This is a genomic window from Psychrobacter sp. 219-2-C (assembly GCF_049560815.1).
Taxonomy (GTDB): Bacteria; Pseudomonadota; Gammaproteobacteria; order Pseudomonadales; family Moraxellaceae; genus Psychrobacter; species Psychrobacter faecalis.
The window spans coordinates 1,153,426-1,268,768 of the sequence record NZ_CP186933.1 but is presented as its reverse complement, the minus strand read 5'-3'; the positions used below and the strand labels follow the sequence as shown (position 1 = coordinate 1,268,768).

Here is a 115,343-nt window from a genome sequence, read left to right as displayed (position 1 = left end):
GCGATTTAATAGAAAATTTGCAGCAGTTTTAAGTAACATTGAGTGTCAAATACGTAGTAGAGTGCACAAAAATATGTAAAATCGCTTGCGCTCCTTATGCTGCCTTGATATAAAGGCGTTAACAAAGCGAAACCTGTTTATGCGTGAGGCCAGTGGTTTTTATTGCTTAAGTACTCTGAGAGCGATACAATACTTGGCGTGAGCGTTTTTTACCCCCTAAAACTTGAAGGAAATTTTATGAATAAGTCAGAATTAATTGATAGCATCGCCGAAAAAAGTGGTCTAAATAAAACTCAAGCTGGCGAAGCTTTGAATGCAGTAATGGAAAGTGTTGGTGAAGCGCTAGAAGCTGGCGACAGCATCTCATTGGTTGGTTTTGGTACTTTTAGCGTAAAAGACCGTAAAGCGCGTACTGGCCGTAACCCTAAGACTGGTGAAGAACTTAGCATTCCAGCAAGCAAAGTACCAAGCTTTAAAGCCGGTAAAAACCTAAAAGAGCGTTTAAACTAAGCCGCTTTGTTTAAGCTGTACTCTTTTTAGCTATTCTATAATAAAATAATCAAATGCTCGTTGACGACGTGATACACGAATAAAAACAGCGTTGGTTGGCAGTAAAATAATAGATAGCAACTCATGACTTAACGATTCATTAAGTCATGAGCGAATAACCAAAAAAGCACCTAGAGATTAGGTGCTTTTTTTAATGCTGGAATTTGTAGCTTTAAGTGGCAATAGTCGCCTGAATATTTTGAGTATATATCAAAAATCACGTATCATAGGGCGCGCGATAGCGGTGTTGTATAAACAAGAGTTTTTATTAAATCTTGTTATAAACTTCGTCAGTCCGTCTTATTTTATAGCGATAAAATGCACACGTTCTTCTTCTTACCATTGCCTGCTTATACAGCGTTGATATTATTAATAGTATTACAATGGTCTTTCATCAATATAGGTTAATAAAGCAGAGATAACTATGGATAAATTGCGCGATTTTTTAAAAAGCTGGCCGGGTCGCATTTTATTGATTTTGTGCCTATCGCCGCTCGCTCTATTGGGTGTCGAAAGCTACTTTGGCGGCGGTGTCGATTCCAACCAAATCGCTCAAGTAGGTGACAAAAGCGTGGGACTGTCCGAGTATCAAACTGCTGTCAATAACCGCCGTACTGAGCTTTTAGATCAAGTTGATGATGCCAGTTTGTTAAATGAAGATGTGCTGCACGAGCAAGTCCTAAAAGGACTGATTGATCGCACGTTGCTAGAGCAGCAGGCCGGCAAGCTTGGCATGACGGTTTCTGATGACACCATCAATCGTTTACTGCGCCAAGAAGAAATCTTTAAAGATGCAGAGGGCAATTTTTCTAACGAGCAGTTTGCAAACTTTTTACGTCAGCGTAATATGACAAAAAATCAGCTGTTTGCTGAGTTTCGCAACCAGTTAAGCCTAGATCAGCTCAATGCCAGCATCGTAGGTACCGCAGTTTATCCGATGCAAGCGGTCAGTCAGTTGATTGACTTGCAGCTAGAGTCGCGCAATATCTGGCTGCATCGTTTCAAATGGCAAGATTATGCTGAGCAAGTAAAGTTGAGCAAGGGTGATATACAAGCTTACTATGATGTCAATAAAGACAAACTCAAAAGCGCGGCCATGGTCGACTTGGCTTACTTGCAGCTAAATCCGCAAGCGATTGAAGTTAATGAGGTTGCCCAAGAAGATTTGCAGCAGCAATATGAAGCCTATAAGCAAAGTCTTGCTATCGTAGATGAGCGCAAAATCAGTCAAATCCTGCTAACGGGTAAAGATGCTAAGGCGCGAGCAGATAAAATTAAAGCCCGCCTTGCGAAAGGTGAATCATTTGCCAAGGTTGCCAAAGCCGAGTCTGATGATCCGTCAGGCGAAACAGGTGGCGATATCGGACGTTTTAACCCAGCGGTATTTGGTAATGATGCACCAGCCGTGGAAGAAGCGCTTGCAGGCTTGAGCGTTGGTGATGTCAGTGCTCCTGTAAAGACCAGCTTTGGCTATCAGATATTTACCGTGACTGAGGACAATGGTAGCAAGATACCAAGTCTAGAGAGTATGCGTGCAGAGCTAACCGCTAAAGCGAAAGAATATAAACGCCAGGAAATGTATGCCGATAAAGTCACAGCGATTAATGACTTGGCAGCAGATGGCTTTAGTATTGAAGATATCGCTCAGCAAGAAAATGTGCCATTAAAACGAATTAAAGATTATCGTAAAGAAAACAACCAATCTGCTTTGGCGCAGCCGGCGGTGATTAAGCAAGCGTTTGATGAATTTACCATTCAAGACCAAGCGGTGACTGCGGGTATTGAGGTTGGTAATGGTACGGTATGGGTACAGCCAAGTAATTATCGTCCAACCAAGACGTTGTCTTTAACAGCGGCGACGCCAAGAATCACACAGATATTGCGTCAACAAAAAGCAACGGCACTGGCATTAAAAGAAGCGAAGAAACTAGCGGCCACTATTAAAACGCCTGCTGATATTGCGAAGCAGCCTGTGAAGTTGCAAGCGTTGGGCGAAATAAACCGTCAAACCACGCAATTGAGCGAAAAAGAGCGCGGCTTAGCCTTTAGTCAGCAAGCGGCAGCCAATGGCGTCGTGGCGGTAGCGAGTGAGACTGAGACGGGCGCGACGTTATTGGTCGGTGATCGCATCAAAACAGAGCAGCAATCGCCGCTATCTGATGCCCAAAGGGCACAAACTGCCGCCATTATTCGTGATAATTTGGGTCAAGATCAGCTGCAAGATTACCTAGATTATCTACGCATGGTCTATAAAGTTGAGATTAACGAAGCCAATATGGCCAATGCGCAAGGACGTTAAGCGACCTATAAGGCATTTGTTAAACCCTTTTTTTAATAAGCCCTAAATACGAAAAAGCCACTATCAATAGTGGCTTTTTTTATGCGTTACAATTTTTATTTACTCTTAACGCTGTTGTTTTAACAGCATTATCTTAACCGCTGCTTAATGGCGGAAGTGGCGCATACCAGTGAAGACCATGGCGATACCATGCTCATTGGCGGCAGCAATCGTTTCGTCATCACGCATAGAGCCGCCTGGTTGGATGATAGCAGCAATACCGACTTCAGCAGCGTTATCGATACCATCACGGAACGGGAAGAAGGCATCTGATGCCATTACCGCGCCTTCGGTAGCAAGTCCAGCGTGCTCGGCTTTGATAGCGGCGATACGCGCTGAATTGACGCGGCTCATTTGACCCGCGCCGACACCGATAGTACGCTGACCTTTAGCGTAAACGATGGCGTTAGATTTGACGTATTTAGCGACATTCCAGCTAAATAATAAATCAGCAATCTGTGCTTCGGTTGGCTGGACGTCGGTAACGATTTTTAAATCGTTGGCGGTAATAAGGCCCAAATCTTGCTCTTGCACCAATAAACCACCATTGACACGTTTATAATCAAGCTGGCTGTCGCGCTGCTCAGGCGTTGGCAACTCGCCACAAACTAAGACACGGACGTTTTTCTTAGCAGCGGTCGCCTCCAAAACGCCATCTTCGATACTTGGCGCAATGATGACTTCGACAAATTGATTGTCAATAATCGCTTTGGCTGCAGCAAGCGTAAGTTCGCGGTTAAAGGCAATAATACCACCAAAAGATGACTCAGGGTCGGTACTAAAAGCGGTGCGGTAAGCGGCGACTTGATCGCTATCTACGGCCACACCGCAAGGATTGGCGTGTTTTACAATCACGCAAGCGGGCGCACTAAAGGCTTTAACACATTCAAGAGCAGCATCGGTATCGGCGATATTGTTATAAGAGAGCTCTTTACCTTGCAATTGCTGCGCGGTTGCAATAGAGGCTTGCTGGCTTTTTAGCGCATGGTTTTCGACATAAAAAGCCGCTTTTTGATGCGGGTTTTCGCCGTAGCGTAGGTCTTGCACTTTTTCTAATTGGACGTTAAAGGTACGAGAGAAATTCTCTGCCTCTTGGTTTTCATTCACGCGGCTGCCCAAGAAATTGGCAATCATTCCGTCGTATTGTGCGGTATGCTCAAAGGCTTTAACCGCTAAATCGTAACGTAGGGCAGCGGTTAGAGTCGTTCCATCGCCTAAGGCGTCGAGTACGCGCGTATAATCAGCAGGGTCAGTCACAATACCGACGTGAGCGTGGTTTTTTGCTGCTGAACGAACCATAGTAGGGCCGCCAATATCGATGTTTTCGATCGCATCGTTCATGGTGACGTCGCTACGTGCAATCGTCTCTGCAAACGGATAAAGATTGACGACGACCAAATCAATGCGCTCAATAGCGTGCTCATTCATGACGCTGTCATCAGTACCGCGGCGTCCTAAAATACCGCCATGAATCTTTGGATGTAGCGTTTTAACGCGGCCGTCCATCATTTCAGGAAAACCGGTATAGTCTGAAACTTCGGTCACAGCGACGTTATTTTCTGTCAGCAAGCGGTAAGTACCGCCAGTCGATAATAAACCAAAGCCAGCTTTAAGCAAGCCTTGGGCGAATTCTACGATATTTGACTTATCGGAAACCGATAGTAGGGCAAGGGGAGTTGTACTCATAAGAAAATTTCCATAAAAAAAGCCTGACGTAAACGTCTGGCAAGGTAATAATGGCAAGCAGTGCAGAGCATATCGGGTTTGATAAGATCATAAACTATAAACGTGCCATACAATTGAATGTCGGTTAGCGGTGCTAAGGAGCGTGGTGATTGCGATGTTTGGTCGTCGTAAATAACAGCGACTGGCATAAAGCCATAGATTACATTAAGCCATAAGTTTTGAGCTTTTTACGTAGCGTACCGCGATTGAGACCTAAGATTTGCGCACACTTGGTCTGATTGCCGCGGCACTTTTCGAGCACGACTGACAATAGTGGCTGCTCTATCTCTTTTAAAATAAGCTCATATAAGTCGGTTGGCATCTCATCATCGAGCATCGCAAAATACTGCCGCACCACGCGCTCTACATGCACACGTAACGGTTGGTGCGCATGAAGGCTATTGTCTAAGGAAGCTTCTACCTTATGGATAGAGCGATGATAGCCGTCTTTATAATCAGCAGAGCTCTCAATATCCTGGTCAAAATGAGTGGCATTATACGGTGCATGTGGTGGCATAAGATAATGTCCTTAAGCGTAAGCGTAAACCATAAGGCGTTTAAGCGCTATTATAACAAAGTCAACGCCTATCAGAACAATAGATTGGGTATTACCCTATTATTACTCTAAGCTTGACGCTATTTATTGTCATTTATGATGACAGATTTAAAACATTTAGGACAAGTTTGATAAAAGAGCAAAACTTTTGAATAAATTTTATTGCTTATAAATGGCATTTCTACCAAGCCTGATGTTAATAAATAGGCTCAGCGTTTACTTTGTCGATTTGAGCATTGGCAACTGGGATGGTAAATAACAGCTGTTTGCGACTTGTTGCGCCTAATTGGCTCTGTGTACTGAGTAGATAATCTTGCGGTGCTGCAATAAATTCGCCGATAAGTGCATCAGTACTATAAACACTGACTTTCACATGCGGCAGGAGTTGGGCTTGGGTGCTTTGGTTGTTTAAAGTGATGCTGATATCACTAAAGGTGTTGGCAGTCTTGATGCGGCTAGGTTGATGAGTGATATCGCTTGTACTCAAAGCCGCTAGATTGGCGCTAGGTAAGCTACAAACGGCGATAGCACATACTTTTTGTAAACGCTCAGCATGGGTAGGATTTTTAACCAAGTTATCTAAATTAAAAATGACATACTGCGCAAAAAGTAGCAGCGCTAATACCAAACATCCAAGTGTCCAGAGTAATGAAGCAAGCGAGCGCTTAGCAGGTGTTGGTGAAAACTTGGCTTGTGCTTGCTGCCTTTTAAGGCGTGCGGCCTGCGTGTTGTCTTCGTCTTTGATAGAAACGCCCATGCTTGCGAGCAGCGCTGATAAATCTGTGTCTTTTCTTGGACTATGGCCGTCTTCGTTTTCATTTTGTTCTTTGAGCAATTTTTCAAGCCAAGACTCATCGCTATTATCATCGATACTGGCATGGATGTCATTAGCTGCCGCTGAGCTAAGGGCTACTTGGGCAGCTGATGCTGGCTCTTTTATAAGAGCGTTTGCTAAAGAGGGTTTTTCTATGGAACTAACAGAGGCGTGAGCGTTTTTATCTAGCTTTGTCGCTGGACTTTTCGGCGGCTTGTCACTATTGTTTGTAGTTGAGGTAGGGGTGCTATCTGCTGCTTGCGTTAGCCAAGCGTCCATACTGTCGAGCGAACCGTATTCTAAATCTTCCTCTTCAAAATCTGCAATATCCATATCATCGTGAATCAACTGATCATCTATCAAATCTTCTTCAGCCATATCATCATGGATAAGAATATCTGCATCTTCTGGTTCAGAGGTGACGTTTGGCTTGGTTGTGGCTTTTGCTTCTGGCGTAACGGTAGACGTTTGCTCAATAGAAGTATTGGCGGTAGTGGATGCATCAGATTGAGGCTTATGCCCTATAGCGTCAGCAGTCGGCTCTGTATCATTCGTGACAATAAGGTTGTTATTGACCAAAAAACTGTGTTGACAATGTTCACAGCAAACATTGGCTGTTTTTTGGTTTAACTGTGTTTTTTTAATATTAAAAATAGCATGACAATGAGGGCACTGGGTTTTGATTGGCGTAGTCATAAGGTCGAATCCAAAAAGGTATCAGTATTAATACCGCATAATCACTTACCAATCGCTACCAGTTTTTTATGTCGTTTTTTATATAGTAATCATCATAATCTGCAGGCAACGATAGAGCAGCGTTAAATACACAACATTATTTAACTGCTCCTCTATCGTAACAGATGTAATTAAATGTTGCTACCCTGTAAATGTACCAGATAAACGCTGCCAATGTTGATCTTCTTGCGCGGTAAAAGCATGCTTAGGATCGAGCGCAAAGTAAGGCTGATATGCTTCGCTGACTTGCTCAGTTTGCGATTCAATCAAACCTGTTAACACGATACGGCTTTTGGGTGCCATCAAGGTCGCAAAATAAGGCGCTAAACCAATAAGTGGCTTGGCTAAAATATTGGCAACCATGATTTCTACAGGTTTCATATCGTTTTGTTGCCAGTAATTATTAAAGTCCTCTGGCAAAAATGCTTGTAGGCGGTCATCAACGTGATTGCGTGCCGCATTTTGATTGGTCGCAAGTACGGCTTGCGGGTCAATGTCCACCGCATAAACTTGACGCGCGCCCAATAACAGCGCCGCAATCCCTAAAATACCAGAGCCGCAGCCGTAATCGATCACAACTTTATCGGTCAGGTCTTGCTCGGTCAGCCAATCAAGACAGAGGCGAGTAGTGGCATGGTAGCCAGTACCAAAAGCCAAACCGGGATCCATAATAATATTGGTAGCGTCAGGGTTCGGCGGTGTTAGCCAATTAGGCACAATCCATAAGTTATTGGCGCACTCGATTGGCTTATAATTGGACATCCATTCGCGCTCCCAATCTTTGTCATCGACAGCGCTGACCCACGTTCGGCTGGCTTGTACTTGTGCGCCGATTTCATGGCTTAATTTCTCAAGTAATTGACGATTGCCAGCATCTGTATTGGCGTCAAACAATCCTGTGAGTATGACTTCATCCCATAAAGGCGACTCGCCAGGGAGGGGTTCAAATAAAGGCTGATCGCCTGCGTCATCTAAAGCGATTGATAACGCACCAGCTTCTAATAACAGCGCCTCAGCGAGATCGACATTGTCTTTTTCACATTGTAAATGCAGTTGTTGCCATGCCATAAAGGTAACCTTAGTTTAAAATAAAAGTGAAGAATTAAAGGAGTAAAAGAAAACAGTCATTAAACCCAATAAAAAACTGGATAAAAAAATTAACGACTAAATCTATAAGCCTATTTTAGCGCTTATAGATTCAGTCGTCATGGTAAATACGAGAGTGTGTGCTATTAGCGCAGCGCCTGTCTGGCCTCATTTATCACGCGAGCGTTACCCTGTGCTTGTCCTGATTGCAAGATGATTTGCCAAAGGTTGCGGCGGCGAGTGCTGTCTTGAGCGACGGTCAATCCTCGGCGTGCCATCGCTTCAGCCTTACGCGGTTGGTTCTTTTTAAGAGCGACTTGCGCCAAATAAAAATAGACGGCTGATGATTTGGGCGCGAGGCGCTGCGCACGCGTAAAGCTGCTCTCAGCGGCATTTATATTGCCTGATTTTAATTGCTCTGTACCTGTTTGCATGAGGTTCCTAAAGGCTGGCAAGTTGCTGTTATTGGCGGTGCTTTGCTGACTGCGCTGCTGTGAGTTTTGCCGCGCCCGCTCCAATAGCTCATTATGCGAAGGGATCGATGGTTCGGATAGGATGTAATCTTCACGAGAAGGCGTAAGGATGATGGTATCTTGGCTATCGGGCTGTGTGATGATTGGAATTTGTGTTGCTGGCGTATAGACCTGTTCTGCTTCGGATGACTGTATTGTCGAAGCCGGTTGTGTAGGCACTGTATTAGGCACGGTAGAGTACTTATTATCATCGCCTCTAACAATGGGTACTTGGTTTACCGTTACTGGCTGTTTTGCTGTAGGCTGCTGTTTTTGAGGCGCAGACGTTTGCGCAGGAAACGTTTTTATTGCTGTCGGTGCCGTTTGGCAAGCACTTAAACTTAATGCGCTAATAAGGGCGCTAGTAGCAAGAATCGTATTAATCAGCTTAGTTTGCCCTTTAGAAGGAGCAGTACTAGCCTGCTTAGCGGTGATGGTTTGCTGTATCAATAAAGCCATGTTAAAACCCTTTTTTAAGTCTTAAAAACCCTAGAACCACTCAACGGCGCGGTCATACCAAGTGTCCGCACGATTGCTCGACCCGCCCTCTTGCTCAGCATTATCAGCATCGCCATCGTTGTTATCCGTATCAACGGCTTCGCCATTAGGAATATCTAAGCCTTCACGGCGGCGCTGCTGATTGATAGAGCCTTGCTCATTTTGCCATTGTATCTGCTCGCGGGCACGCTCTTGCTGATATAAGCTAATAGCACAACTGCTGGCTTCTTCGGGTAGATACGCTGACATCACGGGCAGATAGCGCGCATCAGCACAGCGTTCATTAGACAACTTGCCAGAGTTGTTCTCAAGCCATAACCACTCAATTCCTTCGGGCTCTGGCAGCGCAACAGGGGTCAGTTTGAGACGATTCATATAATCGACCCAAACTGGCAAAGCGCCACTACCACCGCTTAGACCGATGGGTTTATTGTCATCACGGCCGACCCAAACCACGCTGACATAATTGCCACTGTAGCCCGCAAACCAAGCATCACGGTAGTCGTTGGTCGTACCCGTTTTACCCGCAAGGTTTAAGTTGCTGCCAAGCGATTGTATGCGTTTGGCCGTGCCATTTTTAACCACGTCTTGCAAGGCATAGTTAATCAAAAAGTTGGTCTCAGGCGGAATACTACGCTGGGTATTTAAACCGGTACGCTGCAAAATATGTCCGCGATCATCAATAACACTACGAATACTATGAATAGGCGTGCGGAAACCACCGGTAGCAAATACTTGGTAAACGCCCAGCATATCCATTGGGCTAAGATTGACCGAGCCTAATAAAGCCGAAGGATAAGGCGGTATTTTCTCTTTTACGCCCATGCGCTGTAGCTGTTTGGCAAAGGTGTTAACGCCAAACTCCATACCCAAACGTACCGCGCTGTGATTATACGATTGCGACAAAGCGGTGGTAAATGGCACGTAACCATGGTCACGATTGTCATAGTTCTTTGGATTCCACTCAGTACCGTCACTCAAATTGACCGTAATCGGTGAATCATCGACCGAGCTTGCCAAATTATAGCGCCCGCTTTCAAGCGCCGTCATATAGATAATCGGCTTTAATAACGAGCCAACTTGACGCTTGGCATCGACAGCACGGTTAAAACCGGTAAATTCACTGCCACTACCGACCACTGCCACCAGCTCGCCGGTTTCAGGATTGGCACTGACCAATGCGCCTTGTAAGTCTTTGGTCTTGCTACCGCGACGACGTAGCTCACCAAGTTTTCTTTCAACCGCTTTGTCCGCTGCCAATTGGGCAATAGGATCTAAGGTACTGATGATAATCAGACCTTCGTTTTTTAGATCATCAGAATAATAGACTTTGTTCAATTCACGCTTGACGATATCTAAAAAATCAGGGAACTGGCTTTTGCCTTCGACGGGTTTGTCCGCCACATCGAGTGGTTTTTCTATCGCTTTTTCGTACTCTTCTTGGCTAATTTTACCGACCGCCAGCATATTATTCAGTACGGTATTACGGCGCGCTGTCGAATCGTTTGGATGACGGCGCGGATTATAAACGCTCGGGCCTTTTGCCATACCAACGAGCAGTGCCTGTTGGTCTAAACGCAGCTCTTTGAGCGGTTTGTCAAAATAAAATTGTGAGGCAAGACCAAAGCCATTGATAGAGCGATTGCCGTTTTGACCCAAGTAAATCTCGTTTAGATAGGTTTGCAGAATCTCATCTTTACTATAATGCAGCTCAAGTAACACCGCCATCAATGCCTCATTGGCTTTACGTTTCATCGTCCGATCAGAATTGAGATAAAAGTTTTTAATCAGCTGCTGAGTGATGGTCGAGCCGCCCTGTCTAGGGCCACCGGTAAAGTTGTTTATTACCGCCCGCGCGATACCGCGTATCGAGACGCCTTTGTGCTCATAAAACCCGCGGTCCTCGGTGGCGATAAGCGCGTCAATCAGCGGCTGCGGTACTTGATCGAGCGTCACCACCATGCGATCTTCGTTACTGTCTGGATAAATACCGCCGATGTTTACTGGCTCCAGACGAATAATGCCAGTTTTGGCAGGCTGGGTACTTTGTACCGACTCAATCTTATTGCCAGCAATGGTCATTTTGATGACTTGCTCTTTATCGACGTCGTTGGCGCTATACGTAAAGCCGCGCGTATGGATAAAGTAGGTATTGCCAGATTTATGGTAGGTACCGGTGCGATCATAAGCCTTGTTGCTTTGATAATTGAGCAGTTCAAGCCACTTTTTCATGGTGTCTGTATTGACATTGGCACCTTGATATAGCTCTAAAGGCTGTGAGTAGACCTTAGCAGGAATATCCCAGCGTTTACCCTCAAATTTGGTGGTAATAGTGCGATCAAGTTTGACCAAATATAGCGCCAATAGCACCATAGCCGCGATAATGACGATTAATAAAATACCACTAAACACCACGCCGCGCTGCTGTGAGGGTAGCGTATTGATAGCAGGCTTAGACGACTGTGGTCGATTAGAATTAGACTTTTGCACTGATGACACACCATTTTGGGATAAAAAACTGCCTCATAATGACGCAAATTGACAAATTTTTCAATCTATCATCATCAACGCCCGCATTCATTAAGCAGGCGTTAGACTTTCGTAGTAGGTGTTTTAGAGGTATTAATGTTTTGGGATAAAGGGCTAGGCTGCTTACGCCGCGCGCTTGTAGTATAATGTTTATATTAATAATTAGGTTGATACCAACAGTTTTATCGACCCCTTTTATTAATCGATTTCACCGATTTTTTTGGTCTCATTTATGCCAATATCATTGTGCCAATAACGTTGTGCCAATATCTATGTAAAGTAGCTGTGTTAAAGGCAGATAATTCAATCGCTTTTTTACATAGGGGTTGACTCTCGTTAATCAGAGCAAGTTTATTAAAAGCCGGTCGGCTGCAAGTAAACTTGTCGAAAGGAAATAGCGCGATTATGTCTAGTATTCCCTCATCCATGCCAGCAAATAACAACCGTCACTATCAAGACCACTCGATTACTGAGGGTCTGGTGTTGCCGCTTGCCGGTCATTGTTTTCATTGCGGTGATCCGGTGCCAGAGCCGCCGTTTCATACCGATATTTTAGGTCAGTCGCGCGAGATGTGCTGTATGGGCTGTCAGTTAGCGTCGCAAAGTATTGTCGAGGCAGGGCTTGAGCAATATTACCTTGACCGCTCGGAGATTAACCGTACGGCAAGCTTGCCCACGCAGCTGACGCGCCTCGAAGCTTATGATCACGACGAGATAAAATCTCAATTTGTCTACGCCCAAGACGGCATGTCGGTAGCCGAGCTGTCGGTCAATAATCTGCGCTGTGCGGCCTGTACGTGGCTGATTGAGTCACGTTTAGATGAGTTAGATGGCATCAGCCAATGTCAGGTGAATTTAACCAATCAACGTATGCGGGTGATTTGGGACGAAGATAAGCTGCCGATTAGTCGTATTTTGGGCGTTATCAATGAGATTGGCTACGAAGCCAAGCCTTATCGTCAAGATACCCATGAAGCCATGCTGGCACGTCATAACAGTCAGATGCTATTGCGGCTTGGTATCGCGGCGCTCGGCTCGATGCAGGCAATGATGTATGCGGTGGCGATTTATTTTGGCGAATATAGCGACATGCTTATTTTTCAGCGTGATTTTCTACGTTGGGTTTCTTTATTTGTGAGTACGCCGGTGTTCTTTTATGCCGGCGTGCCGTTTTTTACCTCAGCATGGTCAGCGATTCGTGCCCGCCAAGTCAATATGGATGTACCGGTTAGTATCGCCTTAGTGGTGACGTTCTTTGCCAGTCTTTATGCCACTATCACGGGACAAGGGGAAACCTACTTTGATTCGGTCAGTATGTTTATTTTCTTCTTATTGGCTGGGCGTTATATTGAGCATAATGCACGCTTAAAAGCCGCCACCATGGCCAATGACTTGGTGGTGGTCGAGCCCGTCTTGGTACAAAAAATTGCTGAAGATAAAGACGCCGCGGCGCGTATCTTGCAGCTTATAGAGCAAAATACGCTTAATAATACTGCCCTTGATAGTGACGTTCTTTCTGATAATAATACTGAACAGGTGCTTAATCCAAATAATAATCTAACGACAAATGGCACAACCACTACTGCAAAAACGATGCTCAACTTTATGCAAAGTATGGATGCCAATATTCAGCAATTGACGTCACGTATCGCTCAAGACTGGCAGCAGGCAAATCATAAACCATCAAATATAGCGCAGACAGAAGCCGTGCCAGAAAAAAGGCAGATGGTGACCGCTCACAGTTTGCAAGTGGGCGATATTATTATGGTGGAAGCAGGCTCTGAGATTATCAGCGATGGTATCTTGCTTAGCTCTACCGCGACCGTCTCGCAAAGCCTGCTAACCGGTGAGGGCGATTTAATCATCAAAACCCAAGGCGATTATATCGTTGGCGGCGCCCAAAACGACAGTCAGCCGTTTGAGATGCTAGTGACGGCATTGCCAGAAGACAGCCAGATAGGATTGATTGATAGGCTAATGAATCGGGCGATGAGTGAGAAACCAAAACTCGCTCAGCAAGCGGATAAGCTGGCGCGTTGGTTTGTAGCACGGATTTTAGTATTGTCAGCTTTGGTGTTCATTGGCTGGTATATCGTCGACCCAAGCCAAGCGATTTGGGCAACGGTTGCGGTATTGGTGGCGACCTGTCCGTGTGCGCTGTCTTTAGCGACACCGATTGCGCTGACCGTAGCAACCAATCGACTGGCAAGTTATGGTTTTTTAACCACACGAGGCCATACGCTGCAAACCCTTGCTGAGATTACCCATGTGGCGTTTGATAAAACAGGCACGCTCACTTATGGTAAGCCCAATTTATTAAATATCGAGCGATTGACAACTAATGATACGACAGCTGCTAGCAATGAAGAAAAAGACAAGTTATTAGCGATTGCCGCCGCGCTAGAAGTGGGCAGCCGCCATCCGATTGCCCACGCTTTGCTCACCGCCGCTTATCAATTACATCTGCCAGCCACGCAGTCGTTGCAGTATTATCCTGCAGGCGGGGTAGAAGCGATGATTGATGGTGTCCTATATCGCATCGGTCATGTCGATTTTGCCTTAGATAGAACGGGCTATGCTGCTAATGCGGATAACGATTTAATCATTGATTTAGCCACTCATCGTGCCAGCTCCGCAGTGGTATTGTCTTGTCAGGATAGTCAGTCAAGTGCATGGCAAGCGCTAGCAGGTTTTTACTTTAATGATAAGGTACGTGACAGTGCGCCGTCTATGCTCGCCGCACTCAAAAAATCAGGTATTGAACCTGTCATGCTAACCGGTGACCCAAGTCCGCAAGCACTGGTAATGGCGGAAGAGTTAGGCATGAAAGCCGCTTATAACGGCCTGTCGCCAACCGATAAAGTCAATCATATTCAAGCGCTACAAGCAAAAGGCGCCGTCGTCCTTATGGTTGGTGACGGTATTAATGATGCGCCTGTTTTAGCAGCGGCAGATGTCTCAACCTCGATTGCGGGCGCAGCAGATTTGGCGCAAGTATCGAGTGACAGTATTATTCTAAATGGTCAAATCGAAGCTATCACGGCGGCGAAACGTATTGTTGATAAGACCAAACGTATTATTAAGCAAAACTTACGTTGGGCGCTGATTTATAATAGTAGCGTTTTGATACCAGCAGCTCTAGGCTATGTGCCGCCTTGGCTTGCAGCGATTGGTATGTCCTTAAGCTCATTATTTGTGGTATTAAACGCACTGCGTCTAAAGCGTGTCTAATGTAAAGCAGCTTAAACTTATTTATATAAACCTTAATAATTACCCACAAAAAACCGTCTTTATAAAGACGGTTTTTTGTGGGTAATTATTTTAAATAACGGCTAAACAGGGTTTAGTTTAGTCTTGTAGGTAGCTTAGTAAACGCATAAATTCGATATACATCCATACTAGCGTCGCAAGAATACCGATACTAAATAACCATTCGTAGTCTTCTGAGACGCCCATCGCCACACCGCGATCGATATTATCAAAGTCCAATAGCAGCGTAAAAGAAGCGATAACAATCACAAATAAGCTAAAGCCGATAGCGATAGCGCCACCTTCAAATAAGAAAGGTAAGCTCGAACCGAACGCTAAAGATAATACCCACTGCGCCACATAAACCAACATGATAGCAATCAATGCTGAGGTGACGATTGAGCGGAATTTCTCAGTGACTTTAACCAAACCTGAGCGATACAGCCCTAGCATGACCGCAGCGGTGACAAAGGTCGCACACATAGCGGTGACTGGCACGCTTGGGTACATGCGCATAAAGAATAGCGAGATACCACCTAAAAAGATACCTTCCAATAACGCATAAGGTACGGCAAAGGTTTTGGCTTTTTGCGGTTTAAAGGTGATAAAAATCGCCAGACCAAAGGCGGCAAACATACTACCAAAAGCGGCCATGGTGATAAAGCCTTGTGATAGGCCTGCCATCAATGCATAAAAGAAAAATCCAATACCCGTAATCGCCGATAGTCCAAGCAATAAACTGGTCTTTTGAATCACACCCTTTACCGTCATCGGCGCGCCGCCAACGGCAAGCTCTGCGCGACTGACAATAGGATTTGCCATAAAGTTGTCCTTTTTAAAATATAAATAACTAAGATGCCAGCTACTTTAGCAAAACCGCCATTATTGTCAACTGTGTTTACGTGAGCGCATGCAAGGCATCACATGGCTATCGAGCCTTAATTAACTAGGGAATATCGACATATAAAGCGGTAATGAGTAGCAAAACAAATACGCTTAAAAGTGGCGTATGATAGAGGATATATGGGGCCAATTACGACAGTTAACAACGAAACTTCATAAACATGCTAGTCTAAGCGCTGATTTCTCGTTATCATTGCACTGTATTTTATCGTTATGCCGAGTCGTTTTATGGAAAACTCAGCGCAGTCCGCCCGATTGCCGCACTTACATGAATCAGAGCTGTTTCATGCCATCAAAAACCCAGCGTTTAGGCGCATTGGTTTGATGGGCCGCGCCGGAAAACGCAGCGTGACCCAAAGTCTGGTACAGATTGCCAATACCATCAATGAGATGAATCTGACATTGATTATGGATGTGCAGACGGCCAATTTGCCTACTTTGAACCTCACCGAAATTGAAAAAGTTAAAATCGTCAAACGTAGCTTGATTGGTGAGATTTGCGATTTAGTTATCGTAGTAGGCGGCGATGGTTCGATATTGCATGCCGCCGAAGCATTGGCGCGTTATCGGGTGCCAGTTCTAGGGGTCAACCGTGGTCGTTTGGGGTTTTTGGCCGATGTTAAGCCCAATGAAGCGGCCTTTAAACTACGCCAAGTATTGATGGGCGATTATCAGTTAGACCACAGGTTTTTGCTGACCATGGAGATTCGCGAAGGGCGAAAAATCATTCACGAAGATATGGCGCTCAACGATGTGGTGCTACATGCGGGTAAATCGGTGCACATGATTGATTTTCAGATGAAAATTGACGGGCACGATGTCTATCGTCAGCATAGCGATGGTCTCATTGTGGCGACGCCGACAGGTTCCACTGCTTATGCACTTTCAGGTGGTGGTCCGATTATTCATCCGAGTATGGATGCCATTTGTTTGGTGCCGATGCATCCACATACCTTATCCAGTCGTCCGATTGTGGTTAGCGGCACCAGCGAGATTTGTATTCGTATTCATGAGGACAACCGCACCCAGCCACAAGTCAGTGCCGATGGTAAGCCGAGTATCGCGCTCGACCAAGAGCAGCGCCTTTATATTCGTAAGCATCCTGATAAGCTGACCTTGCTCCATCCGCCAGGGTTTGATTTTTATGAAGCCTGCCGCACCAAATTACACTGGAACGTCCATGCCGAAGAATTCAGTATGGACATCGATGATGATATTATAGAAGAATGAATGCAGTGCTAGATTTCTCAAAACAGTACTGGATTATAAAATAGTCGCGGAGAGTAGGTACGATGGACAAACAAACGATATTAGCAAGTGTCACACCAGAAGTGGTAGAGAAGTTTCGCCAAGCCATTGAGCTGGGTAAATGGCCGGATGGTCGTAAGCTCACGCCTGAGCAGCGCGAAACTTGTATGCAAGCGGTGATGGTATGGGAGCATGAGCATCTGCCGCCAGCCGAGCGTACCGGTTATATTCATAAACCTGTGCGAGACGATGGCTCTGTCGTGGGCGCGGAATGTGATGTCGAGCACGAGCATCATTATCCCAACATGCCCAATCCTAAAGGGGCAGTACAACCTGTTAAATTTCATAATAAATAAGCAGCAGCTTTATCGCAGTTAATTGAGACAAGTAAGCGGCTAAGCAGCATTAAGTCAAAAGCACTAAATTGAAAGCAGTAAACAGAAAAAAGCCACGCTAATTGTATAGCGTGGCTTTTTTAATACTTTTAAAATAGATAGTTAGCAAAAATAGAAAACTACAGCGCGCTAGTATCAACACTTGGACGCGGCGTTAATGGATTTTTTTCCATCAAAAATCCTTGCCAGCCCCAATGTAAAAAATTGCGGATATTGGCATGGTCGGTACCCTTTGGCGTTGCTTGTACCTTGGCGTAATGCTCACCGAACAACTTTAGCGTGTCCAATTGATTTAGACCATGGTGCTTAGCAAAACCAAAAATCTTGGCGCTGCCTTCGTTTTCGCCCGCTGCATTATGCAACATACCATTGACAAAAGGCGCTGGCGCATAACGATAAAAATCATCAATAAAGCTGATGACATCATTGAATCCAATGGCTTTTTTATTCAAACCATTAAGTAGAGCCGATACATCTGATTGACGGATACTCATAAATACATGACCTCAGAGCAGATTAGAAAGCAAAAATAGGGTGCTTAATTTATGCCCAATAATTATTGATAGTTAGTTAACGAACAAGCGATCAACTTAGCGGTTAAAATAGTCTTCATCATCGAATGAAGGTGCAAAGCTGCCTTGCTCAAGATGTTGCATTTGCGATTGTACCGTGCGTTCATGCTGAATACGCTGATAAATCTCTTCACGGTGTACCGCTATATCTTTTGGCGCATTGACGCCGATTCGTACTTGATTGCCTTTAACGCCTAGGACAGTCACACTGACTTCATCGCCAATCATTAGCGTTTCGCCCACGCGGCGTGTCAAAATTAACATGCGTCACACTCCTTATGTCGCATCAACAGATTATTACTCATCAGATTGCGTCTCAATTACAGGACATTACTCTAGTACTAAATAGGCAGAGCAGTCATTATAAAAACTCTGCGTCACCTAGTACTCATAGCGGTAATGATAGATAAATTCATTTAGCCCAAATGAAAGCCCCATTATAGGGGGCATAACAGATACTGTCACGGATTTTCACAAAACTATTAGGTATATACTTACCTGAGCAATAGTAATAAAAGAAAATAGAGCCTAAAAAGACTCTATTTAATCGAAATTTTACTAAAAAATAATCGCTACTTAACCCATCATTATTAAACCAGAAGTATCTTACAGTGATTTAATATATAGCTTTTAAATATTATAACCCAGCGATTGTGCTGTCGCCGTCTTCGCGGTCAAGACCAAAGGCGGTATGCAATGATTTCACGGCTTTTTCTAAATGCTGCTCTTGAATAAGCACAGAGACTTTGATTTCACTGGTCGATATCATTTGGATATTGATGTTGTTTTCAGCCAAAGTCTGGAACATAAGGCTGGCAACACCTGCATGCGAGCGCATACCAACACCAACCAATGACACTTTTACTACTTCGTTGTTGGCCAATATTTCTTTGGCACCAATCTCATCTTTGACTTCGTTTTCTAGCACTTTCATGGTTTTATCCATGTCCGTACGGTTGACGGTAAAGGTAAAATCAGTGGTGCCATTGGTCGATAGGTTTTGCACGATCATATCGATTTCGATATTGGCGCGACCGATAGGGCTTAGGATGGCAGAGGCGATACCAGGATGATCGGGCACACCGCGCACGACTATTTTTGCTTCGTCGCGATTAAAAGCGATACCTGAGATGATTGCTTGTTCCATGTTGTCTCCTTCGTCTATCGTAATTAGGGTGCCGACATTGTCTTGAAAATCTTGGTCGAAGCTACCATCGTTGTTTTCATCAAAGCTAGATAATACGCGCAGAGGTACGCCGTATTTGCCAGCAAACTCTACTGAGCGAATCTGTAAAATCTTAGAGCCAAGGCTTGCCATTTCAAGCATTTCTTCAAAGGTAATCTTTTCAAGTTTTTTGGCTTTTGAGGTCACGCGTGGGTCAGTGGTATAAACGCCATCGACATCGGTATAGATTTGGCATTCATCAGCGCCCAAGGCTGCGGCAATGGCCACACCTGTGGTATCCGAGCCGCCGCGACCTAAGGTTGTGGCGTTACCTTCTTCATCGATACCTTGGAAACCTGCCACGATGACAATGTTGCCCGCATCTAGTTGCTCACGGATGTTTTTATCATCGATGCTTTCGATACGCGCTTTGGTGTGGGCACTATCGGTTTTAATAGCAACTTGACGACCGGTGAATGAACGGGCCCCAATACCAAGCTCTTTAATCGCCATCGCAAGCAAAGAGATAGAAACCTGCTCGCCCGTTGACACCATCTGGTCGTACTCGCGCGGATCAGGTTGGCTGCTGATTTGGCGTGCTAAATCAATCAAACGGTTGGTTTCACCGCTCATGGCAGACACAACTACGATCACTTGATGACCGTTGTCATGCCAACGTTTGACTCGTTTGGCGACATTTTTGATGCGGTCGATACTGCCCATCGAGGTGCCGCCGTATTTTTGTACTATTAACGCCATAAAAATCTACCTATTATTCACCAATGGCCATCTGTTACTTGTCGACATCAATCCATCATGGCGCGGTCTGCCATGACAGTGCAAGATTCATTTTAATAACGATAAAGCCGAATTATAAAAATTGCGCCCTTTATTTGCTCTGCTATTTTACTGTTTATACTCATACACTTGATATGCTGACAGTCGTTAAGCGTGCTACTTTATACCATATTAGCCGTATAACTTTAAGTGCTAGCAAGCATTAGATATATGGCGATTGGTTATAACCGTTATAACCAATCCCCTATATTCCTACTATTTACGCAAGCTTTTCTGCAACCCAAGCGCTTAGTGCACTGATAACGGCATTGGTATTGGCAGATTTTGGCGCACCACCTTGGGCATAATCAGGCTTACCGCCGCCTTTACCACCAAGCTCGCTTGCCAAATGACGAATAATGTCGCCCGCTTTGACGCGATCGGTTAGCGATTTATCAACGCTTGCCGCCAGTGCCAGTTGCTCGTCTTTATCACTAATTAAAACAATCACGCTGTACGGCAGTTTTGATTTTACATCGTCTATTAGGGTACGGATCGATTTGCCATCAACACCGCTTAAGGTGCTAATAAGTACCGATGTACCAGCGATGGTCTGCACGTCATCAAGCAAGTTTGCCGCTTGGGCGCTAGCAATTTTTTGCTCTAAGCGTTCTAGTTGTTTTTCCAAATCACGCTGCTTATCTGCCATGGTGCGCACACGCTGTGCAACTTCTGGACGTTTGACTTTTAGCTGAGCTGCAAGCTCGCTCAGTTGCTGCTCGCTTTGCTGCATGTTTTTAATGGCATTCATCCCAGTGACCGCTTCAATACGGCGAATACCCGCAGCAATACCTGATTCACTGGTGATTTTTAATACCCCAATATCGCCAGTACGCTGTACGTGAAGACCGCCACACAGCTCAATAGAAAACGGCTTACGCTGACCATCAACGATACTGTCGGTACCCATGGTCAAGACACGGACGTCATTACCATATTTTTCGCCGAATAACGCCATCGCACCTTGTTTCATCGCTTCATCGATAGACATATGCTCGATACGGGCAGGGGTGTTGGCTTGAATTTGCTCATTGACAAGACGTTCGATACGGCTGATTTCAGCAGCGCTAACCGGTTTGTCATAAGAAAAGTCAAAACGTAATACTTCGCTTGAGACTAATGAGCCTTTTTGTGTGACTGCATCGCCCAGTACTTCTCTTAATGCCGCATGCAATAAATGCGTCGCTGAGTGGTTTTTGGCACTCGCCGCACGAATGCTTGATAATACTTGTGCATCAGCCGTTTGCTGAGCGTTAATTTCGCCCATAGTGACCACACCATAATGGATAATGGCTTGGCCAGATTTTTTGGTGTCTTGCACTTCAAAAACACCTGTCGCTGTGCGAATCTCACCCAGCTCGCCAACCTGACCACCGCCTTCAGCATAAAATGGGGTACGGTCAAGGACAATAACGCCTTCCATGCCTTCAGCCAAGCTCTCGGCTAGATTGCCGTCTTGATAAAGCGCATGAATAGTGACGCCGTCTTCTTCAAGCTGTTCGTAGCCGACAAAGGTGGTTGGGTTGTCTACTTGAATGACACTACTATAATCAACGTCGAATTTGCCGGCATCACGCGCACGTTCACGCTGTGCTTGCATGTGCTCATCGAATTCTGCTTCATCAATCACAATACCGCGCTCACGGGTGATATCAGCGGTCAAATCAACGGGAAAACCATAAGTATCATAAAGTTTAAATACTGCTTCGCCAGAGAGCGTATCACCGTCTTGTAAGCCTTCAAGCTCGCTGGCAAGCAAGCGTAACCCTTGTGCTAAGGTTTTGGCAAATTGGGCTTCTTCTTTTTGAATGGCGTTTTCAATCGCGCTTTGTTTGTCTTTTAGCTCGGGATAGGCGTCGCCCATCTCAGTAACCAAAGGCGCGACCATTTTATAAAAGAATTCACTGTCCGCGCCAAGTTTATTGCCATGACGTACGGCACGGCGAATGATACGGCGCAGTACATAACCACGCCCTTCGTTACTTGGGGTTACGCCATCAGCAATCAAAAAGGCCACGGCACGAATATGGTCGGCGATGACTTTTAATGAGGATTGTTGCTCGTTTTCAATACCTAAAATCTTAGCCGCCGCATCCATTAGATGGATAAATAAATCTATTTCATAGTTGCCATGGACGCCCTGCATGATTGCGCTAATACGCTCAAGCCCCATGCCAGTATCGACGCTCGGCGCAGGTAGCGGCAGCATGGTACCGTCTTTTTGACGGTTAAACTGCATAAAGACGCAGTTCCAAATCTCGATATAGCGGTCACCATCTTCTTCTGGCGTACCCGGCAATCCGCCTTCGATATCAGGGCCATGGTCATAAAAAACTTCGGTACAAGGACCGCAAGGACCGGTATCACCCATGGTCCAAAAGTTATCAGAGGCGTACGGTGCGCCTTTATTATCACCAATACGGATGATGCGCTCACTAGGTAGGCCAATGTCTTTATGCCAAATATCAAAGGCTTCATCATCAGTTTCATAAATGGTCACATACAAGCGATCTTTATCAATTGCCAACCATTCATCGGAAGTTAAAAATTCCCAAATATAAGCAATACCTGCTTGCTTAAAATAATCGCCAAACGAGAAGTTGCCGAGCATCTCAAAAAACGTATGATGGCGCGCCGTATAACCGACATTATCCAAATCGTTGTGCTTACCGCCGGCACGGACGCATTTTTGTGAGCTCACCGCACGCGTATAGTCGCGCGGCTCCATACCCAAAAAGGTCTCTTTAAACTGATTCATACCGGCATTGGTAAATAGCAATGTCGGGTCATTGTAGGGAATCAAGCTCGATGAGGCGACGGGGGTGTGCTGCTTGCTTATAAAAAAATCGATAAAAGCTTGACGAATATCGGCTGTTTGATGTGGCTGGCTCACAGCGGCTCCTTACTGACGAATGGTTTTATTAAATAGAATAAGTAAAATAATTTTGCAAGCGATTTTAGCACAAACGTACCAAGCGTGTTGAAGATTCATCAGCAAACGCAGTGGAAATAAGGCTTAATTTTCTTTATTAAGCAAGCGCTTGTATTAAGTGACTAGGATAAATTAAACCGTCAAACACATCAGTTGGTTAAAACGGTCACATCGGTTTTATCGAGTTTATCTTGAATAAGTGGGTGTGATTCAATCACCTGCACGGGCATATAGCGTAGCTGTAGCTTAATGGGTAAATAGTCGGGAAAGTGTTCCGCCATATCTTTGCTAATAATCGCCTCAATTTGGCGGACGTCATAAAAGGTAGGGGTAGTCTCGCCGCGAATCACCGCGCGCACGACTTGATGGGAAGTGTCTTTATCGAATTGGGTATTGGTCAGCACGTTACCCTTGTCGCTAAAGTAGCTATTAATCGTCTCTTTGACGCTACTTTCAAACCCTTGCTGCTTGGCGTTGGTTTGTAGGTTGATGGTTAAATAGGTCCCTAAAACGCCTAACAACAATAACGTCACCGCATTACGCCGTAAAAAGGTCCAATAAGTACTTGATTTATAATCATCATCGACCAAGCGGCGAAAACCTAGTAGCCATAATACCAAAGCGTTGGTAAATTGAATGGCGATAATATTGGTCAAGGCCAATAGCAGCGCGCCAAGTCCCATTTGCATCTCACCATTGGCAAATAATATCCCACTGGCGGCAAGCGGTGGCACCAATGCCGTAGCCACGGCGACCCCAACCACAGCGACCGACAAGTGCGGCGAAACCATGGCATAAGCACCTGCCGTACCACCAGCTAAGGCAATCATCAAATCCATCGAAGTTGGCTGGGTGCGCGATAATATCTCGACAGTAAGTGGTTGATCTTTATGTAGCCAGCCGACGATGAAACCGACCAATACAACCAAAGAAATGCCAAGAAATACTGTAATAAGTGATTTTCGTAATAGCGGCATACGGTGGTCAATAATCGCCAACGCCACGCCAGTGATAGGACCGAGCATCATTGCTACCAGCATCGCGCCGATAACCACCGCCGCCGAATTGGTCACCAAACCATAGCTTGCGATGATAGCCGAGAGGATATTCATCACAAAATACATTTTACTCGGCAAGGCGTTGGCCTCAATCCGGACCCGTACTTCTGGATAGTCTACTTTTTTATTACTGAATTGCTCGGCGACAAACTGCTTATAAGACTCAAGTTTGGCTTCTTTTTTCTCTTTGATCTCTTCGTTTTCTTCGCCATCTTCTAGATTATCTATATTTACGTGGTTGTCGCCTTCCAAAGCCTTATTAGCGGTTTGGCGTGTGTTTTCAGCCTTATTAACTTCCTGCTTATTTTGTTTGTTATCTTTTTTATCGTTGATGTTATCTATATCTAAGCTATTTAGGTTTTGTTTTACATTCTCTTGCCGTTTTTCTTCAACTACTAATTTTTGAGTTTCTGTGTCTTTTGCATGGTTTTGATTAGAGATAGTTTTATTTGCGGCGGCGTTGACCTCAGTTTTATCCTTATCCTTCTCCTGAAAAAACGCTTCCGCTGTATCGGTAAATTCAATGTCTGAATTATTATTTGTAAATTCATCAACAGGTTGAGAGTCGTCAACGTCTTCCGGCGTTTCTAAGGAAGCAACCACCACATCGGGTGCCACCGTTTCCATTTTGATGGTTGCCTCAGGCACTTGCGCATCTTTTGACGCTGTTGCTCGTTCTTCCTCATTGTTATTTTCGCTATGCGTCTGTTCTTCGATAACAGCCTCGTTGTCGATATTGCCAACATTACGTTTATCTGCAAACTCAGCATCGTTTTTAGGGTGATTCATAGGTAATGAGTCTTTAGAAGTGTCAGCGTGAGAGGAGGTCATAGAAGAAAACTTTATTAAAAAATGAGGTTAGAAGATAAAAGTGGCAGTTCAGAGTATAGAGAACGACAAGAACTCTAAAACTAAAGAAAGCAGAAGGTCTACTATTGTAATGATAAATGTCCAATAGCGTGTAAATTTCTTGTGCCTAAATAGAGGGAGATAAAAGACAGATAAGCGGATAGTTTAGCTATATTTTCAAGAGAAAAATGCCAAGTACAAATCAATAATTATAATATGGCTTTTAATATGAATCACTTGCTATAAATGGGCTGTGGGTCTATAAGAAAAGGCTTACTATTTGTGTGGATTTGGTGTATAAAGGTGTTATACCCACACAATAAATGAGGAATACATCATGAACTGGCCACTATTTTCTGTCATCTATTCAATAGCCGCAACCGTGACCGTCGGTGTATTAATGATTGCCGCTTTGGTCACAGGATTTAACCAAATCCCGCACATCCAAATGGCGGTTGCCGCAGGGATCATTGTATCCATTCCTGCTGCCTTATTTTTTACCAAAAAAGTGGGAAGTATCACGGGTAAGGAAAGTCATAAAGCCTAGGGCTACAAAGCTACGACTTTAAAGCTGAGTTATTTCAAAAGCTAGCAGTTTCAAAAGCTAGCAGTTTCAAAAGCCCGCCACCATAAAAATTAAAAATAAAGAAAGGCGGCTTAGCTTTAGACTTTATATAAAATAAAAAACAGCCCCTAAAAAGGAGCTGTTTTTTTATTGCTTATGATTCGTTGTTATGCGTTTTCATTAATAACAACTATTTTAACTCAACGGTGGCGCCATTTTCGATATTGGCATATACCTCTAACACATCCCAGTTTGTCAAACGGACGCAACCAGCGGATGCTTGGCGGCTGATACCTTCAGGTTTCGGTGAGCCATGTAGACCATAAGATGGCTTAGACAAGCCCATCCATACCACACCGACAGGGCTGTTTGGACCTGGTGGTAGCATATGTACTTGTTTGTCTGACCCTTTACCAACGGTCGCTTTATACCACGGCATTTTTACTTTATTAATGATTTTAAACGTGCCTTGCGGTGAAGGTGTCGCATCACTTCCGACTGTTGTTGGATAAGTGGCGACCAGTTTATCACCGTTATAAGCATAAAGGGTTTTGTCGGCTTTATTGGCAACGACGCGATTAATCCGCTGTTTGAGTGGATCGCGCGTATTTAAAACGGTGATGGTTTCGCCAGCTTTATACTGTTTGTTTTTATTTAACTTGTCTAAATAGCGCACATCCATATGGAAGCGCTCACCTAACATCTCTTTGATGTCCTGATAATACAAGCCTTTCATTTTCGATTTGGCTTCTGCACCAGCAGGCGTAGTAGCAAAGTTGGTTTTCACATCATCTTCGGTGATGGTATAAGTCACTAGCACTGGCTTATTGGCTGGGATGTTTTTATTCAAAGCGTCCCACGTTTTTTGATCCATTTTACCAGTCGCAGGCAAGCCTTTCATGGTTTGGAAGTTAATCAGTGCTTTTTTACTGTTCATACCCCAGCCGCCATCGATAGCGCCCGGTGAAGCGTGATTCCAATCCAATAACGCTTGCATTTTGATGGTCATTGCGGAGTTGACCTTCATGTTCGGTGTCCAAGTGGCACCGTTGACTTGTTTGGCGTAATTAGACAGGTTTAGCGTGGTATATTTTTTACCATCGACATCTTCGATACTTTTGATAGAAGTATCGGCTGGGCGGTTATTTGCTACTGCTGCACTAGGAGCGGCAACAGCTTGGCCATCACTGATGTCATCGGTGCTATCAGACTGTACATCTTTACGCGCTAGCTCTTCGACGCTCATATTGTCGGCGCTGACGCTTTGTTGCTCATCTGCTTGTTGCGCGTCATTGTCGTCTTCGTTAGCTTCCTGTTTTTCATCAATCAGCTGCGTCATACGATCAGGCGATTTAGGCTTTAAAGCAGGCGTGGCTACGGCGGGCGCACGACTATCGAGTGAACTGCTGCGGTTTTCTTGCACGTTAAGACTGACTTTTTTCGCCATACTAGGCTGAGCAATAGTAGGCATTGAGTCAGCTTTACGTACTGGTAGAGTGCGCGTATTGTCGGCAGGTACAGCAACAGCGCTGACACTGGCACTAACAATCGCAATAGATATAGCGGTGATAAGGGGCTTTATTTTCATCATATTGGCTTACTTATGGTTATAACTAATGCGGCTATTATGCGCATAATTTGGACGCTTCGCAAACTTTTGACACATCTTTTTTCGTTTAGGGCTTGCTAAACGTCAACAGTTGACGTATTCACTACAGTTGGGAAATAATTTAGTCATGCTAGTTATCAAACAGCATTCACATTTGGTTAGGGTCTTGTTTATTTGCTTTATCGTTAAATGCTAGAGTGATAAGAGGTTAATGATACATTTACCTATCATAAAAGTTGCCTTATTTATTTGCGGTAGCTTTTTGCGCTAAAAAACACAGTTATTGGCGCAGCGCAAGGTTTACGTCTATAATGTATGACAAGTTTTTATTTAATAAATCGGCTGTTAAAAGTCAGCGATTTAACCCATCCGCATGTCGTCGATACGCGTGCAATCAGTAAGGTGTGATATGTCAGAAGACCAAACCATGAGCGCAGAAGAGTTTCAAAATCAGTACTTTGCTGATGAGTCGCAAGGCTTAGAGGATGAGATGACCTACGATTTGGAGTCAGGTCTGCTTGGTGAAGATGATGAGTTTGCCAATCTGCGTGCCGAGCTTGCAGAGGCGCGTGAGCAACTGGTCAGTATCCGTGATTTTATTCGTTTTGCGGTCACGCAGCTGCGCAACTATGACGTGGTCGTCGCTCAAGGAACGACGGATGAATTTGCCGAAGCGTCGGCGATTGTGTTGCACACGCTGTCTTTAGATTGGGCAGCCAATGATCAGATTCTCGATTGCCGTTTAACCACTTCAGAGAAGCAGCAGGTACTGGGCTTATTAGAAGAGCGTATCGCTGAGCGTAAGCCGCTAAGTTATCTCATTAATTTATCGTATTTCTGCGACCTGCCTTTTTATGTCGATGAGCGCGTCCTAATTCCACGCTCACCAATCGCCGAGCTGATTCGTCAGCAGTTCCATCCGTACTTTGATGTTAATGAGTTGGCAAAGCCGCTCGGTATGAGTATGAACAATCAAGCTGCCGCCTTCTTTGACCATGGTTTAGAGATTAAGCAGTTGGCGCAGCCTGAGCGTATTTTGGATTTATGTACCGGTTCTGGTTGTATCGCTATTGCGCTTGCCACCCGCTTTGTTGATGCCTTAGTCGATGCGGTTGATATTGATAAAGGAGCGCTAGAAGTTGCGATGGTCAATGTCGATCATCATGACTTAGGTCATCAAGTTAATGTGATTGAGTCTGACTTATTTGCCAAGATTCCTGCTGAGCATCAATATGAGCTAATCGTTACCAATCCTCCGTATGTCGATGCCGCGATTATGGCCGATTTGCCACCAGAGTTTTTATATGAGCCAGAACATGCGCTCGCTGCCGGTCAGGACGGACTGGATTTGGTACATCGTATCTTGTTTGAAGCGCCAGATTATCTGAGTCCTGAGGGCTTGCTGGTCTGTGAAGTCGGCGATAGTGAATGGGCGTTAAAGCAAGCATATCCTGAAATCCAATTTGATTGGTTGAAATTCGCTCACGGTGGTCATGGTATTTTTGCTATTACCTATGACGAGCTTATGACTCATCGTCAATTATTCGCCGCTTATGTGCAATTATTGGATGGTAATCAATAAAGTAAAATTGACACTGACGCTAAATTAAAAAACAGCAATTAAAAAATCGACTTCATTTGTTTAAGGATAAATATGGCTGGCAATAGTATTGGACAGATTTTCACCGTAACGACGTGCGGTGAGTCGCATGGTGCAGGCCTGATGGCCATCGTCGATGGTGTGCCGCCAGGTTTGGAATTGTGCGAAGCAGATTTGCAGATAGATTTGGATCGCCGTAAACCTGGGACGTCTAAATACTCGACCCAGCGCCGTGAGTCTGATGAAGTCGAGATTATCTCTGGGGTATTTGAAGGTAAGACCACGGGCACATCGATTGGGCTTTTGATTCGTAACACCAATCAAAAATCAAAAGATTATAGTGAAATAAAAGACACTTTTCGCCCCGGTCATGCCGACTATACCTATAGTATGAAATACGGCTTTCGCGATTATCGCGGCGGCGGTCGTTCATCTGCGCGTGAAACGGCTATGCGTGTGGCGGCAGGTGCTATCGCTAAAAAATATTTGCATGAGCGCTTAGGCGTGCAAGTACGGGGTCATGTTACCCAAATTGGCTCGGAATACAGTCAAGTGCTAGACCCAAGTCAAATCGACTGGGATTTTGTCAATAGCAATCCGTTTTTTTGTGCAGACGCCGATGCAGTCAGCCGCTTTGAAGTCTTGATAGATAGCTTGCGCCGAGAAGGTACGAGTTGTGGTGCGCGTTTGGAGATTATCGCAAGCGGCGTGCCCGTCGGATTGGGCGAGCCTGTCTTTGACCGTTTAGATGCGGATATTGCCCATGCAATGATGAGTATCAATGCCGTTAAAGGCGTTGAAGTTGGTGATGGTATGGCAGTGGCAGGGCAGTTTGGGCATCGCTCACGTGATGAGATGACCCCTGATGGTTTTACGGCCAATCATGCAGGTGGCATCTTGGGTGGTATCTCATCAGGCCAAGATATCCGCGTTAGTATTGCTTTGAAACCAACTTCTAGTATCACCACGGCTGGCAAGAGTATCAATACAGATGGGGAGGCGATTGAGATGCTAACTAAAGGGCGCCATGACCCTTGCGTGGGTGTGCGCGCGACCCCCATCGCTGAAGCGATGCTAGCGATTGTATTACTCGATCACTATCTGCGCCATCGCGGTCAAAATGCCGATGTTAAGCTGCCAGTGCAGTCGATTACTTAAATTTTCTACCATCCGTTTATTTGCCCTTTGTCGCATCTACTGCTGTTCTATTAGATACGTTAGAGGGTTTTTTTTATGCATGCCTAAAAAGTTAAGTAGGTAAGTTATAAACTCTCATTGAATACGATATATCTTGATTAATCAAACAAACAAATCTGGTTTTATTTATCAGTTAAAGGAACTTAAAAACATGAGTAACTATTTAGATGCTGTGATTGTTGAACATAATCCTACAAACAAAGTGATTGACCGAGCCGTCATTTGGCTGCATGGTTTGGGTGCTAGCGGTCATGACTTTGAGCCAGTAGTGCCGCAGCTCGGCTTAGCGGATGATATGGCGGTACGTTTTATCTTTCCGCATGCGCCTAATCGTCCAGTGACGGTTAATGGTGGTATGGTCATGCCCGCATGGTATGACATCTTAGAGATGAGCCTTGAACGTAAAGTCGATATCGCTCAAATCGAAGAATCTTCTCAGCAAATCCATGATTTGATTGCTCGTGAAATCGAGCGCGGTGTTAAGCCTGAGCATATTGTCATTGCGGGATTTTCGCAGGGCGGGGCAGTGGCGTATCATGTGGCACTTGGCTATCCACAGCGCTTAGCAGGGCTGATGGCGCTGTCTACCTATCTGGCGACCAATGACCATATCAACTATAACGCCGCCAACAAAGACATGCCGATATTGATTGAACACGGTACGCATGACCCTGTAGTGCCTGTGGTTCTAGGCGAGCAAGCCCAGAATTTGTTATCGGAGAAAGGCTATAGTGTCGTTTACCATACCTACCCGATGGCGCATCAAGTTTGTATGCCGCAGATTCAAAATATTGGCCAATGGATGAATAAAGTTTTGGCTTAGACAATTGAGCTGTAACTTAATGTAATACAGAAGGCGTTTAGGTTGAAAACCGATAGGCAGGTACTATATAATAGTCAGTCTTATTGGGGATGTTCTGGCTTCGACGCTGGTGATGAAACTCAATGATGCATGTCGAGAGTGTATGTCCTCTCGTTAATCAAACATATATTGTTATAGTCGCAAACGACGAAACTTACGCTCTAGCAGCTTAAACTCTGCTTACTTGGTTGCTGATCACCTACAGTTGGTCAACTAAGTTGAAGCGTCCGCATGTAGGCTCGCCACAAGTGATTGTCTCAATTGCTTGGGTTCAAAAGTAGAGAATCGTCCAATCCATCCTGACTGTCGGATCGGTGCGGATTAAAACTAAAGACAGAAACTAAACATGTAGATTCATGAGCGTAATGCTGGCGGACGCGGGTTCAACTCCCGCCATCTCCACCAAATATTGATAAAGGGCTGACCGTCATAGACCGTCAGCCCTTTATTTTGGGCGTTTTTTGGGTTTTGAGTATCATATAGGGGTATAGCGTCCTATATAGAATGTTGGTATTATTGTTGGTATTATTGTTGGTATTAGAGTTTATACATGCTCTCAATACCAACAAAGGATAGTCCAATGCCCTTAACTCATACCGTTATCAATAAGCTACAGCCAAGCGATAAGGCTATCGAGAGCAAACGACCTGACAAACACAGTGATGGTAACGGGCTGCAATTATGGGTGCGTTATACGGGCGTTAAGTCATGGATCAGCGCCTACAGATGGCAAGGCAAGCAGCAAACCCTCACGATTGGCACTTATCCAGTAATGAGCCTACAAAATGCACGCCAGCGCAATATTGAGATTAAACGCTTAATAGCTGATGGTGTGAACCCTAAAGACCATAAAAAAGAGCAGCAAGCCAGTCAAAATGGTTTAAATGTTTTCGATAACATAGCCCAGTCATGGTATAGCGAGCGCAAGACCTACCTAGCAGAAAGCACCTTTTCCCGTAACTATTCCGCCTATATGCGCGATGTAAAGCCCTCTATTGGTCATAAGAGCATCAACGACATAACCGCGCCTGACATACTGGCTATTGGCAAAGCAGTAGAGAGTCGCGGCGCTAATGAAATGGCAAGGCGTACCATTAGAGAAGTAGGGCAGATATTTAAGCACGCTATCCGCAATGGACTAGCCACACACAACCCAGCCACCGACCTAGCCGAAGCCATCAAACCACACAAAACGACCAATCACCACCGTATCACTAGCCAGCAACTACCTAAGCTACTAAAAGACATTGATGCTTATGGTGGTGATGTATTGGTGAAGCTGGGTTTATGGTTTTTATGCTATACGTTTGTACGTACCAATGAGATCCGCTTTATGGAGTGGCAAGATATAGATTTTAAGCGCGGCTTATGGACGATACCAGCTGACAAGATGAAAGCAGGGCGCTTGCATATTGTGCCATTAGCACCGCAAGCCATAGCGATATTAGAGCAGATCAAAGAGCTAGGTTTTTCGGATCAGTACGTTTTCTTTAATACCTCAACCCGCAAGCCATACAGTCAAAACGCATTTATTAATGCCTTATGGAATATGGGCTATAAAGGTGAGATGACGGGGCACGGCTTTAGAGGTTTAGCCAGTACCACGTTACATGAACAGGAATACATGCACGAAGCTATAGAGCTGCAATTGGCACACGATAGAGAGAACAAGATAAGTGCAGCCTATAACGGGGCGCAGCATTTACCATATAGAACCAAGATGATGAATGAGTGGGCAAACTTCATTGACGATGCTTACGCTGGCAAGCTGGACAACGTGATCCGTGCAGACTTCAAACAACAATCACAAAAGCTAGGCTAAGGCTTAGCACCAACTATGCAAGGCTAGGACTAATTACCCGAAAGCCAGCCGTTCACACACCTTTAGGCTGGCACTGCCTTGCACCTACTTTCTTTGATTTAAGGGTGTGTAAAGGTGTGTATTGTGAAAGGTTATGTATCAATAGATGAAATGATCAAAATAGCTGAGTCAAAAATTAAAGGTTCTATATTCGAGGTTTTAGGAACTGAAAAGTTTTTGCAAAGAGTTCTAGATAACGCAGAAATTGAGCCAGTTTTTTATTTTTCAGGTTATGGCGTGTTACAGGCATTCGTTGAGAATAAGTTTTATAGCGAAAATGAAAATATTCAAAATATGTGGCGTTTTGGTGGTTACTTTCGTGATAATCATTCTATGAAGTTTTTCTGTTTTGGATTACCTAAAGAGAAATTGAAATCACCTTTTAGAAACTTAGGGAACGATAGGTTTATTTTGAGTTTTAATCATGCGGATATTATCGACTTAAATTATTGCGAATATATAGGCAGTCATACAAAGGAGGCGCTCAATGATATTGATGATGAAGGTGAAGCAACTATATTAGGTAAGGGGGCGAGTTTATTTAATAAAAAACCAGTTTACAAAGGGACTTTCGGTCACGAAGATATAAAAGATACTATAATAATTGATAGAGAAGATATTTACATTAGTATCAATGAGTTAAGCGAAGCCCTAAACCTAGAACCTTCTGCCTATGATTTAACACTTGATAACCCAAAAGCTATTAAAGGACTAAACGTAGCTAGCAAAGTAACTCAAATAAATAAACCGACTGATGACGAACCAACACATCATAAAAGCGTAGGTTCTATGCAAGCCTTAGTGACTACACTTATTAAAATGGCAGAATATGATAAAGCAGACCTAGCCGACCCTTACGGAGAACTTAATAAACTTATTCAAGCAAAAGCCGAAATATTAGGACTATCAGTTAAAAAAGACTTTATTGCAAAATGGTTAAAGAAAGCTGATGACGTTCTATAGAACTTTGGTATTTTCTATATAGAACTATCGAACAACCCCACCCACTAACATAGCCCATGTAAGCCGTAGAACACCTTTACGGCTCAACAAACTACATGGAGCTATGAACATGACACACCCAAACCAAAACACCCCAGTAATTCCTTTTACTGATAACACCTCGGACGACACCGAACCAACCACTGCAAACAGTCCAGCTATGCAACTGCCTACTACAGGCATGGGCAGAGCAAAGGACATTTTGCCGTTCCTACCCTTTAGCAAAACCACCTTGTTTGAATGGTCAAAAGATGGGCGTTTCCCAGCTGGCAAGAAGCTAAGCCCCACCATGACAGCATGGAGCTATGCAGACGTTCACGAATGGCTTAACAGCCACACCTCAACCACTAGCGAGGTGTAAATCATGCAGACACGGCAACCCAAACAAAGCTATAAGCAGATTATCCATAATCACATGCTGGCAGGTCACAGCCTATCTACTTATGAGGCTTTTGATCTATGGCAAATCACATGCTTTTTACAGCGGATCAGTGAGCTAAGAGCGCAAGGCGTAGTTATTCAAGATAAGACAGTCAAACGCAATGGTAAGACGTTCAAAATTTACTGGATAGACACGCCAGCCGATACCGATAACAACGCTACAGGGGTGCAATCATGAGCCAATCAAACGACAGACTATTACAGATAGCGGACATGCTCGAACATATCAACGAGCAGCTAGTCTTATTGGCAGTTGACACAGAACACTATGCAATGGCATTGCAAGCCGTGCAGACAGACGACCCAATATCTAAAGGCGTTATTCAAGCCGTCATTGCTGCATTGTTTAGGGACTCATTGTTTGCCACTGATGCCAGCGAACAGATGGACAGCGTTCTATCAATGCCTGAAATGGAGGTAACGCGCTATGAGTAATGATGACCTAGTAAACGAAGTCATAAACAGGTTAAAAGATGAAGGTTTTTTGATGATAACTGATGACTTTATAGATCAGCTGATTATCACCTTGCACGCCAATGTGACGACCATTAACACCATGACCCAAATAGCAGAAATAGAAACGCAGATGCTAGGCAGCTTGTTACCGACAGGCAGCCGACAAGTGGAGTCATTAAAAGAGCTATCGACACGCATTGCAGAAATCGCCTTTAACGTGGAGGACGTAAGAAATGAGCAACGATAACAGAACCAGTCTAAAAGCCAACCACGGGGCACACAATCGCAATGAGCCACATAAACGAGGCTTACTACTGAGATTTATCATCTTTATGGCATGGGTGGCAGGTATTGGCTTGCTACTGTCATTAATCGCGTGCCAGCCCGTCAATGCAAAACCGATTGCAAGTGATGATAGCAGCGGTTACTATATAGACCTCTCAAATCTTATTAGCGACTTGCCAAGTCGTAAACTTTTGGCTTTTTTTGTGCCTGATAATAGTGCAGCCTCTCAAGCTACCACTATGCCACCAAGCACCGCCCCACAAGCGCACAGATGCGCCACAAGGGGGCAAACCATCATATCTAAGGTGAACACCTCACCGACCGACTATGACGGGTTGACGCTGCAAAATAAAACAGCCGAAAGGCGAATATGCGGGGCGGTTTCTAATAAGACCGAGAGTAAGACCCGTCACCCTATACTTTTACCGTATAGCGTGGCATTCACTCAAAACTTATTAGGAGGGCATAATCATGCCTAATTCAATCCGTACGACCTCAAACACTCAAACCACTACCAACCACACACCAGCCCCATTCAAGGCAGGTGATAGCGTGCTATGCCCATCTGTAGGCAATGGCACTTATCAGCTATTCAATGATAAAGAATACGGCTGTTTAGGCTTTACCACCAACGGCAAAACATACCATTACCGCAATGACGGCAAGGTAAGCCGCGATGATGCCGCCCCGTCATTATTCCACGACACCAAAGCCAACCGCCAAGCGATAGCCACGCTATACAATGGCAGCCACACCAGCCAACGCACAGTAATAGACATAACCGAAGCAGATGATAAAGAGGCGGTTTTAATATCAGCTTTTGATCTAAGAGATATTGCTTGTGACATTAACGGGGCTGCTACTGCCTTGTATGATGTTGGCCAATTACTGGCACTCATTCACTATGGCAAGATAGAAACGCACACAGTCCCAGCAATGGCACGCCTTGCACATGATGCCACCGACACATGGGCAAGCCTACTATATGAAAAATTAGAGCGTATCAACGACACCCTAGCACTGACAGGTTACGGTAAGGAGGGCAGCAAATGAAACGCTACCCACCAAAACAAAGCCGTAAGTATGCCAAGCGCAAAAGCTACTACAAGAAGTACAAAGCCACGCGCCAGCCTAAACAGTCACACGCAAGGGGGAACAGATGACCACCACACTACAAACAAACACCCATGAAAAAGCCCGCGCATTTAGCGCAGGCTTAGACATGATAGGTCGTTTTAATGCAGCCACACGGCAAGGGCTGGCAGATGACAATATATTGCTTAATCTTTATAACCTATGTGAGCAGTTAGGCATACAAGACAGGCTATTGCACCTTGATAGTGATATTACCATAACCACGGGCCTTGATACAGGTAAGAGAGAGCTGACAGAGAACACGATAGGGCTAGTATTAAACAACAATCAAGACCAGCCCGTCACCCTTGCCAGTGTCACACCTAACAGCAACCAAAAGCCGATTATCATTGACCGTATGCAGCCGTCTGCCTTGATTATTGGCACGTTAAGCAATGACCGTGAGCTGATAGCCATTGATAACTTAGATGATGCTGTCACGCTTGCTTATTATCTTATGGCGGATAACGTCACGCTACTGGTAAGCCTTGATAAGCTGCTATTTAATGGCATGGTCAGCCATTTTGCCGAATCCTATCCCGTGACTATCTTTACCACCTTAGACGAGAAAGACAAAGCGTGTCAGCCGTTCAAAGGTGCAAACGTCAAAGGGGTTATTACTGGCGCTAGAACTCTCTTAGAGCATTTAGAATATGGCGAGCTTAGCTATAGAGAGATATTAACCCTTGATGATACAACCATACTCGATCTACAAGCTGAGATATGGGGCGAGCCTGAACCCTTAGCCAATGATCCAAGCAAGCCGACACCATACCCCATTAACGCATTCACAGGGCTATTAAGGCAAGTTATCGAAGCCGTGGCATATTATGCACAAGTACCACTTGCCATGGCAGGGCAATGCGTTTTAGGCGCACTGGCACACATGGGGCAACGCTTCATTGATGCACCGATGGGGCACGGTCACATGCCCGCCAGCCTTATTCTTATCACAGAGGGCGAAAGCGGTAGCGGCAAAACGCAGGCGATGGGCTTAACTCACTTTAAGATCAAAGAGTATGAGCGCCAGCAATACGGCAACTACCTAGACGATCTAGCAGCATGGGACAGTGAAAAGGCAGGGTTAAAAGGTAAAGAGTTAGCCCAATTCTTAGAGGATAACCCAAGACCGCAAAACCCTAAAAACTTGTTTGATGATGCAACCATAGAGCCGATACTAGATAGGTTTATCAGTGGTGAGATGAATAACGCATCATGGACAACAGACGAGGCAGGCCAATTCTTTAATGGCCACACCATGACAGGTGATACCGCAGGCAGTGCCTTATCTGCTATTACCAAGCTATATAGCGATGGCGAGGTGTCCCGTTTACGCTCGCAAAAGTCTGCCTATGCCACACCGCAAACCGATGCCCACAACGTACGCATGACGCTACTGCTACAAGGTCAAAGGGTGGTATTAGAGCAAGCATTAACTGATCCTTTGATGAATGGGCAAGGCTTTTTAGCCCGTGCCTTGATTGCTTGCCCTGAGGACTTGCGCGGTCATCGAATATGGGACGATGAAAAGCGCAGGAATGACAGCCCTTATGATAATCCTGATTTAATCGCCTACTGGTCACGCTGTCAGAGCTTACTCGACCCACTGCCAGCCCATCTACCAAACGACAGCACAGGCACACCACAGCGCATCAAAATGCAATGGGCAGAGGGTGCAGAGCAGACCTTTTATAAGCACATGCAGGCGATAGAGAACCGCCAAGCACAAGGACAGGCATTAGAGTATCTAAAAGCGTATGCCTCACGTATGGCAGAGAATGCGAGCCGTATAGCGTCATTAATGGCATTCTTTGAGGGGCGTAAGGCGATCACTACTGATGATATTGCCCGCGCTTTTATGCTTGTGGAATACTCAACCAGCGAGCGCCTACGCTACCTTGATGCAACGCCAACAGACGAGCAGAACGACAGTGAGAAACTAAGCGGCTGGCTAGTGGATAAAGCGAGGGGCAAAAAACCGCCTATCTTGAATAAGTCGTTTGTGTCACAGAACGCACCCAATACCCTAAGAGGTAAGAAACTTAATAGCTTACTTGATGACTTAGAAAGCATGGGGCATGTTCGGTTAGAAAGTGAGGGGCGCAGGCGTTTAGTTTTAATTAATCCAAAGCTAATTACTAATGAGTAGCTAACATTAGCTATAACTTAGCTACCCTTAAAAAGCTGCTAAACTTGCTAAACTTCACCTAGCCCTTGCCAGTCAAGGGCTTAACTTTAGGTAGGGCGCTGCTAAGCATTGCTAAACTTGCTAATCTTTAGCTAAATATGACTAACTTTAGCGGAACTATAGCAACTTTAGCAGCACCTTAGCAGCTGCTAACTAAGCTACAGGCTATAATTGATAAGGCTTACGGGAACTTTAGCAACTATAGCGACTTTTTGTAGATATAAAAATATATTGGCAGGCGTTCGCGTCTGCCTTTTTTTATGGACTGCAAAAACCTAAGGGAAACCTAAGGTTAGGCGCTCAATATTCACGGGCTGCATGTTGTCATTTGTTTACATTCAAAACCAGTTTGCCGACTGCTAGCATGTTAAGAAATGTTAAGGTTTAAAACTAAATAAGTGGTACTCAATGGACAGACCAAGCCCTTTTTATAGTGTAAAGAAACTAAGGTTTCCCTAAGGTTTTAGATAAATCCTATTTTGGTTGTATCGCATTCAAGCAGTCCAGCACCGCCGCGCATGTTGTCTTATGTTGACATTGGCAGCACTCAAAACCTGAGGAAACCCCTAGGTTTTATGATCAGCGATAACGCGCCGAATGTTGATAAAAGACTACATTAGCAGACGATACCAACCTGATAAAACATGAGATTTTAGCCCACCGCTGGCAAGTCCAAAACCGTACATTGAGCACGCCAACCAATATGTAAAAACCTTACTTTTGAATCACCGATAATGCTAACGTTATGGACGCTCAACAGCTCATGACTACCATTATTTCAAAGCCTTATAGAATAGGGGCTAAGGTAGTTAAAAGACAAGTATCGCGCGCGCACGCGAGGCAAACGCCAATTAAAGGGGTTTTTGAGCAATATAAAAAAGGAGTTTTTAGAGTCCATAAAGGGGTAGTTTTTCAGACTGTTTTAAAAAGGACTTGGGCGGGTTTTTGGACATCGTGAAAGGTAGTTTTGCGAGTCCATAAAAAGGGGTAGTTTTCGGACATCGTAAGCAGGGTTAAAAATGAGTTAATGGAACAGTACGCGCGCGGGGTAGGTTTTGCCGATACTGGATAGTTTCGGGACAAGTATCGTAAGGCAGCATAAGGGACTTTATGCACAGGTATCGTGAGGCTATGCGAATTGATGCGAGCTAAACGCACAGAAACGCACGAAAAACGCCTAACTTTAAACAGCATTATCTAAGCGCGTGCAGTCATTAGCAAAATAACCCCATGCAAACAAAGTGCAAGTATAAAAAAGTATTCTTAAGCATTATATCCTTTCGTAAGTATTTACGGAGACAATTGCTTAAGTGGTGTCAGTGCTATTGATAATTTTATTAAAACATATTGAGTAATTACACCGCCACGTTACGCTGAACTACTATCTGCTAAAACAACAACAAGATATACATATTATTACAGAAGATTTATACTACCAACATTTTTTTACAATGACTCTCGGTAAGTGACGCTATGAAATTTAGAAAAGATATTAATGGCCTTAGGGCATTTGCGGTTATAGGTGTTTTACTGTTTCACTTTAACGCCTCTTGGATGCCCGGTGGTTTTGCTGGGGTTGATGTCTTCTTTGTAATCTCAGGGTTTTTAATGACTGGAATTATATTTAGAGGTATCGAGCAAGAAAAATTTTCTATTCTAAATTTCTATGTCGCTCGTGCTAATAGGATTATCCCTGCCTTGGCGTTGCTTTGCTTGGTATTGTTAGTCTTTGGTTGGTTCTATCTAACACCTTTAGAGTACAGAGCATTAGGGAAGCATGCTGCCAGTAGTGTAGGTTTCTTATCTAACTTTGTTTATTGGTCAGAAGCAGGTTATTTTGACGCCGCTTCTCATGAGAAATGGCTGTTACACACTTGGACACTATCGGTTGAGTGGCAGTTTTATATCATCTATCCGCTAATACTGGTCGCTATGCGCAAGTTTTTGTCTATTAAGACGATGAAGCTTACGATACTAATAGCAACGGTTCTAGCGTTTATCTTTTGCGTTTATTCTACTTATAAATGGCCTAATGCATCATATTTCTTATTATCCGCAAGAGCGTGGGAGATGTTGATCGGTGGTGTTGCTTATCTTTACCCTTTTACATTACAAGAAAAGAAAAAGAAGTTTGTAGAGGTAATAGGATTAGTTTTAGTAATAGGATCTTATTTCCTTATATCAGCAGAAAATGCTTGGCCAGGTTACTTAGCACTATTTCCTGTTGTGGGTTCATTCCTTATTATTCAGGCACAACGCAATGACAGTATCATCACAAACAATATCGTATTCCAAAAAATAGGCACTTGGTCTTATTCTATTTATTTGTGGCATTGGCCTTTAGTAGTCGTTATTTACACCTTTGCATTGCCTGAATACTATATTTATTTAGGCATGGCGCTATCTATACTTCTTGGCTTCCTAAGCTATAAATATATTGAAAAAATTAATTTCCCAAGAAGCTTTCCTACTCTTTTAGGTTATTTAAAATGTAAGCCTATATATATTGCTGGTGTTGTGGGAGTTTTAGGCAGTGTACTGTTTCTAAAGACCGAAGCTCTTTCACCATATCGTTTTTCAGCGGAACAAATAACTATATTAGAGCAGCAAAAAAGAAATCCTAGAGAAGCGGTTTGCGGAAAAATAGAAAATGGTTTCGCTCCTGGTTGTACATATGGTGATGGTCCTGTCAAAGCAATTGTTATTGGTGATAGTCACTCGTTAGCTCAAATGGTTTCTATTGGTAATAGAGCCTCAATAAATGGAGGGAGCATTCTAAGCTTAAGTATGGATGGCTGCTCTACAATAAAAGATTTATATGTGTTGGATAAAAATGGTAAAAACCCAGAATATGACTGCGGAAAATTCGTATCGAATGCCATTGATTTATCAGCAGAACAGTACCCTGATGTTCCTGTAATTATTATAAACAGAACAAGCTCAACTTTGTTTGGAAATAATGAAGATGCAGACTACGAAACATCACCACCAAGACGATTTATCGATAAAGTTTTTACTGAAAGGAGTAGCGAATATATAGACAATATGACAGGTCATATGCTTGATACTATTTGCGAAATTACTCAAAACCATCCTGTTTACTTGGTAAGACCAACTCCTGAAATGAAGAAGCACGTTCCAAATACCATGTTTAGAGACTTAACCTTTGGTGGTAAGAGAGACTCTATTAAGATAACCCTTGAAGAATACAACGAGCGTCATAGTGTTGCATTTAAAATGCAAGATAAGGCAATAAGTCAATGTGGAGCCAAGGTATTAGATCCTACTCCTTATATGTGCGATAACGAATATTGTTACGGTAGTATGGATGGAGCGCCACTTTACTTTGATGACGATCATCTAAGCAGTTATGGTTCGGATCTTATCTCACCTATTTATGATGAGGTTTTCCAGTAAGCTTAATATCAATTATTAAGTAATACACAAATATGAACTACGCTAGAATTTAATCTTACGCAAGGATTATGCAATCTGATAAGAGTATTATTTAGTTAATATACTTATAAATAGATTAATAGCTATGCTGAAAAGTCTTGGAATGGTAGATAATACAATCAATTACAAGATAATATTTAACTAAGAGGGTAGGCAATCAGTAAGAGAGAAATAAAAATCGATTGTTGGTATTATGGTTGGTATCGTCTTATTTTAAATTAAATATAGTTAATAAAATCAAATGTTTAAATATATAGTTTAGTTTCCGCCATCTCCACCAAATATTAAAAATCCGATCACTTAACGTGGTCGGATTTTTTTTGGTTTTAAATGTATTTTATATTAAGTGTTTATGAGGTCTAAAAAAGAGTTTTGGCTAATCGGAACAAACTATTAGTCATGAATAGGATTTATGAAAAGTAGTAGGGATCTAAGCAGCGGGTTCTCTATTATGGAACTGATACTGTCGACACTTGAGTGGTGAGGGTATTCTATAAGCCGCCATTAATCACCTGAGAGACATAGTTTGGCATCGCTTAGGTGGTTTGGTCTCCGGTTCGCGCTTAGGTCAGACCTGAGTAAGTACTGCTGACAAAAGATGAGGTGTTAGAGTAGAAGATAGTATTGATTTATTATGGGATCTGTTTAAAGCTCTTCACTTTGTGCTGCATAAGTGTTTAAGGCATTAGTACAAATATCATTGGTCTCATATATAAATTTGTACCAACCTTCAGAATCCTTATACAGATGAATGCCTGGATTTTGTATTAAATCTTCATCATATTTACAGCTCATTGTTGAGAAGTTATTAAGATCGAGCTTTTCGCACTTTCGCTCTTTATCAGATAATAATGGATCAAAACCCCAAACGGTTAAGCTATTATTAGTACTCATAGGCTTTACATCGTCATGTGAGCATACTGATGTAAAATTAGGAACTGATAGTTTTGATGTTATTTCGGTTTCATTTACTTCTGTGCTTAGATTAGTTGATTCTGTAGTTGTACTGTTATAACAAGAAGACAGTATTAACATAGAAAAAAGGAAAAAAGGAAAGTTTTTCATGATTATTTATCCGCATTGTCTAAAAGAGACCATCCCAGATTCTGTGTAACTGCCATTTAGATTAAATGCTTACTGATACGATCATCAAACATAATCATAAAGCGATTAAGAGCAGACGTCCAGTTACGAATCGGCATCGACCACCTTGACGACGCCTGCTGAGTTGCTAGGTAGACTACCTTGAATGCTGCCTGATCAGACGGGAACACCTTACGTTTATTCACCGCTGTCCGAATCACGCTGTTTAGCGACTCTATCGCATTGGTGGTATAGATCACTCTTCTGATGTCTTTCGGATACTCAAAGAACACCGTTAAGCTCTCCCAGTTATTACGCCAAGACTTAACCACGTGCGGGTACTCTTTACCCCAAGTCTCATCAAAGTGCTCAAGCTTGGCCTCTGCTATCTCAAGGGTATCAGCGCCGTAGATGGCCTTTAAATCAGCCGCTACGGCCTTTTTATCCGTCCACGGCACAAACTTCATTGAATAGCGCACCATGTGTACGATACACAGCTGAATCTGTGCCTTTGGATAGACGGTGTTAATGGCATCAGGGAAGCCCTTTAGACCGTCAACACAAGCAATGAGGATATCTTGTACCCCGCGGTTTTGTAATTCAGTGAGAACGCCTAGCCAGAACTTAGCGCCTTCATTCTCTGATAACCACATACCAAGCAGCTCTTTTTTACCATCAAGTCCCACGCCTAGCGCCAGATATATAGCCTTGTTGATGATTTGCTTGTGTTGACGTACCTTAACGACAATGCAGTCTAGATAGACAATAGGATAAACACTGCTCAGCGGCCGGTTCTGCCAAGCTGTGATGTCCTCTAATATGTTATCGGTGACTCTTGAGACAAGAGAGCTTGAGATGTCGACATCGTAGAGCTCTTTAATGCTCACTACAATCTCGGTGGTGGTTTGACCTTTGGCGTATGAGCGAGGATCAGCAAGTGTCTGGGAGACACTTGCCCGAAGCGCAAGACGTAAGGCTATGCCTGTAGTGAAATATGATCTTGTCATCAAGGCCACTAATACGACTTTGATGCTTACGCACTAACGCAGGTTCAAAGTCACCATGACGGTCTCTTGGGGTGGAGATTTCAAGATCGCCCGTGTCACTGTGGACTGTCTTTTTAGTGTGCCCATTGCGCTTGTTTGGCTTGTCTGCTTTCTCATGCTTGGGGTAGCCAAGATGGTCTTCCATCTCAGCTTCAAGGACAGTATCAATAAAAGATTGCATGAGCTGCTTCTGGAAGTCTTTGATGTCATCGAAGCTTTTCATGCTACCAGCCATTTGCTCGGCCAATTTCTTGATGTCAGATTGGTTAGTCATTGCTTATTCTCCGGTTAGTGGATTATAAGCAGTTACACAAAGTTTGGGAAAGGCTCGATTATAAAACTAGATTTGCCGCCATTACCGATATCATTAGATACATCGAGCTATATTACAACCAGACTAGGGTTCAAAAGGGCTTGAGCTATAAATCGCCAAGACAGGTGTGGTTTGATTACTATCGTCAGGCTGCGTAATTAAAATCTCCCAAGTTTAACTGTACGGATTTGACGGCAGGGGTCAATCAATCTACAGGTTTTAAACTGGCGCAAAAAATTTTGAAACATAGCCCAGAGGCCATACTTAAATGGAGTGAGCAGCGTCTCAGCCGTTCTGTTAATAATGCCAAACCGCATCAAACGCTATTGCCAGCTAGTATTGATAATAGAGTCGTTAGTAATGCCTCCTCAGTCCAAGCTCCGATTGCTTTCGATCTAGTAAAATCACATGGCGTAGACCAAACAGCATTAAATATCTTTGATCAGGCAGCTGCTGGTGATGAGCATGCCCGCACTGTGGTGACCATGTATACCAACGAAGCGTCAGCGCGGACAACTCAAACAATCAATCAGGATATGAATAAACAAGCTGCCAATCTAGACAGAGCGTTAGATCCCATCAATGGCGAGTATCAAAAGCTTGAGCGCAGCTCAGCGGGTAAAGCAGCATTGATATCAGCGGGTATAGCTTTGTTTCAACTACGTAGTGTTTGGATGGGTAAAAGTACGTTTAGCAGTATGGCACGCCGAGGCGACCGCGCGGGTCTTGAATTTATGACAGGTTATGCCAGTACCTCTCTTGCTTTAACGAGTGCCAGCCTTGATGTCGCTAATGCGGGACTACAGATGAAAGCGGCACGCAGTGCATGGGTCGCAAGGCTGAGTCTGAGTGTTGGTGTACTTGGTGCTGTGGGTGCAGGGTTTGAGGTGTATAGTTTAGAGCTGACACAGCAAAAAATGATAGAGAGTGGTAGTACTACTTCAGCTAAAGTTACTGGTGTCGCACAAGTAGCAGCAGGAGTAGCTGGAGTAGCGGGTCTTGGCTATGGTACATTGGCATTTGTGGGTATAGGCGCTTTTGCATTACCTTGGCTTAGCGCGATTATGGCAGTCGCATGGGGTATTAGTTTAGTCGCTCAATGGGTGGCTTATACCTATGATAAAAGCCACATACTACCCATTCATTATTGGTTAGATGCAGGAGTGTTTGGTAAAAAAGAGATGCTAAATAACGAGTATCCGAATAATCCTTTTAAAATACAAGCGATGAGCAGTCTTGAGCAAGACCTACATGCTTATACATTGGCCTTAGTAGAGATACAGACTGAACCAAGGTTTAATAAGACTGTACAAGACTTTAATGAGGTACTGTCTGGGCAAGTCGTCGTCACCATTAGCCAATGGCAAGATAACAGTGAGCTGGTAATAGAGTATGTAGGCATTGGTGATACAGAACAAAGTCTTGATAAAAAGGTTTTTAACATACAAGCATTAAAACGACAAAGCAAAGCAATTACGGCCTCAGAAGGACTCAAGGTCATTCTAGATATTCCAAAAACCAGTCACTATAAAGCCCAATATTTGGGTTCGAGAAAAGAAGGAATATTCGATCCTAACAAGCAAAAGATAATGGAACAAGCAAGTGAAAGGGCACGGAACAATCCTGCTAGTCAAATTGAACATTTAAGAGTCGTCCTACTGTACTCTTTGAGCCCAAGTGTCAACCCATATTATCAACTTCGTACTACCGTAACGAGTTAATAGAGACAAGCCAATGATTGAAGACAAACATAGTGAATTTGCTAAACATATTAATGAGCTACAAGAAGTTCTTGAAAGTCCGTATAGTAGCGAGATAAATAAAGGTTTATTAGAAGAAGGAGAAGACATCGAGCATCTTAACAAAGAGATTGCCAACATTAATCCTGATTATATGACTTTCTTACCTAGCTACTTTTGGTATTGGTATTTCTGCATAGGCTGGGTTTATTTTTCTACATTTTGGCTAGGTAACTATTTTTTGCAAGATATTGGAGAAGTTGTATTTATAAATGGTAATTTTGACTTATTTGATATAATACTTACTTTTTTCTGGCTACTTGTGTTTGGTACTCCTCTTTTCTTACTCTTCTATCAATTTATCAGAAAGCATCCGTACCGCATTCAATACTACTTTCTAAAAAAAGAGCAGAAGTTAGTGTATTACTATCGTCCCTCATTACAGTTTTTTAAACCCTTTGAATTAAAGATAGTAGACTACAAAGACATCATTCCCGAAATACATACCATTAAACAAAATACTGCTTATACGCCGCTAAATCTATATATCGCAGATCCTAATACAGGAGAGATTACTCATCATATTAAACCGCATGATGTCAGTGTTGACCCTCGTGTACATTGGGCGTTTATCCGCACCTATATGGAAGGTGATGCCGCCGACTTACCGATAAATCCTGAGTTCTGTGAGGCTTATCCAGCAGACACCAGTAAGTCACTGTTTGCTTGTAGCGATATTGTCTTTCGCAAATACGGTATTCTCAATACGCACCATTCAGGCGCTGGCGGCATCGTTATGCTTATAATTAGCTCAATATATGCGCTTGGTTACTTACTACAAGGCAACAACTATCAATGTACTAAACAAGCCATATTACATCCTGATGTTAAGAAATTACTGACATGGGATGGTAAAGACAATCCTTACCCCATACAACCTATCACTGCTGAGGCCGGAAAAGCATTTCAAGGTAAGAATTGGCAAGTGAATACTAGATGGGTAGTGGTTATATTAATTAACATAAGTTTGTTTGTATGGGCGGTGGTGGCTTATAATAGCTAGCAAAAATTAGCATATAGCTAAGTTGAGTTCTATTATGATACTACCAGTGCCACAAAAACTCCCTATCGGTAAGATTATTGGACATCCTTATCAAGGTGAAATTGCTAGAATTTACACGTTTTCGATGAGTCAACAGGGGGTTTTATACACTCTATTAGCTTTGAAGAAATGCGACTTAATCCTTACGATCAATGGGCATTCATTCGCACCTATATGGAACGTCCCGCAGAAGATCTGCCTTTAAACACACAATATGCTCAAGCGTGCCCAACCGACATGAGTCAGTCATTAGTTGCTTGTGCTGATATCGCTCAAACTTCTAAAGAGTTTTATGATAAGAATCCTACTCATGAGTTTCGTCTCGCTGATTGGATTATTAGGTGCTGCACTATATTAGCTACTTAGATTTAGCTGAGGGCAACATCTATCAATCAAGTGCCAATCCCACCCTGCATCCTGAAGTGCAGCGACGGCTCATATAGGATGGTCATAATAACCCTTATAATATCTTGCCTGTCACTGCAGAGCGCCAAGCCGCTTTTAATAATCAAAACCAAGCAGTAAAGCTTAAATGGTATTCAGGCATTGCAGTCAATGCGACGTAATTTATTGGTTCAATATTGTATGTGATGCTGTCGATTGCTTAGGTAAAAACTGAAATATAATAAAATTAAGCAGTATGGAAACTACTAAAAAGAAACAACTACATCATACGATCGCAAGAAATTTACCTAGGAAAATCTGAAATAAGAAAAAGGCCTCCAATTGCTTGGAGGCCTTTTAATATAATGGTACCCGGAGCCGGACTTGAACCGGCACGCTATTACTAGCGAGGGATTTTAAATCCCTTGTGTCTACCAATTTCACCACCCGGGCAAAAATTGTCTTATCTAAAAGTAAGCTTTCTACTTATTAGATAGTGGTCGCTATTATAAGCATTTCCATTAATAAAGCAAGCTAAAATTAACGTCATACTTATATATTTATAGCTAAATAATTGGAGGCTGAGGTCGGAATCGAACCGGCGTTAACGGAGTTGCAGTCCGCTGCATGACCACTCTGCCACCCAGCCAATCAAGGATGCCTATATTAGCAAAAATAATTTAAATTACAAGTCATTTTTTAACGAAACAGCGCTTATTTGCTAAGTTGCCGCTATTTAAACATAAATGAGGCATTATTTGAGCCTTAATAAGGTAAAAGGATAGCAAAATTGGTGCAAATGAAGTCATCGCCAAACCTAAATTCAGTGATGACTTGTTAAATATAACTATTTTAGTTTAACGCTTGCTAGACAATATCTTGATTATTACGTTTTGCTTTTTTGAAATCGCGATAAGTTGCGGTACAGATTAATGTCAGCACCCCAAGGGTAATCGCCGGCCAGACGAGGATATAAAATCCATAGATAAAGACGTTGTCCATGATGTCTCCTTATAGTGTTTATACAAATTTTTTGCTTACTAGACTTCAGTAAGAATGGCTAACCAAGCATTGGTTAACCATCAATGCCTAATAAGATTTTGCTTAAGTTTTTGGTAACGTTTTTGCTTGCGGCTGTTTATCGTAGTTGCCCACCCGCTGTTTAATGAGGTCAAAATCAAAATGCTCGTCACCCATAAGGCTGACAATCACGCAGACGATGGTACTGGCACCGTAAGCGGTCAAGGAGGCCAACAAGACCATATATTGGCGTAAAAAGCCGGTGGCAAAAATGAGCATCAGTACTAGCGTAATAGCGGCGGCGACCATACCGATTTTGCGTCCTAAAAAGCCAAAGACCATGAGTCCAATCACGACAGCAGCGCCAACACTGGCCAAAATCTCAAAGAATAGTGCGGTGAAGCCTTCAATGGGAATCAGCTCAAAGCGTGCGACGCAAAATAATAACAACCCGACGATGACGGCTGAGGTAAAGGCCACATTGGTCACGCGATTCCAGAACACACTGGCAATCACAGGGAATACAATGGTGCCCCATAATGCACCAACGAAGACCAGCATGACCAATATATCAAGCTTAAAGCTAGCGAAAATCAATCCAGCAGCGGTGGCAATAATCATGGTTGAGCGTCCAACCAGCATCATGGTTTTTGGTTTTACACGCCCTTTAGCGATATTTTTGCCATAAACGTCCGCCATCATAATCGTTGATAGCGCCGATAAATCTGAGTCAGCGGTTGAGGATAATGAGCCAATGACCAAAATAAAGAACAAGGCAATAAATACCGGATGCAAATAAGTACTAACCATTTGCGGGATTAAGTTATTCATATTGCCATCGAGCGGTTCAATACCAATGGTCAAAGCCATCAAGCCAATCATACCAAGTCCAATGACGATGCCCGCGTAGCCGACCGTTGCAGTGACAAAAGTTGCTTTGATTTTGGTTTTATCAATGGCAAATAATCGCTGGGTAATGGTTTGGTTGCCGATAGCATAAGCCAATACCGCGACAAAATAAGGCGCCCCTTGCTGAAAAAAGGCTTCAGAAGAAAACAGGTTTTGCTGCTCTAAGGTTAAGTTTGATAAGCCGCTGACCATGACCGCAGGCCCGCCCATGGCAAATAGCACTGCAGGGATGATGATGACTCCAATCGCCATCAGAGCCACCAATTGAGCAAAATCGGTAAATACGGACGCTCGAAATCCAGAGGTCAACGTATAGCTGAGCACTCCGACACCTGCGATAATGACGCCGGTCTGAAACGATAACGGCGATAATACTGATACCAAAGCACCAGCAGCGGTAAAGTTGACCATCAAGCTAATTAAGCTGCCCATAAGGTTAGATATGGCTAAAATTAATTGGCTTGATGATCCGTGGCGCGCGTGGATAAGTTCACCTAAGGTGTGTCCATTAGGAGCAAGTTCGCGAAAGCGCATGCCAAAAGGGTAGATGAATAAAATCATCAAAGCGCCCCAAAAACCATAATGTAGCGGTCCTGAAACGCCGTATTTATAACCGGAGGTTGCAGCCGCATAAAACGAGGCTGCCCAAATCCAAGTTGCAGTCATACTCGCCGCGCCCATGCCGAAACCGACACCATGACCGGCGACCATAAATCCAGAAGTGGTTTCCTTATCTTTTTTAATCAATAAAGACAGCAGGTAAGTACCGCCATAAAATCCTAATAAAAGTAAAAGAATGGTGATTGATGAAAATTGGAACAATGACTCAGTTTTCAAATTCATACCTCGCAATTGTTTGAAGAATAAAGGTTTGCAATAAAAGTCATGCCACAAACTGTTAGGAATGTAATAGGACGCATTGGTTCTATTCGCTGCTTGTATACAGCGCACAAGCACTCAATGAGGCAAGCCAAACGCTCACGTTAAATGTGATGCCGCTTTTTTATTTAGCACAGTCCGTTAGACAAATATTTGCAAAAAAAATAGACTAAAACTTTGTCTTAGAAATAACGGCGGCAACTCTCAATAGGCGTCTGTTAACGGATTGACCATTACGCTGTCAAGTGAGGCTTACTCGATAGTAACGAGACGCTAAAAGACGCTTATTGACTAAGTATCTCTAGCAAAAATACGGATAAGCACTGAGCCTAAACTGCTTGGGCGGTGCTAGATGGAGCTGTTTATAGTAGCTGCGTTAAGCAATAGTTAGGATAGATTTTCATCCCTTTATTGCTTGTGAGCGAACATCCGCTGTCGTGATAATAAGTAAATTTTTACGGCAGTTATTGCCAGTATTTACTCGTCATTGATAAATAAAACTACAGCGATGTTAAATTCTCGTAACATGTTTGTGCGGTAAGAGTAACCTATTCTGTCTGCTATCTCAAATTTTACCGCAGACTTTTTAGTCAGCCAGCATTAAGATAATCTAATAGATCGTCATTAAAATGGTTATAATAAGCAGAAGAGGTTAGGAGAAACTATGAATTTTAAACAAATTTTCTTGTATCAAGGAAAGGATAACGATAAAGGCTAGGGCTCTTTTAGGAACTTACAGGGAGAGTTAAGTTGAAGTAAAAATAAGTAGAAAATAGTTATTGCTTAGCGGTTTAGTGATAGAGTTAAATGGTTATAAAAAAAGAGTCGCCGCTAGTTTGTCGGTTTAAGCGTCCTCATAATTAGTATAATAAGTAACGCGGTCATTGCGTAAAAACCCCGCCAGTCCCAGACCATAGCGTTCAGCGACGCGTACCGCAGTACTGGTTGGTGCCGACATACCAACGAGCCAAGGAATGCGGCTACGAATGGATTTTTGTACCAGCTCAATAGACAACCGCGAGGTCATCACCACGCAGGTCAGCTCGGTCTTATTGCGCAATTGCCAACCGATGAGTTTATCAAGCGCATTATGACGTCCGACGTCTTCAAATAAATATAAATCATTGCCTTGCATGGTGGCTGCGGCATGTACCGCACCAGTGAGTTGATGGGTATGCTGCGCAGCGTCAATTTGCTGATGCATGTGTAGTAAATAATTAAGGCTGGGCACGGAGGATTCTGACGGTTTTTGTTGCAAGCCAGATGATAAATAATGACTTAAATCAGGAAGCGCTTGCGAAAGCCCGGTGATACCGCACATACCGCAGCCTGTACGTCCTGCTAGCTGTCGCCTCTGCGCTTGAATACGCTGATGACAGCGCTGATTTAGTACCAGCTCTACTACATATACATCATAGTCTTGCAACTGCGCTGAAAATTGCTCAAATGCCGTCTTTTCGTCAAGCAAGTCATCCGTTAAATCACTGGTGAACCTTCTATAACTGGCAATATCGGTCAGTTGCGTTACCTCCCAATCTAATAATTCATGACTATGATGAATCAATCCTTCGCTATATAAAAAGCCAATGGCAAGGTACTCAAGCTGATAGGGGCTTGCCATTAATATCGCATAGTGGATACCATTAATGACAATCGCAACCGCTGCCTCTACTGCCAGCAGCGCTGATTTGTTATCAACCTCTATTTCTGCATTTTTAGAAGAGACATTTGCTGTAGATAAATAAGCATGTTTTTGTGTTAAATGTAGGCGCGATAAAGGCACGGTCTGCATATCCATTATTGGCGCAGCAGCATGAACAGCATTGGTTTCTAAATCGGCCGCTGAGCCATTTAACCAAGGTTCTACTGCAACTACGTTATGTTTACTGACCATCATATTTTAACCATTTCCTTTATCAAACTATCTTTGTTAAGCGCTGGCAGCTAGTGTGTTTTCAGTAACGCGCTGCAAAACAACGGTAACGGATTTATAAGAAGGCGTCCTTGAGTCTGGCGCGTGAGTGTCTAAGTCGATAAGGTCGTTACATTCAGGATAATAAGTCGCCACCGCATTGGCAGCGATATCCATCTCAGTCAGTATTAATGGACCTAAGGTGCGCTGTTCATCTTGACTGTCTTGACGCGATACCATAACACTATCGCCTTTTTGCCAACCTAAACGCTTGATTTCATCGGGATGCATAAATAACACGTCGCGGCGGTTGGTCTGGCGATAGCGGTCTTGATGACCAAAAATCATGGTGTTAAATTGATCATGACTGCGGACACTGGTTAGCTGCCATACTTTTTGCTCAGCGCTTTGGGTTGGATTGTGATCGCTATTGCTTGGATGAATCGCGGGTTCATTATTTTTGCTATGGTCACTTTTAGCATTGTTATTTTTAGCATGGCTATGATAGCTCGATGTGGTTTCTGCCATCTGTGCTGCGACATAAGTAATCGGATATTGTGGCACTTCAAACTGCGCTTTGCCGCTATCGGTATTCCAAACGCGATGACGGGCAGGGTGGTATAAATGAAAACCGCGCTCGTTTTCACGAATACGATCGTTAAAATTCTCAAAGCCTTCAATAGCTTGAGCGATATAATTACGGATGATATCAAAGTCGCTGCTCATTGTTTGCCATGGAATAGACGAATCAGCGTCAAGCACGTGGGTTGCCATATCGGCCACAATTTGCGCTTCAGATTTTAAATTATCACTAATCGGCTCAATGCGACCGCGCGTAGGAACAATTTGGCACATAGAGTCTTCAATCGTCGCGAACTGCTCGCCTTTCGCCGTTACTAAGCGTTCGGTACGACTGATACAAGGTAAGATAAGGTTGTTTTTACCTGGATAGAGCATGGTTTCATTAAGTTTGGTGCCAATAAAAACATTAAGCTCGGTAGTGGTTAAGGCCGTTTGAATCGCACTTTTATCGGGTGCGGCAACGGCATAATTACCGCCCATACTGATAAAGGCTTTGAGCTTACCTTGCATCAATGCTTTTGCCCCAGCGATGACATCAAGCCCATCTTCTTGCGGCATAGGGCGCTTAAAAACGCGCTCAAGGCTATCAAGTAAGCTCTGTTTAGGGCGCTCATGGATACCCATGGTGCGATCGCCCTGTACATTGGAGTGACCGCGCACCGGTGAAGCGCCTGCGCCATCGACCCCAATCATACCCATGAGTAGCAGCAAATTGGTAATCATGGCGACGTTATCTTCGCCTTGGACATGTTGGGTAATACCCATGCCCCAGGTGCAAATGGTTGCTGGGCTATCAGCAACAAGTTTGGCAAGTTTGATAATGTCTGCTTTACTAATACCGCAGCCAAGCTCTACGTCTGCCCAAGACTGCTGGCGTAACCAAGTATCGAGTGCTTCATAGCCTGATGTGTGCTGCTCAATAAAATCATTATCAATTTTGCCGTTTTTGGTCAGCCATTTGGCCAAGCCCGTCAATAAAGCGGTATCACCACCGATTTGAATTTGAATGACTTCATCAACCATTTCATCGCTTTGCCCTGCGGCCATATGGGTTGGTTTTTGCGGATTTCTAAACTTGCTTAAACCTTGCTCACGCATCGGATTGATAGAGATAATTTTGCAGCCTTGCTTATGAGCGTGTGCCAGCATCTCAAGCATACGCGGGTGGTTGGTAGCAGGATTTTGCCCAAACAGCATAATCAGCTTTGCTTGCTCAAAATCTTCCAAAACCACCGTGGCTTTACCGACGCCTAACTGTTTACCGAGCATCACTGAGGTTGGCTCGTGACACATATTTGAGCAATCTGGCAAATTATTGGTGCCAAAACAGCGTACGAACAATTGATACATAAAAGCAGGCTCGTTAGTGACGCGTCCTGAGGTGTAAAATAACGCTTCATCTGGCGAATCGAGATTTTTCAACGTATCAGCAATACGCTCATATGCTGCCTGCCAAGAAATTGCCACATAGCGGTCTTGCCCTGCATCATAAGACAACGGCTCTGATAAGCGGCCGCTGTGCTCAAGCTCGTAGCCTGACCAGCCTTGTAATTCTTTGACGCTATGTTTGGCAAAAAAGGCGGCATCGGCGCGCCTACTCATCGTTTCACTAGCAATGACTTTAATACCCGTTTCACAGACATCAAGGCTTTTATGGGTCTTATGATCCGGCCATGCACAGCCCGGACAGTCAAAGCCGCCGTTGGGCTGGTTGCTATGCAAGATACTTATGCTGCCACGCAAAAAAGCCTTGTAATCCATTAGCTTACGAGTAGAGGCAACCAAAGCTGGCCAACCAGCTGCAGGGTGAGAGTAAATAGGAATTTTACGCATGATAGACCTCATAAGCGAATGGCGATAAGTAAGTATGGCTATAATAAAGGTCATTGCCTTAAGCACTACTATATAATGGCTGACCAAAATTTTTTAGTCGCATTAACCATAGATAACAAAAAACCTCAAAGCCATTCATGCGTTTGAGGTTTTTTTATTTTATAAATTAGCATGACTGATATGTTGTCAGGTTAGCGCATTTAATAACGCGCATCTTTAGGTTTTTTGCCATTAGGCCAGTCGTTTACTTTACCAGCAAAGTCAGGACGCGGTTGATGGGTAAAAAATTCAGCGACATCGATGGCGTCTTGATCACTGAGCACATTGCCATGACCCCATAGACCTTTGGTTTGAATGCCCATCGGCATATTGTATTTCACAAAAGCCGCCGCTTTATAAGTACGCGCCATGCCCGCACCGATATTAAAGGATTCATCGCCCCATAATGGTGGGAAGACAATATCACCGCGACTGTCTTTCATGCCTTCGCCGTTATCACCATGACAGGTGGCGCATTGTACTTGGTATATTTTTTCACCGCGTACAGAGTTACCGACCAAGGATTCATCAACCTTACCCGCGTTTTGGATATCGACCTTTTGCTCTTTTGGCGTATTTTGGGACAGCCATTTCATATAGGCCAACATTGCTAGCATTTCAGGGGATTCAGGTTTTAATGGTTTGCCATTCATCGAACGCTGGAAGCAGCCATTGATGCGTTTGGTTAAATCGATTTCTTTACCAGCACGTGGCATCACACGCGGGTAGAAGTTGTAACTGTTGATATAGGGGTCGCCAAGCGGGATTTTACCTTGCGAAATATGACAGCTATTACAGTTCATTTGCGCGCCAACGTGCTCGGGCAATAAGCGCTTGGTTTCGTTTAATAAGCGCTTACCATAAAAGATTTCATCAGCGTTCGGCTCATCCAAGATAGAAGTATCTTGCGGCAGCACATAAGTACCAACATCTTCGTTGGCATCATCAGCAGTAACTAAGCCATATTTAGGGGCGTTTTGCTCAGTAGGCTCGGGCTGTGAGCAGCCACTACTAATAGCGGTGATACTAACCACTGAGGCAGTCAGGGCAGCGGTGGTTAGTTTGCTCATTTTTATTTTCTGAGAGATAACGCTAACAATAGCAGGCAAGTTGAGTGGAGAGTTTTTCATTATTTTGCTCCTTTTGTTTGCGCATCAATACTTAAGTCTGGGGCGATATCGGTACTGGTTTTTGGTTTTTTAGCAAGAAAAGCGCGCATTTTTACCACATCATCGACATCGACTTCAGGTGCTTGGTTGGTCCAGCTATTACGGACATAGTTGACCACTTCCGCCACATCGGCATCACTCAGGTTAATAAATTCAGGCATGGTAAAGGCCATGCGGTCGTGCGGGGTTTCGGGCATGCGGCCACCGCTCAAGGTGATTTGGAGTACCGAGTCAGCATTTTTCGCATATACCGCACTATTGCCATCAAGAGCTGGGAAAATACGCGCCACCCCTTTACCATCGGCACGGTGACAAACTTGGCAATACTCGGCGTATAGAATCGAGCCGCGCGAATCATAATTGCCATCAAGCAGTTTTTGCGTGGTCATGTCTTTTTTCGCCGGCAAGGTTTTTTCTTTATTGGGCGCTGGCGTTAAGGTTTTTAAATAAGATGACATGGCGTTGATATCATAGTCTGTCATATATTGCGTGCTGTGCTCGACCACTTCAGCCATAGCACCAAAGGCCGCTGTGCTGTCCGTGCGACCGGTTTTAAAGAAATCATTTAATTCTGCGACGGTCCACGTAGCCAAACCGCGATGCTCACCGCGAATACTTTTGGCGCGCCAACCATCGATGACCGCACCGCTCAAATATTCTTCTGAGTCGGCATTATTTAAGGCGATTTCTTGGAAACCGATACCGCGTCCAGTATGACAAGAGCCGCAGTGTCCAGGACCTTCAATTAAATACTGTCCACGGGTCAATAGCGCATCATCAGTTTCTGGCACAAAGTCACGTTTTGGGTCAAACAGTGCTTGCCAATAAGCCAGCGGCCAGCGCCAATTGGCTATTGGCGGCAACTCACTTTTTAAGTTGGCTTGCTTAACGGGTTTGACGTCAGACATAAAATAGGCGTACATCGCGGCCAAATCTTCCTCTGGCATGAGCTGATAAGACGGATAGGGCATCGCAGGATATAGCGCTTTATTATCACGGCGCACGCCATGCTTGACGGCATTTTTAAAGTCGCTAAAGGTATATTGACCAATACCGGTTTCTTTATCAGGGGTAATATTGGTTGAATAAATGGCACCTAGCGGCGTCAGCATAGGCAGGCCGCCAGCATAAATTTCACCTTCAAGCGTCGTATGGCAGGCGACACAGTCAGCAGTACGCGCGACGTATTGCCCTTGTTTAATAAGCGCAGGGTCAGTGATATTGACCTCGATGTCATTACTGGTTGTGCGCATCTTAGGTAGTATTTGCCCAATGATAAACGCTAAAATCAGCCCGACAATGGCTGCCATAATAATGATTAATGGCCACTTCTTCATAAGCCCGCCCTCCATAAGATATTTTTACTAAGCTTCTCATTCGTCATATACATTCTATGAGGACTATTAGATACCCCTATGAAACATTTAGGATTTAAGCTTAGTGAATGAAAAGTTACACGATTGTCATTTAGTATAGAGGAGCGTGTAACATTGCGGTATTGTGGAAAACCACATTATAATTATGGTTTTCATTTATAATGGCTGTTTGATAGCTCAACTGTAAGGCTAGGTTTATGGTTAAAAAGTCTAAAGTCTGGGCTAGCTTGAAGGCTTATTTTATTATCGTTGTAGCGTTCTTTGTTTGGTTGATGCTGGGTAGCGCCAATGCACAAACCTACTATTTAGGCGTGCTCGCGCCGCAAGGTGAAACGGTAGCGCAAGAGCGTTGGCAACCGTGGCTCAATCAACTTAATGAGCAGTTGCAAGAGGACACTGTGGTTTTGGTGCCGCTAGCGTTAGAGAATTGGCAGCAGGAAATCGAAGCGCAGCAGTTTGCCCTAGTGCTTGGCCCGCAAGTACAGCTGATTAAAATGAATACCACGCATTGGCGCTGGCTTGCGACCTTACAAGCCGATACAGAGCCCGCTCAATTGGATATACCTGACAATAACCGTGGTAAAAACTTTCATGAAAAAAGTTTTAATAAAAGCGCTGATAAGCAGCTTTCTACAACGGTCAATCTGGCCAATGAATTTAATAAACTGTCTCAAGATAGGCAGTTAAAAGAACCTAGCGCCATGGAAGCCGTCGCCAGTGCACTTTGGGTAAAGGCAGACAGCGGTATTTATCAGTTGCAAGATTTGCAGCAGCGCGAAATCGCTGCCGTCGATAGCGAGGCTTTCGGCGGTTATCTGCTCGTCGCGCATTTATTACAACAAAACGGCGTACCGTCCAACCGTTATCAGACCCAGTTTGTCAGCTATCCTATTGAGCGTACCTTACATGCATTAGCGAGTGGCAGTGTAGATGCAGCAATAGCGCCGCTTTGCCTCATGGAAGAGATGGCGCAGCAAGGAAAGATTAATAAAAAACAATACCGACTTATTTACCCTGTGGCGACCGCTTCTAGCTGTCAGTCTTCAACAAAGATATATCCCAATTGGACATTGGCGGCGACCGAGCAAGCACCTGCTGCCTTGATTCGGCAAATCAATCAAAATTTATTTGGTTTGAGTGAATTTGGAAAGAGTCAACCAGAGCAAGAGTCGTTAGGGATAGTACAGCGCTGGCTACCAGCCGAATCGAGTAGCGATGCGGAACGTATCCTTTATGATATGAATCGTCATCCGGCACAAAAGCAGCTGGGCGCGCATATGGTCGATTGGGTAAAGGCGCATCGATTGTGGATGGCCGTTATTGTCTCAATCATACTGATATCGACGGTAAATTATGCGTGGATGAGCTGGCTGGCATGGCGACGACGGCAAAAAATCATTCTGCAAAATCAACTGATTCGTGATTATGACCAGCAGCTACGTCAATCCGAGCGTTTCGCTGTTATCGGTGAGATGAGTGGGTCAATCGCCCATGAAATCAATCAGCCGCTGGCGACCATTCAAAATTATGCGCAAGGCTTATTGATTCGCAGCCAAAGCAATCAAATGAGTCGGCGCGTTCAAGAAAGTACAGATGTGGATAAAAACTCGGTAAATCGTTTGCATGTGCTAGAAAAGCAAGCAATAGACAAACAAGCGACAGAAAGTGCGTTACAGCAAATTGTTAATGAAACCGAACGGGTCGCGGCTGTTATTAGTAATATCCGGCGCTGGGCAGGGCGCTCGCAGCCGAACAACGTTCAAGTGGACATCGCCACCACCTATGAGCAGTGTGTATTGCTACTTGGTGAAAAAGCCTCAAGTATTGGCTTTTGGTTGGCGAGTGACTACCGGTCTTTGCAATTGCCAAGCTTGGTTTTAGACCAGTTATTGATGAATAGTATGCTCAATGCCGAGCAGCAAGGGGCGACACAGATAATGTTACATTGTCAGGCAAAAGATTATAATGGCAAATCTTATATCGTATTGCATGTAACCGATGATGCAGGCGGTTTTGATGAGGCGCAGTTGCTTAACCATAAACCGTTAGAAGGTAATCAGCAGTTAGTTGAGGGTCAATCACAACAGCGTCTGACTAATAAATACGCCACCAAATCGACCAAAGAAAATGGTTTAGGCCTGGGGCTAATGATATGTCAGCGTCTATGCAAGTCGCTTGGCGGTATGATGCAGCTTAGCAATATCGAAGTGCAGCAGGAGCTTAATACTATACAAGCGTTAGACGGTTATCAGCAGCGCTTAAAGCGGTCATTAAATGGTAAAGTGCGCTTGATAAAAACGGAAAACACTCATCCATTAACAAACAGGGTAGGTGCGCAAGTGTCTTTTTATCTGCCGCTGCATTTGGCAGATGATGTTAAGAGATAAGATAATAAAAACAGAGCTATGTAAATCCAAGTATTTATAAAATCTGCAAATAAACTTAATCATAAGGTTGCGTATGAATGCTCAGCATAATTCAGTTAAGCGCTCAGAATGGCAAACGCCAATTAATAGCAATAATGAACTTCTACTGGTTCATATCATCGACGATGAAGAAAGCGTGCGTAATTCCTGTAATTTTTTAATTAGCAGCTTAGGATTGCCGACCCAAATGTGGTCAAGTGCCCTGACTTTTTTGCAGCAAGTTGATATCTATTATCCCGCGGTGATCGTCAGTGATTTAATGATGCCAGCCATGAGCGGTCAAGCACTACAAGCGCACCTTAATCAACATGAAAGCCCGATAGCGCTTATTGCATTAACTGGTCAAGGTGAGATTGCTGATGCTGTTAATATGCTCAAACAAGGCGCCGCTGATTATTTAGAGAAACCGATTAATAGTCACCGTCTCCAAGAAGCGCTTGAGCGTGCGCAAGTATTAACACTCAAGCGTGCTCAGCTTTATAGTATAAAAAAGCTCTATGCACAGCTGACCGAGAAAGAAAAGCAGGTCGCTCATGAGCTGATGCAAGGTAATCTGAATAAAAATATCGCCGACCATCTAGACATATCGGTACGAACGGTAGAGGTACATCGCTCACAGGTGATGAAGAAAATGCAAGCACAGCATGTCAGTGAATTGATTCAAAAGTTGGTCATGCTTGATTCTCAATAACTAAAACAGCCATAAAAAACGCCTAATGAGAAGGCGTTTTATTTTTAAATTCAAAATATTTTGCGAAATGATTTAGCTTAATATCAAACTGTCATCTTCGACCTTTTCACCGCGCGTCTGCTCAAACATATCCAGTAAATCATGCACATTCATGCCTTTACGGATATCACCAGATACATCTAATACTACTTGCCCTTGATGAAGCATCACAGTACGCGTACCATGAGCTAGAGCCTGCTGCATTGAGTGCGTGACCATCATCGTTGTCAGCTGATTGTCGGTAACGATTTTATCAGTCAATTCTAAAACAAACGCCGCCGTTTTAGGGTCAAGGGCCGCCGTGTGCTCATCAAGTAGTAGAATCTTAGACGGCTGCAATGATGCCATCAGCAGACTAACGGCTTGACGTTGACCACCGGATAACAGTCCCATACGGTCGGTCAGACGATTTTCTAGACCCAACTTTAATACTGATAATTTCTCACGAAATAAGTCACGGTTATTTTGATTAAGCGCAAAGTTCAAACCACGTTTGCCGCCGCGCTTATAGGCAAGCGCCATGTTTTCTTCGATGGTTAGCGCCTCACAAGTTCCCGCCATCGGGTCTTGGAATACGCGAGCGACCCAATGAGCGCGTTGGTGCGCGGTTTTTTTGGTGACATCGATACCATTTAACAAGATTGAACCGCTATCGACGCGCGTGGTGCCACTGACCGCATTTAAAAAGGTCGATTTGCCTGCGCCATTGGTACCGATGACGGTGACAAATTCACCATCGGCGATATTCAGATTGATACCGCGTAGGGCAGGGTTTTCAATGGGCGTTCCAGGATTAAAGGTCAACCGCAAATCTGTAGCTTGCATCATAATTATAATTCCTTATGGTTGCACATTGACATTAAGCCCGAACTTTACGACTTAAAAATTTATTTTTAGCTTTTGGCAATACTAAGGCCAAGACCACGAGTAGCGCGGTAATCAAGTTTAAATCTTGTGGACCAAATCCGATACTACGTAGCGTGCTGCTTGATAGAGCCACCTGAATAAAGAGCTTATAAAGCACCGCACCAACGACCACCGCAAAGGTAATCAGCCAAATACGCTTAGCTGGAATAATGGTCTCGCCGATGATAACCGCTGCCAAACCAATAACAATCGTCCCGATACCGATCGAGATATCAGCGCCACCTTGCGTCTGCACAAATAATGCGCCCGCTAACGCAATTAAACCGTTGGAGATTGCCATACCAATGATGGTCATCCATGAGGTGTTGATACCTTGCGCTTGTGCCATACGTAGGTTTGAGCCAGTCGCCCGCATCGATAAGCCCGTTTCGGTACTATAAAACCAGTTTAAAAACAACATGGCCAGTAGCACAACGACACCAATAATAAGGCAGCGCATCCAGTAACCATTGCCATCACTGACCAAGGTGCTAAATACTGTCGTTTCACCTAATAATGGTAAGTTTGGCGCACCCATAATCCGTAGGTTGACAGAGTATAAAGCAACCATCACAAGGATACTGGCAAGCAGCTGTAAAATGCCCAGTTTAACGTGTAGCCATGCGGTGACGATACCCGCAACTGACCCCGCTAGCATACCAAAGGCACAAGCCAGCCAAGGATTCACACCAGCGATGATAGAAATACCCGCGACAGCGCCGCCCAACGGAAAACTACCGTCAGCGGTCAAATCCGGAAAGTCGAGGGTACGAAATGAGATAAGGACGCCGAGCGCCACTAGGCCATAAATCAGACCACTTTCAAGCGCACCAAAAAAAGCAATTAAAGACATAAGAGATCAGTAAGTCATAACCCAGCGTTTAATAAATGATGGCGAGATAATTGAGATAGGCGACATATCGCGCTATCAATCAGCCAACTTTGCTTAAACGACTAAGCGGTGAATTTAACAGATAGGGGTATCTGCAGTTAGGGTCAAGCAAAACTTATAATTACTATTAATAACCCTAAGTCTTGCTTATTTAAAGCCTTGAAAAAACAAGCCCAGCCTACTGACTGAGAGCTGGGTTTGTCTGCGCTACCTATATAGCCATATCAAAATAGCCATATCCAATTAACCTAGACGATAATTGATAAAAACTACCGTTTAAATTAGAGTTAAAAGCGGCAGTTATTCTAACACTACTTTTGCTTTATCGATAACGGCTTGTGGTAGCGTGATGCCTTCGGCTTGCGCATTCTTTGGACTGACATGTAAATCAAGCGATTGCGGCGTATAAACAGGGATTTCGCCTGCTTTTTCACCGTTTAAGATACGCGTAACGATTTTACCAGTCTCGCGGCCCAAATCGTAATAGTTTACCCCTAAGGCTGCAACGGCACCGCGCTCAACCGAACTGGTGTCAGAGGCAATTAGTGGAATCTTACTTTCTTTAGCGATTTGGTACAGTGATTCGTATGCTGAAACCACGTTATTATCCGTTGAGGTATAAATCATATCGACTTTACCTTCAAGACTACGAGCGGCCATCGCAATATCGTTACTACGCTGCGCAGGCGCTTCGTGAACGTTAATACCAAGTGGGGTCAAATTCTCTTTTAGCGCTTTTAAAACGATGGTTGAGTTCACCTCACCTGGGCTATAGACATAACCGACGTTTTTTAGACTTGGAATAATTTGACGCATCAAATCGATTTGCGGGGCATAAGGAAGGGCATCAGAGGCGCCAGTAACGTTGGTGCCAGAGCCATCAAGTTTCGGTACCAGTTTTGCTGCAACAGGGTCGGTGACCGCTGAGAACACCATAGGAATGCTGCTGGTAGAAGCGGCTACAGACTGAGCCGATGGCGTGGCAATCGCTACGATGACATCTGGTGCATCAGCGACGAATTGCTTGGCAATCTGACCGGCAGTGGCGGTATTACCTTGGGCACTTTGGAAGTTGATGGTTAAATTTTCGCCTTCTTTAAAGCCGGCGTCACTTAACTCGTCGATAACGCCTTTACGCACATCATCGAGTGCTGGATGTTCAACGATGGCGGTAATAGCGACCGTTTTCATGGCAGCTTTGCTATCGCCGCCCGTTGTAGCGCCGTCAGTGGTGTTGGCATCTTGTGCTGGCTGGTTACAGCCGGTCAAGATAGCGGTGCAAACACCGCCCCATAATAAAGCTTTGGCAAAACGATTTTGATACAACATGGGTCTGACTCCTGAAAATAATAATGTGTCCGTACATTATATAAAAGATAAAAAAGGGTAGCGCTGCCAGCCATTATCCTAGCTGATTGTGTAATCCGTTGTATAGCTGATTATTAATTACCATTCATTTATTCTTTACTATTGAGACGCAACTATTTATTAGTGACTATTTACTGGCCTTTTGTGCTTCTTTGTCGACATTGATGGCGTTTTTAAGTAAGTCTGCCGATAGGCTAGTACCTTGTTCCGCGGCGTGTTTTGGGCTGACGTATAGCGTTAAGGTATTCATAACTTGCGGTGCGATATCTTTGGTCGCTTCACCGTTTAATACCCGATACACCATTTTGCCTGTAGTACGGCCAAAGTCATAATCATTGACACCAAGTGCCGCCGTCGCACCGCGTCTGACGCTAAATTCATCTGAGGCAATAACTGGGATATCAAGTTCATTAGCCGCATTTGCCATTGCTTCAAAGGCCGAAACCACGTTGTTATCCAATGAGGTATAAATAACCTCTACCTTGCCTGCCAGACTACGAGTCGCCATTGCAACGTCGGTAGGGCGATTGGCAGTAACGCCCAATATCTTAAGCCCGCGTGCTGGTGCTGCTTTTTCCAGTTGTTTAAGAACCACTACTGAATTGGCTTCGCCTGGGCTATAAACATAACCAATGGTTTTCACATTAGGGACAATTTTTTGAATATTGTCTAACTGCGGTTCAATAGGTAATTCGCTCGACAAACCAGTCACATTGGTTTGGATAGGCACGTCATTTTCGTCAATTAGCTTGGCTGCCACAGGGTCTGAAATGGCGGTATAAATAACGGGAACAGTTTTTGTCGAAGCAACTACAGATTGCGCAGAAGGTGTTGAGATGGCAACGATAGCATCTGGATTGTCACCGGCGAACTGTTTGGCAATTTGCCCAGCCGTTGCGGTATTCCCTTGCGCACTTTGAAAATTAACGGTTAGGTTTTGCCCTTCTGCGTAGCCGTTGTCCGCCAGCTCATCAATAATACCGCGGCGCATCTCATCTAAAGAAGGATGCTCGACAATTTGCGTGATGGCCAAGGTTTTGGCAGGCTTGTCGTTATTCGCGCTATCATCAGCGTTGACGGCAGGGTCGGTCGCATTATTAGAGCAAGCGGTTAAACCAAGCGCCGCGCTAATAGCAGCGCCGCACAGGCTAAGGCGTAAAGTAGTGGCAAAGGTCATTTTATTTTGGCTCATAGGTTAAAGAGTGCAGGTTACCCGAGTCAATATTATGTGCATGATGAGATAACGGGCGAACATAAAGGTAATCAATCCCTTGATGATTACGTCCATATTATGACAGTAATGTAACTTATGGCAATAAGAAAATAAAACGCATTTGTCATTCATTTTATAAAGGTTAGTAAAGATGGATTTTTGTCTATATTTTTATTTTTTTGCCCATGCTCTTTTTATTTTGTCACCAATGAATTTTGGGCAAAAAAAGATGCCACGAAAGCATCTTTTTTATTATATAAGTACAACCGCAGTTAAGCCAACACATCACCAATCACGCAGTTGTCCGGTAAAGTAACCACCGTTAGCTGTGTTTTCGGGTTGCCAGTCGATAATACCATACCTTCTGAGATGCCAAATTTCATCTTACGCGGCGCAAGATTGGTGACGCAAATCACTTTTTTATCCAGCAATTGCTCAGGCTCATAAAACTTACGGATACCGCTAAAGACATTACGCGGTTTGTCTTCGCCAACGTCCAAGGTAAATTGTAAAAGCTTATCCGCACCTTCGACATAATTACAGGCTAAAACGTGCGCCACTTTCATCTCAATTTTGGCAAAGTCTTCAATACCAATATAGTTCGCTTGCCCAGCTTCACTGTCAGTATTAGCCGCTGGTACTGGCTGGGTGTTTACTACTGTTTTTTTATTATCTGAATTATTATCGCTGTTAGCAGTAGGGGCGTCTGCTTGCGCTAACGAGGCCTTTGAATCTTCAACCATTGCCACAACGTCTTTTTCTTCGATACGCTGCATCAAAGGTTTAAATTTATTGATTTTATGACCAAGAAGCCATTGATTTCGGCTAGCAAAGCTTAAGTCATCAATGTTTAAGAACGCTTTAGCATTGGCCGTCAGCTCAGGCAATACTGGCGCCAGATAAACCATGAGTTGACGGAAGATATTAATCGCCACCGAGCAGACGTCTTGCACTTCTTGCTCAGTGCCCTCGATCTTGGCAAGTGACCAAGGTTTTTTCTCATCGATATATTCATTGGCTTTATCAGCACATTGCATGATTAAGCGCATCGCACGCGAGAATTCGCGGTTTTCGTAAGCGGCGGCAATTTCATCACCAGTTTTGGTGATATTTTCTAGTAATTCTGATTCTACGCAAACCTCCGATAGCATACCGTCGTATTTCTTCACGATAAAACCGGCACTGCGACTAGCGATATTGACCACTTTACCCACCAAGTCAGAGTTGACCTTTTGCATAAAGTCTTCTAAATCAAGGTTGATATCCTCAACTTTGTCAGACAGTTTGCTGGCGAAATAATAACGCAAGTATTCAGGGTGTAAGTGTTCCGCGTAAGTTTCGGCCTTAATAAAGGTGCCGCGTGACTTACTCATTTTTTCGCCATTGACCATCAAGAAACCGTGGGCAAAGACACCCGTTGGCGTACGGAATTCACTGCCGGCTAGCATGGCAGGCCAAAATAGCGCATGGAAATAAACGATGTCTTTACCGATAAAATGATAAACCTCGGTTTTATGCTCGTTTTCTTGCATCCAATAACGGTCAAAATCAAGCGCTTGATCGCTTCCTTCGCGCTTATCACATAGGTTTTTAAAGCTTGCCATATATCCGACTGGCGCATCGAGCCAGACATAAAAGTATTTTTCTGGCTCATCGCTTGGGGTATCTGGAATTTGAAAACCAAAATACGGCGCATCACGCGAGATATCCCAGCTGGTCAGACCCGCGTCAAACCATTCTTGCAGTTTATTGGCGACGGAGACTTGCAAGCGATTTTCGCTGCGCGTCCAATCTTTTAAGAATTGCTCAAACTCAGGCAAATCAAAGAAATAATGCTTAGAAGTTTTAAGCACGGGCGTCGCATTAGATAGCGTTGAATGCGGATTGATAAGGTCGGTCGCATCATAAGTGGTACCGCACGCTTCACAGTTATCGCCATATTGGTCAAGCGCGCCGCATTCAGGACACTCTCCTTTGACAAAACGATCGGCTAAAAACAGCTGCTTTTCAGGGTCAAAAAGCTGTTTGACGTCCTTTGTACTGATATGTCCGGCGCTATTAAGGCGACGATAAATCAGCTCAGAGAAATGCTTGTTTTCTTCTGAATGGGTGCTGTGATAATTATCAAAGTCAATCAAAAATTTGGCAAAATCGGCTTCATGTGAGGCTTTTACCGAGGCGATTTGCTCTTCTGGGGTGACGCCATTGGCTTCTGCTTTGAGCATAATCGCCGTACCGTGTGCATCATCAGCGCAGACATAGGTGACCTGATGGCCTTGTGCTTTCATCGCACGTACCCAAATGTCGGTCTGAATATATTCTACAAGATGCCCCAAATGGATATAGCCATTGGCATAAGGAAGAGCACTGGTTACTAGAATCTCACGCACTTTTGTCACCTATATTTTTATATAAACGGGTTGATTTTCAAACGTCTCGAGCACTTTATGAGGAGTCAGCACCGTATTATCAATGCTAAATTATTAACACTTAAAACGTCCAATAACTCTAAAAAAGAGAAGAATTAAAAAAGTGCGCCTATGATACCGTAATTCGGCCGATTTTGTGATATTACCTTGGTAATTAAATCGATACTAAGACGGTGATTAACTATATTTAGCATTTATATTGTTAATTGTTTGCTAGAGGAAATTAGCTTTATTTAAAGTGAGCTATGCTAAAGCTGACATAAAAAACCCACCAAGCAATTTGCTAAGTGGGTTTAATGAATAAGTAAATTTGTTAAAAAGGTAGATTTCTGTGGTATTTAAAGTCCGTTTTTACATTTTAGCTACTTTTTAGAACGAGCTAAATATTCTCTTAAAATGAGCCAAACATCGTTCCTAAAATGATAATAGCAACCACCGCAATCAGTGGGATCACTATGGTGACCATAGCAACGTTTAGATAGGATTGCTTATGCGTCAAACCACAAATCGCCAGTAAGGTAATGACCGCACCACTATGTGGCAACGTGTCCAAACCGCCTGCAGCCATTACAGCGACTCGGTGCATAAGTTCTGGGTCGATACCAGCGGCGACAGCCATTCTTAAATAGTCTTCACCCAGCGTCGATAGTGCAATACTCAAACCTCCAGAAGATGAACCTGTAATACCAGCGAGTGTGGTCATCGCGACCGCTTCTGAGATAAGTGGGTTGCCAGGGGTTAGATTTAAGATACTGTCACGAATAAGAAGAAAACCTGCTAATGAGGCAATAACCGCGCCATAACCAACTTCTGATGCCGTGTTAAAAATTGGCAACATCGAATCATAAGTACCGCGGTTAATGGTTTTTTGTAGATTGTTCCAATGACCAATACGCAGCACAATGAGCACAGTACAAGCCACGACCAATGAGATAATAATTGACCATAGACCAAGTGAACCTGCGATATTTAAATCCGGAAACTGAGTTTGTAAACCGCTAAAATCCATCGATGGAAAAATAAAATAAGTTAGTAGGGCGTTTAAGCCGATGACCAGCACCAGCGGAATCATAGCCACGGTAAACGAAGTGTGATGTGTGCTTACCAAGTTGGTTTCTGCTGGTGCGCTACCAACACCGCCTACATCACTTTCATCATGCTGGCCATAGCCTTCACCTGCTGCAACGGCTTTTCTGGCTCGTGATTGTAACCACAACCAGCCACAGAAGAACATGATAAGACCGCCGATAATACCTAAAATAGGGGCGGCAAAAACGTTGGTATTGTAGTAAGGAATAGGAATCGCATTTTGAATGGCTGGTGTGCCCGGCAACGCTGTCATAGTAAAGGTAAATGAACCTAACGCAATAGCAGCTGGAATCAAGCGTTTAGGAATATCAGCGGCTTTAAACAAATCTTTGGCAATTGGGTAGATAGCAAATGCCACCACAAATAAAGACACGCCGCCATAGGTTAAAATGGCACAAACTAATATAACTGCCAAAATAGCTTTGCTGGCACCGAGCTTTTCGACCACGGTATTGGCAATGGCTGTCGCTGCGCCAGAGTCTGCCATCAAACGTCCAAATAGCGCGCCTAGTAAGAATATAGGGAAAAATTTCAGCAAAAATCCACTTAATGCACCCATAAATACATCAGTATAGGCAGGAATGCTGCTTAAGAAATCACCTGAAAGTAATACCGCCAACATCGCCATAATCGGTGCCAAAATCAGCACGGAATAGCCGCGATAAGCAAAGAACATCAATAATAATAAAGTAATAATAATAGCAAATGTGCTAAACATGAAAGCCTCTCCTTGGCCGGTGTTAAATAGCGAATAAATAACGTTTGCTACTACGTCATGTATAGGCAATAGTAATATCACTATTATCAAGTAGCGCAAACGTGAAATACCGCTCCCATTTCCTTATGGTTATTCTCTAGTCGCTGTGAGAATAATATGTTAAGTTAGCATAAGAATTTTAAATAAGATATATCGATACGCAGTGTATTGCTTTTAAAATAACTGTGTCTATTGGTTGGTAAGACGAGAGTTGCCATGATGTGAGTTGCATCATGCAGGAAAAATCATTAACTAAAATATAAAAAGTGACTTGCAAGGAGATGAGCATGAGTCAATCAAAAGTATACAGCAGCGCAGCAGAGGCGTTAAAAGGTATCGTCAGTGACGGTCAAACTCTCGCTATTGGAGGGTTCGGTTTGTGCGGTATTCCTGAAGCGCTCATTAAGGCGCTGCGTGATAGCGGGGTCAAGGATTTAACCTGTATCAGTAATAACGCCGGTGTCGATGATTTTGGTTTGGGCTTACTATTACAAACGCGCCAAATCAAAAAAATGATTTCATCGTATGTCGGTGAAAATAAAGAGTTTGAGCGTCAATATCTGTCAGGCGAGCTAGAGGTTGAGCTAACGCCGCAAGGGACGTTAGCAGAAAAACTGCGATCAGGCGGTGCTGGTATTCCAGCGTTTTATACCGCAACTGGCGTTGGCACACAAGTGGCTGAAGGCAAGGAGACGCGCGAGTTTGATGGTCGTACCTATGTGCTTGAGCATACTTTGCGGGCAGATGTGGCACTAATTAAAGCACAAAAGGCTGACAAAGCCGGCAACTTAATTTTTAATAAAACGGCGCGTAACTTTAATCCAGATTGTGCGATGGCGGGTAAAGTTACAGTTGTGGAAGTCGAGGAAATCGTAGAGATTGGGCAGCTAAACCCCGATGAGATTCATCTGCCGGGTATTTTTGTCCAACGTATTGTCTTAAATGATAATCCCGAAAAACGTATTGAAAAAACTACTACCAAAGCAGCCACTACAAGCGCTTAAATGAAAGATTATTTAATAGTTTTAATGAAAAAATAACAATAGGCTTTGTAAAAAATAAGGAAATTATCATGGCATGGACAAGAGAGCAGATGGCACAGCGTGCCGCTCAAGAATTAAAAGACGGCTATTATGTTAATTTAGGTATTGGTTTACCGACCCTAGTCGCCAACTATATCCCTGAGGGCGTCGATGTTTGGCTTCAGTCTGAAAACGGTTTACTCGGTATCGGTGAGTTTCCAACGGCAGAAAATGTCGATGCGGATTTGATTAATGCAGGTAAGCAAACCGTCACCACCGAACCGGGTGCCAGCTATTTTAGTAGTTCAGAATCGTTTGCGATGATTCGCGGTGGTCATGTCAATCTTGCCATCTTGGGCGCGATGGAAGTATCCGAAAAAGGCGATTTGGCTAATTGGATGATTCCGAAAAAAATGGTCAAAGGCATGGGCGGCGCGATGGACTTAGTTGCTGGCGTGCAGCGCGTGATTGTACTGATGGAGCAAGTCAATAAGCATGGCGAGCCAAAAATTCTTGCCGAGTGTGAATTGCCTTTGACAGGTAAAGGCGTGGTCGACCGTATCATTACCGAGCTTGCCGTATTAGACGTCACTGATCATGGGCTAAAACTGGTTGAGCTGGCAGAAGGCGTAAGTTTGGAGGAGTTACAAGAAAAAACGCCAGTGAGCATTACCCAATAAGCCAGTTTAATAAATAAGCGGGTAATACAGGCATCCAAACAACCTATTTAATAATGGACTATAAAATATGGCGACCACATTACAACAAGATTTGATCGGCAAAGTGGCATTAGTCACTGGCGCTGCAAGCGGCATTGGCCGTGATATCGCTGAAACCTATGCTAAAGCAGGCGCTGCCGTTGGTATTGCTGATATTAATCTGGCAGCCGCACAGCAAACGGTCGATGCTATCGAAGCCGCTGGCGGACGTGCGTTAGCGATCGCCATGGATGTGACCTCAGAGGGTGCCGTAAATTCTGGCGTACAGCAATTAGTGGATACCTTTGGTGGTATTGATATTCTTGTATCAAATGCGGGTATTCAAATCATTGACCCGATTCATAAAATGGCGTTTGCTGATTGGAAGAAAATGCTCGCTATTCATTTAGATGGGGCATTTTTAACGACTAAAGCGGCTGTGCAGCATATGTATAAGGCTGACAAAGGCGGTACGGTCATTTATATGGGCTCGGTGCACTCGCATGAAGCGTCATTATTTAAAGCACCGTATGTAACTGCCAAGCATGGACTGCTTGGACTGTGCCGGGTGTTGGCAAAAGAAGGCGCTGAACATAATGTACGCGCACATGTCATTTGTCCCGGTTTTGTCAAAACACCATTAGTCGAGAAACAAATCCCGCAACAAGCGGTTGAAAAAGGCATCAGTGAAGAATCTGTGGTAAATGACATTATGTTGGTCAATACCGTTGATAAAGAATTTACCACGGTTGATGATATCGCTCAATTGGCATTATTCTTAGCGGCTTTTCCAAGTAATGTATTTACTGGGCAGTCTATCGTTGCCAGTCATGGTTGGTTTATGAATTAACGCTGTGGTCAATGGATAGTTTTACGGGCTGTTTGCTTGGTCTAAGCATCATTCGCTTGCTAATAAAACCCCAATCCTTTAGCATTTGATTTTATGTTAATTTGAGCCAATAATATTGGCTCTTTTTTATGAGCGCCTGTTTCCTCATTTTGCGCTGCACGGAGTAAAAGCAATGAATAATAAAGACTTGGCGTTGACCTATGCCGAAAAAATAAGCCGTGCTATCGAGCAGCAGCAGTATGAGCAAGCGATTGAAGAGATTCAAGATCTGCGTCCTATCGATATAGCCGATTTATTGGCGTTAATTGAACCCAAACTCGCTTGGCAACTCCTTGCGCATTTGCCCAATCGTTCGACGATCTTTGCTTATTTAGACCCAGATAGTCAAGTAGCGCTCGCTTATGTCTTTCCGCGCGCTATTTTAGCCAAGATAGTCGGCGAGATGCCATCTGATGAACGGACTGATTTGTATAAACGCCTGAGTCAAGACCAACGCGACGTGCTATTACCTGCCTTAGCGCAGGCGAAGCGTGAGGATATTCGCCGTCTATCGGCCTATGAAGAAGGCACAGCTGGTGCCTTGATGAGCTCTGATTATGCGACGTTAGAGGCTGAGATGACTGTCACTGAGGCCTTGGACGCGCTACGTTTAGAAGCGCCTGATGCCGAAACTATTTATCATGCTTATGTGATTGATGACGCGCGTAAGCTCTTGGGCGTGGTGTCATTAAGGGTGCTTATTTTATCATCGCCTGAGCAGCTGATTAAAGACATCATGGTCAGCTCGGTCATCTCTTCTGATGTCAACGATGACCAAGAAGACGTTGCGAAAACTGTTGCCCGTTATGACTTAATTTCCCTACCCATTACCGATGCCAGTGGGGCGTTGGTTGGTATCGTCACCCATGATGATGCGATGGACGTGGCAAGCGATGAAGCCACCGATGACTTTCATAAGTCAGGCGGTGTCTCAACCATGGTCGGGCGCTTAAAAGACGTCAGTATTACCGTTCTCTATCGTAAGCGGGTTTTTTGGCTGGTGTTTTTAGTATTTGGCAACTTGCTGTCGGGGCTAAGTATCGCTAACTTCGAAGACGTCATTGCGGCAAACTTAGTATTGGTATTTTTCTTGCCTTTACTGGTTGATAGTGGCGGTAATGCCGGCTCGCAATCAGCGACTTTAATGGTACGTGCTTTAGCAACGGGTGATGTGGTGATGCGTGATTGGTTTTCGCTACTTGGCCGCGAAGCCTTAGTTGCCCTGCTGCTCGGGGCGACGATGGCCGTTGCCATTGCCCTTATTGGCTATGTGCGTGGTGACGCGACCGTCTCTTTGGTTCTGGCACTAAGTATGCTGTGTGTCGTTATGATTGGTAGTGTCATTGGCATGAGTCTGCCTTTTATACTCAATAAACTCGGTTTTGACCCTGCAACCGCCAGTGCGCCTTTGATTACTTCAATCAGTGATGCGTCGGGCGTGCTGATTTATTTATTCATCGCTTCTAAATTTTTACCGATTGGTTAGTTTGTTTAATAAACGGTCATGTACATAAGACCGCTTAAATAAAAAAATAACACCAATTTTGACCCTCATACCTACTGACAGTGTGGTTTTTTTATAGCGCCCATTAAGCTACACTGTATCTATATAAAAGCATTTGGCAAAAGTTTTATGGGCTAAAGTTTTAGCTAAGAGTTCTTTTAAACAATTTCAAACAGCTATTGTTTAAAAAGATTCATCGTTTTTGCCAAATTTAACCATCGATATAGGTAGTAGAGGTAGCTATGTTTAATTTTATAAAAAAAAGAGCATCTTCGAAATCCGAATCTCCGCAGCAACAAGCGGCTCGTGATAGCGCCGTTGATCAGGTTTTACTCAATTACCATTTAGGTAATAGCAGTCTTGCGACTATGGTCACAGGTCTAGAGCGCGATGGCGATGAGCTGACTTTGGATTTGCGTCTGCCGCAAGATAGCGATCCTGAGACCATTCAGCAAGAGCTTGGCAACCTACTGCATCCGCATGGCATCAGAGTGATTCATATGAATGTGCGCCTGCCAGCACCTGCAAAAGGCGCGGGGTCAAGCCTACCAAAAGCCATGCCAAAAACCACTAACGCGATGGAAAAGCAGGCTAAACCTTCTGCAAATACAAATAGTAGCAATCAGTCCGAACCGCCGATTACGAAAGCAGCGCCGACACAAGCATCCTTAACGGCGCATCCACGTATCCGCCATATTATCGTCGTCGCTTCGGGTAAAGGCGGCGTTGGTAAATCAACCACTACCGTTAATATCGCCTTAGCATTACAGAAGTCAGGCAATCGGGTTGGCGTGCTAGACGCTGATATTTACGGACCAAGTATGCCGACGATGCTGGGCGTGGACAAAGTCAAACCTGAGCTGGAAAACGAGCAGTTTGTACCTATTGAAGCGCATGGTTTGGCAATGCTATCGATTGGTAGTTTGCTCGATAGCGACAATACACCTGTGGCGTGGCGCGGACCAAAAGCCACTGGCGCCTTAATGCAGCTATATAACCAAACCAATTGGCCGCAGCTCGATTACTTAGTCATCGATATGCCGCCTGGTACTGGCGATATTCAGCTGACATTGGCGCAGCGCATTCCGGTAACGGGCGCGGTGATTGTGACGACGCCGCAGCATATCGCCTTACTTGATGCGCAAAAAGGCATCGAGATGTTTAATAAAACCAATATTCCAGTACTTGGCGTGGTTGAAAATATGGCGCTGCATACCTGTAGCAACTGTAACCATACCGAAGCGATTTTTGGTACGGGTGGCGGCGAAAAAATCGCTGAGCAATACCATGTGCCACTCCTGGGTCAGTTGCCACTTGCTAGTGGTATTCGCGCCCAAGTGGATAAAGGTGAGCCGAGCGTGTTGGCCGATGATGAATTTGCGCCGTATTATCTAAGCATTGCGAAAAATATCGAAGCCAATATCAATAAATTTGCCAAACCTGTCGATGATAAGCGGATTTTCTAATAGTTTTTAATGGCTTCTAAAGTTAGTAAAATAGCCTAAGCATATAAAACATTAAAATCTAAGTGACTTTGAATTTCAAAAGGGAAGTATCGTGAGCTTATCGACTTATCAACGTCATTTAGACAATATCCCCAAGCAATATCGGCTCCTAAAGCTATTTCGTCCGCCGATATACGTGATTGAGCTGTCGAATAATCAAGTAAGCTCTGTTTGCTACTATAAAGATGGCAGTAGCAAACGCCATCAAATTAATGCGGATTTTAGCAATCGCCGAATGGTGATTGCTGATTTTTTATCCGCAGTACAAGCAATTACTGATTTATTGCTTAAATTTCCTAAGCATCCGTTTGGAATAAGTTCTTTTGCAGTAGTCAATGTGACAGAAGAGCTTATAGATGGTTTGACGATGATAGAGATTAAAGCTATTAGGGAAGCCGTTTGGGCTGCCTCAGGACAAGCAAAAAGAAGAATAGTTAGCAGTACAGTCAACTACCAAGGACAGGTAGTCTCGTAATGAATTTTGGCTAGGATGCCTTAACCATGAAGCAAAACGATAATCACCAACCTATCGCTAATCACTTGAGAGTAGTTGAGATTGACCAGCTTATTCAAAACGGTCAACCTAACTTTGGCGTTTTTGCTAACGTTAAGCGCATCAACTATCTTGACTATCATAGCCATCTTATCTCGCAAAAAGCGCTGCCAAACTGGCGCAAAGCGCTTAAAGCCAACCAATTTTGCTTTATCCAAATTATTGAGCCGCCTTATCGAGTTTGCCTAGCAATGGCGACGATTAAGCTTGCGACCAGCGCCTTCGTGTATCTCTATAATGATGAAACTAGTGAGCTAGAAGTTTGCGAAGCCTTGCAACCTTTGACGCGGCAGACCTTATTAGAAGGCGATTGTTATCAGGGTCAAATGGCATTTACTCATGACAAGCTGACCGTAACATTGGATTTTACGCCTTCCCAGATTAACGTTGTGCTAGATAGTCAAAACCTTGCACTCAATGCAACCTTAGCAAGACAATCACAGCCACTAGCTATCTGTACACCAACGGGCAGACGCGGTTGGACCTTTACCCAAAAAGAGCCGCTGACAGCAATATCTGGACATCTACTTATTAAAGATAATTCAAAATTTAATACTAAAGCTCTGGATACTCAGCTCAAAGAAATCGACTTTACTGACACCACTATTGCCAATCTAGATTGGACGCTTGGCTATATGCGTCACAAGACCAATTGGTTTTGGACTTGTATTAATAGCTACTTGCCAGACGGTCGTCATTTTACTCTTAACTTATCGATGGGCGTCAACGAAACTGGCGCTAGTGAAAATGCCTGCTGGCTTGATGGGCAGATAGTGTATTTGCCGCCTGTGATGTTTATACGTCAAGATTTGGATGCAGCTGCGCAGCATACTTGGCGTATTTATCATCAGAACCTCGACTGGAGTAAGGTTGATATTGATTTAACCTTTACGCCGATTACTGTTTATAAAAAGACCGATAACTTCGGTGTGCTCGCTAGTATTTTTGAGCAATGGCTGGGTTTTTATAGTGGTGAGATACGGCTAGCAGATGAGGTGATTGAGCTTGATAAGGTAATGGGCTTAGCGGAAGATCATTTTGCTAAATGGTAACTGATGAGCGCCTATTATGCATTTATAAATAGCAGGTTTAATTTTAAAGTCGTTGCCGCTCTATAAATTGCGCCGTCAATTCCGTATAATCGTCGCTACCAAAAATCTATTATCGCAATGGCTATTAAAAATTGGCTATTGAAAATTTTTTAAGGAACAACAATGTCTATCAAGTCTGACCGCTGGATTCGTAAAATGGCCGAAGAACATGGCATGATTGAACCATACGAGCCAGGTCAAGTACGTTTTAATGATGCCGGCGAGCGTTTGGTCAGTTATGGTACCTCAAGTTACGGCTATGACGTACGCTGTGCGCCTGAGTTCAAAGTCTTTACCAACGTGCATTCAGTGATTGTAGACCCAAAAAACTTTGATGAAAAAAGCTTCATTGACGTCATCGGTGACGAATGCATCATTCCGCCAAATTCGTTTGCTTTGGCGCGCACAATGGAGTATTTTCGTATTCCGCGTGATGTGCTGACAATTTGTCTTGGTAAATCGACCTATGCACGCTGCGGTATTATCGTCAACGTCACACCACTTGAGCCTGAGTGGGAAGGGCATGTGACGTTAGAGTTTAGTAATACCACCAACTTGCCTGCGCGTATTTATGCGGGCGAGGGCGTGGCACAAATGCTATTTTTTCAAAGTGATGCCGATGACGTTTGTGAGACCAGTTATAAAGACCGTGGCGGTAAATACCAAGGTCAGCGCGGTGTGACGCTGCCAAGAACCTAATCATCAAGCACTTAAACGCCAAGAGATTAAGTGTTTTTTAGTCTGTTAGTATTTTGGACTGACCATAAAAAAAGCCAGTATATTGAATATGACTGGCTTTTTTATGGCTAACTCTTTTGGCTGTTTCAAAGTCGATTTTTTAACGCAATTATTTTAAAACTTTTAACCCGGCTTTATTATCGCGCTTAGGTTTCGGGGCAGCGGTACTTTTCTTGGAGGTAGTCGCTGCGTCTTCTTCAGGGACATAATCATCGTATTCATTAGGGTCAAAAAACATCCCTTGCGAATTTTCTTTGGCATAAATCCCCATTACCGCCGTCAATGGTACCCAAATCTCTTGCGAGACACCGCCGAAGCGCGCACTAAAATGAATATAATCATTTTCCATGCTCATATTACCGGTTGCGCGGCTAGCAATGTTGAGCACGATACGTCCGTCTTGGACATGCTCTTTAGGGACTTGTACATTGTCAGCAGTAGCATCTACCATCAGGTATGGGGTGAGCGCATTGTCCTCTATCCATTGATATAGCGCGCGCACCATATAGGGACGTGTTGGGGTAATAGAGGTGGTTTCTTCGCTCATTTTTTGGTTTCCTTAGGTATGGTTATTAAATACTGCTTAATGAGTAATTCCTAACAGAGTAGTATCTATTAAAAAATTATTCACTGTATCGTTACTCTATATCAAAGTCTATTTTAGGGGAGTCATCAGCGGTTGTCTAATTAACGCACGCTTTTTTGAAAGCTGTCACGTTCAAAGACCCGTTTTTGATAGTCAAATAGGGGGCGGCTGATAGCGCGCGGTAACTCAATATCCATCTCTTCCAATCGCCATAATAACGGCGCTAATAGCACGTCGCACCAACCAAATTCATCTGCCATAAAATAAGGTTTATGAGCAAACAAGGGTGACAAAGTAATCAAGGAGTCGCTTAGCTGCTTTTTTGCCAAGGCTGCTTGCGCTTTATTAAAACTATCCGGATGCATCAGCAATCGTTTGCCGAGCACCAACCAATCATTTTGTATACGCCAAGCCAATTGGCGAAACTGGGCGCGCTCTTGTGGCGTATCTGGCAGTAGTTTATTAGCATGATAACGCTCCTCAAGGTATTCGAAGATAACGTTAATCTCATATAGCGCAATCTCACGCTGTTGCAAAACAGGCAAAGTGTGATAAGGATTGAGCTCGGTCAAGTCTTCCGGACGCTCAGAATGTAGCCGCGATAAATAATAGGCAAGCTTTTTTTCTTCAAGCAATAGGCGGACCACATGGCTATTGTAGCCATCGTCAGCGTATAAAATCAGCTGACTACTTGGAATGTCATTCGCATCAATCATGGAAGCCTAATGTATTAATAAAGCCTATTATCGTAAACAATGTCGCCGCGTTTATCAAGGTAGTGTACGTAAACATTGCCCATGAGGCGATCGTTAACAGAAGGTTTTATAGTTAACCATTTATGCAGCTATAAAAAAGCACTACCGAAGTAGTGCTTATTTTTTAGATTAACTTTGGATCTTTATTGCTTTATTATTTTACGTCTTTCCAAAACTCTTTGTTCAATAAGTAAACTGGAATGAGCAGTACTAATAAGAATAAAATCACAAAGAAACCGATTACTTGGCGGTCATGACGTACCGGCTCTGCCATCCACGCCATAAAGTTAACCAAGTCACCAACTTCAGATTCAAACTCTTCTTCACTCAAGGTTTCTTGCATATTATGCAACACGTGCGGCATAGCAGCGTTTGCTAGAACTAAGTTGTTAGCGCCCCAAGGACGGCTTGGATCTTCATAGAACGATAGCAAATACGTATAAACCCAGTCATCACCGCGTAGTCTTGTTTCAAGTGACAAGTCCGGAGGTGCCGCACCAAACCATGATGCTTGTACTTCAGGATCGATTTCAGCATTGATATGATCACCGATTTGATCGGTGGTGACCATCAAATACTTTTCAACCAGCTCAGGCGGTATCTCTAAGTCTTTAGCAATGCGCGAATGACGAACATACTTTGCTGAGTGACACCCAGCGCAGTAGTTCATAAATATTTTCGCACCGTTTTGTAGCGAACCCTTATTGGTAAAATCAATAGGGGCGGAGCTACAAGCTAAGTGTTCAACCACGCCATCAGCATTGGTAAAAGTACCGCAGCCACCGCCGCCTGCTGCCAGTGCGCTACCAGCAGTCAAGGTTAATGCCGCGCCTAAGCCTAGACCAGCTAGGGATTTAATTAGCGTGCTCATTAGTGACCTCCGGTAACGCGTTCTGGTGGCTGTTTACACTTCTCAATGGCAGTGTAAAACGGCATCAATAAGAAGAACAAGAAATATAGAACTGTGAATATACGTGACATGATAGTCGCCGTTGGCGTTGCAGGTGTCGCACCTAAGTAGCCTAATACGATAAAGCTGATAGCAAAGACAGTAAGCGCAATCTTTGACAGAATACCTTTATAGCGTATAGAGCGTACAGGAGATCTATCTAGCCATGGGATCAAGAATAGGAAGGCAATCGCACCGCCCATTGCAATAACACCACCAAGCTTATTAGGAACTGCACGTAAAATGGCATAAAAAGGTGTGTAATACCAAACTGGTGCAATATGCTCTGGTGTTTTTAGCGAATTCGCTGCTTCAAAGTTTGGTGGCTCAAGGAAGAAACCACCGCCTTCTGGGAAGAAGAATACGACTGCAAAGAAACAGATAAAGAAGACAACAATACCAACCATATCGTGCACAGTATAGTACGGATGGAATTCGATACCGTCTAATGGTACGCCATTCTTATCTTTTAGCTTTTTAATATCAATGCCATCAGGGTTGTTCGAACCAACGTGATGCAGCGCTACTAAATGCATAAACACTAAGCCGACAAGGACAAGTGGAATAGCAACCACATGCAAAGCAAAGAAGCGGTTTAAGGTAATACCTGAGATGATATAGTCACCACGTACCCATTCAGCAAGACCGTCACCAATGACAGGTAGAGCCGCAGGTAAGTTTAGAATAACCTGAGCGCCCCAGAATGACATGTTGCCCCAAGGGAGTAGGTAACCGAAGAAACCTTCTGCCATCAATGCTAGGTAAATACCCATACCGATGAGCCAAATAAGCTCACGCGGTTTTTGGTATGAACCGTATAGCAAAGCACGGAACATATGCAGGTATACCACCACGAAAAACGCAGAAGCGCCCGTCGAGTGCATATAACGGATGAGCCAACCACCTTTGACATCACGCATGATATATTCAACAGACGCAAATGCCCCTTCGGCACTTGGGTTGTACATCATCGTTAGCCAAATACCAGTCACCAATTGGTTGACCAATACCACCATTGATAACACACCAAAGAAGTACCAAAAGTTAAAGTTCTTTGGTGCATAGTACTTTGACATATGATATTCATAGGTTTCAGTCGCAGGAAAGCGCGCGTCCACCCAATGCATTAACTTTTTACCCATGCTCATATTAAGCCTCCCCAATCGTCAAGATAGTACCATCCATGCTGTACTCTGGGATTGGTAAGTTAAGCGGTGCAGGGACACCACTATAAACACGACCCGATAAATCGTATTTAGAGCCATGACATGGGCAGAAAAATCCACCGTACCAGTCATTACCGCCTAAATCAGCTGCGCCCACATCAGGACGGTAGTTTGGTGCACAGCCTAAATGTGTACAGACGCCTTCTACCACCAAGACTTCTGGTGATAAAGAGCGCTCAGGGTTTTTACAATATTCTGGTTGTAGCGACTCATCTGAATCAGGGTCTGACAGTAATGGCTTCACTGATTCTAACGTAGTCAGCATCTCTTCAGTGCGCTTGACTACAAAGATAGGTTTGCCCCGATATTTGACGACAATCATCTGTCCTGCTTCGATAGAACCAATATCTTGGGTCACTGCAGCGCCTGCAGCCTCGGCTTTTGCGCTCGGTGTCCAAGAACGGACAAAAGGTGTCGCCACAGCAGCTACCCCAGCTGCACCAATGACGGCAGTCGAGGCAATAAGAACTCTACGACGTTGTATGTTAACGCCTTCGGCATGGCTCATTAATACTTCCTCCAGGTGAATGAAATGGGATTATCCCACACTGGGTTTGTGGCTTAGAAAATGACAATTATCAAGCCACGTTAGCTGTGCCTAATTTTGCTAATTGTTGCTATTCTAAGCTATTTCGGTCATAAAATAAATTATTGTGTTAAAAATAAAGCAGCCTTGAGAAAGCGTACTCCAGTGTTAAACAAGATAATTAGTCTAAAACTGCTTAATTATCAATATTTAACCTACCTTAAAGTACGCTTTTTTATCAACAAGACTATTATGAATAATGACCTTATAATTAATAAGGGTATTCAGCAATAGGGAATGATACTTGAAATCAAGACAATGTTCACTAACTTTCCGCACATTACGCGGTTGTAAGTGGTCGTAAGCTATTTATAACCCTTAACCACTTTCGATATAAGGTTATGCGGTGATAAATAGCGCTAGACAATATCAACTCTCAAGCGTGTGCCAGCGCTCAAGCTTAGTCATCATCTCATCTTCAATAGCCAATAAACGCTCACTGGCAGCCGTAGCGGCGTCCATATCTTTCGTAAACCAAGAACCGTCAGCCAGCTTTTCTTCCAGCTCCGTTTGCTCAGCTTCTAACGCAGCGATTTCTTTTGGCAAATTATCGAGTTCACGCTGTTCATTATAGTTAAGCTTTTTGGCAGCGGTATTAGACTTTGCTGCGACCGTAGTTTTATTGTTAGCTTTGCTACTAGCAGCATTATCGTTAGACGATTTAGCATTCTTAGCTTTCGCTTCTTCTTCACGGTTTTTTTGTACCAAGTATTCTTGATAGCCGCCGACATATTCTTTGACAATGCCATTACCATCTTCATCCGTGTCAAATACCCAAGTAGAGGTAACGACGTTGTCCATAAATGAGCGGTCATGGCTAATCAGCAAGATAGTACCGTTGAAGCTGGCGACCGACTCTTCTAATAGCTCAAGGGTGGCCATATCTAAGTCGTTGGTTGGCTCATCGAGTACCAAAATATTGGCAGGCTTTAATAATTGCTTGGCAAGTAGTACGCGATTACGCTCACCACCTGATAAGGCTTTAACAGGCGTACGCGCGCGCTCTGGAGCAAATAAGAAGTCTTGCAAATAGCTCATGATATGCGTTTTGCGCCCGCCAACTTCGACGAAGTCAGAACCTTCTGAGACGTTTTGCGCCACGCTGGCTTCTAAATCCAACTGGTCGCGCAGCTGATCGAAAAAGGCAATTTGTAAATTGGTGCCAAGCTCGACCGTGCCTGTTTTAGTAACTTCATCGTCGGACATATCTAGTAGGGCTTTAATTAGCGTGGTTTTACCGGCGCCGTTGGGACCGACGATACCGATTTTGTCACCGCGCATAATCATGGTGCTAAAGTTGTCGACTAAGACGTTGCCATCATATTCCAGATGCAGGTTCTTAACTTTACAAACCAGCTTGCCGCTTTTCTCGCCTTCACCCATGGTGATATTGACGTTACCGACTTGCTCGCGGCGGCCTTTACGCTCTTCGCGCAGAGCTTTTAGCTCACGGACACGGCCTTCATTACGGGTACGGCGAGCCTTGATACCTTGGCGAATCCAAACTTCTTCTTGTGCCAATTTTTTATCAAAATTAGCGTTGTTCTTTTCTTCAGCGAGTAGCTGCTGCTCTTTTAATTCTTGATAACGCGCATAACCTTTAGCGCCTTGGGTCACGTCATAGCTGGTCAATTGTCCACGATCAAGCTCAACGATACGGGTGGCGAGCTTATTGACAAATGCTCTATCGTGCGTCACGAACAATAACGTCAGACCTTGCCAGTCGAGTAAAAAGCGCTCCAACCATTCGATGCTTTCAACGTCTAAATGGTTGGTTGGCTCATCGAGTAATAGCACATCAGGCTTAGTGACTAGTGCACGAGCAAGTAGCACACGGCGTTTACGACCGCCAGACAATGAAGACAGGTCAGCTTCAGGATCAAGTCCCATAGTCGTAATTAGACGGGTTGCATCACGCTCTAAATCCCAGCCATGTACTGCATCGATATCGTGTTGCAAGGTTGCCATATGCTCGCAAGCGTCCATATCGCCATTGGCACACATATCGACTTGCTTATTATAGTTAATCAGCAAATTGGCGGTGTGGCGGCTACCGCCCATCACGATGTCTAAGATACGTCCGCTGGTTTCAGGAACGTCTTGCTCTAACATCGCAACACGCATGCTGCTATTTTTGATAATCTCGCCGCTGTCAGGCTGCAATGACCCATTTATCAGTTTAAATAAAGTAGATTTGCCTTCGCCATTACGGCCAATCAAACAAACGCGCTCGCCTGCATTGATTGAAAAATCGATGCCATCGAGAATAGGAGCCACGCCAAATGCCAAGTGAATATCTTTTAAATGTATCAATGCCATAGAATATCTTAAGCTTATATAATAGTGAGGTAAGGGTTGTTGCAAAATTCCTAGCAGTATAACATGCTGCCACCTAACTGTAGTATGCGTAAATGCCTTTTTGACTTCCTCCCCTTCTTAAAAGCGAAGGGGATTCCTACTCAAGACGGCCAAGCCCGACCGCGAGTATGTTTTTTGCTCCATTAACGTCTCGTTGATGGGTCGTTTTACAAGAACGACAGAACCACACTCTTATACCAAGACCCGCTCTACCTTTCGGACTGTCTTGGCGTGAGCCGCAACACGAGCAGGTTTGGGTGCTGTACGCTTCATTCACTTCGATATAGTGGCAACCTGCATGCTTGCATTTGTAATCCAGTTGCCGCTTAATCTCAAACCAACCAGCGTCATAGACGGATTTAGCCAGTTTGCCCTTAGTGAATGATGTTGATTTTATTTTACCAACGACAATTAAGCTATTGGCTTTAACCAGTTTATTAGTAAATTTATGGGTTAAATCTTTTCGGGTATTTTTAATCTTGGCATGAATCGCCTTGACCCGCTTCTTATTCTTGGCTCTTTGAGCAATCGCCAGTTTTTCAGCGTATTGATGGGTGAGTTTGGTTTGTAGTTGATCGCCATCACTACTGACTGCGGCATCTTTGCAGCCCAAGTCAATACCGACTTGACCGTCACCGCACTTAATCTTTGGAAATTCTTTAACGGTGATACAGGCATACCAATGCCCGCGAGCATCTTGCACCAGCTCACAGGTGTTGATGTTGTATAGGGCTAGGTTATAGCTATCCCACATATCAATGATTAGCTTTTTACCCTTAGCGAGGCTTAGCTGAATGATGGATTTAAGGCTTTTCTTGCCTGATTGACGGGTTGCTAGATATTTTATCGCGGTCTTTTTAAACGGTATCCAACCTAAGTTTCTACGTTTGGCTTTAGGATTGTTGGTACGCCAGTTGAGTTTGGCTTTTTTAAATTGTTTGCGAGATTTAGCGTGAACCTCACTAATAGCTTGTAAGGTCTGGCTGTGTAGATTTAGGTATTCACCAGCCCCTTTGGTGTAGGCTGCTAAATCGTAAGCTGTAAAGAATTTACCCGTGCGTTTGAGATGTTTGAAACTAAGCTCATTGACGTAATTCCAGACAAAATTAACCGACCCTGCTAAGATGTTTAGCTGATTGGTGTGTTTGTCTTTGATGCGTAGTTTGAGCGTTTTCATAGAGTGATTATGTTCTCAATGGGTTTGGTTAACAAGGTGGGTTCAATCTTAGGTGACAACGGTTGACGCCTGATATCCACGCCCTAGAAGTGACGTGGTTTTACGGGGCTTTTTGATAAACACTATTTTATAAAGTCTGTTTTAAATGGTTAGGTCTGAGATTTCATAAAGAGAATAACCATACTATCTATTATTGAGAACTACTATTGAGAAAAATATGAACCAACCAAATTCGATAGAAAAAAACGCTTCTAATCAACAAGCTCAGCTGGCAGATAGCCAAGCAGACTTACAAGCACAGGTTATTGAATTGCAAATGAACCTCTCTCACCTTGAAGTTACCGTCGAGAGGCTTGATGAGGTTATTACGCGCCAAGATAGAGATATCCAAACCTTGCAACGTCAACTACAGTTTATCTATAAGCAAGTGCAAAGCCAAGATGGGGAGGGCGGTGTAGCGCCTTTTGATGTCATGGCAGATAGACCACCGCATTATTAGGAATAAGTTTTTTTAATTATAGATAACAAATAATTGCACAGCATTTATTATAAGTTATATGCGAATTTTGGCATAAATATACGGTTTACTGACTATTCAGTCATATTGCAGAAATAATGTATTTTTCGGTTGTTTTCATGTAAAAAACACATTAGTATCCTTCACCTTAGATACTGTCTACCTAACAAAGTTCGGTGTAGCGGTAAAACAATGTGGATGTTTGGAGATACACAATGGGCGCAAATTTCAATCTAAAGACTCTAACGGTAGCTTTGGCTGCTCTTTCTGCAGCTAGTATCGCTAGTGCGGCAGGTCTTGATCGTTCAGGTCAAGATATCACCGCGTTTTTGCAAGATGGTACCTATGCTGAAACGGTTTACACTTATCTAGATGCTGATGTTAGTGGTTATGATAATGATTATGTTGGTAAAGACAAAAACGCTTATAAACAAGGCAATAAAATTGGTGATATCGCAGAGTCATATGACTTCTTCCGTTATGGCGTAAAAGCCGACATCAATGATACTTTTAGCGTTGGTGTTTTATATGATGAGCCTTTCGGTGCAGCTGCCGACTATAGCGGCAACAATAATTTTGTAGCTCAAGGTGATCGTGATGCCGTTATCAAAAACGTAACTGGAAATCCAGCATATAGCGAAGCAGTAATTGATACTGTTGTAATACCTACCCTACAAGCGCAACTTGCGCCAGGCAATCCTCAGAACTTGACAGATGGTCAGCTTAAGGAAGCTCAAGCAAATTATATAGGCGTTCTTACTGCGAAAAAAGCAGCGGATGCAGAAGAGCTTACTAAAGGCGAAGGAACCAACGTCGAAGTTCGTACTGAAAATATTACCGCGATTCTTGGTATGAAGTTTGGCGAAAATAAAAATTTCCAAGTTTATGGCGGTCCAGTTGCTCAACAAGTACAAGCAGACGTAAAACTACGCGGACTAGCCTACAGCGCTGCAACTGGTTATACCGCTCATATTAGCTCAGATCAGGATTATGGTTGGCTAGCGGGCGTATCTTACAGTAAGCCTGAAATTGCTTTACAAGCTGCATTAACGTATCGCTCAGAAATTGATCATACCCTTCCAATATTTGAAAGCTATCCTGCCGCCAGTATTGAGAAAGCTGGTGAAATAGATATTACTACACCAAAATCTGTAAACTTTGATTTCCAAACCGGAATCAATCCAACAACTTTAGCAACAGCAAAAGTGCGCTGGGTACCTTGGAGTGATTTTGCAATCGTACCTCCTGTTTATACAGATGTAAGTAAAGCACAGTATCCTGAAGGTTTATCTTTAGTTAGCTATGACAAAGATCAATGGTTAGTAGAATTAGGCTTAGCTAAACGTTTAACCCCAGCATTAGCAGTGACTGGTAATATCGGTTGGGATAGTGGTGCTGGCAATCCAGTCACTTCTTTAGGTCCTATTGAAGGCTATTATAGTGCAGGTCTTGGCGCAAAATATAACCTAACTGATAACTGGGCCATCTCTGCTGGTGGTAAATACCTATGGTTTGGTGATGCAAAAGGTCAAATCCCAACCAAGAATGTCGTTAGTAACTTTGAAGACAACGACGGTTTTGCTCTTGGCGTAAAACTATCTTACCAAGCTAAACAGAACTTTAACTAAGAATTTATGTCTTTATTCTAAATAAAATTATTTGAATCATATTAAAAACGATCTGTAATAGGTCGTTTTTTTATGTTTAAAAGATTAGAAATATATTGTTTGATGTTAGATCTATATTGATTAGGGAGTAAACAATTATCCTTAATTTCGCTAGAGATAATGAACTTTTATTTGCTGATTTTGAGCAATAATGACTGAACTAAAGAGTCACTATCTGAAAATAAAGTGTTTTAAGTATTGTTTTAGTGTTAAAAAATCATTACTATTCATTTAGGACGTCATTTACATAAACTTATATTTCAAGCAACAATGCTGAATATTAGTTATGAAGATGATTTAACAACGAGGATGTTTGGAGATACCCAATGCGCGCTACTTTTCATTTAAAAACTCTAGCTGTAGCAATCGCTACCTTTTCTGTAGCTAGCATGACCAATGCTGCAGGTCTTGATCGATCAGGTCAAGATATAACTGCATTCTTACAAGATGGTACATACGCTGAAGCGGTCTATACCTATATCGATGCCGATGTTAGTGGTGTTGATAATAACGGTAATAAAACTGGTGATATCGCTGAATCTTATGACTTTTTCCGTTACGGGGTAAAAACAGATGTAAATGATAGATTCAGTGTTGGTGTTTTATACGATGAGCCTTTTGGAGCAGCGGCAAGCTACACAGGTGATAATAACTTTACTGGTGTAGCGAATGTTACAGGCGCTGGAGCTATTCAACAAGTGGCTAACCGAGCCATTGAGAATACACAGGAAAAAATTGCTCAAGTTGAAGCACTACAAGCTGCAGATAATCCGAATGCAGGCGCTATCGATAGTCTTGTTTATCAGACAGCGTTACAAGGCTTAAATAGTACTTTAGAAAGATATCAAAATTTAGCTCAACAACCATCTTTGGATGAGTACAATAATATTATAAATAGTACTAACGAGACTCTGGCTAGCACGGAAGCGACTCTTGATGCGATAGGTTCGTTTTTGAGTGAGGAAGCTCTTCAAAATGCACGAGACCTTTTAGCTGCTAATCAAGGAGATGCTCAGGCTGCTGAAGCAGCCCGTGATGCAGTGCAGAATTTATTGAGTATTGATGAAGCAACTAATGTAGAAGTGCGCTCTAATACTCTTACACTGATTGGTGGCATGAAGTTTGGTGCTGAAAATCAGTTTCAGGTTTATGGTGGACCCGTAGCTCAACGCTTACAAGCAGACGTTAAACTAAGAGGCAACGCTTATAAAGGTGCAGCTGGCTATACTGCACATAGTGCGCCTAATCAGGATTATGGTTGGCTAGCAGGTGTATCTTACAGTAAGCCAGAAATTGCTTTAAAAGCAGCCTTGACATATCGTTCAGAAATTGATCACTCTATAGATATGTATGAAGATTTTCCAGCTCTTGCTATTCAAGGGCAGAGTCGTACCGGTGTAAGTAACTTCGAGGTAACTACACCCAAGTCAGTTAACTTCGATTTCCAAACTGGTGTAAACCCGACAACATTAGCTACGGCGAAAATACGCTGGGTACCATGGAGTGATTTCTCAATTAGCCCAACTAAGTATACTCAAGCTTCAAAACTACCGTTAGTTGACTATAGTGATGATCAGTGGCAAGTAGAGCTTGGGTTAGGTAAACGTATAGCTCCAAAGTTTGCGGTTTCAGGTTCCATAGGTTGGGATAGTGGTGCTGGTGATCCAACAACATCACTGGGTCCTATTGAAGGGTATTATAGTGTCGGTCTAGGTGCTAAATATGATGTGACTGAGAATTGGGCAGTATCAGCAGGTGGTAAATACCTATGGTTCGGTGATGCTGAAGGGGCGCTGCCAGATCGCAGTATTGTCTCTAATTTCGAAGACAATGACGGCTTTATCTTAGGCGCTAAGTTATCTTATCAAGCCAAATAGAGATTTAATTTAACCCGTTAATTCATTAATAAAAGAGCGACCCATGATGGGCCGCTCTTTTTATTGATTAAATTTAGATATACCTAAAAGTTATAAATAAAAGCTATTACGTTGATTTTCGAATGATATTTGTATGAAGCCTTGTTACTTAATCCTAGTTCGGGATAAGCCACATTGTAACTCATTGATACTATTTACAATGTGGCTACCTGTCCCTGCTGAGGCATGTTTTTGATGGTGGGCTTATAGGGAAACCAGCAATAAGCAATCAAACCCGACAGCAAGTTTGTGATAAACCCCGTGACACTACGATGGCGTGAGTGTTCGATTTGGCACAAGTTTTTAAGCTCTCCAAACACCGTTTCAATCAAAGAGCGATGATTGAGTAGTGCCTCATCCATCGGCTCAAGTAATTGGGGTTTCATATTACGCCGAAGTTTGGTTATCAACGTGGTATCACTGTGTTTTGTGAGCCACTCGTTTAGGGCTTTACTGATATAGCCTCTATCCCCAAACACCTTGCCAAACACAGGCGTTGCCATATCCTTAACAGGCACTCTGTCATCCGTATTACCCGCAGTGACTTTAACAGATACAAGCTCGCCCTTATGATTGATAATGGCGTGCAGCTTAAAGCCATAGAACCAGCCCATGCTGCTTTTGCCTCGGGTTGCAAGTCCCTTAAAGACTTTATGACGGTAGATACGTTTGTTATGACAAACTGCTATCTTGGTTGAATCAATATAGCTGATACCCGTACAGTCGCCCATCATGCTTTGCAAGTAGCTGCACAGTGGCATGATACTGCGCGGCACAAGCTCTATAAATCGCGAGTAGCTCGGCAGATTTGGAAACTCCCGTTTCATCATGCCAAGCATGTGATGGTAGTAAAACGCCTTAAACTGTCGATACCGCAGTTGATGAAACAGTACCAAGATGGTCATCATCTCTGCTACACTTATCTGGCATGCTCTTAACCTTTGGTGTCCCGTTGCGATTAAATGAGCGTCAAACTCAGGTTTGAATTGCTGATAAAAGTCGTCAATATGGCAGTATAGTTCGGTTAGGTTGTCCATGTAAGAAGTCCTTGTTGTGAAGTTTGTCTTGGTAAACTCACTTTAGCAACTTCGGACTTCTTTTTTTATCTTTTTTTTGAGCGCTTATCCCGAACTGGGGGTTACTTACTGTATAAGTTAAACAAAATCTATAAAAGCTTCTCCAATGAAGTTGTGTCTACTTTAAATTAAAGGTGAACAACTACCAGATTGTGAGGTGTAGAGGAGCGCTTACTCCCGCTTTTTTTACTACGCTAATTGAGGGTATATTGTTGATTAGTATTGAAAGAATATTATAGTATTTGATTAGGAAATAAAAAACCTCGCTAATTATAGCGAGGTTTTTCCATCATACAATAATGGATAAAAAATACTTATTTATTAAGGTTCATTTCCATCTCTTTATACTTCGCAGATACTGACGGTCTTGGACCACCAGTCATGATACTGACAGCAAAGATAGCGATGGTACTCAAGATAAAGCCTGGAACGATAGCGTATAACCAACTGTTTAGTGCCACTCCATTCATCTCAAAAGGACCATAGACCCACAGGATAACGGTCAATGCACCAACCACCATACCGGCGACCGCGCCATTGCGGTTCATGCCGCGCCATGTCAGACTGAAAATAACCAAAGGTCCAAATGCCGCACCAAACCCTGCCCAAGCATTAGAAACTAAGTTCAATACCGAGCTTTCTGGATTAGACGCCAGCAAAATAGCGACAACGGCCACCACAATAACTGAGATACGTCCGACCAATACTTGACGCGCTTCTGGAGCGTCTCTATCAAAGAAAAGCTTATATACGTCTTTGGTCAGTGAGCTTGATACCACGAGTAGTTGTGATGATATGGTACTCATAATTGCGGCTAAAATGGCCGCTAATAAGAAACCTGAAACAAGTGGGTGGAACAAAAATTGCGTGAATACCAAAAAGATGGTTTCAGGGTCATCTAGCGTCATTGCCGTTTTTTGTACGTAGGCGCGGCCCGCGATACCCGTAACACAAGCACCGATCAGGCTGATAATCATCCAGCTCATACCGATATTACGTGCTGTTGGCACATCTTTCACTGAACGAATCGCCATAAAACGTACGATAATATGCGGCTGACCAAAATAACCAAGGCCCCAAGCGAGTAAGGAGATAATACCTAAAGCTGTCATGCCACTCGTGATATCGAGCATGCTTGGATCGATGGCTCTGATAGCATTGGTCGTTGCGCTTACGCCGCCAAGATCAGTCAAAGCAACGATAGGGACAATTACCATGGCAAAGAGCATGATAATACCTTGCACAAAGTCGGTCATTGATACGGCTAGGAAACCACCAAATAGCGTGTAAGCGACGACGACGCCAGCGGTCACCCACAGACCTGTACTGTAAGAAAGGTTGAGCGAGCTTTCAAAGAGCTTACCGCCACCGACCAAGCTTGCGGCGGTATAGACGGTAAAGAATAAGATAATTACCACGGCTGAGATAACCCGCAGTAAATGCGATTTGTCTTCAAAGCGGTTGGCAAAATAATCGGGTAGAGTGATGGCGTTGTCAGCGACTTCGGTATAAACGCGAAGACGCGGTGCCACGATAATGTAGTTTAAAAAAGCACCCAAGGTCAAACCGATGGCAATCCAAGCGCTGACCACACCGTCAGCATACATGGCGCCTGGCAGGCCAAGGAGCAACCAACCTGACATGTCCGATGCGCCCGCTGATAAAGCCGTTACGGCAGGGCCTAGACTACGACCACCGAGCATATAGCCTTCAGTATCATTGGCTTGCTTAAAATAAGCATACACGCCAATCCCAATCATGACTAAGAAATAGGCGCCAAGTGATATCAGCACGCCACTAGAAACTCCGTTCATATAAACTATCCTTAACCAACATAGTTGGCTGTCATTATTTTTAACGAGAAAAATTGAGTCTTACAAGACGCTGCTTAAAAACTCTATCTCAACGTATTTCAAGATAAAAAATCTAAAGACGAAAAAAGCCATTAAGTAGGACATAATGGCTTTTATTCAAAATCTGCTGTTAGTTTTATATGATTGGTGTGGTTATGGGTTGACACCTACAAAGTTGTGATGAAATGCAAACGGCAAACTTGTATCGCAATTTTATTTTCTCACTTGCTCGCATCAAATCATCGTTTATAAACATCAGCCGCTTATATAACCAATCATTTAAAACCATCAAACCTACTGCTTACTATCATATATTACTAGAAGTCTTCAATATATGATTATCAGTGAGTTTCAGGTAAAATTATGTTATTTAAACAACGTCAGACGTATTATAACGTATGAGTCACACAAATGCGAACGCGCCTATTTATCAAATAAATATCTTGATTAGCGAATAATATATAATCGCTTGCCAAAGCTTTAGTCAATTGGCGCAAGCAAATCTAGTAAAGCCGTTACGCTACTAGATTGGGTGAGTTTTGGATTAATGACCACGCCCAAATAACGCTGTAATTCGATATTATCGGCCATATCGATACGTTCCAAATCCTGACTGACCATAGTTTGCGGCAATACTGACCAACCAAGTCCGACAGAAACCAGCATGCGGATTGATTCTAAAGGATTAGTGCTCATAGTGGCATAAGGTTTTAAATTATGCTTGGCAAATTCCGCTAAGGTGATTTGGCTAGTAAAGGTATTGGCAGACGGTAAGATAGCAGGGTAGCGCGCCAATTGCTCGAGCGTCACATTGGACTTGGTCGCCAAAGGTGATAACGTGCCGGTCATAAAGTAAAGAGGATCTGACCACAAGGTATGATAGGTTAAGCGTTTATCATAGACGGGCGGCAAGGTTAAAAATGCGAGTGACAAATCGCCATCGAGCACGGCTTTATGAGCCGTTTCTGAATCGACAAAATGCACTTCTAACTGCACGGCAGGATAGGCTTGGATAAAATGCTTGAGCACAGGGGCTAGATGGTGCAAGCCAATATGGTGGCTGGTGCCGATAACGAGTTTGCCCGAGACAATATGCTGCGAATGCTGGAGATTGATTTTAAAGTTTTCATAATCTTCAAGCCAGCGTTTGGCATGAGGCAACATCTCACTGGCCGCTTGCGTCGGTACAATACCGCGTCCAACTGTATCAAATAGGGTGATGTTAAATTCGTCTTCTAAGTTCTTAATACGTTTACTGACCGCAGGCTGAGTGATAAACAGCTTTTCTGCGGCACCTGAAATGCTGCCTGTTTGCATAACCGTGACGAATGTCGTCAAATTTGTGGTATTCACACCGATGTCCTTAGCTAGTAGCGAGCTATAATTAAAAGTTGGCTGACCTAATCAAAATGAATTAGAAATAAAAGTTTGTGACTATGTAAAAATCATCAATTATTATTATAGGATTAGCCTGCTATAATCACAAGACATCAAGACGTATTGTGACATATTTATTCTGTTAAGCGCATTTTTGACGGCGTATTACTTGTTTTACCAGGCGTTTAGCATCATAAATAGTCATTATTATAAAATATTTGCTTTTATAAAATCTCTGGTTAATTAAATATTAGATGTAAACAGCAACTTAAAGTGCGCCAGCAAATAGATTAAGTCATACTTTCATTAGTAAAGTAATAAGCCATTTAGTCATTAGTAAATAAAAGGATAGCAACATGGCCGGTCAAACGTTATATGACAAACTTTGGAATGCTCACGAAGTCACCAAGCGTGACGATGGTTCGAGCCTAATTTATATCGACCGCCATTTGCTGCACGAAGTGACAAGTCCGCAAGCCTTTGAAGGTTTAGAGCTTGCCAATCGGGAGCCGTGGCGTCTGTCGGCTAATATCGCAAGCCCGGACCACAACGTGCCAACAGTGACCAAAGAGCGCTTAGAGGGTGTGTCTGGTATTAAAGATAAAGTATCGCGCTTACAAGTACTGACCTTGGATGAAAACTGTAGCAAGTTTGATATTGCTGAATTTACCATTAATGATGCGCGTCAAGGTATCTTGCACGTGGTCGGTCCTGAGCAAGGTTTGGTCTTGCCTGGTATGACTGTTGTGTGCGGCGATTCGCATACCGCTACCCATGGCGCCCTTGGCTGTTTAGCGCATGGTATCGGAACCTCAGAAGTTGAGCATGTACTAGCCACTCAGTGTTTGATTCAAAAGAAATCAAAAAATATGCAAATTCGTGTCACCGGTAAGCTTGGCGCTGGCGTGACCTCAAAAGATGTGGTACTTGCTATCATTGCCAAAATTGGCACCGCAGGCGGGACAGGGTACGCCATTGAGTTTGCAGGGCAAGTATTTGAAGACATGAGCATGGAAGGTCGTATGACCGTCTGTAATATGGCGATTGAAGCGGGTGCACGCGTCGGCATGGTTGCTGTCGATGATACGACGATTGAGTATGTCAAAGGTCGTCCTTATGCGCCAACCGAGGAGCAGTGGGAGCAAGCCGAAGCTTATTGGCGCACTCTGTATTCAGATGATGATGCGGTATTTGATAGCGTGATTGAGATTGATGGTAGCGAGATAGCGCCGCAAGTATCTTGGGGTACCTCACCTGAGATGGTCGTAGATATTACCCAGTCGGTGCCAACGCCTGACCAAGCAGTTGATGAAGCACAAGAAGAAGGCTGGTTACGCGCTTATACTTATATGGGTTTAGACGCTGGGCAAAAAATTACTGATATCCAGCTTGATCGTATTTTTATTGGTTCATGTACTAACTCACGTATCGAGGATTTACGTGATGCCGCAGCGGTGATTAAAGGCCGGAAAGTTGCCGATAATATTAAAGAAGCGATCGTGGTAGCAGGTTCTGGGCAAGTGAAATTGCAGGCAGAAGCAGAAGGCTTGGATACTTTGTTCACGGATGCAGGTTTTGAATGGCGTGAGCCGGGCTGTTCTATGTGCCTTGCCATGAATGCTGATAAGCTAGAGCCAGGGGAGCATTGTGCCTCAACCTCTAACCGTAACTTTGAGGGTCGTCAGGGCAATGGCGGTCGTACGCATTTGGTCAGCCCAGCGATGGCAGCAGCAGCAGCATTAGCGGGTCACTTTGTCGATGTGCGTACGTTTTAACTTTTGATTTTGTGCTTTATTTATCAATAATAAATATATTTGATAGGAAAACTTATGCAAGCTTATAACACTCAAACGGGTATCGTTTGTCCATTAGATCGCGCAAACGTCGATACCGATCAAATTATTGCCAAGCAGTTTTTAAAATCCATTAAGCGTACCGGTTTTGGCGTCAATTTATTTGACGACTGGCGTTATCTTGACGAAGGTTATCCGGGTCAAGACAGTAGCACTCGTGTAATTAATCCAGATTTTGTCCTGAACAAGCCGCGCTATCAGGGCGCTACCATATTGCTGGCACGCAGAAACTTTGGCTGTGGCTCAAGCCGTGAGCATGCGCCTTGGGCACTTTCAGAATATGGCTTTCGTACGATTATTGCGCCAAGTTTTGCCGATATTTTTTATAACAACTGCTTTAAAAACGGGATGTTGCCCATCGTGCTAGATGAAGTCATCGTTGATACTTTGATGAAAGCGACGCTTGCCAATGAAGGCTATGAATTAACTGCCGATCTTGAGCGCCAAGTGGTCATCACCCCAACCGGAGAAGAGTACGCTTTTGAGGTCGATGAGTTTCGTAAGCATTGTTTGCTCAATGGTCTTGATGATATCGGACTGACTTTGCAGCAAAGCGATGCCATCAAAGAATATGAGCATAAGATGATGCAAAAAACACCTTGGATATTCAATGAGGTTAGAGCTTAGTCTTTGATAAAAACGCTTCATTCAAACATTTTAATCAACATAAAAAAGTGCTCGGCGCTAATACAGCGTTGAGTTATGGGCATTAAGTAGCTAAAATGAATGGCAATCTATTTTTTACCTTACTGTATTTTCTTCCTTATAAATAGTAGACGCCATTATGAATAAAACACGTTTTGCTGTATGGACAGGCACGGCTCTTGCCGCAAGCTTATTATTATCTGGCTGTCAATTGTTGACGGGCTATCAGCAGATAGACTCGGCAGAGAATGCTAAAGCGTGGACAGGCAAAATAAAACCCGTCGCTGGTGAAGTAAATATCGCTTGCGTGGGAACGTATCATTGTGAAATAGCGCGCATTGATCAGACACGCATTATAAGCAGTGAGACTCATGACCCGATCAATCCCACTATGCTAGTCAAGACACAAGAGGCAAATGGCAAAAGTCGTGCCGGCAGTAAGCAGGTCTCCGCGCCCATTGCGATGGATATGACGCCGCTGAGCCATAAAAACGCCATTAAAATTGTCCCCTTATCCGCGTCTGCTATGCCTGGGCTTACCAATTATTATGCGCGAGTCACACCTGCGAAGCGCGAAGTACAGATTAATTTTTATCCAGAAAATAATTTGGGCTACGTTGAGCGTTTTGCGATGATTCACGACTTTATGGAAGAAGGTACGTATCAGCTGCGTGCTTACCAAAAAAAATCTGGCGCAAATTCAGGTAGCTTGTTAGAAACGGCTTCTCCAGAGCCATTATGTGTCGATCTTTATCAAGGCAACAGCGTAAAGCGCCGTTTTTGTAAAGAGATGGGGGCTGAGCACCAAGGAGAGTTTGTGGAAACGCGTGTGGTTAAAGCTGCGCCTGCTCAAACGCCATCAGCAGCGAAAAATAAAGTGAAAACCAAAGCAGGCTAGATAAAATTGAATAGAAAACGGTACTAACTATCGACGATAGACTCTGACTTCTTGCGCAGCTCATTGCCCAAGAAGTCGTTTTTTAACAGGCTATGTAAGCCTGCTAGCAATACCATAAGCTAGCAATACCATAAACAACAACTTATTTCCCCATTTACCCACAAGGATTAGTATGGCAACGATTTTAACATTAGCAGGCGATGGCATCGGCCCTGAAATCATGACTCAAGCCATTGATGTGCTAAATGCTGTCAATGATAAGTTCGCTTTAGGTTTGACCCTAGAATCTGGATTAATTGGCGGTGTGGCGGTTGATGCAACGGGTGAACCGTTACCAGAAGAAACGCTCCAACGTGCGCGCGCAGCAGATGCTGTGTTACTAGGTGCTGTGGGTGGTCCTAAGTGGGATGGTATCGAACGTAGAAAACGTCCTGAACGTGGTCTGCTGAAAATTCGTAGCGAGCTTGGTTTGTTTGCCAATCTGCGTGTGGCTAAACTCTATCCGCAGCTTGCTAATGCTTCAAGCATCAAGCCTGAAATTATCTCAGGTTTGGACTTGTTAATCGTTCGTGAATTGACTGGCGGTATTTATTTTGGCGAGCCGCGCGGTATTCGTACCCTAGAAAATGGCGAGCAGCAAGGCTATAACACCATGGTTTATAGCACCAGTGAAATTCAGCGTATCGGTAAAGTTGCTTTTGAGTTGGCAAAAACCCGCGCACAAGCAGCCGGTACGCCCGCCAAGGTTTGCTCAATCGATAAAGCCAATGTCTTAGAAGTCACCGAGCTGTGGAAGCAGACGATGATTGAGATGCAGCAAGCGGATTATGATGACGTAGCGTTATCGCATATGTATGCGGACAATGCTTGTATGCAGCTGATCAAAGACCCTAAACAGTTTGATGTCATGGTCACGGGCAACATGTTTGGTGATATTTTATCTGATGAAGCGGCGATGCTGACCGGCTCTATCGGCATGCTACCATCGGCGAGTCTAGATGAGGCGGGCAAAGGGATGTATGAGCCTTGCCACGGTTCAGCGCCTGATATCGCCGGTCAAGATAAAGCCAATCCATTGGCGACCATTTTATCGGTGGCGATGATGCTGCGTTATACCTTTAAACAAGAAACCGCGGCGCAGGCGATCGAGCAAGCGGTCAGTGAAGTGCTTGACGATGGCTTACGTACCATTGATATTCTCGATCGTAGTGAGACGGGGCTTAAACAAGTAGGGTGTCAAGAGATGGGGCAGGCGGTTCTGGCAAAATTGGTTTAATGAATACCGCTTTAATAGAAGCTGATATTTCTACATCCTACTCGTTTTAAAGCTTAAGAATGATATACCCATAATTTGCCAAGCAAGTTATGGGTTTTTTTATGTCCATATGGCTCATTTATGCACCGTAACAGACTTACCCAGATAGTCGCAAAAAAAGCCTTTTTTTAACACAGCTACCGCAGGATATAGGTTTAATTAACACAAAGCTGTTATATCCTCACACGCCGATCTGTCACTATAAATAGCTCATTAGCCCATTAAAGTAGAGATTGTTTATCTGCATTATTTTTGTCTGACATCGTAATAATTTAAAAACCATTAAGCCCTAAATAAAATATTTATAAACAAAGGGTCTTGATAGGCAATTTTTCATTAAATTCTAATAAGAACAATACCAATAAAAATTCTAGGAGTTTTACATGTATCAAGTAACGAAAATTACTAGCGCATTAGCAGCACTGGGTTTATCAGCAGCTTTAGTGATGAGTCCAAGCTTTGCTGCCACTGACCATACTAAAGCTGACAATATTAAAGATATTAGCCCAGTAACCAACGGCGTCAGTCAAAAAGTTGCCAGTAATAGTAAAGCAGCGACGTCATTAAATAAGTACTTACCAACGATTAAATATACAACTGAAAATCTGCCAGTGCAGGCGCAAAAGGTAAATAGTGCTACTTGGAAACAAGGAATGAAGAGAGATCGTGATACTACTACCAAGCTGCAAGCTCTATTAAACTGGAACCAAAATGGCGTAGGCTCTGTCGATGGCTATTGGGGTAAGAACACCATCAAAGCCATGCAAGCGTTTCAAAAAGCCAATGGCTTGACGGTAACTGATAATTTAAATAACGAGACTTGGCAAGCATTGACTAAAAATGAAAAACTAACGACACAGCCAGTATTGGTTCGTTATCAGCTGAGCGAAGATGACGTTAATATCAAAACCACCACCATTCCCGCTGGCGCAGAAGCCAAAGCCAAGCTCGATGGCATGTATTATGAAAGCGTGACGGAAGGCTTAGCAGAAAAGTTCCATATGAGCGAAAAATATCTTAAAGCGCTCAATCCTAATGCTAAATTCAGCGCCGGCGAAACCATTACTGTTTATAACCCGGGCAATCCTAATACCAAGCCTGTGAGCCGTGTCGTTGCTGATAAAGCAACCGAAACGTTGTATGCTTATGACGATAAAAATAATTTAATTGCCAGTTATCCGACCACGGTAGGCAGTACTGCAACGCCCTCACCAACAGGTACGCATACGGTAGAAGTAAAAGTGCATGAGCCTAACTATACCTATACGGGTGACGATGGTAGTAAGTCTATCATTCCGCCAGGCCCGAACAATCCGGTCGGTTTGGTATGGATAGGGCTGAGTAAGCCTTCTTACGGTATTCATGGCTCGCCAGATCCTGCGCGTATTAGCCGTCAAGCATCAGCTGGCTGTATCCGCCTGACCAACTGGGATGCTTTAGCGCTGTTAAGTGTGATTCAAGATGGTGCTACGGTCGAGTTTAAATAAGAAGTTGTTATGTATAGAGTAATAGGGCTTTAAATCTCAAAGCTTGAAATGAAGACAAAAAAATACCGCTACAATAGCGGTATTTTTTATGGTAAAAGCAAAAAACTGATATTAGAACACTAAAATTCGCTAGGTAATAATGAGTAGGTTAGCAATATCATTATTATTATCAGTTAAACCACTCAAGCATTTACATCAATGCAGTTATAACCACTTTAGGTAATAAAAATTTAGTTTTTACCACGGTAAGTAATGCGACCTTTTGATAGGTCGTAAGGCGTCATCTCAACCTTAACTTTATCGCCAGTTAAAATGCGAATATAGTGTTTACGCATCTTACCTGAAATGTGCGCAATGATTTCGTGTCCGTTTTCTAGGCGAACTTTAAATAACGTATTTGGAAGGGTGTCGATGACTTCGCCTTCAAATTCAATAATATCGTCTTTTGCCATAATTTTTTATCTATCAATCAATTAAAAATAAGACCATATTATACGCAAGTTAGCGGATTAAAGCAATACAGAACCTGATTTTTACTTGACAGCTTGTAAGTGATATGTATGTCTGTTTGTATTAACGATGCCCGCTTAATATTTAATCAGGCAGGTTAAGCCAAACAGGCGTCAAAGGCGCGTGTGGCAATAACTGTTGAAAGCGTTCAGGATAGTAGGCATTGATAAAATACAGGCCGTCACCAGAAGCGGTCGGCGGAGCAATGCTACGGTCTTTTTTGGCTAAAATATCTAAAAAGGCGGCTGGCGGCAACTCATGTCGGCCGATAGCGTAGAGGGTGCCCATCAGATTGCGCACCATATGATGTAAAAACCCATCCGCTTGAATATCAAAAACGATAAACTGCCCATGTATAAATAGTCTTGCGTGACTGACATGGCGAATAGGCTGATTAGACTGACAAGCGGCCGCACGATAGCTACTAAAATCATGAGTACCTGCGATATCAGCCGCTGCTAATTGCATGGCGGCCAAATCTAGCGGCTCATAAATGTGGGTCACTTGATGATTTAAGATAGCAGGGCGCTGGGCTTGATTGAGGGTGATATAGCGATAACGGCGGGCAATAGCACCAAAGCGCGCATGAAAGTCACCGGGCATCGGTTGTATCCAGCGCAGAGCAATATCATCGGGTAATAAGCTATTGATGCCGCGTAGCCAGTTATGGGTAGGGCGATAAGCATGAGTGACAAAATGCGCAATCATGTTGCTGGCATGGACGCTTGAATCCGTACGCCCCGCTGCCACTACTTCTACTGGCTCATTGGCGACCTTACTGATAGCGGTTTCTAACGCTTCTTGGACGCCAAGTACTTCTCGTTGTCGTTGCCAACCATGATAATTTGTACCTAAAAACTCGATGGCAATGGCTAAGGTATAAGTTGCTTGGTTTTCAGTTGCGGTTTGAGTTTTAATGTTGTCATTTTTGATGTTTTCGATCTCAGGTATTGTCATGTTAAAGCTTATAGAGTGATAAACAGTGAATAGTTATTTAGCGCTTCTTGATAGTAGTACTGGCCTGATTGACATTATTTAACCAACGTTGACGCCGTCTGGCCGGAGTATCATAACGCAGCAATAGCCATAGCAAGCGCGCATAAATTGCGGGAATGGTTAAGCGTCCGCCGGCAATGACATGATAATCGTATTGCCAACTGCCCGCCGCATAAGTGTCACTAACGCCGCCAAACGGGCATTGACTGGCACATATCACCATGTGACCTTTTTCATAAGCCAGTTGCAATATTTCTGCTAAAGCTGGCGAGTAAGGTACATTACCAGAGCCAAAACCTAATAAAATAATGCCACAAGGCGGCTGTGATAATAAGGCGCGTAGCTGATTGTTTAAAACGTCCATATCATTTGGCAAACAATATAAAGCGTGAACGTGTGCTTGCTCCGCCCGAGCTTCGATAGTGCTGACCAGAGCTTGCTGATCATCTAGCCAATGCTGGCGGCGGGTATCTGGTAAGTTTTTGATATAACTATTGGCCGGATATGCCGCTCGTGAGTGACCGGTAAACGCCATAAAATCATGACTATGAATTTTTTGCACGGTTTGCGCAGGCCATGATTCGCCACCAAAGCTAATTCTCACGCCTGACTCACCAGCTGCCGCCAGTTTTAATGCGTCAGTGAGGTTGTCCCAAGCGTCGCTATGGGCGTCAATAGTATAAGCATCTAGTACCTCACTATCGAGTAAGGGGCGCATGCTACCCGTAACGACAACGCAAACATCGCTGCCCGCAAAAGCTTCAGCCAAAAAAGCCCCTAAATAACTCAAGGTATCTGTACCAGTAATTAAGACAAAGCGTTTATGGCCTTGTGCATAAGCCGATAGTAGCAGCCGATAAAAATGAATAAAATCGTTAGGAGTAAGTTGGCTACTGTCTTTAATTAGACCGTTTTCTAGCCAAGATACGGGCGCTAGGTGCGTAGCTGCACTGTGTTCAGCCAATAGTTGTTGCAACGTCGGCAAAAAAACGTCTGCTGATAATGGCGTTAATGGACGTCCATAACTGCCAAAAGTGCCGCCAGCGTAAATGAGTTGAGTAGGTGTGGAGAGTGTTCTTTTCATAGCGGAAGAGGGCATAGTATGGTTACAATCAAGGAGTGGTGGAAAAGGTGATGATACGAGTAATTTAGCACGTTAAATAGTAGAAAAGCTAACTGCAAAAAAAATCAGCAAGTACTCTTACATTAATAGAATACTTGCTGATAGAAGAAAACGCTACTTTTTATGCAGTGCGATCTAGTAGTGCTTGCGCTTGGCTCTGCTGCTCGCTATTACCTTGGTTAATGACCTCAGTCAGTAAACGTTTGGCGCTATCATATTCACCCAATTGTACGTATTGACTGGCTAAGTCTAAGGTGACTTGATTGCTATCTAAGGTTTTAACAAAATCAAAGTCCGCCGCAAAACGTGATGAAAAGTCCTCTGTGGCTTCAACTTCAGTCTCAATAGTAGCGTTATCTAGCATATCAGTGCTATTGACATCACTACTGACATCATAATCGTTTTTAACCTCGACTGGCGTCGTCGTTGTTGGAGCGCTTGCTAAAGAGTCGAAGTCAAAACTATCATCGATCAAAGTATTGTCATCGAATTTGCCAGTAGTTGGCGCGGCACTAGACGCTACTGTTTCGTTGGTTTGATCATCTGCTGCATCCACATCTTCGAAACTAAGCTCATCGATGCTATTGCTTTCCAAAGCACTGTTATTCTCTGATGGGTGGTCTTCAAGAACAAAGTTGTCGAATTCAAAATCATTTAAGCTATCATCAATAACAGCAGAAGTTTCATCTGATAATGATTGTACTTCAACTGGTGTGTCGTTATTATCATCTATACTATCGAGAGATAAAGCAAGATCGTCTTCTAATGAGCTGACGTCTGTCATAGACTCATCATTAAGACTCATATTAGTTTCGCTCGTATCTAGCTCTAAGTCTGCTAAATCTAAGACAAAATCTTCATCATCTAATGTTATTTCATCATCAGCGTTGTTTAAATCATCTTTAGACAAAGACGCATTGGTTTCTGACGCAGTATTATCCTGTTCTGCTAAGTCGAAGTCAAAATCCAGCTCACTATTGCTCTTGTTTTCATTTGTGCCGCTGACCGTCGACATTGATAAGCTTTGCTCATCGGCAATATCTAGATCAATGACAGGTGCGGCACTAGTAGCAGCTGGCTCATCAATATCTTGTTCTAAGTCGTCTAAACTGAGGACGAAATCTTGCTGGCTATCATTGAAATCATTAGAAGTTTCTAACGTGCTATCTGAGCTAGCGGCTAAATCATTTTTATATTCGTTATGAGTGACCGCTTGTTCATTAAGACTAGGATCAATAGTTGGCTCGTTATTCTCAATTTTGTTCGCTGGCAAATCAAAATCGATACTTTCAAAGCCAGTATCTAGATTGTTATCAGCAGGCAAGGCACGTTCAGCCGCTTGGTTTTGTTCTTCCGTCAGCAATGCTTTTAAGTCATCAGCCTGAGCGATGCTTTTGGCATCACCATGCGTTTTAATGGAATCATAGACTTTATTAAAGTTATCAGACTCGTCTATTGTTGCGTATACTGCTAGAAGCTTTAGAGTTAGCTGGCTATCATTTGGTTTTTCAGCGAGACCACGATTGAGAGTTTCAATGGCTTTATCATAGCGCTGTTGCTCCATAAAACGCTGTGCTATCTCAATATGATCAAATCGCTTATCACTATTGACATTAGCTTGAGTATTAGTACCTTTAACGGCAGTATGTTTCGGTAAAGTTGCAGCTTTATCTGCTTTATCTGCTTTATCTGCTTTGATACTTTGCTGTGCTGGTGGTTTTTGCGCTTTGTTTTTGCGCATAACTAATACCGCTATTAGTACAATAAATACCAATCCGGCGATAATATATAGCATGTAGTCCATAGTTACTCCTGCGCTCATGATCACTATTTCAGTATAGTATGTTAATCAGTTAGGCGACTATTGATTGCGTAATTTTTCGAGACGAGCTTGTAGCTCCGCCAGTTTTTGGTTTTGTAATTGCAGTTTTTTAGTATAACTGCCAAGTGTAGCGTTGGTCTTTGATAAACGTTGTGCTTGGTCTGCGGTACTGTGTCTTGATGACTTAAGAATATCTAATACGTCTGTACTAAGGCCATTGCCCGTTGCCATACCTGCCTTAGCCTTAGTGCCATCGGCGCTACCGTCGTGACCAGGAGCGAGCACAGAAAACTGGGCGGTTGGTAGCTTCTGCGTTTTCTTTATAGCGGGCGTCTCATTGCGTTTTGCTGCTTGAGCTTTCTCAGTTTGTGCTTTGGATGCAGCTTTCGAAATAGTATCCTTTTTGATGACAGGCGTATTTGCTTTTCTACTATGCTTTCTTTGTTCGCTGATGGCTGTCTGTATCTTTTTTTGCGACGGCACGACATCGTATTTAGGTAGGCTTAACTGCGCATCGGCCTTGAGCTGATTGGCATTTTTATTAATAAAGGCGTTGGGGTTTTGCGCTTGAATCTCACTCATCACGGTTTGAACGTCAAGATTGTTTTTTTCTGCGATTTGCTGGGCAATAACCCATAAGTTATCGTTGCGTTGTACCGTATAGGTAATCTTGGAGTTATTATCATTATTCGCTGCGGTATTTACTAAGCCTAAAGAGACCGTTTTTATAGAAGGCTCAGTTGTCAGGATATTAGGTTTTGATGCGATTTGGTTTGTGGAAGCATTACTGTAAGAAACGTCCCTAGACGGTGCTTTATTTAAAAGAGCAGTCGTAGTCATTATATTATCAGTATTGTTTTTATCGGTTGCTACATTGCTATAAGGCGTGGCTGTAGTAGGTGCAGTGACCATGACGGCATTATTACTAATATCGTTGTTTTTATTATTCTTAAGCTGTATTTGACGAGTAATTTTTACATTTAGAATATCAAATATTTGCTCATTCATTGGCGCAGTTTTATGGTTGTCTAAAGCACCAGTTGGGTTTGGCGTGGTGTTTGTCTGCATAGCTATATTTTTGTTTGTAAGCGCTTTATTTATATCGGCATGATTATTCAAACGATTGACAGGAGAAGTCGTTGCGTTATTTTGCGTCATCGTTCTGACTGGCGATAAACTGGTTGCTGTAAGCGCCTGACTATTACTAACTTGAGATGCCGAGGCTTGGCTGCTCGGTAGTTGAATGCTAGGGACAGAGGTTTCTATAGCTCTTGGCTTTGAAGCCAGCAATTGAGTGGGTGGAGTCTTAGAGACGGGTAATAATGGAGGCGGATTGCCTTTTCTCACTGTTAATGGTTGCGCGTTAGTAGGAGAAACAGTCGGTAGATTAAGTTTGCTTGCTGCTGTCACACTATTTTTTGAAGGATTGATGGACAAGCTGCCATCGAGCGGCATAAGCAATGTTTTAGGGATAACGCTACGCTGCGCACCATCATTAATGGTTAGCACTATATCGGCAAAAGGTTTAGAGACAGGTTTTGTGGTCGTAATAAAGACCTGCCCACTGGTAGCTGAAGTAGGCTGAAAACGAACCGTCATTGAATCTGTTGGAGTCAAACCCATTTGCTGATAAAGGGTAGGGTCAGCTAAACTCGCGGAGAAATCAGGGGTTTGAATGTCATTAACAACAATACTGGCTGATAAAGGTTCATGCTGAGCTGAGGTAATGACAGTCTTACCCATGGTAGCCGCTTGGGCGTTAGATATAAGGGCGGCATAACTGATTGAATAAAGCAGCGCCATTGATACTGAGCGATGTATCGTAGTCAGGCGATGAGGTAAATGACAAGACATATGCAGCCCTTCAAAAATAAGTATTAACTATGTTGTTATAACAAAATAGCGTTTAGTTTACCAGTTTATTTCGCCGCCGTTATAAACAATATATTTATTGTTTGTTTAGTGTTTGCGCTTACGCTTTTATTTTTTTATCAAGTAACATGGCGTCGCCGTAGCTAAAAAATCGATAGTAGTTATTAATGGCATGTTGGTAAGCTTGTTCAATCGGGGCTTTACCTGCAAATGCAGACACTAACATGAGTAACGTAGACTTTGGCAAATGAAAATTCGTAAGCAGTTTATCTATCACACCAAATCTGAACCCAGGATAAATAAAGATATCAGTATCGCCCGCCCAGCTAGAAAGCGCTTGTCCATTAACCGCTGTTTTTTGATAAGCGGTCTCAAGGACGCGCGTCACTGTCGTGCCTATTGCAATCACCTGTTTGCCATTAGCATGGGTTTGGTTGATGAGGTCGGCAGTAACTTGAGGCAGATGAGCGTATTCGCTATGCATGGTGTGATTGAGTAAGTTGTCGGTTTTGACTGGCGCAAACGTACCAGCCCCTACATGCAAGGTAACAAAAGCAGTATGAATGCCTTTAGCAGCCAGCTTATCTAGGACGAATTTATCAAAATGCAAGCTGGCCGTCGGTGCAGCAACGCTGGCAAGTTTGGCTGGATCATGAAAAACGGTCTGATAACGGGTATTGTCAGTCGCATCGGCGTGGCGCTCAAAGTAGGGCGGAATAGGCAGCTCACCATAACGCTCTAAATCTGGCAAAATCAGCGCTTCAAAAGCTAAGATAAATAAGTTTTCTTGACGACCTATGACCACAGCCTGCATATGACCATCAGCAATCTCTAGCCGTTGCCCAAGCTTAGGTGCTTTACTGGCTTTAACATGACAAAGGGCGATATGCTCTTGGTCAATGCTCTTGCCATCTGTCGTTTCTAGCTGTAAGACTGTGCTATCTAAATCTGAAATGTTAACCAAACGCTCAATCAGCACTTCGATCTTACCGCCCGTGTCTTTTTGCCCGAACAAGCGCGCTTTCATGACTTTGGTGTCGTTAAAGACAATTAAATCGCCCGCATTTAGCAGATCGGGCAGCTCAGAGAATTGTTTGTCTATAATCTGGCTGTCGCTATCTTTCTGCTGATTAGTGGCTAAATATAGTAATTTTGATGCCGAACGCTGCGCTAAAGGATAACGGGCAATTAAGCTGTCCGGCAGTTCATAATCATAATCATCAACACTTAGATATTCTAAAGTTTCAGCATTTTTATCTAGCATCTTATTAGTGTTTTTAACGCTGCTCTTGTCAAGATTTTTGTCAGCAGTATCGGTGCAAGTCGTATCTAAGTTTACAGGTTGAGAATCAGTCATAGTTAGTCTTACAGTAGATGGAGATTTTGCGGTAATTGTAGCAGAAATGCAGATATGAAAGAACGTTTTCCTCAGCTGCTACCGTTCATATTAAAGCTGAAAATAAATTAAATAGCCTAAGCAGTAATTATTAAATACTTAAAATTTATCTTTGCAAGTAAAGTGCCATTATTCAAACAAATCTAACTGTGGCAAAATTTGGGTAGCAGGCATCAATGAAGAAAACGTCACCCCGACAAGCCTGATAGGCAGTAAGCGCGGAATATCTGAAAACAACTTATCAAGCCAGTAATGGGCAGATTCGGCGCTATCAAAAGCGGTAGATAAGGTATGTGAGCGCGTAACCTGAGTAAAGTCAGCGTATTTTATTTTAAGGGTAATGGTATAGGCGATGAGCTGTTTTTTGCGTAACTGATTAAAGGCGTCGGTATTTTGCTCATAGATTTGTCTGCGTAGCTCGTCATCGTGATTCAAATTATCCCTAAAAGTCGTCTCAGAGCCAACCGACTTATGCGTACGCTGCGATTTAACGGGGCGTTCGTCACGGCCATGAGCGATGTCGTGATAAAACTGACCGCGCTTGCCAAATTCATTGACCAATAGTGCCGCGGGCGTGCGTCGTAGATCAGCGCCATTACTGATACCCATCGCATGCAAGCGCCGAGCAGTCGCTTTACCAATACCGTGAAAACGCTCAATGGGCAACGCGCTAATAAAGGCGTCGGCCTCCGCTGGCGTGATAACTGCCGTACCATTAGGTTTGTTAATATCAGAGGCAATCTTGGCGAGCATTTTATTAAACGACACGCCTGCAGAGGCATTAAGCCCCGTCTGCACTAAAATCTGTGCCCGCAGCCAATTTGCCATTAGCGTGGCTGAACCTTGATGTACGCTTAATCCTGTCACATCAAGATAGGCTTCATCTAACGATAATGGCTCAACTTGCGGGGTTAAACTATGCATAATACGGCGAATATCTTGACTGACCGCGCGGTAGACATCAAAACGCGGCTGTACAAATATGACATCTGGGCAACGTTTACGCGCCTCATAACACGACATGGCGGAGCGTACACCAAACTGACGCACCTCATAGCTTGCCGCCGCAACCACGCCGCGACCATTTGGATCCCCACCAACGACTAAGGGCTTGCCGCGTAGTTCAGGAAAGTCGCGTTGTTCCACACTGGCATAAAAAGCATCCATATCGATATGAATAATTTTACGAGGGGTAGGTTGAATAAGAGCGGTCATAACCACTATTTTACCTGATTTTATTATGAGTTTTAGCCTCTATTGCTAATAGAAATTATAAAAGACTGAGCTTAATTTTGGGCTCATTATTTTATCTATCCTTGAATAAGGGGCATCTTGTAAAAAAGTATAAATTTACACCGCCTGTCCTTAAATACCTACCGCCTGTCGGGAATATTGCTTTCTTATGTTACAGTTTTGCTGCTAACGTTTTACACTAGAGTTACTAGTAGAATAATGAGTTGTTAATCAATTTAACGACCTATGGAGTATTATTTTTAATAAAATAGGAAGTTGTTAGAGCTCGCGTCATTCTTATGGATTGAGTAATGCTAAAGCAGGATAGCTAAGGAGCTTGGTATGAATAATGAGCTAAAAGGGAGCGATTTAACCCGCGCGCTACTTAAACGAGGTTATAAGCGCGTATGGTGTGCGGTCGATGATGAAAGTGATGAGCAGGCGATAAAGGATCAATGTGGTAATGATTTTACCGCTTATATCGTGTCATTTAAAAATGGCTGCTTTTATTGTAGTGGCGGCATGTCATGGCTATGTGCGGTACCTATTAAGATAGTGGCGGTCACGCAAAAGGAGATGAATATTTGAGCAGCGAAATAAATAGAGAGTTATCCCTGTTTAATAACCTCTAAATTAAGGGCAGTTCTTTTTTAGAGGTTATTTCTTTAAGGTTAAACGTTTGGTGCATCAGGTTGCTGCATAGGGTCGGCGTCAGCAAAGGCTTTTAGCGTGCGACAATGGGCGTCAATTTGGACAATATTTGGGTAAGGATTTAAGTCCACTTCAAAACGCCGCGCCGAAGAAACTTGCGGGATCAAATAGCAATCTGCAAAGGTCGGGCTGTCACCGTAGCAAAATTTCCCGCGAGTTTTGTCAGCGACCAAGCGTTTTTCTAACGCAGCAAAACCCTCACTTATCCAGCGATTACACCATTTTATGACCTCAGCCTCATCTACCGACAGCTCATTGCGTAGATATTGTAAAACACGGCGGTTATTAAGCGGATGGATATCACAGCCAATCATTGCGCTTAACGCCCGTACTTGCATACGCCCCGCAGCGTCTTTAGGCAATAATGGATTTTCAGGATAAACCTCTTCTAACCACTCTAAAATAGCCGGACTTTGAAATAACAGCAAATCATCGGCTTGTAAAACAGGCACCAACCCTTGAGGATTAAGTGCTAAAAATTCGTTTTTTAATTGTTCATCTTGCGCCAAATTAATCGCAATATAATCATAATCTAAGCCTTTTAAGTTCATCGCGATACGCGTACGGTAAGACGTGCTACTGCGAAAATAGCCATAAAGTGTCATCATTATTTATTCCTTTTATTATGTTGTCTTGTTGGGTATATAAATGGGTATAATTATTGATAAAGTAAATAATTAATTGAGCAAAACATGCCCGTATCTGAAAACCTGCCAGACAATCCTACTACCAATAAAAACCAAGGTGGCGTACAGTCACTTGAGGTTGGATTGTCGGTGTTAGATGTTCTTATCGATCAAAATAAGCCTATGATGTTAAAAGATATCGCTCAAGCTGTACAGATGCATCCAGCAAAGTGTCATCGCTACTTGGTCAGTCTTATTCGTAAAAATTATGCACGTAAGCTCAGTGATGGGCGTTATGGGCTTGGCGCTCGAGGAAATTTGCTTGGGCATGCGGAATTCAATCAACACAACCTATTAGAGCGCCTGACGCATGTGGCAACAGAGATTAAAGACACGATAAACTGTGCGGTTCAAATTGCCAAATGGTTTAGCGAAGGTCCGATTATCATTCAATCGGTTGAGCCAGACAGCCCGATTAGTATCATCACTCGTATTGGCTCGCGTATGCCATTGACGACATCAGCGACAGGGCAGCTGTTTGCCAGTTATCAGCCAGAAACGATTATTAAGCCATTGGTTATCACTGAATGGCAGACAAATGATAAAGACATTATCGCAGAGCGATGGCAGAATTTTAACCAGTTGCGCGCCAACATTCGTACCCAAGGCTATGCTACGGTCACTGGCGATATGTTAATGGGGATTAATGCCATTACCATTCCAGTGCTTGTGCCGCAACTAGAAAGCAATACCTCGACCACTAATCAGCCGCTTAGCAATAATCAGCTAACGGCTAATGACAAACCATCTGCTGAAAGCTTGCCATTAGAATATGCTATTACTATCATTGGTACCACCGAGCAGTTACCAATGAGTGAGCAACATAACGTGGTTGAGCAGATACTAGCCATTGCAAGACGCTATCAAATAGCCTAGTCAAAACTTGCTATTTAACTTAACTACTGAATAAAATAAGTTTTAACTATTGCATAAATTGACGCTGTTACTCACCAACGGGCGCCACTTCTCTTGCTTCAGCGAGTTCTTCTGCATGTAAAAACTGCGTATGAACGGGCGCACGTTTGGTGCGCGACCATTCATCTAGCATCTCGTGTTTCATCTCTTCTGTAATCATCGAGACTTTTTCTTCTGAGGTACTATCATCGTAGGTAAGTTCCATACGATGGCCATTAGGATCAAAGAAATAGATAGAATGAAAAATACCGTGATTGGTCACGCCAACCACGTCGATGCCATTTTCTTCTAAATGCTTTTTTGCCGCCATTAAGGCATCCCGGTCTTTTACCTTCATGGCTAAGTGTTGCACCCAGTTTGGTGTATTGGGGTCAAAGCCCATTTCAGGCTGATTGGGTACTTCAAAAAACGCCAAGACATTGCCATTACCGGCATCTAAAAATACATGCATATAAGGGTCAAAGGCTTTGGTCGAGGGGACATGGTCCTCAGCGAATGCTAAGATAAAATCCATATTGAGATATTTTTTATACCATTCAACGGTTTCTTTAGCATCCTTGCAGCGATAGGCCACGTGATGGATTTTTTCAATTTTAAAACTCATATCAAACTCCTTTTGATAAAGCGTCCAACTTAATTGGCTGCCAGCACTTCGCTAAACTAAGTGGTGATAATTGTCTAACAGCCTAAGTAATTTTTTTACGCTTGTCTGATTTGTAATTACTTTATGAAATAAAATTATTTGTCAAAATCAAAGCTAAGCGCAGGCAGTACTTTACCGCGTACTTCACCAAAGCCAACACGAATGCCGTCTTTTTCGCTATAACCTTTCATAATCACAGTATCGCCATCTTCAATAAAGCTGCGCGTCTCGCCGCCTTTTAAAGTGACCGGTTTGGTGGCATTCCAAGCAATCTCTAGCATTGAACCATAAGAGTCTGGCGTCGGTCCCGAAATCGTCCCTGAGCCCATCATGTCGCCGATTTCTACTTTACAACCAGTGATGGTGTGGTGGGTGAGCTGCTGCGCCATTGACCAATACATATATTTAAAGTTGGTTTCACAAACAACGGTTGCTTCATCGCTATTCTCAGGCAACAGCTCGACTGATAAATTGATATCAAAGCTATTGTTACTGTCTTTTTCATTGAGATAAGCCAGTGGTTTTGGTTCTTGCGTTGGGCATGCAGTCTTAAAAGGTGCTAACGCATCCATGGTCACAATCCAAGGAGATACCTCAGAGGCAAAGGTCTTGGCATTAAAGGGGCCTAAAGGTACGTATTCCCATTTTTGAATGTCGCGAGCTGACCAATCGTTGAGTAGCACCATGCCAAAAATGTGATCATTAGCCTCATCTACCGCAATCGGTTGGCCGATGTTATTACCTTTACCAACGACAAAGGCGGTTTCAAGCTCAAAATCTAGACGCTTACAAGGCGAGAAAATAGGACGTTCATCAGCATTGGGCTTTAGCTGACCTGATGGGCGTATCACATCGGTGCCACTAACGATGACGGTACTGGCGCGGCCGTTGTAACCGACTGGCATTTCAGTCCAGTTAGCTAGTAGAGCGTTTTTTGGGTCACGGAACATGGTACCGACATTGGTGGCGTGCTCTTTAGATGAGTAAAAATCGGTAAAACCTGGTACGTGAACAGGCAGATGCATGGTGACGTCTGCTTGCTTAAACAGCGCTTTTGCCTGCAAGTCTTTGTTGTCGCGCAGTGTGTCAATATCAGCAGACAATAAGGTTTGAATGGTGCTGCGCGCCTTGGTCCAATTATCGCGACCAGAATCAATAAAGGCGTTTAGGGTTGGCTGATCAAAATAGGGGCCGCCAGTCAAACTTAATAATCCTTCTGCTTCGAGTACCGACAAGTCTAAAACGTGCTCGCCAATAGCAACACCTGCGCGACGATTGTTATTACCAGTAACGTCTTTAGCATCACTAAAAATACCATAAGGCAGGTTATGAATAGAGAAGTCAGAATCGGCGGCAATATCGATAAATGAGGTGAGGTTTTTGTCAATCGTTGACATGAGGTGCTCCTTGCTAAAGCGTGTATTGAATTACGTTATAATTAACTACTTACGTATAATGTAATTTATAGCCAAATAGATTGCAAGGTTTTTTGTGCAGTGTTTTTTATACATTTTTTTAGAAAGTGGCAGACATAAAAAAAGGCTGAGTCATGACTCAACCTTTTTAATCACATAGTTTTTTTAAAATTACGCTAGAGAGTTAGTCTTTTAAAACATCAACCATGGCATTGGCAACATAATCGATATTGCTGCTGTTTAAGCCCGCCACACACATACGTGAGTTTGAAACCATGTAGATACCATATTTGCTTTGGAGTTTTTCAACTTGTTCAGGCGTCAGACCGGTAAAGCTAAACATACCGTTTTGCTCAGTTAAGTAATCGAAGTCACGGCCAGGAACTTTTTCTTCCAATACTGATTTGAGTTTTAAGCGCATGGCTTTGATACGGTCACGCATGGCATAAACTTCGCCAACCCATTGCTCATGTAGGGCTTCGTCGTTCATGACGATATCGACCACGCGGCCGCCATGTGATGGCGGGCTTGAGTAGATGCGACGCACGGTTGCATTTAGCTGACCAAAGACGCGCTCCGCTTCGTCAGTGCTTGGGCATACGACCGATAGACCGCCGACACGCTCACCGTATAGCGATAAGTTTTTAGAGAATGAGTTACTGACAAATACGGGTAGACCCATCTCGACTGCTTTACGAATCGCGTAAGCGTCGCTGTCCATGTCTTTACCAAAGCCTTGGTAGGCGATGTCCATAAATGGAATCAATTCACGCTCTTTAATAACAGTTAGCGCGGTATCCCACTGTTCACGAGTCAAATCCATACCGGTTGGGTTATGGCAGCAAGGGTGCAGCAAGACAACATCGTTTTTATTCAAAGTCTCAAAAAATGCAATCATTTCATCAAACTTAACACTGCTGGTTGCTTTGTCGTAGTACGGATATTTACCGACCTCGACGTCAGAGCCTTCAAAGATAGCAATGTGATTGCCCCACGTTGGGTCGCTGACGTAGCATTTGGATTGTGGGAACCATTCATGGATAAACTCTGCGCCGACTTTTAATGCGCCAGAACCACCGATAGTGGCGATGGTTGCTACCAAACCGTCTTGTAAGATTTGCGCGTCTTTACCAAATAGCAATTCCTGACAACCTTTACGGTGGCCGGGTAAGCCTGCCATTGGCAAGTACGGACGAGGAGAGATAGGGTCAGCAATGCGCTGCTCCGCTGTTTTGACACATTCAAGGACAGGCAATTTGCCATCCTCATCATAATAAACCCCAACGCCCAAATTGACTTTATCTGGATTGGTGTCAGCGGCAAATTTGTCCATCAATCCTAAAATCGGGTCACCGGCATAATAATCGATACGTTCAAACATTTTATTTCCTTACAAGGGAGATGAGTTAAGGCGTTAAAAAGCATAAACCAGTTTGGCGATTAACTCAACGTTAGATTCAGCGATACTGATTAATTAACGCATTTTTTTGTTTATTAGCAAGTTTTTGGACAGATTTTAGCCTTTGCTAAATTGAAGTAATAAGTTCTTTGATTGCCCTTAAACACGCTGCAAATCGTCAAAGTGGCTGGCAAAGTAAGTTTGCAAAAATTGCTTAAAAGCAATACTGGCGGGTGATAAAGCGCGTGACGAGCGTTGATAAATAAAGAATCGGCGCATTTTAACCGGCTGTGCCAACGGACGCATTTGCAAACCATTGGCGCTTACCCAATCTATCACCTCTGGCATATAAGGCAAGCACAAGGTAATGCCAAAACCTTGGCGGGTCATCTCAAGGGCGGTCGACATAAAGTTGACTTTATAGCGCGCCTGCTGAATATGGCTGGCGATTTCCTCATTAAGCTCAGCGGTGACTTGCTCGATAAATGGCCCTTGCAAGGTAATAAGCGGCGTGTCTACTAAATCCTGCCAAATGACTTCTGATTTTTGCGCCAGCGCATGGTTATCTGGCATCACCACACAAAACGGCAGCTGATATAACAAATCGGCGCTGATGTCATCGTCAGGCTCCGTAAAGCCACGCTCAGTACCGACGCCCAAATCTACCTCGATGTTTTGAATATGTTCTAAGACATTTTCTGCTGAGCAATCAAGTAAAGACACGCTGATATCTGGATATGCTTTAGCAAATTGAGCAATAACGGCTGGCATGGAGGAGGCAGCGAATTGCGACACCGCAAGTCTGACTTGACCTTGCGCCAAACTTGTCAAGCTACTGGCTTCATTTTCAAATAGCTGCATCTCATTTAAAATACGCCGCGCTTGCGGCAATAAATGATGCCCGACGACGGATAACGACAGCTGGCGCGTGGTGCGGTCAAATAGCACGATACCGAGGCTGGACTCCAATTCTTTAATCAAACCACTGACGGCAGATTGGGTCAAATGCATCTGCTCGCTGGCACGGGTAAAACTGCCATTGTCAGCCACACTGATAAAAGCGCTCAATTGGCGAATACTGATATTCATAAGCAAACCTGATAAATAAATCAAAAAAAACGATTAGTCTTATAAATCAAGCTAATCTAATATAAATCACTCGTCAATAGGAATGTTTGATGAAACTTATTTTTTGCTAATTTTTAGTGATGTATACCACCAATTGAAATTAAGGATGATGACAATGTCAGAGTTAAAGGCAGATTTATTTGATAACCCAATGGGCTTGCAAGGATTTGATTTCGTTGAGTTTGTCTCACCCGAGCCTGAGCTTGTCGAAACGCTATTTCGCAACCTTGGCTTTACTCATATTGCCAATCACCGCTCAAAAGATGTCGCCTTGTTTCGCCAAGGAGATATCAACCTTATTTTAAACCGTGAGCCAAAAAGCCATGGCAGCTATTTCTTAGGTGAGCATGGCGCCGGCGCTTGTAGCATGGGCTTTCGGGTAAAAAATGCGCAGCAAGCGTATGAGCTAGCTATCGAGAATGGCGCTGAGCCAGTAGAGGTGCCAACAGGGGTGATGGAGCTGCGCTTGCCAGCGATTAAAGGTATCGGCGGCTCGCTTATTTATCTCATTGACCGCTTTGGCGATGGCAACTCTATTTATGATATCGATTTTGAATACCTACCGGGCGTTGACAAGCATCCAAAAGGCTTTGGCTTCAAGGTTATCGATCATCTGACGCACAATGTCTACCGTGGTCGCATGGCATATTGGGCCGACTTCTACGAGCGTATCTTTAACTTCCGCGAAATCCGTTATTTTGATATCACCGGTGAGTATACGGGTCTGACCAGTAAAGCGATGACCGCGCCTGACGGCAAAATTCGTATTCCATTAAACGAAGAATCAAAGCAGGGCGGTGGGCAAATTGAAGAGTACTTGATGCAATTTAATGGCGAAGGTATTCAGCATA

88 protein-coding genes, 2 tRNA genes, 1 other RNA gene and 4 pseudogenes (1 of these 95 running past the window's edge) are annotated in these 115,343 nt (G+C 43.6%); 44 read left to right on the top strand and 51 right to left on the bottom strand.

Annotation, left to right across the window (positions count from 1 at the left end):
* The first annotated feature begins 198 nt into the window (after positions 1-198).
* The gene (locus ACPEGP_RS05070) at positions 199-510 is read left to right on the top strand and encodes an HU family DNA-binding protein (RefSeq protein ID WP_223808465.1); all 312 of its coding nucleotides are present in this window, start codon (positions 199-201) and stop codon (positions 508-510) included.
* A gap of 463 nt (positions 511-973) precedes the next feature.
* A complete protein-coding gene (locus tag ACPEGP_RS05065) occupies positions 974-2,848 on the top strand; it encodes a SurA N-terminal domain-containing protein (protein WP_423814138.1) in 1,875 nt (624 codons plus the stop codon).
* A 144-nt stretch (positions 2,849-2,992) separates the two neighbouring features.
* Here the strand turns inward: ACPEGP_RS05065 and purH are convergent, their stop codons facing one another.
* From purH to mrcB, 6 genes are all read right to left on the bottom strand, one after another.
* Positions 2,993-4,573, bottom strand: coding sequence for a bifunctional phosphoribosylaminoimidazolecarboxamide formyltransferase/IMP cyclohydrolase (purH, locus tag ACPEGP_RS05060; RefSeq protein ID WP_423814137.1), 1,581 nt, complete (start codon positions 4,571-4,573; stop codon positions 2,993-2,995).
* Between the two features lie 199 nt (positions 4,574-4,772).
* A complete protein-coding gene (gene fis, locus ACPEGP_RS05055; protein WP_068404623.1) occupies positions 4,773-5,042 on the bottom strand; it encodes a DNA-binding transcriptional regulator Fis in 270 nt (89 codons plus the stop codon).
* A gap of 322 nt (positions 5,043-5,364) precedes the next feature.
* Entirely contained in the window at positions 5,365-6,678 is a 1,314-nt protein-coding gene (locus tag ACPEGP_RS05050; RefSeq protein ID WP_423814136.1) for a DUF3426 domain-containing protein, read from the bottom strand.
* Positions 6,679-6,858: 180 nt separating this feature from the next.
* Positions 6,859-7,785: a 50S ribosomal protein L11 methyltransferase gene (gene prmA / locus ACPEGP_RS05045; RefSeq protein WP_423814135.1), complete on the bottom strand. Its 927-nt coding sequence runs from the start codon at positions 7,783-7,785 to the stop codon at positions 6,859-6,861.
* Positions 7,786-7,949: 164 nt separating this feature from the next.
* The gene (locus ACPEGP_RS05040; RefSeq protein WP_423814134.1) at positions 7,950-8,774 is read right to left on the bottom strand and encodes a tetratricopeptide repeat protein; all 825 of its coding nucleotides are present in this window, start codon (positions 8,772-8,774) and stop codon (positions 7,950-7,952) included.
* Between the two features lie 30 nt (positions 8,775-8,804).
* Entirely contained in the window at positions 8,805-11,303 is a 2,499-nt protein-coding gene (gene mrcB, locus ACPEGP_RS05035) for a penicillin-binding protein 1B (RefSeq protein ID WP_423814133.1), read from the bottom strand.
* Positions 11,304-11,747: 444 nt separating this feature from the next.
* Between mrcB and ACPEGP_RS05030 the strand changes: the two genes are divergently transcribed.
* Positions 11,748-14,573, top strand: coding sequence for a heavy metal translocating P-type ATPase (locus tag ACPEGP_RS05030; RefSeq protein WP_423814132.1), 2,826 nt, complete (start codon positions 11,748-11,750; stop codon positions 14,571-14,573).
* A gap of 117 nt (positions 14,574-14,690) precedes the next feature.
* Here ACPEGP_RS05030 and ACPEGP_RS05025 read toward each other — a convergent pair whose 3' ends face one another.
* Positions 14,691-15,413, bottom strand: coding sequence for a Bax inhibitor-1/YccA family protein (locus ACPEGP_RS05025; RefSeq protein WP_011280732.1), 723 nt, complete (start codon positions 15,411-15,413; stop codon positions 14,691-14,693).
* Between the two features lie 309 nt (positions 15,414-15,722).
* On the opposite strand from ACPEGP_RS05025, the gene ACPEGP_RS05020 reads away from it, so the two are divergent.
* Both ACPEGP_RS05020 and ACPEGP_RS05015 read left to right on the top strand, forming a co-directional pair.
* Positions 15,723-16,724: an NAD(+) kinase gene (locus tag ACPEGP_RS05020; protein WP_068404461.1), complete on the top strand. Its 1,002-nt coding sequence runs from the start codon at positions 15,723-15,725 to the stop codon at positions 16,722-16,724.
* A 62-nt stretch (positions 16,725-16,786) separates the two neighbouring features.
* Positions 16,787-17,098 carry a YeaC family protein gene (locus tag ACPEGP_RS05015; RefSeq protein ID WP_068404460.1) on the top strand — a complete coding sequence of 104 codons (312 nt, stop codon included), beginning with the start codon at positions 16,787-16,789 and terminating at the stop codon, positions 17,096-17,098.
* Between the two features lie 158 nt (positions 17,099-17,256).
* Here the strand turns inward: ACPEGP_RS05015 and ACPEGP_RS05010 are convergent, their stop codons facing one another.
* The 5 genes and pseudogenes from ACPEGP_RS05010 to ACPEGP_RS04990 all read right to left on the bottom strand — a co-directional run bounded on the left by ACPEGP_RS05010 (position 17,257) and on the right by ACPEGP_RS04990 (position 24,532).
* Positions 17,257-17,631 (bottom strand): HopJ type III effector protein, encoded by a 375-nt coding sequence (locus tag ACPEGP_RS05010; protein WP_068404458.1) that lies wholly within the window; start codon positions 17,629-17,631, stop codon positions 17,257-17,259.
* A gap of 174 nt (positions 17,632-17,805) precedes the next feature.
* A pseudogene (gene csrA / locus ACPEGP_RS05005) lies at positions 17,806-17,973 on the bottom strand (carbon storage regulator CsrA); the annotation flags it as partial.
* A gap of 373 nt (positions 17,974-18,346) precedes the next feature.
* The gene (locus ACPEGP_RS05000; protein WP_068404454.1) at positions 18,347-19,633 is read right to left on the bottom strand and encodes an aspartate kinase; all 1,287 of its coding nucleotides are present in this window, start codon (positions 19,631-19,633) and stop codon (positions 18,347-18,349) included.
* A 298-nt stretch (positions 19,634-19,931) separates the two neighbouring features.
* The gene (gene alaS, locus ACPEGP_RS04995; protein ID WP_423814131.1) at positions 19,932-22,604 is read right to left on the bottom strand and encodes an alanine--tRNA ligase; all 2,673 of its coding nucleotides are present in this window, start codon (positions 22,602-22,604) and stop codon (positions 19,932-19,934) included.
* A 188-nt stretch (positions 22,605-22,792) separates the two neighbouring features.
* Entirely contained in the window at positions 22,793-24,532 is a 1,740-nt protein-coding gene (locus ACPEGP_RS04990) for a DUF389 domain-containing protein (protein ID WP_423814130.1), read from the bottom strand.
* A 355-nt stretch (positions 24,533-24,887) separates the two neighbouring features.
* On the opposite strand from ACPEGP_RS04990, the gene ACPEGP_RS04985 reads away from it, so the two are divergent.
* Entirely contained in the window at positions 24,888-25,097 is a 210-nt protein-coding gene (locus tag ACPEGP_RS04985; protein ID WP_144296491.1) for a hypothetical protein, read from the top strand.
* A 208-nt stretch (positions 25,098-25,305) separates the two neighbouring features.
* On the opposite strand, the gene ACPEGP_RS04980 is transcribed toward ACPEGP_RS04985, so the two are convergent.
* Positions 25,306-26,562, bottom strand: coding sequence for a L,D-transpeptidase family protein (locus ACPEGP_RS04980; protein WP_423814247.1), 1,257 nt, complete (start codon positions 26,560-26,562; stop codon positions 25,306-25,308).
* A 571-nt stretch (positions 26,563-27,133) separates the two neighbouring features.
* On the opposite strand from ACPEGP_RS04980, the gene prmB reads away from it, so the two are divergent.
* The 14 genes from prmB (at position 27,134) to ACPEGP_RS04910 (ending at position 41,167) form a co-directional block, all read left to right on the top strand.
* Positions 27,134-28,306: a 50S ribosomal protein L3 N(5)-glutamine methyltransferase gene (gene prmB, locus ACPEGP_RS04975; protein ID WP_201591603.1), complete on the top strand. Its 1,173-nt coding sequence runs from the start codon at positions 27,134-27,136 to the stop codon at positions 28,304-28,306.
* 72 nt (positions 28,307-28,378) lie between these two features.
* Positions 28,379-29,482 (top strand): chorismate synthase, encoded by a 1,104-nt coding sequence (gene aroC, locus ACPEGP_RS04970; RefSeq protein ID WP_423814129.1) that lies wholly within the window; start codon positions 28,379-28,381, stop codon positions 29,480-29,482.
* 190 nt (positions 29,483-29,672) lie between these two features.
* Positions 29,673-30,344, top strand: a complete 672-nt coding sequence (locus tag ACPEGP_RS04965) for an alpha/beta hydrolase (protein ID WP_068404444.1) — start codon at positions 29,673-29,675, stop codon at positions 30,342-30,344.
* A gap of 85 nt (positions 30,345-30,429) precedes the next feature.
* Positions 30,430-30,788, top strand: a transfer-messenger RNA (tmRNA) gene (ssrA, locus tag ACPEGP_RS04960).
* Between the two features lie 175 nt (positions 30,789-30,963).
* Complete coding sequence (locus ACPEGP_RS04955; protein WP_423814128.1) at positions 30,964-32,205, top strand: tyrosine-type recombinase/integrase; 1,242 nt, start codon at positions 30,964-30,966, stop codon at positions 32,203-32,205.
* A gap of 123 nt (positions 32,206-32,328) precedes the next feature.
* A complete protein-coding gene (locus tag ACPEGP_RS04950; RefSeq protein ID WP_423814127.1) occupies positions 32,329-33,207 on the top strand; it encodes a hypothetical protein in 879 nt (292 codons plus the stop codon).
* Positions 33,208-33,316: 109 nt separating this feature from the next.
* Positions 33,317-33,607: a helix-turn-helix transcriptional regulator gene (locus tag ACPEGP_RS04945; RefSeq protein ID WP_423814126.1), complete on the top strand. Its 291-nt coding sequence runs from the start codon at positions 33,317-33,319 to the stop codon at positions 33,605-33,607.
* Positions 33,608-33,610: 3 nt separating this feature from the next.
* Positions 33,611-33,865, top strand: coding sequence for a helix-turn-helix domain-containing protein (locus ACPEGP_RS04940; RefSeq protein ID WP_423814125.1), 255 nt, complete (start codon positions 33,611-33,613; stop codon positions 33,863-33,865).
* A complete protein-coding gene (locus tag ACPEGP_RS04935) occupies positions 33,862-34,122 on the top strand; it encodes a hypothetical protein (RefSeq protein ID WP_423814124.1) in 261 nt (86 codons plus the stop codon). The genes ACPEGP_RS04940 and ACPEGP_RS04935 overlap by 4 nt, the downstream gene beginning before the upstream one ends.
* A complete protein-coding gene (locus ACPEGP_RS04930) occupies positions 34,115-34,390 on the top strand; it encodes a hypothetical protein (protein ID WP_423814123.1) in 276 nt (91 codons plus the stop codon). Before ACPEGP_RS04935 ends, ACPEGP_RS04930 begins: the two co-directional genes overlap by 8 nt.
* Entirely contained in the window at positions 34,377-34,907 is a 531-nt protein-coding gene (locus ACPEGP_RS04925; protein ID WP_423814122.1) for a hypothetical protein, read from the top strand. Before ACPEGP_RS04930 ends, ACPEGP_RS04925 begins: the two co-directional genes overlap by 14 nt.
* Positions 34,900-35,481: a hypothetical protein gene (locus tag ACPEGP_RS04920; protein ID WP_423814121.1), complete on the top strand. Its 582-nt coding sequence runs from the start codon at positions 34,900-34,902 to the stop codon at positions 35,479-35,481. The genes ACPEGP_RS04925 and ACPEGP_RS04920 overlap by 8 nt, the downstream gene beginning before the upstream one ends.
* A gap of 106 nt (positions 35,482-35,587) precedes the next feature.
* On the top strand, positions 35,588-37,711 hold the full coding sequence (locus tag ACPEGP_RS04915; RefSeq protein WP_423814120.1) for a DUF3987 domain-containing protein: 2,124 nt from the start codon (positions 35,588-35,590) through the stop codon (positions 37,709-37,711).
* A gap of 1,512 nt (positions 37,712-39,223) precedes the next feature.
* The gene (locus ACPEGP_RS04910; protein ID WP_423814119.1) at positions 39,224-41,167 is read left to right on the top strand and encodes an acyltransferase family protein; all 1,944 of its coding nucleotides are present in this window, start codon (positions 39,224-39,226) and stop codon (positions 41,165-41,167) included.
* Between the two features lie 684 nt (positions 41,168-41,851).
* Here ACPEGP_RS04910 and ACPEGP_RS04905 read toward each other — a convergent pair.
* Both ACPEGP_RS04905 and ACPEGP_RS04900 read right to left on the bottom strand, forming a co-directional pair.
* Positions 41,852-42,271, bottom strand: a complete 420-nt coding sequence (locus tag ACPEGP_RS04905; RefSeq protein ID WP_423814118.1) for a hypothetical protein — start codon at positions 42,269-42,271, stop codon at positions 41,852-41,854.
* 56 nt (positions 42,272-42,327) lie between these two features.
* A pseudogene (locus tag ACPEGP_RS04900) lies at positions 42,328-43,609 on the bottom strand (IS256 family transposase).
* A gap of 56 nt (positions 43,610-43,665) precedes the next feature.
* Here ACPEGP_RS04900 and ACPEGP_RS04895 point away from each other — a divergent pair.
* From ACPEGP_RS04895 to ACPEGP_RS04885, 3 genes and pseudogenes are all read left to right on the top strand, one after another.
* Positions 43,666-43,806, top strand: a pseudogene (locus ACPEGP_RS04895) (IS3 family transposase); the annotation flags it as partial.
* An 81-nt stretch (positions 43,807-43,887) separates the two neighbouring features.
* Positions 43,888-45,369, top strand: coding sequence for a hypothetical protein (locus ACPEGP_RS04890; RefSeq protein ID WP_423814117.1), 1,482 nt, complete (start codon positions 43,888-43,890; stop codon positions 45,367-45,369).
* A 13-nt stretch (positions 45,370-45,382) separates the two neighbouring features.
* Entirely contained in the window at positions 45,383-46,450 is a 1,068-nt protein-coding gene (locus ACPEGP_RS04885) for a hypothetical protein (protein ID WP_423814116.1), read from the top strand.
* Positions 46,451-47,239: 789 nt separating this feature from the next.
* Here ACPEGP_RS04885 and ACPEGP_RS04880 read toward each other — a convergent pair.
* The 8 genes from ACPEGP_RS04880 to ACPEGP_RS04845 form a co-directional block, all read right to left on the bottom strand.
* Positions 47,240-47,326, bottom strand: a tRNA-Leu gene (locus tag ACPEGP_RS04880).
* Between the two features lie 122 nt (positions 47,327-47,448).
* Positions 47,449-47,522 (bottom strand) — tRNA-Cys (locus ACPEGP_RS04875).
* A 218-nt stretch (positions 47,523-47,740) separates the two neighbouring features.
* Positions 47,741-47,875: a putative transporter small subunit gene (locus ACPEGP_RS04870; RefSeq protein WP_223808464.1), complete on the bottom strand. Its 135-nt coding sequence runs from the start codon at positions 47,873-47,875 to the stop codon at positions 47,741-47,743.
* A gap of 102 nt (positions 47,876-47,977) precedes the next feature.
* Positions 47,978-49,624: a sodium:solute symporter family protein gene (locus ACPEGP_RS04865; protein WP_223808474.1), complete on the bottom strand. Its 1,647-nt coding sequence runs from the start codon at positions 49,622-49,624 to the stop codon at positions 47,978-47,980.
* A gap of 901 nt (positions 49,625-50,525) precedes the next feature.
* Entirely contained in the window at positions 50,526-51,578 is a 1,053-nt protein-coding gene (locus ACPEGP_RS04860; RefSeq protein ID WP_423814115.1) for a formate dehydrogenase accessory sulfurtransferase FdhD, read from the bottom strand.
* 33 nt (positions 51,579-51,611) lie between these two features.
* Positions 51,612-54,008: an FdhF/YdeP family oxidoreductase gene (locus ACPEGP_RS04855; RefSeq protein WP_423814114.1), complete on the bottom strand. Its 2,397-nt coding sequence runs from the start codon at positions 54,006-54,008 to the stop codon at positions 51,612-51,614.
* Positions 54,009-54,208: 200 nt separating this feature from the next.
* Positions 54,209-55,177: a c-type cytochrome gene (locus ACPEGP_RS04850; RefSeq protein ID WP_423814113.1), complete on the bottom strand. Its 969-nt coding sequence runs from the start codon at positions 55,175-55,177 to the stop codon at positions 54,209-54,211.
* Positions 55,177-56,553 (bottom strand): cytochrome c, encoded by a 1,377-nt coding sequence (locus ACPEGP_RS04845; RefSeq protein ID WP_423814112.1) that lies wholly within the window; start codon positions 56,551-56,553, stop codon positions 55,177-55,179. The genes ACPEGP_RS04850 and ACPEGP_RS04845 overlap by 1 nt, the downstream gene beginning before the upstream one ends.
* Before the next feature lie 236 nt (positions 56,554-56,789).
* Here ACPEGP_RS04845 and ACPEGP_RS04840 point away from each other — a divergent pair, with 236 nt between their 5' ends.
* Both ACPEGP_RS04840 and ACPEGP_RS04835 read left to right on the top strand, forming a co-directional pair.
* Positions 56,790-58,979, top strand: a complete 2,190-nt coding sequence (locus ACPEGP_RS04840; RefSeq protein ID WP_423814111.1) for a sensor histidine kinase — start codon at positions 56,790-56,792, stop codon at positions 58,977-58,979.
* Positions 58,980-59,052: 73 nt separating this feature from the next.
* A complete protein-coding gene (locus tag ACPEGP_RS04835) occupies positions 59,053-59,709 on the top strand; it encodes a response regulator transcription factor (protein ID WP_423814110.1) in 657 nt (218 codons plus the stop codon).
* Between the two features lie 72 nt (positions 59,710-59,781).
* On the opposite strand, the gene ACPEGP_RS04830 is transcribed toward ACPEGP_RS04835, so the two are convergent.
* The 6 genes from ACPEGP_RS04830 to ACPEGP_RS04805 all read right to left on the bottom strand — a co-directional run bounded on the left by ACPEGP_RS04830 (position 59,782) and on the right by ACPEGP_RS04805 (position 68,363).
* Positions 59,782-60,576: an ABC transporter ATP-binding protein gene (locus ACPEGP_RS04830; protein WP_144296483.1), complete on the bottom strand. Its 795-nt coding sequence runs from the start codon at positions 60,574-60,576 to the stop codon at positions 59,782-59,784.
* Between the two features lie 31 nt (positions 60,577-60,607).
* Positions 60,608-61,507, bottom strand: a complete 900-nt coding sequence (locus ACPEGP_RS04825; protein ID WP_068404436.1) for an ABC transporter permease — start codon at positions 61,505-61,507, stop codon at positions 60,608-60,610.
* Between the two features lie 339 nt (positions 61,508-61,846).
* A complete protein-coding gene (locus ACPEGP_RS04820) occupies positions 61,847-62,875 on the bottom strand; it encodes an ABC transporter substrate-binding protein (RefSeq protein WP_144296481.1) in 1,029 nt (342 codons plus the stop codon).
* Positions 62,876-63,041: 166 nt separating this feature from the next.
* Positions 63,042-64,091, bottom strand: coding sequence for an ABC transporter substrate-binding protein (locus ACPEGP_RS04815; protein ID WP_144296582.1), 1,050 nt, complete (start codon positions 64,089-64,091; stop codon positions 63,042-63,044).
* 308 nt (positions 64,092-64,399) lie between these two features.
* A complete protein-coding gene (gene metG, locus ACPEGP_RS04810) occupies positions 64,400-66,517 on the bottom strand; it encodes a methionine--tRNA ligase (RefSeq protein ID WP_423814109.1) in 2,118 nt (705 codons plus the stop codon).
* A 430-nt stretch (positions 66,518-66,947) separates the two neighbouring features.
* Complete coding sequence (locus ACPEGP_RS04805) at positions 66,948-68,363, bottom strand: GntP family permease (protein WP_423814108.1); 1,416 nt, start codon at positions 68,361-68,363, stop codon at positions 66,948-66,950.
* Between the two features lie 326 nt (positions 68,364-68,689).
* On the opposite strand from ACPEGP_RS04805, the gene ACPEGP_RS04800 reads away from it, so the two are divergent.
* From ACPEGP_RS04800 to dcd, 8 genes are all read left to right on the top strand, one after another.
* Positions 68,690-69,406: a CoA transferase subunit A gene (locus ACPEGP_RS04800; RefSeq protein ID WP_423814107.1), complete on the top strand. Its 717-nt coding sequence runs from the start codon at positions 68,690-68,692 to the stop codon at positions 69,404-69,406.
* A 68-nt stretch (positions 69,407-69,474) separates the two neighbouring features.
* Positions 69,475-70,104 carry a CoA transferase subunit B gene (locus ACPEGP_RS04795; RefSeq protein WP_200662962.1) on the top strand — a complete coding sequence of 210 codons (630 nt, stop codon included), beginning with the start codon at positions 69,475-69,477 and terminating at the stop codon, positions 70,102-70,104.
* 67 nt (positions 70,105-70,171) lie between these two features.
* Positions 70,172-70,972, top strand: coding sequence for a 3-hydroxybutyrate dehydrogenase (locus ACPEGP_RS04790; protein WP_423814106.1), 801 nt, complete (start codon positions 70,172-70,174; stop codon positions 70,970-70,972).
* A 172-nt stretch (positions 70,973-71,144) separates the two neighbouring features.
* Positions 71,145-72,497 carry a magnesium transporter gene (mgtE, locus tag ACPEGP_RS04785; protein ID WP_423814105.1) on the top strand — a complete coding sequence of 451 codons (1,353 nt, stop codon included), beginning with the start codon at positions 71,145-71,147 and terminating at the stop codon, positions 72,495-72,497.
* Between the two features lie 260 nt (positions 72,498-72,757).
* Positions 72,758-73,981, top strand: a complete 1,224-nt coding sequence (apbC, locus tag ACPEGP_RS04780) for an iron-sulfur cluster carrier protein ApbC (RefSeq protein ID WP_201591552.1) — start codon at positions 72,758-72,760, stop codon at positions 73,979-73,981.
* A gap of 91 nt (positions 73,982-74,072) precedes the next feature.
* Positions 74,073-74,495 (top strand): hypothetical protein, encoded by a 423-nt coding sequence (locus tag ACPEGP_RS04775; RefSeq protein WP_423814104.1) that lies wholly within the window; start codon positions 74,073-74,075, stop codon positions 74,493-74,495.
* Positions 74,496-74,521: 26 nt separating this feature from the next.
* Positions 74,522-75,625, top strand: a complete 1,104-nt coding sequence (locus ACPEGP_RS04770) for a DUF2804 domain-containing protein (RefSeq protein WP_423814103.1) — start codon at positions 74,522-74,524, stop codon at positions 75,623-75,625.
* A 162-nt stretch (positions 75,626-75,787) separates the two neighbouring features.
* On the top strand, positions 75,788-76,363 hold the full coding sequence (gene dcd / locus ACPEGP_RS04765) for a dCTP deaminase (protein ID WP_102076576.1): 576 nt from the start codon (positions 75,788-75,790) through the stop codon (positions 76,361-76,363).
* Between the two features lie 148 nt (positions 76,364-76,511).
* Here dcd and ACPEGP_RS04760 read toward each other — a convergent pair whose 3' ends face one another.
* The 7 genes and pseudogenes from ACPEGP_RS04760 to ACPEGP_RS04730 form a co-directional block, all read right to left on the bottom strand.
* Positions 76,512-76,949, bottom strand: coding sequence for a ClpXP protease specificity-enhancing factor (locus ACPEGP_RS04760; protein ID WP_191689589.1), 438 nt, complete (start codon positions 76,947-76,949; stop codon positions 76,512-76,514).
* Between the two features lie 140 nt (positions 76,950-77,089).
* Positions 77,090-77,704, bottom strand: a complete 615-nt coding sequence (locus ACPEGP_RS04755; RefSeq protein WP_423814102.1) for a glutathione S-transferase N-terminal domain-containing protein — start codon at positions 77,702-77,704, stop codon at positions 77,090-77,092.
* A gap of 193 nt (positions 77,705-77,897) precedes the next feature.
* Complete coding sequence (locus ACPEGP_RS04750) at positions 77,898-78,614, bottom strand: cytochrome c1 (protein WP_423814101.1); 717 nt, start codon at positions 78,612-78,614, stop codon at positions 77,898-77,900.
* Positions 78,614-79,834 carry a cytochrome b gene (locus ACPEGP_RS04745; protein ID WP_423814246.1) on the bottom strand — a complete coding sequence of 407 codons (1,221 nt, stop codon included), beginning with the start codon at positions 79,832-79,834 and terminating at the stop codon, positions 78,614-78,616. The genes ACPEGP_RS04750 and ACPEGP_RS04745 overlap by 1 nt, the downstream gene beginning before the upstream one ends.
* Before the next feature lie 7 nt (positions 79,835-79,841).
* Positions 79,842-80,426, bottom strand: a complete 585-nt coding sequence (gene petA / locus ACPEGP_RS04740; RefSeq protein ID WP_423814100.1) for a ubiquinol-cytochrome c reductase iron-sulfur subunit — start codon at positions 80,424-80,426, stop codon at positions 79,842-79,844.
* A gap of 447 nt (positions 80,427-80,873) precedes the next feature.
* A complete protein-coding gene (locus ACPEGP_RS04735) occupies positions 80,874-82,823 on the bottom strand; it encodes an ATP-binding cassette domain-containing protein (RefSeq protein WP_423814099.1) in 1,950 nt (649 codons plus the stop codon).
* A gap of 50 nt (positions 82,824-82,873) precedes the next feature.
* Positions 82,874-84,039 (bottom strand): annotated as a pseudogene (locus ACPEGP_RS04730) (RNA-guided endonuclease InsQ/TnpB family protein).
* A 217-nt stretch (positions 84,040-84,256) separates the two neighbouring features.
* Between ACPEGP_RS04730 and ACPEGP_RS04725 the strand changes: the two are divergent.
* From ACPEGP_RS04725 to ACPEGP_RS04715, 3 genes are all read left to right on the top strand, one after another.
* Complete coding sequence (locus ACPEGP_RS04725; protein ID WP_288726251.1) at positions 84,257-84,538, top strand: SlyX family protein; 282 nt, start codon at positions 84,257-84,259, stop codon at positions 84,536-84,538.
* 233 nt (positions 84,539-84,771) lie between these two features.
* Positions 84,772-86,184 carry a hypothetical protein gene (locus ACPEGP_RS04720; protein WP_423814098.1) on the top strand — a complete coding sequence of 471 codons (1,413 nt, stop codon included), beginning with the start codon at positions 84,772-84,774 and terminating at the stop codon, positions 86,182-86,184.
* A gap of 365 nt (positions 86,185-86,549) precedes the next feature.
* Entirely contained in the window at positions 86,550-88,100 is a 1,551-nt protein-coding gene (locus ACPEGP_RS04715; RefSeq protein WP_423814097.1) for a hypothetical protein, read from the top strand.
* Positions 88,101-88,294: 194 nt separating this feature from the next.
* On the opposite strand, the gene ACPEGP_RS04710 is transcribed toward ACPEGP_RS04715, so the two are convergent.
* From ACPEGP_RS04710 to ACPEGP_RS04700, 3 genes are all read right to left on the bottom strand, one after another.
* Positions 88,295-89,176, bottom strand: coding sequence for an IS982 family transposase (locus tag ACPEGP_RS04710; protein WP_423814096.1), 882 nt, complete (start codon positions 89,174-89,176; stop codon positions 88,295-88,297).
* Between the two features lie 353 nt (positions 89,177-89,529).
* Complete coding sequence (gene putP, locus ACPEGP_RS04705) at positions 89,530-91,029, bottom strand: sodium/proline symporter PutP (RefSeq protein ID WP_191692492.1); 1,500 nt, start codon at positions 91,027-91,029, stop codon at positions 89,530-89,532.
* A 519-nt stretch (positions 91,030-91,548) separates the two neighbouring features.
* A complete protein-coding gene (locus ACPEGP_RS04700) occupies positions 91,549-92,421 on the bottom strand; it encodes a LysR family transcriptional regulator (protein ID WP_144296455.1) in 873 nt (290 codons plus the stop codon).
* A gap of 380 nt (positions 92,422-92,801) precedes the next feature.
* Between ACPEGP_RS04700 and leuC the strand changes: the two genes are divergently transcribed.
* The 5 genes from leuC to ACPEGP_RS04675 all read left to right on the top strand — a co-directional run bounded on the left by leuC (position 92,802) and on the right by ACPEGP_RS04675 (position 98,643).
* Positions 92,802-94,220, top strand: coding sequence for a 3-isopropylmalate dehydratase large subunit (leuC, locus tag ACPEGP_RS04695; protein ID WP_423814095.1), 1,419 nt, complete (start codon positions 92,802-92,804; stop codon positions 94,218-94,220).
* A gap of 54 nt (positions 94,221-94,274) precedes the next feature.
* Positions 94,275-94,925, top strand: coding sequence for a 3-isopropylmalate dehydratase small subunit (gene leuD, locus ACPEGP_RS04690; RefSeq protein WP_423814094.1), 651 nt, complete (start codon positions 94,275-94,277; stop codon positions 94,923-94,925).
* A gap of 157 nt (positions 94,926-95,082) precedes the next feature.
* On the top strand, positions 95,083-95,841 hold the full coding sequence (locus tag ACPEGP_RS04685; protein WP_423814093.1) for a hypothetical protein: 759 nt from the start codon (positions 95,083-95,085) through the stop codon (positions 95,839-95,841).
* 172 nt (positions 95,842-96,013) lie between these two features.
* Positions 96,014-97,117 carry a 3-isopropylmalate dehydrogenase gene (gene leuB / locus ACPEGP_RS04680; RefSeq protein WP_423814092.1) on the top strand — a complete coding sequence of 368 codons (1,104 nt, stop codon included), beginning with the start codon at positions 96,014-96,016 and terminating at the stop codon, positions 97,115-97,117.
* A 422-nt stretch (positions 97,118-97,539) separates the two neighbouring features.
* A complete protein-coding gene (locus ACPEGP_RS04675) occupies positions 97,540-98,643 on the top strand; it encodes a L,D-transpeptidase family protein (RefSeq protein WP_423814090.1) in 1,104 nt (367 codons plus the stop codon).
* A gap of 230 nt (positions 98,644-98,873) precedes the next feature.
* On the opposite strand, the gene infA is transcribed toward ACPEGP_RS04675, so the two are convergent.
* From infA to dinB, 7 genes are all read right to left on the bottom strand, one after another.
* Positions 98,874-99,095 carry a translation initiation factor IF-1 gene (gene infA, locus ACPEGP_RS04670; protein WP_021814850.1) on the bottom strand — a complete coding sequence of 74 codons (222 nt, stop codon included), beginning with the start codon at positions 99,093-99,095 and terminating at the stop codon, positions 98,874-98,876.
* Positions 99,096-99,237: 142 nt separating this feature from the next.
* Complete coding sequence (gene truA / locus ACPEGP_RS04665; RefSeq protein WP_423814089.1) at positions 99,238-100,110, bottom strand: tRNA pseudouridine(38-40) synthase TruA; 873 nt, start codon at positions 100,108-100,110, stop codon at positions 99,238-99,240.
* Between the two features lie 37 nt (positions 100,111-100,147).
* Complete coding sequence (locus ACPEGP_RS04660) at positions 100,148-101,233, bottom strand: asparaginase (protein ID WP_423814087.1); 1,086 nt, start codon at positions 101,231-101,233, stop codon at positions 100,148-100,150.
* A gap of 160 nt (positions 101,234-101,393) precedes the next feature.
* Entirely contained in the window at positions 101,394-103,076 is a 1,683-nt protein-coding gene (locus tag ACPEGP_RS04655) for a FimV/HubP family polar landmark protein (RefSeq protein WP_423814086.1), read from the bottom strand.
* A gap of 57 nt (positions 103,077-103,133) precedes the next feature.
* A complete protein-coding gene (locus tag ACPEGP_RS04650) occupies positions 103,134-104,948 on the bottom strand; it encodes a type IV pilus assembly protein FimV (protein ID WP_423814085.1) in 1,815 nt (604 codons plus the stop codon).
* Between the two features lie 118 nt (positions 104,949-105,066).
* Positions 105,067-106,323, bottom strand: a complete 1,257-nt coding sequence (queA, locus tag ACPEGP_RS04645; protein ID WP_201591463.1) for a tRNA preQ1(34) S-adenosylmethionine ribosyltransferase-isomerase QueA — start codon at positions 106,321-106,323, stop codon at positions 105,067-105,069.
* 168 nt (positions 106,324-106,491) lie between these two features.
* A complete protein-coding gene (dinB, locus tag ACPEGP_RS04640) occupies positions 106,492-107,577 on the bottom strand; it encodes a DNA polymerase IV (RefSeq protein WP_201591461.1) in 1,086 nt (361 codons plus the stop codon).
* Between the two features lie 360 nt (positions 107,578-107,937).
* On the opposite strand from dinB, the gene ACPEGP_RS04635 reads away from it, so the two are divergent.
* A complete protein-coding gene (locus tag ACPEGP_RS04635) occupies positions 107,938-108,183 on the top strand; it encodes a hypothetical protein (protein WP_423814084.1) in 246 nt (81 codons plus the stop codon).
* 83 nt (positions 108,184-108,266) lie between these two features.
* Here ACPEGP_RS04635 and maiA read toward each other — a convergent pair whose 3' ends face one another.
* A complete protein-coding gene (maiA, locus tag ACPEGP_RS04630) occupies positions 108,267-108,914 on the bottom strand; it encodes a maleylacetoacetate isomerase (protein ID WP_423814083.1) in 648 nt (215 codons plus the stop codon).
* 84 nt (positions 108,915-108,998) lie between these two features.
* Between maiA and ACPEGP_RS04625 the strand changes: the two genes are divergently transcribed.
* Positions 108,999-109,868 carry an IclR family transcriptional regulator gene (locus ACPEGP_RS04625; RefSeq protein WP_423814082.1) on the top strand — a complete coding sequence of 290 codons (870 nt, stop codon included), beginning with the start codon at positions 108,999-109,001 and terminating at the stop codon, positions 109,866-109,868.
* A gap of 67 nt (positions 109,869-109,935) precedes the next feature.
* On the opposite strand, the gene ACPEGP_RS04620 is transcribed toward ACPEGP_RS04625, so the two are convergent.
* The 4 genes from ACPEGP_RS04620 to ACPEGP_RS04605 form a co-directional block, all read right to left on the bottom strand.
* Positions 109,936-110,511, bottom strand: a complete 576-nt coding sequence (locus ACPEGP_RS04620) for a VOC family protein (protein WP_068405592.1) — start codon at positions 110,509-110,511, stop codon at positions 109,936-109,938.
* A 134-nt stretch (positions 110,512-110,645) separates the two neighbouring features.
* Positions 110,646-111,947 carry a fumarylacetoacetase gene (fahA, locus tag ACPEGP_RS04615; RefSeq protein ID WP_423814081.1) on the bottom strand — a complete coding sequence of 434 codons (1,302 nt, stop codon included), beginning with the start codon at positions 111,945-111,947 and terminating at the stop codon, positions 110,646-110,648.
* Between the two features lie 202 nt (positions 111,948-112,149).
* Complete coding sequence (locus tag ACPEGP_RS04610; protein ID WP_423814080.1) at positions 112,150-113,346, bottom strand: aromatic amino acid transaminase; 1,197 nt, start codon at positions 113,344-113,346, stop codon at positions 112,150-112,152.
* A gap of 177 nt (positions 113,347-113,523) precedes the next feature.
* Entirely contained in the window at positions 113,524-114,453 is a 930-nt protein-coding gene (locus ACPEGP_RS04605; protein WP_423814079.1) for a LysR substrate-binding domain-containing protein, read from the bottom strand.
* A gap of 154 nt (positions 114,454-114,607) precedes the next feature.
* Between ACPEGP_RS04605 and hppD the strand changes: the two genes are divergently transcribed.
* Positions 114,608-115,343, top strand: partial view of a 4-hydroxyphenylpyruvate dioxygenase gene (gene hppD, locus ACPEGP_RS04600; protein WP_200663520.1) — the 5' portion only. The gene runs 377 nt beyond the window's last position; 736 of the gene's 1,113 nt are visible here — the first part of the coding sequence; its start codon is at positions 114,608-114,610; its stop codon lies beyond the right edge, outside the window.

Bases quoted from the DNA above. Each gene is read 5' to 3' on its own strand.
- ACPEGP_RS05065 (WP_423814138.1), top strand. From the start codon at position 974: ATGGATAAATTGCGCGATTTTTTAAAAAGCTGGCCGGGTCGCATTTTA.
- purH (WP_423814137.1), bottom strand. From the start codon at position 4,573: ATGAGTACAACTCCCCTTGCCCTACTATCGGTTTCCGATAAGTCAAAT.
- ACPEGP_RS05050 (WP_423814136.1), bottom strand. From the start codon at position 6,678: ATGACTACGCCAATCAAAACCCAGTGCCCTCATTGTCATGCTATTTTT.
- prmA (WP_423814135.1), bottom strand. From the start codon at position 7,785: ATGGCATGGCAACAACTGCATTTACAATGTGAAAAAGACAATGTCGAT.
- ACPEGP_RS05040 (WP_423814134.1), bottom strand. From the start codon at position 8,774: ATGGCTTTATTGATACAGCAAACCATCACCGCTAAGCAGGCTAGTACT.
- ACPEGP_RS05030 (WP_423814132.1), top strand. From the start codon at position 11,748: ATGTCTAGTATTCCCTCATCCATGCCAGCAAATAACAACCGTCACTAT.
- ACPEGP_RS05025 (WP_011280732.1), bottom strand. From the start codon at position 15,413: ATGGCAAATCCTATTGTCAGTCGCGCAGAGCTTGCCGTTGGCGGCGCG.
- ACPEGP_RS05020 (WP_068404461.1), top strand. From the start codon at position 15,723: ATGGAAAACTCAGCGCAGTCCGCCCGATTGCCGCACTTACATGAATCA.
- ACPEGP_RS05015 (WP_068404460.1), top strand. From the start codon at position 16,787: ATGGACAAACAAACGATATTAGCAAGTGTCACACCAGAAGTGGTAGAG.
- ACPEGP_RS05010 (WP_068404458.1), bottom strand. From the start codon at position 17,631: ATGAGTATCCGTCAATCAGATGTATCGGCTCTACTTAATGGTTTGAAT.
- ACPEGP_RS05000 (WP_068404454.1), bottom strand. From the start codon at position 19,633: ATGGCGTTAATAGTACAAAAATACGGCGGCACCTCGATGGGCAGTATC.
- ACPEGP_RS04990 (WP_423814130.1), bottom strand. From the start codon at position 24,532: ATGACCTCCTCTCACGCTGACACTTCTAAAGACTCATTACCTATGAAT.
- ACPEGP_RS04985 (WP_144296491.1), top strand. From the start codon at position 24,888: ATGAACTGGCCACTATTTTCTGTCATCTATTCAATAGCCGCAACCGTG.
- ACPEGP_RS04980 (WP_423814247.1), bottom strand. From the start codon at position 26,562: ATGGCGAAAAAAGTCAGTCTTAACGTGCAAGAAAACCGCAGCAGTTCA.
- prmB (WP_201591603.1), top strand. From the start codon at position 27,134: ATGTCAGAAGACCAAACCATGAGCGCAGAAGAGTTTCAAAATCAGTAC.
- aroC (WP_423814129.1), top strand. From the start codon at position 28,379: ATGGCTGGCAATAGTATTGGACAGATTTTCACCGTAACGACGTGCGGT.
- ACPEGP_RS04965 (WP_068404444.1), top strand. From the start codon at position 29,673: ATGAGTAACTATTTAGATGCTGTGATTGTTGAACATAATCCTACAAAC.
- ACPEGP_RS04955 (WP_423814128.1), top strand. From the start codon at position 30,964: ATGCCCTTAACTCATACCGTTATCAATAAGCTACAGCCAAGCGATAAG.
- ACPEGP_RS04945 (WP_423814126.1), top strand. From the start codon at position 33,317: ATGACACACCCAAACCAAAACACCCCAGTAATTCCTTTTACTGATAAC.
- ACPEGP_RS04940 (WP_423814125.1), top strand. From the start codon at position 33,611: ATGCAGACACGGCAACCCAAACAAAGCTATAAGCAGATTATCCATAAT.
- ACPEGP_RS04935 (WP_423814124.1), top strand. From the start codon at position 33,862: ATGAGCCAATCAAACGACAGACTATTACAGATAGCGGACATGCTCGAA.
- ACPEGP_RS04930 (WP_423814123.1), top strand. From the start codon at position 34,115: ATGAGTAATGATGACCTAGTAAACGAAGTCATAAACAGGTTAAAAGAT.
- ACPEGP_RS04925 (WP_423814122.1), top strand. From the start codon at position 34,377: ATGAGCAACGATAACAGAACCAGTCTAAAAGCCAACCACGGGGCACAC.
- ACPEGP_RS04920 (WP_423814121.1), top strand. From the start codon at position 34,900: ATGCCTAATTCAATCCGTACGACCTCAAACACTCAAACCACTACCAAC.
- ACPEGP_RS04915 (WP_423814120.1), top strand. From the start codon at position 35,588: ATGACCACCACACTACAAACAAACACCCATGAAAAAGCCCGCGCATTT.
- ACPEGP_RS04910 (WP_423814119.1), top strand. From the start codon at position 39,224: ATGAAATTTAGAAAAGATATTAATGGCCTTAGGGCATTTGCGGTTATA.
- ACPEGP_RS04905 (WP_423814118.1), bottom strand. From the start codon at position 42,271: ATGAAAAACTTTCCTTTTTTCCTTTTTTCTATGTTAATACTGTCTTCT.
- ACPEGP_RS04885 (WP_423814116.1), top strand. From the start codon at position 45,383: ATGATTGAAGACAAACATAGTGAATTTGCTAAACATATTAATGAGCTA.
- ACPEGP_RS04870 (WP_223808464.1), bottom strand. From the start codon at position 47,875: ATGGACAACGTCTTTATCTATGGATTTTATATCCTCGTCTGGCCGGCG.
- ACPEGP_RS04860 (WP_423814115.1), bottom strand. From the start codon at position 51,578: ATGATGGTCAGTAAACATAACGTAGTTGCAGTAGAACCTTGGTTAAAT.
- ACPEGP_RS04855 (WP_423814114.1), bottom strand. From the start codon at position 54,008: ATGCGTAAAATTCCTATTTACTCTCACCCTGCAGCTGGTTGGCCAGCT.
- ACPEGP_RS04850 (WP_423814113.1), bottom strand. From the start codon at position 55,177: ATGAAAAACTCTCCACTCAACTTGCCTGCTATTGTTAGCGTTATCTCT.
- ACPEGP_RS04845 (WP_423814112.1), bottom strand. From the start codon at position 56,553: ATGAAGAAGTGGCCATTAATCATTATTATGGCAGCCATTGTCGGGCTG.
- ACPEGP_RS04840 (WP_423814111.1), top strand. From the start codon at position 56,790: ATGGTTAAAAAGTCTAAAGTCTGGGCTAGCTTGAAGGCTTATTTTATT.
- ACPEGP_RS04835 (WP_423814110.1), top strand. From the start codon at position 59,053: ATGAATGCTCAGCATAATTCAGTTAAGCGCTCAGAATGGCAAACGCCA.
- ACPEGP_RS04830 (WP_144296483.1), bottom strand. From the start codon at position 60,576: ATGATGCAAGCTACAGATTTGCGGTTGACCTTTAATCCTGGAACGCCC.
- ACPEGP_RS04825 (WP_068404436.1), bottom strand. From the start codon at position 61,507: ATGTCTTTAATTGCTTTTTTTGGTGCGCTTGAAAGTGGTCTGATTTAT.
- ACPEGP_RS04820 (WP_144296481.1), bottom strand. From the start codon at position 62,875: ATGTTGTATCAAAATCGTTTTGCCAAAGCTTTATTATGGGGCGGTGTT.
- ACPEGP_RS04815 (WP_144296582.1), bottom strand. From the start codon at position 64,091: ATGACCTTTGCCACTACTTTACGCCTTAGCCTGTGCGGCGCTGCTATT.
- ACPEGP_RS04805 (WP_423814108.1), bottom strand. From the start codon at position 68,363: ATGTTTAGCACATTTGCTATTATTATTACTTTATTATTATTGATGTTC.
- ACPEGP_RS04800 (WP_423814107.1), top strand. From the start codon at position 68,690: ATGAGTCAATCAAAAGTATACAGCAGCGCAGCAGAGGCGTTAAAAGGT.
- ACPEGP_RS04795 (WP_200662962.1), top strand. From the start codon at position 69,475: ATGGCATGGACAAGAGAGCAGATGGCACAGCGTGCCGCTCAAGAATTA.
- ACPEGP_RS04790 (WP_423814106.1), top strand. From the start codon at position 70,172: ATGGCGACCACATTACAACAAGATTTGATCGGCAAAGTGGCATTAGTC.
- mgtE (WP_423814105.1), top strand. From the start codon at position 71,145: ATGAATAATAAAGACTTGGCGTTGACCTATGCCGAAAAAATAAGCCGT.
- apbC (WP_201591552.1), top strand. From the start codon at position 72,758: ATGTTTAATTTTATAAAAAAAAGAGCATCTTCGAAATCCGAATCTCCG.
- ACPEGP_RS04770 (WP_423814103.1), top strand. From the start codon at position 74,522: ATGAAGCAAAACGATAATCACCAACCTATCGCTAATCACTTGAGAGTA.
- dcd (WP_102076576.1), top strand. From the start codon at position 75,788: ATGTCTATCAAGTCTGACCGCTGGATTCGTAAAATGGCCGAAGAACAT.
- ACPEGP_RS04760 (WP_191689589.1), bottom strand. From the start codon at position 76,949: ATGAGCGAAGAAACCACCTCTATTACCCCAACACGTCCCTATATGGTG.
- ACPEGP_RS04755 (WP_423814102.1), bottom strand. From the start codon at position 77,704: ATGATTGATGCGAATGACATTCCAAGTAGTCAGCTGATTTTATACGCT.
- ACPEGP_RS04750 (WP_423814101.1), bottom strand. From the start codon at position 78,614: ATGAGCACGCTAATTAAATCCCTAGCTGGTCTAGGCTTAGGCGCGGCA.
- ACPEGP_RS04745 (WP_423814246.1), bottom strand. From the start codon at position 79,834: ATGGGTAAAAAGTTAATGCATTGGGTGGACGCGCGCTTTCCTGCGACT.
- petA (WP_423814100.1), bottom strand. From the start codon at position 80,426: ATGAGCCATGCCGAAGGCGTTAACATACAACGTCGTAGAGTTCTTATT.
- ACPEGP_RS04735 (WP_423814099.1), bottom strand. From the start codon at position 82,823: ATGGCATTGATACATTTAAAAGATATTCACTTGGCATTTGGCGTGGCT.
- ACPEGP_RS04725 (WP_288726251.1), top strand. From the start codon at position 84,257: ATGAACCAACCAAATTCGATAGAAAAAAACGCTTCTAATCAACAAGCT.
- ACPEGP_RS04720 (WP_423814098.1), top strand. From the start codon at position 84,772: ATGGGCGCAAATTTCAATCTAAAGACTCTAACGGTAGCTTTGGCTGCT.
- ACPEGP_RS04715 (WP_423814097.1), top strand. From the start codon at position 86,550: ATGCGCGCTACTTTTCATTTAAAAACTCTAGCTGTAGCAATCGCTACC.
- ACPEGP_RS04710 (WP_423814096.1), bottom strand. From the start codon at position 89,176: ATGGACAACCTAACCGAACTATACTGCCATATTGACGACTTTTATCAG.
- putP (WP_191692492.1), bottom strand. From the start codon at position 91,029: ATGAACGGAGTTTCTAGTGGCGTGCTGATATCACTTGGCGCCTATTTC.
- leuC (WP_423814095.1), top strand. From the start codon at position 92,802: ATGGCCGGTCAAACGTTATATGACAAACTTTGGAATGCTCACGAAGTC.
- leuD (WP_423814094.1), top strand. From the start codon at position 94,275: ATGCAAGCTTATAACACTCAAACGGGTATCGTTTGTCCATTAGATCGC.
- ACPEGP_RS04685 (WP_423814093.1), top strand. From the start codon at position 95,083: ATGAATAAAACACGTTTTGCTGTATGGACAGGCACGGCTCTTGCCGCA.
- leuB (WP_423814092.1), top strand. From the start codon at position 96,014: ATGGCAACGATTTTAACATTAGCAGGCGATGGCATCGGCCCTGAAATC.
- ACPEGP_RS04675 (WP_423814090.1), top strand. From the start codon at position 97,540: ATGTATCAAGTAACGAAAATTACTAGCGCATTAGCAGCACTGGGTTTA.
- infA (WP_021814850.1), bottom strand. From the start codon at position 99,095: ATGGCAAAAGACGATATTATTGAATTTGAAGGCGAAGTCATCGACACC.
- truA (WP_423814089.1), bottom strand. From the start codon at position 100,110: ATGACAATACCTGAGATCGAAAACATCAAAAATGACAACATTAAAACT.
- ACPEGP_RS04660 (WP_423814087.1), bottom strand. From the start codon at position 101,233: ATGAAAAGAACACTCTCCACACCTACTCAACTCATTTACGCTGGCGGC.
- ACPEGP_RS04655 (WP_423814086.1), bottom strand. From the start codon at position 103,076: ATGGACTACATGCTATATATTATCGCCGGATTGGTATTTATTGTACTA.
- ACPEGP_RS04650 (WP_423814085.1), bottom strand. From the start codon at position 104,948: ATGTCTTGTCATTTACCTCATCGCCTGACTACGATACATCGCTCAGTA.
- queA (WP_201591463.1), bottom strand. From the start codon at position 106,323: ATGACTGATTCTCAACCTGTAAACTTAGATACGACTTGCACCGATACT.
- dinB (WP_201591461.1), bottom strand. From the start codon at position 107,577: ATGACCGCTCTTATTCAACCTACCCCTCGTAAAATTATTCATATCGAT.
- ACPEGP_RS04635 (WP_423814084.1), top strand. From the start codon at position 107,938: ATGAATAATGAGCTAAAAGGGAGCGATTTAACCCGCGCGCTACTTAAA.
- maiA (WP_423814083.1), bottom strand. From the start codon at position 108,914: ATGATGACACTTTATGGCTATTTTCGCAGTAGCACGTCTTACCGTACG.
- ACPEGP_RS04625 (WP_423814082.1), top strand. From the start codon at position 108,999: ATGCCCGTATCTGAAAACCTGCCAGACAATCCTACTACCAATAAAAAC.
- ACPEGP_RS04620 (WP_068405592.1), bottom strand. From the start codon at position 110,511: ATGAGTTTTAAAATTGAAAAAATCCATCACGTGGCCTATCGCTGCAAG.
- fahA (WP_423814081.1), bottom strand. From the start codon at position 111,947: ATGTCAACGATTGACAAAAACCTCACCTCATTTATCGATATTGCCGCC.
- ACPEGP_RS04610 (WP_423814080.1), bottom strand. From the start codon at position 113,346: ATGTTTGAACGTATCGATTATTATGCCGGTGACCCGATTTTAGGATTG.
- ACPEGP_RS04605 (WP_423814079.1), bottom strand. From the start codon at position 114,453: ATGAATATCAGTATTCGCCAATTGAGCGCTTTTATCAGTGTGGCTGAC.